Source organism: Pseudomonas sp. P9_35, assembly GCF_034008205.1.
Taxonomy (GTDB): domain Bacteria; phylum Pseudomonadota; class Gammaproteobacteria; order Pseudomonadales; family Pseudomonadaceae; genus Aquipseudomonas; species Aquipseudomonas kilonensis.
Window position 1 is genome coordinate 4346644 of sequence record NZ_CP125373.1, and the last position, 114497, is coordinate 4461140.

General features: G+C 59.7%; 109 protein-coding genes, 4 tRNA genes and 1 pseudogene (2 of these 114 only partly in view). 46 read left to right on the top strand and 68 right to left on the bottom strand.

From position 1 onward, the window contains the following. Nucleotides 1-1271: the 5' portion of a glutamine--tRNA ligase/YqeY domain fusion protein gene (locus QMK47_RS19050; protein ID WP_053180562.1), read on the bottom strand. The gene continues 427 nt to the left of window position 1, outside the view; the window shows 1271 of its 1698 coding nt (coding positions 1-1271); the start codon lies at nt 1269-1271; the stop codon falls past the left edge of the window. A 249-nt stretch (nt 1272-1520) separates the two neighbouring features. On the opposite strand from QMK47_RS19050, the gene QMK47_RS19055 reads away from it, so the two are divergent. Together QMK47_RS19055 and QMK47_RS19060 are read left to right on the top strand one after the other, a co-directional pair. After that, the gene (locus QMK47_RS19055; RefSeq protein WP_018608900.1) at nt 1521-2024 is read left to right on the top strand and encodes a peptidylprolyl isomerase; all 504 of its coding nucleotides are present in this window, start codon (nt 1521-1523) and stop codon (nt 2022-2024) included. After that, a complete protein-coding gene (locus QMK47_RS19060) occupies nt 2021-2770 on the top strand; it encodes a UDP-2,3-diacylglucosamine diphosphatase (RefSeq protein ID WP_320389096.1) in 750 nt (249 codons plus the stop codon). The genes QMK47_RS19055 and QMK47_RS19060 overlap by 4 nt, the downstream gene beginning before the upstream one ends. A gap of 179 nt (nt 2771-2949) precedes the next feature. Here QMK47_RS19060 and QMK47_RS19065 read toward each other — a convergent pair whose 3' ends face one another. The 7 genes from QMK47_RS19065 to QMK47_RS19095 all read right to left on the bottom strand — a co-directional run bounded on the left by QMK47_RS19065 (nt 2950) and on the right by QMK47_RS19095 (nt 14157). After that, the gene (locus QMK47_RS19065; protein WP_258688806.1) at nt 2950-4479 is read right to left on the bottom strand and encodes a DHA2 family efflux MFS transporter permease subunit; all 1530 of its coding nucleotides are present in this window, start codon (nt 4477-4479) and stop codon (nt 2950-2952) included. Nucleotides 4480-4642: 163 nt separating this feature from the next. After that, complete coding sequence (locus QMK47_RS19070; RefSeq protein ID WP_320389098.1) at nt 4643-5839, bottom strand: HlyD family efflux transporter periplasmic adaptor subunit; 1197 nt, start codon at nt 5837-5839, stop codon at nt 4643-4645. 15 nt (nt 5840-5854) lie between these two features. Then, nucleotides 5855-7324 carry an efflux transporter outer membrane subunit gene (locus QMK47_RS19075; protein WP_320389100.1) on the bottom strand — a complete coding sequence of 490 codons (1470 nt, stop codon included), beginning with the start codon at nt 7322-7324 and terminating at the stop codon, nt 5855-5857. Further along, on the bottom strand, nt 7321-7794 hold the full coding sequence (locus QMK47_RS19080) for a MarR family winged helix-turn-helix transcriptional regulator (protein WP_058546840.1): 474 nt from the start codon (nt 7792-7794) through the stop codon (nt 7321-7323). The genes QMK47_RS19075 and QMK47_RS19080 overlap by 4 nt, the downstream gene beginning before the upstream one ends. A 236-nt stretch (nt 7795-8030) precedes the next feature. After that, nucleotides 8031-11717 (bottom strand): translocation/assembly module TamB domain-containing protein, encoded by a 3687-nt coding sequence (locus QMK47_RS19085; protein WP_320389101.1) that lies wholly within the window; start codon nt 11715-11717, stop codon nt 8031-8033. Then, nucleotides 11714-13441: an autotransporter assembly complex family protein gene (locus QMK47_RS19090; RefSeq protein WP_320389103.1), complete on the bottom strand. Its 1728-nt coding sequence runs from the start codon at nt 13439-13441 to the stop codon at nt 11714-11716. The genes QMK47_RS19085 and QMK47_RS19090 overlap by 4 nt, the downstream gene beginning before the upstream one ends. A 65-nt stretch (nt 13442-13506) precedes the next feature. After that, nucleotides 13507-14157 carry a GNAT family N-acetyltransferase gene (locus tag QMK47_RS19095; RefSeq protein ID WP_320389104.1) on the bottom strand — a complete coding sequence of 217 codons (651 nt, stop codon included), beginning with the start codon at nt 14155-14157 and terminating at the stop codon, nt 13507-13509. A gap of 255 nt (nt 14158-14412) precedes the next feature. Here QMK47_RS19095 and xthA point away from each other — a divergent pair, with 255 nt between their 5' ends. After that, complete coding sequence (gene xthA / locus QMK47_RS19100) at nt 14413-15225, top strand: exodeoxyribonuclease III (RefSeq protein ID WP_003203684.1); 813 nt, start codon at nt 14413-14415, stop codon at nt 15223-15225. A gap of 201 nt (nt 15226-15426) precedes the next feature. After that, a complete protein-coding gene (locus QMK47_RS19105; RefSeq protein ID WP_320389105.1) occupies nt 15427-16761 on the top strand; it encodes a phosphate ABC transporter substrate-binding/OmpA family protein in 1335 nt (444 codons plus the stop codon). 336 nt (nt 16762-17097) lie between these two features. On the opposite strand, the gene QMK47_RS19110 is transcribed toward QMK47_RS19105, so the two are convergent. Together QMK47_RS19110 and QMK47_RS19115 are read right to left on the bottom strand one after the other, a co-directional pair. Then, nucleotides 17098-18336, bottom strand: coding sequence for a M20/M25/M40 family metallo-hydrolase (locus tag QMK47_RS19110; RefSeq protein ID WP_320389107.1), 1239 nt, complete (start codon nt 18334-18336; stop codon nt 17098-17100). Between the two features lie 85 nt (nt 18337-18421). Further along, nucleotides 18422-19507 (bottom strand): diguanylate cyclase, encoded by a 1086-nt coding sequence (locus tag QMK47_RS19115; protein ID WP_320389109.1) that lies wholly within the window; start codon nt 19505-19507, stop codon nt 18422-18424. 298 nt (nt 19508-19805) lie between these two features. Here QMK47_RS19115 and QMK47_RS19120 point away from each other — a divergent pair, with 298 nt between their 5' ends. The 6 genes from QMK47_RS19120 (at nt 19806) to QMK47_RS19145 (ending at nt 26949) form a co-directional block, all read left to right on the top strand. After that, the gene (locus QMK47_RS19120) at nt 19806-20735 is read left to right on the top strand and encodes an alpha/beta fold hydrolase (protein WP_214510636.1); all 930 of its coding nucleotides are present in this window, start codon (nt 19806-19808) and stop codon (nt 20733-20735) included. Between the two features lie 153 nt (nt 20736-20888). Next, nucleotides 20889-22388, top strand: coding sequence for a glycolate oxidase subunit GlcD (gene glcD, locus QMK47_RS19125; RefSeq protein WP_214510635.1), 1500 nt, complete (start codon nt 20889-20891; stop codon nt 22386-22388). After that, on the top strand, nt 22388-23446 hold the full coding sequence (gene glcE / locus QMK47_RS19130; protein WP_320389111.1) for a glycolate oxidase subunit GlcE: 1059 nt from the start codon (nt 22388-22390) through the stop codon (nt 23444-23446). The genes glcD and glcE overlap by 1 nt, the downstream gene beginning before the upstream one ends. A 1-nt stretch (nt 23447) precedes the next feature. Further along, nucleotides 23448-24668, top strand: a complete 1221-nt coding sequence (gene glcF, locus QMK47_RS19135) for a glycolate oxidase subunit GlcF (protein WP_253476404.1) — start codon at nt 23448-23450, stop codon at nt 24666-24668. Nucleotides 24669-24756: 88 nt separating this feature from the next. After that, entirely contained in the window at nt 24757-26133 is a 1377-nt protein-coding gene (locus QMK47_RS19140; RefSeq protein WP_320389113.1) for a VOC family protein, read from the top strand. 297 nt (nt 26134-26430) lie between these two features. Continuing rightward, nucleotides 26431-26949, top strand: coding sequence for an Hcp family type VI secretion system effector (locus QMK47_RS19145; protein ID WP_320389115.1), 519 nt, complete (start codon nt 26431-26433; stop codon nt 26947-26949). 515 nt (nt 26950-27464) lie between these two features. On the opposite strand, the gene QMK47_RS19150 is transcribed toward QMK47_RS19145, so the two are convergent. The 6 genes from QMK47_RS19150 to QMK47_RS19175 all read right to left on the bottom strand — a co-directional run bounded on the left by QMK47_RS19150 (nt 27465) and on the right by QMK47_RS19175 (nt 34810). Beyond that, the gene (locus tag QMK47_RS19150; protein WP_172436074.1) at nt 27465-27638 is read right to left on the bottom strand and encodes a hypothetical protein; all 174 of its coding nucleotides are present in this window, start codon (nt 27636-27638) and stop codon (nt 27465-27467) included. Nucleotides 27639-27668: 30 nt separating this feature from the next. Next, complete coding sequence (locus QMK47_RS19155; RefSeq protein WP_214510630.1) at nt 27669-27911, bottom strand: hypothetical protein; 243 nt, start codon at nt 27909-27911, stop codon at nt 27669-27671. A gap of 65 nt (nt 27912-27976) precedes the next feature. Continuing rightward, nucleotides 27977-29050 (bottom strand): lipocalin-like domain-containing protein, encoded by a 1074-nt coding sequence (locus tag QMK47_RS19160; protein ID WP_320389117.1) that lies wholly within the window; start codon nt 29048-29050, stop codon nt 27977-27979. Then, nucleotides 29040-31508 carry an ABC transporter permease gene (locus QMK47_RS19165; protein WP_320390540.1) on the bottom strand — a complete coding sequence of 823 codons (2469 nt, stop codon included), beginning with the start codon at nt 31506-31508 and terminating at the stop codon, nt 29040-29042. The genes QMK47_RS19160 and QMK47_RS19165 overlap by 11 nt, the downstream gene beginning before the upstream one ends. After that, on the bottom strand, nt 31508-32176 hold the full coding sequence (locus tag QMK47_RS19170; protein ID WP_320389118.1) for an ABC transporter ATP-binding protein: 669 nt from the start codon (nt 32174-32176) through the stop codon (nt 31508-31510). Before QMK47_RS19170 ends, QMK47_RS19165 begins: the two co-directional genes overlap by 1 nt. A gap of 936 nt (nt 32177-33112) precedes the next feature. Continuing rightward, complete coding sequence (locus tag QMK47_RS19175) at nt 33113-34810, bottom strand: sulfatase-like hydrolase/transferase (protein WP_320389119.1); 1698 nt, start codon at nt 34808-34810, stop codon at nt 33113-33115. A gap of 376 nt (nt 34811-35186) precedes the next feature. Between QMK47_RS19175 and QMK47_RS19180 the strand changes: the two genes are divergently transcribed. From QMK47_RS19180 to QMK47_RS19260, 17 genes are all read left to right on the top strand, one after another. After that, the gene (locus tag QMK47_RS19180) at nt 35187-36551 is read left to right on the top strand and encodes a UDP-glucose dehydrogenase family protein (protein ID WP_214510626.1); all 1365 of its coding nucleotides are present in this window, start codon (nt 35187-35189) and stop codon (nt 36549-36551) included. Further along, complete coding sequence (locus tag QMK47_RS19185; protein WP_258688824.1) at nt 36548-37627, top strand: NAD-dependent epimerase; 1080 nt, start codon at nt 36548-36550, stop codon at nt 37625-37627. Before QMK47_RS19180 ends, QMK47_RS19185 begins: the two co-directional genes overlap by 4 nt. Next, on the top strand, nt 37614-38360 hold the full coding sequence (locus QMK47_RS19190; RefSeq protein WP_253476427.1) for a sugar transferase: 747 nt from the start codon (nt 37614-37616) through the stop codon (nt 38358-38360). Before QMK47_RS19185 ends, QMK47_RS19190 begins: the two co-directional genes overlap by 14 nt. Next, entirely contained in the window at nt 38361-39005 is a 645-nt protein-coding gene (locus tag QMK47_RS19195; protein WP_214510623.1) for a CpsD/CapB family tyrosine-protein kinase, read from the top strand. 20 nt (nt 39006-39025) lie between these two features. Continuing rightward, nucleotides 39026-40051, top strand: coding sequence for a polysaccharide biosynthesis/export family protein (locus tag QMK47_RS19200; RefSeq protein WP_253476429.1), 1026 nt, complete (start codon nt 39026-39028; stop codon nt 40049-40051). Between the two features lie 15 nt (nt 40052-40066). After that, nucleotides 40067-41659, top strand: coding sequence for a GumC family protein (locus QMK47_RS19205; RefSeq protein WP_214510621.1), 1593 nt, complete (start codon nt 40067-40069; stop codon nt 41657-41659). Continuing rightward, the gene (locus QMK47_RS19210; protein ID WP_320389121.1) at nt 41656-42759 is read left to right on the top strand and encodes a glycosyltransferase family 4 protein; all 1104 of its coding nucleotides are present in this window, start codon (nt 41656-41658) and stop codon (nt 42757-42759) included. The genes QMK47_RS19205 and QMK47_RS19210 overlap by 4 nt, the downstream gene beginning before the upstream one ends. Next, a complete protein-coding gene (locus tag QMK47_RS19215; RefSeq protein WP_253476433.1) occupies nt 42756-44126 on the top strand; it encodes an O-antigen ligase family protein in 1371 nt (456 codons plus the stop codon). Before QMK47_RS19210 ends, QMK47_RS19215 begins: the two co-directional genes overlap by 4 nt. Continuing rightward, nucleotides 44123-45082, top strand: coding sequence for a glycosyltransferase (locus QMK47_RS19220; protein WP_320389123.1), 960 nt, complete (start codon nt 44123-44125; stop codon nt 45080-45082). Before QMK47_RS19215 ends, QMK47_RS19220 begins: the two co-directional genes overlap by 4 nt. Further along, a complete protein-coding gene (locus QMK47_RS19225; RefSeq protein ID WP_320389125.1) occupies nt 45075-46211 on the top strand; it encodes a glycosyltransferase family 2 protein in 1137 nt (378 codons plus the stop codon). The genes QMK47_RS19220 and QMK47_RS19225 overlap by 8 nt, the downstream gene beginning before the upstream one ends. Before the next feature lie 12 nt (nt 46212-46223). Beyond that, the gene (locus tag QMK47_RS19230) at nt 46224-47228 is read left to right on the top strand and encodes a polysaccharide deacetylase family protein (protein ID WP_214510616.1); all 1005 of its coding nucleotides are present in this window, start codon (nt 46224-46226) and stop codon (nt 47226-47228) included. Then, complete coding sequence (locus tag QMK47_RS19235; protein WP_258688828.1) at nt 47225-48529, top strand: oligosaccharide flippase family protein; 1305 nt, start codon at nt 47225-47227, stop codon at nt 48527-48529. Before QMK47_RS19230 ends, QMK47_RS19235 begins: the two co-directional genes overlap by 4 nt. 338 nt (nt 48530-48867) lie before the next feature. Further along, nucleotides 48868-50844 (top strand): hypothetical protein, encoded by a 1977-nt coding sequence (locus QMK47_RS19240; RefSeq protein ID WP_413817737.1) that lies wholly within the window; start codon nt 48868-48870, stop codon nt 50842-50844. After that, nucleotides 50841-51530: an N-acetyltransferase gene (locus tag QMK47_RS19245; protein ID WP_320389127.1), complete on the top strand. Its 690-nt coding sequence runs from the start codon at nt 50841-50843 to the stop codon at nt 51528-51530. The genes QMK47_RS19240 and QMK47_RS19245 overlap by 4 nt, the downstream gene beginning before the upstream one ends. Nucleotides 51531-51535: 5 nt before the next feature. Beyond that, nucleotides 51536-52711 carry a GNAT family N-acetyltransferase gene (locus QMK47_RS19250; protein ID WP_320389129.1) on the top strand — a complete coding sequence of 392 codons (1176 nt, stop codon included), beginning with the start codon at nt 51536-51538 and terminating at the stop codon, nt 52709-52711. Then, on the top strand, nt 52683-53477 hold the full coding sequence (locus QMK47_RS19255; protein WP_320389130.1) for a ChbG/HpnK family deacetylase: 795 nt from the start codon (nt 52683-52685) through the stop codon (nt 53475-53477). The genes QMK47_RS19250 and QMK47_RS19255 overlap by 29 nt, the downstream gene beginning before the upstream one ends. Before the next feature lie 125 nt (nt 53478-53602). Continuing rightward, nucleotides 53603-54529 (top strand): alpha/beta hydrolase, encoded by a 927-nt coding sequence (locus QMK47_RS19260; RefSeq protein WP_320389132.1) that lies wholly within the window; start codon nt 53603-53605, stop codon nt 54527-54529. Nucleotides 54530-54752: 223 nt separating this feature from the next. Here QMK47_RS19260 and QMK47_RS19265 read toward each other — a convergent pair whose 3' ends face one another. The 8 genes from QMK47_RS19265 to QMK47_RS19300 form a co-directional block, all read right to left on the bottom strand. Beyond that, nucleotides 54753-55589 carry an IS3 family transposase gene (locus QMK47_RS19265; RefSeq protein WP_253470111.1) on the bottom strand — a complete coding sequence of 279 codons (837 nt, stop codon included), beginning with the start codon at nt 55587-55589 and terminating at the stop codon, nt 54753-54755. After that, nucleotides 55586-55891 carry a transposase gene (locus QMK47_RS19270; RefSeq protein WP_038858942.1) on the bottom strand — a complete coding sequence of 102 codons (306 nt, stop codon included), beginning with the start codon at nt 55889-55891 and terminating at the stop codon, nt 55586-55588. The genes QMK47_RS19265 and QMK47_RS19270 overlap by 4 nt, the downstream gene beginning before the upstream one ends. A gap of 171 nt (nt 55892-56062) precedes the next feature. Further along, nucleotides 56063-57805, bottom strand: coding sequence for an ABC transporter substrate-binding protein (locus QMK47_RS19275; protein ID WP_253476450.1), 1743 nt, complete (start codon nt 57803-57805; stop codon nt 56063-56065). 48 nt (nt 57806-57853) lie between these two features. After that, nucleotides 57854-58126, bottom strand: coding sequence for a DUF2160 domain-containing protein (locus QMK47_RS19280; protein ID WP_041023708.1), 273 nt, complete (start codon nt 58124-58126; stop codon nt 57854-57856). 10 nt (nt 58127-58136) lie between these two features. Continuing rightward, on the bottom strand, nt 58137-58937 hold the full coding sequence (locus tag QMK47_RS19285; protein WP_214510609.1) for a carbohydrate ABC transporter permease: 801 nt from the start codon (nt 58935-58937) through the stop codon (nt 58137-58139). A 10-nt stretch (nt 58938-58947) separates the two neighbouring features. Then, nucleotides 58948-59814: a carbohydrate ABC transporter permease gene (locus QMK47_RS19290; RefSeq protein ID WP_214510608.1), complete on the bottom strand. Its 867-nt coding sequence runs from the start codon at nt 59812-59814 to the stop codon at nt 58948-58950. Beyond that, nucleotides 59811-60920 (bottom strand): ABC transporter ATP-binding protein, encoded by a 1110-nt coding sequence (locus QMK47_RS19295; protein WP_253476452.1) that lies wholly within the window; start codon nt 60918-60920, stop codon nt 59811-59813. Before QMK47_RS19295 ends, QMK47_RS19290 begins: the two co-directional genes overlap by 4 nt. After that, nucleotides 60920-62014 (bottom strand): ABC transporter ATP-binding protein, encoded by a 1095-nt coding sequence (locus QMK47_RS19300; RefSeq protein WP_003203764.1) that lies wholly within the window; start codon nt 62012-62014, stop codon nt 60920-60922. Before QMK47_RS19300 ends, QMK47_RS19295 begins: the two co-directional genes overlap by 1 nt. A gap of 420 nt (nt 62015-62434) precedes the next feature. Between QMK47_RS19300 and QMK47_RS19305 the strand changes: the two genes are divergently transcribed. Beyond that, nucleotides 62435-64279: a sigma-54-dependent Fis family transcriptional regulator gene (locus QMK47_RS19305; protein ID WP_253476454.1), complete on the top strand. Its 1845-nt coding sequence runs from the start codon at nt 62435-62437 to the stop codon at nt 64277-64279. 621 nt (nt 64280-64900) lie between these two features. On the opposite strand, the gene QMK47_RS19310 is transcribed toward QMK47_RS19305, so the two are convergent. Beyond that, nucleotides 64901-65410: an anti-virulence regulator CigR family protein gene (locus QMK47_RS19310; protein WP_214510605.1), complete on the bottom strand. Its 510-nt coding sequence runs from the start codon at nt 65408-65410 to the stop codon at nt 64901-64903. Between the two features lie 129 nt (nt 65411-65539). Between QMK47_RS19310 and QMK47_RS19315 the strand changes: the two genes are divergently transcribed. Further along, the gene (locus tag QMK47_RS19315) at nt 65540-66751 is read left to right on the top strand and encodes an MFS transporter (protein WP_320389134.1); all 1212 of its coding nucleotides are present in this window, start codon (nt 65540-65542) and stop codon (nt 66749-66751) included. Between the two features lie 232 nt (nt 66752-66983). Next, on the top strand, nt 66984-67190 hold the full coding sequence (locus QMK47_RS19320) for a hypothetical protein (protein WP_018610898.1): 207 nt from the start codon (nt 66984-66986) through the stop codon (nt 67188-67190). Between the two features lie 53 nt (nt 67191-67243). Here QMK47_RS19320 and QMK47_RS19325 read toward each other — a convergent pair whose 3' ends face one another. The 4 genes from QMK47_RS19325 to QMK47_RS19340 all read right to left on the bottom strand — a co-directional run bounded on the left by QMK47_RS19325 (nt 67244) and on the right by QMK47_RS19340 (nt 70207). Next, nucleotides 67244-67552 carry an AzlD family protein gene (locus QMK47_RS19325; RefSeq protein ID WP_214510603.1) on the bottom strand — a complete coding sequence of 103 codons (309 nt, stop codon included), beginning with the start codon at nt 67550-67552 and terminating at the stop codon, nt 67244-67246. After that, entirely contained in the window at nt 67549-68259 is a 711-nt protein-coding gene (locus QMK47_RS19330) for an AzlC family ABC transporter permease (RefSeq protein ID WP_003203772.1), read from the bottom strand. The genes QMK47_RS19325 and QMK47_RS19330 overlap by 4 nt, the downstream gene beginning before the upstream one ends. A 93-nt stretch (nt 68260-68352) precedes the next feature. Next, nucleotides 68353-69117 (bottom strand): sulfite exporter TauE/SafE family protein, encoded by a 765-nt coding sequence (locus QMK47_RS19335; protein ID WP_320389136.1) that lies wholly within the window; start codon nt 69115-69117, stop codon nt 68353-68355. 4 nt (nt 69118-69121) lie between these two features. Further along, entirely contained in the window at nt 69122-70207 is a 1086-nt protein-coding gene (locus tag QMK47_RS19340; protein WP_320389138.1) for a TauD/TfdA family dioxygenase, read from the bottom strand. 109 nt (nt 70208-70316) lie between these two features. Here QMK47_RS19340 and QMK47_RS19345 point away from each other — a divergent pair, with 109 nt between their 5' ends. Both QMK47_RS19345 and QMK47_RS19350 read left to right on the top strand, forming a co-directional pair. Further along, complete coding sequence (locus QMK47_RS19345) at nt 70317-71231, top strand: LysR family transcriptional regulator (protein WP_253476458.1); 915 nt, start codon at nt 70317-70319, stop codon at nt 71229-71231. A 237-nt stretch (nt 71232-71468) separates the two neighbouring features. Beyond that, entirely contained in the window at nt 71469-71897 is a 429-nt protein-coding gene (locus QMK47_RS19350) for a DUF2628 domain-containing protein (protein WP_003203778.1), read from the top strand. Between the two features lie 121 nt (nt 71898-72018). Here QMK47_RS19350 and QMK47_RS19355 read toward each other — a convergent pair whose 3' ends face one another. The 6 genes from QMK47_RS19355 to QMK47_RS19380 all read right to left on the bottom strand — a co-directional run bounded on the left by QMK47_RS19355 (nt 72019) and on the right by QMK47_RS19380 (nt 74834). After that, nucleotides 72019-72288: a YceK/YidQ family lipoprotein gene (locus QMK47_RS19355; protein ID WP_212799784.1), complete on the bottom strand. Its 270-nt coding sequence runs from the start codon at nt 72286-72288 to the stop codon at nt 72019-72021. Nucleotides 72289-72379: 91 nt separating this feature from the next. Continuing rightward, entirely contained in the window at nt 72380-73045 is a 666-nt protein-coding gene (locus QMK47_RS19360; RefSeq protein WP_320389139.1) for a PDZ domain-containing protein, read from the bottom strand. A 122-nt stretch (nt 73046-73167) separates the two neighbouring features. Then, complete coding sequence (locus QMK47_RS19365) at nt 73168-73524, bottom strand: hypothetical protein (protein ID WP_320389141.1); 357 nt, start codon at nt 73522-73524, stop codon at nt 73168-73170. Continuing rightward, nucleotides 73521-73829 (bottom strand): antibiotic biosynthesis monooxygenase family protein, encoded by a 309-nt coding sequence (locus tag QMK47_RS19370; RefSeq protein WP_253476462.1) that lies wholly within the window; start codon nt 73827-73829, stop codon nt 73521-73523. Before QMK47_RS19370 ends, QMK47_RS19365 begins: the two co-directional genes overlap by 4 nt. Nucleotides 73830-73873: 44 nt before the next feature. Continuing rightward, nucleotides 73874-74587, bottom strand: coding sequence for a helix-turn-helix transcriptional regulator (locus tag QMK47_RS19375; RefSeq protein ID WP_024619488.1), 714 nt, complete (start codon nt 74585-74587; stop codon nt 73874-73876). Then, on the bottom strand, nt 74580-74834 hold the full coding sequence (locus tag QMK47_RS19380; protein ID WP_253476466.1) for a helix-hairpin-helix domain-containing protein: 255 nt from the start codon (nt 74832-74834) through the stop codon (nt 74580-74582). Before QMK47_RS19380 ends, QMK47_RS19375 begins: the two co-directional genes overlap by 8 nt. Before the next feature lie 757 nt (nt 74835-75591). Between QMK47_RS19380 and QMK47_RS19385 the strand changes: the two genes are divergently transcribed. Continuing rightward, nucleotides 75592-75999 (top strand): DUF3224 domain-containing protein, encoded by a 408-nt coding sequence (locus tag QMK47_RS19385; RefSeq protein WP_214510597.1) that lies wholly within the window; start codon nt 75592-75594, stop codon nt 75997-75999. A gap of 145 nt (nt 76000-76144) precedes the next feature. Here the strand turns inward: QMK47_RS19385 and QMK47_RS19390 are convergent, their stop codons facing one another. From QMK47_RS19390 to QMK47_RS19405, 4 genes are all read right to left on the bottom strand, one after another. Further along, nucleotides 76145-76543 (bottom strand): hypothetical protein, encoded by a 399-nt coding sequence (locus QMK47_RS19390; RefSeq protein ID WP_320390542.1) that lies wholly within the window; start codon nt 76541-76543, stop codon nt 76145-76147. An 85-nt stretch (nt 76544-76628) separates the two neighbouring features. Next, on the bottom strand, nt 76629-76910 hold the full coding sequence (locus QMK47_RS19395; RefSeq protein ID WP_320389143.1) for a hypothetical protein: 282 nt from the start codon (nt 76908-76910) through the stop codon (nt 76629-76631). Between the two features lie 183 nt (nt 76911-77093). Then, on the bottom strand, nt 77094-77222 hold the full coding sequence (locus QMK47_RS19400) for a hypothetical protein (protein ID WP_258688840.1): 129 nt from the start codon (nt 77220-77222) through the stop codon (nt 77094-77096). Nucleotides 77223-77396: 174 nt separating this feature from the next. Next, nucleotides 77397-77846, bottom strand: coding sequence for a PACE efflux transporter (locus QMK47_RS19405; RefSeq protein ID WP_253476469.1), 450 nt, complete (start codon nt 77844-77846; stop codon nt 77397-77399). A 105-nt stretch (nt 77847-77951) separates the two neighbouring features. Between QMK47_RS19405 and QMK47_RS19410 the strand changes: the two genes are divergently transcribed. Beyond that, the gene (locus tag QMK47_RS19410) at nt 77952-78836 is read left to right on the top strand and encodes a LysR substrate-binding domain-containing protein (protein ID WP_320389145.1); all 885 of its coding nucleotides are present in this window, start codon (nt 77952-77954) and stop codon (nt 78834-78836) included. Nucleotides 78837-78949: 113 nt separating this feature from the next. On the opposite strand, the gene QMK47_RS19415 is transcribed toward QMK47_RS19410, so the two are convergent. Further along, nucleotides 78950-80104 (bottom strand): alpha/beta hydrolase, encoded by a 1155-nt coding sequence (locus QMK47_RS19415; RefSeq protein ID WP_258688841.1) that lies wholly within the window; start codon nt 80102-80104, stop codon nt 78950-78952. A gap of 283 nt (nt 80105-80387) precedes the next feature. Here QMK47_RS19415 and QMK47_RS19420 point away from each other — a divergent pair, with 283 nt between their 5' ends. The 4 genes from QMK47_RS19420 (at nt 80388) to QMK47_RS19435 (ending at nt 82348) form a co-directional block, all read left to right on the top strand. Beyond that, the gene (locus QMK47_RS19420) at nt 80388-81245 is read left to right on the top strand and encodes an AraC family transcriptional regulator (RefSeq protein WP_320389147.1); all 858 of its coding nucleotides are present in this window, start codon (nt 80388-80390) and stop codon (nt 81243-81245) included. A gap of 29 nt (nt 81246-81274) precedes the next feature. Continuing rightward, nucleotides 81275-81490 carry a DUF6434 domain-containing protein gene (locus QMK47_RS19425; protein ID WP_320389149.1) on the top strand — a complete coding sequence of 72 codons (216 nt, stop codon included), beginning with the start codon at nt 81275-81277 and terminating at the stop codon, nt 81488-81490. A gap of 138 nt (nt 81491-81628) precedes the next feature. Then, nucleotides 81629-81838: a hypothetical protein gene (locus tag QMK47_RS19430; RefSeq protein WP_214510591.1), complete on the top strand. Its 210-nt coding sequence runs from the start codon at nt 81629-81631 to the stop codon at nt 81836-81838. 45 nt (nt 81839-81883) lie between these two features. Then, nucleotides 81884-82348 carry a hypothetical protein gene (locus QMK47_RS19435; RefSeq protein WP_320389151.1) on the top strand — a complete coding sequence of 155 codons (465 nt, stop codon included), beginning with the start codon at nt 81884-81886 and terminating at the stop codon, nt 82346-82348. Nucleotides 82349-82547: 199 nt separating this feature from the next. Here the strand turns inward: QMK47_RS19435 and QMK47_RS19440 are convergent, their stop codons facing one another. The 6 genes from QMK47_RS19440 to QMK47_RS19465 form a co-directional block, all read right to left on the bottom strand. Then, on the bottom strand, nt 82548-82838 hold the full coding sequence (locus tag QMK47_RS19440; RefSeq protein ID WP_320389153.1) for a hypothetical protein: 291 nt from the start codon (nt 82836-82838) through the stop codon (nt 82548-82550). Between the two features lie 563 nt (nt 82839-83401). Beyond that, the gene (locus tag QMK47_RS19445) at nt 83402-83947 is read right to left on the bottom strand and encodes an NADPH-dependent FMN reductase (protein ID WP_214510586.1); all 546 of its coding nucleotides are present in this window, start codon (nt 83945-83947) and stop codon (nt 83402-83404) included. 193 nt (nt 83948-84140) lie between these two features. Continuing rightward, nucleotides 84141-84341: a hypothetical protein gene (locus tag QMK47_RS19450; protein WP_007895617.1), complete on the bottom strand. Its 201-nt coding sequence runs from the start codon at nt 84339-84341 to the stop codon at nt 84141-84143. A 114-nt stretch (nt 84342-84455) separates the two neighbouring features. Beyond that, a complete protein-coding gene (locus QMK47_RS19455; protein WP_253476493.1) occupies nt 84456-84674 on the bottom strand; it encodes a hypothetical protein in 219 nt (72 codons plus the stop codon). 61 nt (nt 84675-84735) lie between these two features. After that, nucleotides 84736-85281: a hypothetical protein gene (locus QMK47_RS19460; RefSeq protein ID WP_253476494.1), complete on the bottom strand. Its 546-nt coding sequence runs from the start codon at nt 85279-85281 to the stop codon at nt 84736-84738. 487 nt (nt 85282-85768) lie between these two features. Then, complete coding sequence (locus tag QMK47_RS19465) at nt 85769-86527, bottom strand: hypothetical protein (protein WP_258688850.1); 759 nt, start codon at nt 86525-86527, stop codon at nt 85769-85771. A gap of 327 nt (nt 86528-86854) precedes the next feature. Between QMK47_RS19465 and QMK47_RS19470 the strand changes: the two genes are divergently transcribed. The 3 genes from QMK47_RS19470 to QMK47_RS19480 all read left to right on the top strand — a co-directional run bounded on the left by QMK47_RS19470 (nt 86855) and on the right by QMK47_RS19480 (nt 88175). After that, nucleotides 86855-87280 carry a hypothetical protein gene (locus QMK47_RS19470; RefSeq protein ID WP_253476500.1) on the top strand — a complete coding sequence of 142 codons (426 nt, stop codon included), beginning with the start codon at nt 86855-86857 and terminating at the stop codon, nt 87278-87280. A gap of 290 nt (nt 87281-87570) precedes the next feature. Beyond that, the gene (locus QMK47_RS19475) at nt 87571-87864 is read left to right on the top strand and encodes a type II toxin-antitoxin system RelE/ParE family toxin (RefSeq protein ID WP_320390543.1); all 294 of its coding nucleotides are present in this window, start codon (nt 87571-87573) and stop codon (nt 87862-87864) included. A 2-nt stretch (nt 87865-87866) separates the two neighbouring features. After that, a complete protein-coding gene (locus tag QMK47_RS19480) occupies nt 87867-88175 on the top strand; it encodes an addiction module antidote protein (RefSeq protein WP_038858737.1) in 309 nt (102 codons plus the stop codon). A 125-nt stretch (nt 88176-88300) separates the two neighbouring features. Here the strand turns inward: QMK47_RS19480 and QMK47_RS19485 are convergent, their stop codons facing one another. Then, on the bottom strand, nt 88301-88573 hold the full coding sequence (locus QMK47_RS19485; protein ID WP_003203821.1) for a hypothetical protein: 273 nt from the start codon (nt 88571-88573) through the stop codon (nt 88301-88303). A gap of 1249 nt (nt 88574-89822) precedes the next feature. Between QMK47_RS19485 and QMK47_RS19490 the strand changes: the two genes are divergently transcribed. Continuing rightward, on the top strand, nt 89823-90692 hold the full coding sequence (locus QMK47_RS19490) for an AraC family transcriptional regulator (RefSeq protein ID WP_214510580.1): 870 nt from the start codon (nt 89823-89825) through the stop codon (nt 90690-90692). 213 nt (nt 90693-90905) lie between these two features. Here QMK47_RS19490 and QMK47_RS19495 read toward each other — a convergent pair whose 3' ends face one another. The 4 genes from QMK47_RS19495 to QMK47_RS19510 all read right to left on the bottom strand — a co-directional run bounded on the left by QMK47_RS19495 (nt 90906) and on the right by QMK47_RS19510 (nt 93226). Then, on the bottom strand, nt 90906-91178 hold the full coding sequence (locus QMK47_RS19495) for a hypothetical protein (RefSeq protein ID WP_003203821.1): 273 nt from the start codon (nt 91176-91178) through the stop codon (nt 90906-90908). Nucleotides 91179-91695: 517 nt separating this feature from the next. Further along, the gene (locus QMK47_RS19500) at nt 91696-92133 is read right to left on the bottom strand and encodes a hypothetical protein (protein ID WP_320389156.1); all 438 of its coding nucleotides are present in this window, start codon (nt 92131-92133) and stop codon (nt 91696-91698) included. A gap of 123 nt (nt 92134-92256) precedes the next feature. Further along, on the bottom strand, nt 92257-92544 hold the full coding sequence (locus QMK47_RS19505; protein WP_320389158.1) for an outer membrane protein assembly factor BamE: 288 nt from the start codon (nt 92542-92544) through the stop codon (nt 92257-92259). A gap of 124 nt (nt 92545-92668) precedes the next feature. Continuing rightward, the gene (locus QMK47_RS19510; protein WP_320389160.1) at nt 92669-93226 is read right to left on the bottom strand and encodes a hypothetical protein; all 558 of its coding nucleotides are present in this window, start codon (nt 93224-93226) and stop codon (nt 92669-92671) included. A 417-nt stretch (nt 93227-93643) separates the two neighbouring features. Here QMK47_RS19510 and QMK47_RS19515 point away from each other — a divergent pair, with 417 nt between their 5' ends. Then, nucleotides 93644-94255, top strand: a complete 612-nt coding sequence (locus QMK47_RS19515; protein WP_320389161.1) for a hypothetical protein — start codon at nt 93644-93646, stop codon at nt 94253-94255. A gap of 320 nt (nt 94256-94575) precedes the next feature. Here QMK47_RS19515 and QMK47_RS19520 read toward each other — a convergent pair whose 3' ends face one another. After that, on the bottom strand, nt 94576-95424 hold the full coding sequence (locus tag QMK47_RS19520) for a hypothetical protein (RefSeq protein WP_320389163.1): 849 nt from the start codon (nt 95422-95424) through the stop codon (nt 94576-94578). Between the two features lie 338 nt (nt 95425-95762). Here QMK47_RS19520 and QMK47_RS19525 point away from each other — a divergent pair. Together QMK47_RS19525 and QMK47_RS19530 are read left to right on the top strand one after the other, a co-directional pair. Continuing rightward, nucleotides 95763-96947, top strand: a pseudogene (locus tag QMK47_RS19525) (IS4 family transposase). A 207-nt stretch (nt 96948-97154) separates the two neighbouring features. After that, complete coding sequence (locus QMK47_RS19530; protein ID WP_320389165.1) at nt 97155-98078, top strand: hypothetical protein; 924 nt, start codon at nt 97155-97157, stop codon at nt 98076-98078. A 523-nt stretch (nt 98079-98601) separates the two neighbouring features. Here the strand turns inward: QMK47_RS19530 and QMK47_RS19535 are convergent. Next, on the bottom strand, nt 98602-99246 hold the full coding sequence (locus QMK47_RS19535) for a hypothetical protein (RefSeq protein WP_320389167.1): 645 nt from the start codon (nt 99244-99246) through the stop codon (nt 98602-98604). An 85-nt stretch (nt 99247-99331) separates the two neighbouring features. Further along, nucleotides 99332-99408: transfer RNA gene (locus QMK47_RS19540), tRNA-Val, on the bottom strand. 183 nt (nt 99409-99591) lie between these two features. Here QMK47_RS19540 and QMK47_RS19545 point away from each other — a divergent pair. Beyond that, a complete protein-coding gene (locus tag QMK47_RS19545) occupies nt 99592-100875 on the top strand; it encodes an FAD-binding oxidoreductase (protein WP_320389169.1) in 1284 nt (427 codons plus the stop codon). 190 nt (nt 100876-101065) lie between these two features. Here QMK47_RS19545 and QMK47_RS19550 read toward each other — a convergent pair. From QMK47_RS19550 to QMK47_RS19615, 14 genes are all read right to left on the bottom strand, one after another. After that, nucleotides 101066-101142: transfer RNA gene (locus tag QMK47_RS19550), tRNA-Asp, on the bottom strand. An 89-nt stretch (nt 101143-101231) separates the two neighbouring features. Next, nucleotides 101232-101308: transfer RNA gene (locus tag QMK47_RS19555), tRNA-Asp, on the bottom strand. A gap of 58 nt (nt 101309-101366) precedes the next feature. Continuing rightward, nucleotides 101367-101442 (bottom strand) — tRNA-Val (locus QMK47_RS19560). A gap of 102 nt (nt 101443-101544) precedes the next feature. Further along, a complete protein-coding gene (locus QMK47_RS19565; protein WP_214510515.1) occupies nt 101545-102318 on the bottom strand; it encodes an SDR family oxidoreductase in 774 nt (257 codons plus the stop codon). Beyond that, the gene (locus tag QMK47_RS19570) at nt 102315-103526 is read right to left on the bottom strand and encodes an O-succinylhomoserine sulfhydrylase (RefSeq protein WP_214510514.1); all 1212 of its coding nucleotides are present in this window, start codon (nt 103524-103526) and stop codon (nt 102315-102317) included. Before QMK47_RS19570 ends, QMK47_RS19565 begins: the two co-directional genes overlap by 4 nt. A gap of 58 nt (nt 103527-103584) precedes the next feature. Further along, a complete protein-coding gene (gene purF, locus QMK47_RS19575; RefSeq protein WP_003203840.1) occupies nt 103585-105090 on the bottom strand; it encodes an amidophosphoribosyltransferase in 1506 nt (501 codons plus the stop codon). Nucleotides 105091-105130: 40 nt separating this feature from the next. Beyond that, a complete protein-coding gene (locus QMK47_RS19580; RefSeq protein ID WP_003179770.1) occupies nt 105131-105691 on the bottom strand; it encodes a CvpA family protein in 561 nt (186 codons plus the stop codon). A gap of 89 nt (nt 105692-105780) precedes the next feature. After that, nucleotides 105781-106452, bottom strand: a complete 672-nt coding sequence (locus QMK47_RS19585) for an SPOR domain-containing protein (RefSeq protein WP_320389171.1) — start codon at nt 106450-106452, stop codon at nt 105781-105783. Beyond that, nucleotides 106436-107743 (bottom strand): bifunctional tetrahydrofolate synthase/dihydrofolate synthase, encoded by a 1308-nt coding sequence (gene folC, locus QMK47_RS19590; protein ID WP_320389173.1) that lies wholly within the window; start codon nt 107741-107743, stop codon nt 106436-106438. The genes QMK47_RS19585 and folC overlap by 17 nt, the downstream gene beginning before the upstream one ends. After that, on the bottom strand, nt 107740-108660 hold the full coding sequence (gene accD / locus QMK47_RS19595; RefSeq protein WP_018610823.1) for an acetyl-CoA carboxylase, carboxyltransferase subunit beta: 921 nt from the start codon (nt 108658-108660) through the stop codon (nt 107740-107742). Before accD ends, folC begins: the two co-directional genes overlap by 4 nt. Nucleotides 108661-108912: 252 nt before the next feature. Beyond that, nucleotides 108913-109545 carry a phosphoribosylanthranilate isomerase gene (locus tag QMK47_RS19600; RefSeq protein ID WP_320389175.1) on the bottom strand — a complete coding sequence of 211 codons (633 nt, stop codon included), beginning with the start codon at nt 109543-109545 and terminating at the stop codon, nt 108913-108915. A 63-nt stretch (nt 109546-109608) separates the two neighbouring features. Next, entirely contained in the window at nt 109609-110433 is an 825-nt protein-coding gene (truA, locus tag QMK47_RS19605; protein WP_320390544.1) for a tRNA pseudouridine(38-40) synthase TruA, read from the bottom strand. Nucleotides 110434-110818: 385 nt separating this feature from the next. Next, nucleotides 110819-113413, bottom strand: a complete 2595-nt coding sequence (locus QMK47_RS19610) for a FimV/HubP family polar landmark protein (RefSeq protein ID WP_320389176.1) — start codon at nt 113411-113413, stop codon at nt 110819-110821. Nucleotides 113414-113623: 210 nt separating this feature from the next. Next, nucleotides 113624-114497, bottom strand: partial view of an aspartate-semialdehyde dehydrogenase gene (locus tag QMK47_RS19615; protein ID WP_320389178.1) — the 3' portion only. It continues 137 nt past the right edge of the window; 874 of the gene's 1011 nt are visible here — the last part of the coding sequence; the start codon falls outside the window, past its right edge — the gene reads right to left on this strand; the stop codon is at nt 113624-113626.

The window sequence follows — 114497 nt, forward strand, 5'->3', positions numbered from 1 at the left end:
CGCAGGCGCACTTCGCCGGTAGGCTCCAGGCGCTTGTAGCCTTTCGGCGGCTCTTCCATGAAGTCTTCACGGTCGATGTAGATTTCCCGGGCGAACGGCAGGACGCGCACGCCCATGTCTTCTTTCGGGTGGCGCGGCAACTCGAGGTTCTCGACCTGGCCTTCCGGGTAGTTGGTGATCACGACTTTCAGCGGACGCAGCACGCACATGGCGCGCGGGGCGCTGTGGTCGAGGTCGTCACGGATGCTGAATTCCAGCATGCCGAAGTCCACCACGCCGTCGGAACGGTTGGTGCCGACCATTTCGCAGAAATTGCGGATCGACTTGGGCGTGTAGCCACGACGACGGAAGCCCGACAGCGTCGACATGCGCGGGTCATCCCAGCCGTTGACGTGCTTCTCGTCCACCAGTTGCTTGAGCTTGCGCTTGCTGGTGATGGTGTAGTTCAGGTTCAGGCGGCTGAATTCGTACTGGCGCGGGTTGGCCGGCACCGGCAGGTGCTCGAGGAACCATTCGTACAACGGACGATGGCTTTCGAATTCCAGGGTGCAGATCGAATGAGTGATGCCTTCGATGGCGTCCGACTGGCCGTGGGTGAAGTCATAGTTGGGGTAGATGCACCATTTGTCGCCGGTCTGGTGGTGATGGGCGTGACGGATGCGGTACATGATCGGGTCGCGCAGGTTCATGTTCGGCGAAGCCATGTCGATCTTGGCGCGCAGCACCCGAGCGCCGTCCGGGAACTCACCGGCGCGCATGCGGGCAAACAGGTCCAGGTTCTCTTCCACGCTGCGGTCACGGAACGGGCTGTTCTTGCCCGGCTCGGTCAGGCTGCCACGGTATTCCTTGGCCTGCTCGGGGGTCAGGTCGCACACGTAGGCGTTGCCGGCCTTGATCAGTTCCACTGCCCAGTCGTGCAACTGGTCGAAATATTGCGAGGCGTAGCGCACCTCACCGGACCATTGGAAACCCAGCCACTTGACGTCGCTTTCGATCGCGTCGATGTATTCCTGGTCTTCCTTGGCCGGGTTGGTGTCGTCGAAACGCAGGTGCGTGACGCCGCCGAACTCCTGGGCCAGGCCGAAATTCACGCAGATCGACTTGGCATGGCCGATGTGCAGGTAGCCGTTGGGCTCTGGTGGGAAGCGAGTGACGATCTGTGTGTGCTTACCCGAGTCCAGGTCCGCCTGGATGATCGGGCGCAGGAAGTTGACCGGCACGGCCGGGCCGGTCTTGGAATTCGAGGTAGGGTCGACAGTGGGCTTGCTCATAGGATCCTTGAACAGACAAGTGCGCGGCCGGGTACGGCCTGATAAATCAAAGCCCGTATCATAGCCGATGCTGTCAAGCACCTGACAGGCCAGGCCGGCAAACGATTGAATTTAATCGACGACCAGATGAAAAACAGCCTCGAAATTCGTGCCCGGCGCGCTAAACTGCCCAGCCTGGCCGATTACAGCCAGACCGGTTGCGGGCAGTGAAGCCCCGAAACCCACGAATTCCTTGAAAGAGTACCGATCATGAGCAAAGTCAAACTGACCACCAACCACGGTGACATCGTCCTGCAACTGAACGCCGAGAAAGCGCCGCTGACCGTGGCCAACTTCATCGAATACGTCAACGCCGGCCACTACGAAAACACCGTGTTCCACCGCGTCATCGGCAACTTCATGATCCAGGGCGGCGGTTTCGAGCCAGGCATGAAGGAAAAGAAAGACAAGCGCCCAAGCATCCAGAACGAAGCCGACAACGGCCTGCCGAACAAAAAGTACAGCGTTGCCATGGCCCGTACCATGGAGCCGCATTCGGCCTCCGCACAGTTCTTCATCAACGTGGCGGACAACAGCTTCCTGAACCACAGCGGCAAGACCACCCAGGGCTGGGGCTATGCGGTGTTCGGTGAAGTGATCGAAGGCACCGACGTGGTCGACAAGATCAAAGGCGTTTCCACCACGTCCAAGGCCGGCCACCAGGACGTCCCGGCAGAAGACGTGATCATCGAGAAAGCCGAGATCGTTGAGTGATATTGCTGATTTCAGACTTGCATCTGGAAGAGGAGCGCCCGGACATCACCCGGGCGTTTCTGGATTTACTCGCCACACGCGCCCGCTCGGCGCAAGCGTTGTACATTCTGGGCGACTTTTTCGAAGCCTGGATCGGCGACGATGCCATGACGCCGTTCCAGCGTTCCATCTGCCAGGCCCTGCGCGAATTGAGCGACAGCGGCACGGCCATCTTCCTGATGCACGGCAATCGCGACTTCATGCTGGGGCAGGCCTTTTGCAAAGCGGCCGGCTGCACCCTGCTCAAGGACCCGAGTGTCGTGCAGTTCAATGGCGAGCCGGTGCTGCTGATGCACGGCGACAGCCTCTGCACCCGCGACGAAGGCTACATGAAGCTGCGGCGCTGGCTGCGCAACCCGGTCACGCTGTTCGTCCTGCGGCACCTGCCGCTGGGCAGCCGGCAGAAACTGGCGCGCAAACTGCGCAACGAAAGCCGCACGCAGACACGCATGAAAGCCAATGACATCGTCGACGTCACACCCGAAGAGATCCCGCGGATCATGCAGCAATACGGCGTGAAGACCTTGATCCACGGCCACACCCATCGACCCGCCATCCACAAGCTGCAACTGGGCGAACACGCCGCCCGGCGCATCGTGCTGGGGGATTGGGACAAGCAAGGCTGGGCGTTGCAGGTGGATGAACAAGGGTTTGCGTTGGCGCCATTTGGGTTCGGTAATGCGCAGTTGGCGTTGCCAAGCACTTAAAGACCCCACAGCCCCTGTGGGAGCGGGCTTCTGTGGGAGCCAAGCTTTTGTGGGAGCCGAGCTTGCTCGCGATGGCGGCGTAACAGACAACAGAGATATTGACTGGAAGGGCCTCATCGCGAGCAAGCTCGGCTCCCACAGAAGCCCGCTTCCACAGTGGACTGCATTCCACTTCTGGATCAATGCCCCGCCGATGCAGGCCCAGCCTTCGCCGCAAACGGCGGCTTCGCCAGCCACACCAGCATGATCAACCCCATGAACGCCCACCCCAGCAGCGTGAAGTAATCCACGGTGGAGAGCATGTATGCCTGGCTGTTGAGGACCTGTTCAAGCCGGGCATAGGCCGGGGCACTCGCGCCACCGAGTTGGTTGAGTGCTTCGCGGGTGGCCGGCTCGAAAGTGCTGATGCTTTCGCTCAGGTAGGCGTGATGCTGGTCGGCCCGACGGATCCAGATCCAGGTGGTCAGGGACGCGGCAAAGCTGCCGCCCAGGGTCCGCAGGAACGTCGCCAGCCCCGCGCCGTCGGCAATCTGGTGCGGCGGCAGGTCCGACATCAGAATGCTCAGGGTCGGCATGAAGAACAGCGCCACGCCGATGCCCATGAACAACTGCACCATCGCAATGTGCTGGAAATCCACCTCATTGGTAAACCCGGCACGCATGAAGCAGCTCAGCCCCATGGCCAGGAACGCCAGCCCGGCCAACACACGCAGGTCGAACCGGTGGGCGTACTTGCCGACGAAGGGTGACATCAGCACCGGCAGGATGCCGATGGGCGCCACCGCCAGCCCGGCCCAGGTCGCGGTGTAGCCCATCTGTGTCTGCAACCACTGCGGCAGGATCAGGTTGATGCCGAAGAACCCGGCATAGCCCCCCACCAGCACGATGGTGCCGATGCGGAAGTTGCGATAGGCAAACAGCCGGAGATTGACCACCGGGTGACGGTCGGTCATTTCCCAGATCACGAACACCGCCAGGGCAATGATCGAAATCAGCGCACCCATAATGATGAAATTCGATTCGAACCAGTCCAGGTCGTTGCCTTTGTCGAGGATCACCTGGAGCGCACCGACGCCAATGATCAGCGTGATCAGCCCCACGTAATCCATCGGTTGATGGCTGGTGACCACCGGCCGCGCCTTGAGCTGCTGTTTCACCACGAGCGCCGCGAAGACGCCGATGGGCACGTTGATGAAGAAGATCCACGGCCAGCTGTAGCTGTCGGTGATCCAGCCGCCGAGGATCGGCCCGGCAATCGGCGCCACCACCGTGACCATCGCCAGCAACGCCAGGGCCATGCCGCGCCTGGCCGGCGGGTACACGGCTATCAGCAGGGTCTGGGTCATCGGATACAACGGCCCGGCCACCAGCCCTTGAAGTACACGAAAGCCAATCAGCTCCGGCATCGAGGTGGAAATACCACACAAGAACGACGCGAGCACGAACAGCATCGTCGCCCACAAAAACAGCTTCACCTCGCCAAACCGCCGGCTCAGCCAGCCGGTAAGCGGCAAGGCGATGGCGTTGCTCACCGCGAACGAGGTAATCACCCAGGTGCCCTGCTCCGAGCTGACACCCAGGTTGCCGGAAATGGTCGGCAAGGCGACGTTGGCAATGGTGGTGTCGAGCACCTGCATGAACGTCGCCAGCGACAGCCCGATGGTGCTGAGCAACAGGCTGGGCGGCGTGAAAGACGCGTTATTGCTCATTGCGAAATCCTATGAAGCGAAGGTGGCGAAATCCCTTAGGGCAAGACACAAACCCTGTGGGAGCGAGCTTGCTCGCGATAGCGGTATGCCAGTCCCCAGGATGCAAGCTGGCCCGCCGCAATCGCGAGCAAGCTCGCTCCCACAGGTTCAACGCTGTAGCTGACTAGCGCTGCACCGTCTTGCTGGCCACTGCGCTGTTGTCGTGGATCAGGCGGGCGATCATCGCGTCGGCATCGGTCAACTGCTGGTCGTAGACCTGGGTGCTGAACGAGGCTTTCTGCGGTGGCTGCTGGGCCAGTACCGGACCGCTCTGGTCGTGCAGGTCGACGTTGACCAGGGTCGACAGGCCGACCCGCAGCGGATGCTTGGCCAGTTCCTGGGCATTGATGTGAATGCGCACCGGCACCCGCTGGACGATCTTGATCCAGTTACCGGTGGCGTTCTGCGCCGGCAGCAAGGCAAACGCGCTGCCGGTCCCGGCGCCAAGGCTGTCGATGGTGCCGCTGTACTTCACATCGCTGCCGTACAGGTCGGCTTCGATGTCCACCGGCTGGCCGATGCGCATGTCGCGCAGTTGGGTTTCCTTGAAGTTGGCGTCGATCCACAGCTGATCCAGCGGGATCACCGCCATCAACGCCGTGCCCGGCTGCACCCGTTGGCCGAGTTGCACGGTGCGCTTGGCGACATAACCGGTGACCGGTGCGATCAAGGTACTGCGGGCGTTGGCCAGGAAGGCCTGGCGCAGTTGCGCGGCGGCGGACTGCACGTCGGGATGGGACGACACCACGGTATCGTCCACCAAGGCGCTGGTGGTCTTGAGCTGCTGCCGGGCATTGGCCAAGGCGTTCTGCGCCGAGGTCAGGTCATCCCGGGCGTGAGACAGTTCCTCCTTGGAAATCGCCCCGCCGGCCGCCAGGTTCTTGCGTCGGCTGTAGTTTTCCTGGGCCTTCTGCACTTCGGCCTCTTGCGCATTGACCTGCGCCCGCATGCCATCGACGTTGCTGTACAAACCACGCACCTGGCGCACGGTCCGGGCCAGGTTGGCCTGGGCACTTTGCAGCCCGACTTCGGCGTCGTTCGGGTCGAACTGCACCAGCACCTGGCCTTCACGCACCAGGTCGCCGTCGTCAGCCCCGATGCTCACCACGGTGCCGGTGACCAGCGGCGTGATTTCCACCACGTTGCCGTTCACATAGGCATCGTCGGTGCTTTCACCCCAGCGACCATACAGTTCGTACCAGGCCCAGACGCCCAGGCCCGAAAGAATGACCAGCAGCGTCAGTGTCAGCAGCATGACCTTGCGCTTGCGTGGGTTGCTGTCTTGCGCATGTTCGGATTGAGTCGTTTCGGCAGTCGCCATGACAAGTACCTCGAATCAGTTATTTGGCGTGGTAGCGGCCGGGGTGGCCGCCGCCAGGGTCTGGGCCTCGAAACCGCCGCCCAGGGCCTGCATCAGTTGGATCGACAAATCGATCTGGTCGGCATTCAGGTTCGCCAGTTGGCGCTGGGCCTGGAGCAATTGCTGCTCGATGCTCAACACGTCCAGGTAATTACCGATGCCCGAGCCGTAGCGCTGGACCACCGTGTCGTAGGAGCTCTGTGCGATATCGGTGGCATGTTGCTGGGCGCCGATCTGGCGAGCGATGTCACGCAATTGGTTGATGGTGTCGCTGACATCCCCAAGGGCCGTGACCAGGCTCTTGTTGTATTGCGCCACCGCCAGGTCGTAATCGGCGTCCCGGGCATCCAGGTCCGCCCGCAAGCGGCCGCCATCGAAGATCGGCAGCGACACCGTCGGCCCCACATTGAAGAAGCGGCTGGCCGAACCGAACATCGCATCGCCCAGCAACGACCGGGTTCCGGCGGCTGCGCTCAAGTTGAGATTGGGGTAGAAGTTGGTCTTGCCGGCCTCGATGTTCTTGCTCGCCGCCTCGACCCGCCAGCGTGCCGCGACCAGGTCCGGGCGCCGCCCCAGCAACTCGGCCGGCAGGTTCGACGGCAAGGCGACCGCGCTGGCTTGCAGCACGTTGGGCCGGGGAATTTCATTGCCGCGGTCCGGACCTTTGCCCAACAACACCGCCAGGGCAATCTTGGCGCTTTGCAGGCGTTTCTCTGCGTCGATCAGGGTTGCGTCGGCGCTGGCTTCCAGGCTTTCGGTCTGCTGGAACTGGTATTCGCTGTCGATCCCGGCAGTGAGGCGGCGCTTGCCCAGGTCGAGCATCTGCCGGGTGCGCTTGAGGTCCTCGGAGGCCAGGTCATGAATAATGTGGGCCTGGCCCAGGTCGCTGTAGGCCCGGGCCACGTCGGCGGCCAGGGTCAGTTGCGCGGCCTGGCGATCGATCTCGGCGGCGCGGGCCTGGCCGAGGGCGGCTTCCCAGGCGGCACGCTGGCCGCCCCAGAGGTCGAAGTTGTAATTGAAGTCCACACCTAACGTGCGCAGCGTGCTGTACGCCCCGCCCTGCCCTTGCGGGTCCTGGTCACGGGACAGCCGCGAACGGCTGGCGCCGCCGCTGGCATCCAGGGTCGGCAGGCGCGCCGCGTTGGCGGCATAGGCGGCGGCACTGGCCTGATGCACCCGGGCGCTGGCGATCTGCATGTCCGGGCTATCGCGCAGGGCTTCACGGATCAAGCCGTCGAGTTGCGGGTCGCCGAGGCTCTTCCACCAATCGCTTTTCGGCCACGCGGCCTGCGACAGCGTGACGCCGTTCAGGGATTGCCCGGCCTTGAGGCTCTGGGCCTCCAGGTTGACGCCTTCGGTCTTCAGGCCGCTGTAGCTGGCACAGCCCGCCAGGCTCATGGCCAAGACCACCAGGCTTAATCGGGTACGCAAGGTTTTACGCTTCATTTTTCCCCCATTCGCGACACGGTGATGGGGTCACCGGCGGCGAGCAGAATTTTCTTGAGGATCTGTTCGAGGGTTTGCAGCTCCTCGGGGCTGATGGCGCTGGCCAACTGGTTCATGGCCTCGGCACCGATAAACGGCAGGCGATCGGCCAGGGCCTGGCCGGCTTCGGTCAACACCAGGCGCACTTGCCGGCGGTCCTGGGCGGAGCGTTCACGGGCCAGGAAACCTTTCTGCTCCAGGCGATCGAGCATCCGCGTCATCGAGCCGCTGTCCAGGGACAGGTAACGACACAGCTCGGCCGGCGTCTCGATGCCGTACTGGGCCATGATGATCAACACCTTGAACTGCGCGGCGGTGATGCCGACGGGTTCCATATGAGTGTCGATGATCCGGTCCTTGAGCAGCGCGGTACGGCCGAGCAGCATGCCGAGATGGCAATTGTGAAAGTTGTCTGGGGTGAAATGCTTCATCTGACCACCGTTTGCTGCCTAGGCAGTGAATGTATGTCGAGATATTACTGCTTAGGCAGCAAATGTCAATCGAATAGTTAGCTTGCTATGCACTAGCAACCGAAACGCAGATAAACCTGTGGGAAACCAATGTGGGAGCGAGCTTGCTCGCGATAGCGGTATGTCAATCAACGAAGGTGTTGAATGTCATACCGCTATCGCGAGCAAGCTCGCTCCCACAGGGGGTTGGGGGAAGGTTAGAAATCGCGTTTGTAGAAGATGTCCAGCGAGCTGGCGACGCCGCTCGCGGCTTCGAGGTAGACCTTCTTGCTGAGCTTGTAGCGCAGGGCGATGGTGTTGGCCGGTTCGAACACGCCAACGCCGTAGCGCAGGCTGAGTTTTTCCGACAGGTTGCCGCTGGCGACCACGCTGGTGGCATTGCCGCTGCCCTGGGTGTCGAGCTGGAAATCCTCGATCCCCAGGTTATTGGCCAGGCTGGTGGTCACCCCCGAGCTGCCCATCAACCCCAGGCCCAACGCCGCCTGGGCGAGCATGTTGTTGTCCTCGCCGGTAGTGCTCAGCGGCCGGCCCAGCACCAGGTAGGACAATGCCTGCTCCTGGCTCATGGCCGGTTCCGAGAAGATTTGCGTGGTCGGTTGCTCGGCGCTGCCGCTCAAGCGGATGCCGGCGATCACGTCGTCGGTCTGGCGGATCGCTTCGATGTCCAGGTAGGGCTGGTCGATGGGCCCGGCGAACAGCAGCCGCGCCCGTCGCACCGTCAGCCGTTGCCCGTAGGCCCGATAACGACCGTCGTTGAGCCAGAGCTCGCCGCGGGTGTCCATGTTGTCACCGATGTGGACCTGGCCCTGCACGTTGGCGGTCAGGCCGAAACCCGAGAACGCGAGTTTGTCCTGGCCGACGATCACGTCAATGTCCATCGCCATGGCCAGCGGCGCCTTGCCCTCTTCGGTCTGGTGGCCGACGATCACCGTGTCATCCGACACCTTGACGGTGGACGGCGGCAGTTCGCGGATGGTGATCTCGCCTTTGGGCACCAGGACCTTGCCGGCAATGGAAAGCCGCTCACCCTGCATGGTGATGTTGAGGTCCGGCGCCACGTCGAGCACCGCATAAGGCTCGACGGTGACCGGCAGTTGCGAACCCTTGAGCGCCAGGTTCATGGTCAGGGCGTCGCCCCAGCCGATGTTGCCGTTCAAGCTGCCCTGCCCGCTCTTGCCGCTTTTCCAATTGCCATTGAGCTGCACCGCTTCGCCGGTAATCGTTGCTCGCATCTGCAAGGCTTCGAGGCTGACCGGCAGTTCCGGGCCAGACACTTCGCCGTCGCTGAGCACCAGGTTGCCGTTGACCTGGGGCGCGAGTAAACCACCGGACAAAGTCCCGCTGCCGTTCAAGTGACCGGTGAGGGTTTCCACCATCGGCACGAATGGCCGAGCCACGGACAAGTCCAGGCCAGTCAGGCGGAACGAGCCGCTGATGGGTTTGCTGGCCGGTATGGGGTTGATTTGTGCCTGGAGCATCAGTTCGCCGAGCCTGGCGCCGACAAAATTCAGGTCGGTGTCGATGCGCTTGGGGGTCAGGCGGCTGTTAAGCGTCAGGGTCTGGTACGGGAAGTCCAGCCATTGCGCCTTATCGCCGTCTTTGTCCCGAATCCGTAAAGTACCGCCGCTGGCGTCCACCAGGATCCGACCATTCGGACCGCTGGCCGACAGGTCCAGTTGCAGGTCCGCGTTGAGCCGGCCCTGCCAGGCAAAATCCTTGGGCATCCACTGGGCCAGGCTTTCGATGGGGAATTGCTTGAGGTGATAGCGCAGCTTTGGCTCCGGCATCAGCCGCTGGTCTTCACCGCACAGGCTGGCATCAAAGGAACGCCAGCAATGCGCGCCGACGTTGAGCGTGCCGTCGGCCAGGCGCTCCAGTTTCGCTGGGGCTTGCAGGCGCCAGGCTTGACCGCCGGCCTGCACGTCGCCGCTGGCCAGGCGCCCGCGCCAATTGCCCTGGTCGAGCGCGCCATCGAGGGCCAGGGTCGTGTCGAGCTGCGGCCCTTGCAGGTCCAGGTTGAGCTTCTGCTGTTTGATATCACCCTGGCCGCTGACCGTCAGCACGCCCAGTGACGTTTCGCCGACGCGGATGCCGCTGGCCTTGAGGTCGAGCTTGCCGCGCTGGGCGCTGTCGAGGACCGCGTCCAGGTTCAGGCTTTGCAGGCGGTTGTCCTGGAAGGCCAGTTGCGTACCTTGCAGGCCGAGCTTGCCTTGGGGGGTCTTGAGCGTGCCGGCCACGTCGACACGGCCGACGACTTGGCCGCGCAATTGCGGCCAGAGCTGAGCGAGGCGTGCGAGCTTGATGTCGATCTGGCCGGTCAGTTTCTCTTGCAGGCTGGCACTGCCGTTGATGCGGTTATCCCCCAGGCGAATGTCCAGCGCGCTGAGCTTCCACTGCTCGCCAGCGCCGCTGGCCTTGGCCTGGAGCACCGCTGGCTGGCCACGCAGTTTGCCCTTGAGGTCCAGGTCCGCGTCGAGGTCGAGGCGCTCGTTCTTCATCATCCCTTTGCTGCGCAATGGCCCAGCCAGGGTCCCGGGCAGTTCGCCAAGCCAATACGCCGGGTTGATGGCCGACAGTTGCAGCGCCGTGTCCCAGGCGATGCCATCGGCAAATTGCAGGCTCAGGTGCCCTTCGGCCTTGCCCTGCCCCGCCGCGAGCTTGAGCTGCGGCAAGTGGATTTGCGTCAGGTCGCCGCTGAACGGGCTGCCCAGGCTGAAGGCTCCGGCGGGCCCGTCCAGCGAGGCCTGGAAGTTGCCCAGGTATTGGCCATCGGTGTAAGAGACTTCGCCGTCAAAGCTGCGCAGCATCACCTGTGGCTCATCGATCAGCGGATAGAGGCGATGCCAGGGGAAATCCAGCCAGGCGACTTTCGCCTCGGCGCGCAGGCCTTCGCGCCAGTCCAATTGGCCGCTGAGCTTCAGGCTTTGCTGATCGCCGGCATCCAGATCCAGGCCGGCGATCTGCGCGCCATTGGCGTCCACCGTGCCTTGCAGCAACAACGCCACCGGCCCTTTTTCGGCGGGCAGCGTCGCCTTGCCGAGCAGTTGATAGCCGTTTTTCAGATCGCCTTCGCCGGTCAATTCCAACTGATTGAGCAACAACGTGTCGGGCAGATCGGCGCTGGCCTTGAAGCCGTCGGCGCTGATGCGCACCTTGGCGGGCAGGTTGTCCGCGAGCGGTTGCAGTTCACCGCTCAACTGGCCTTGCAGGTAACCGCTGCTGTCGGCCTTGAGGTTGAGGGTCTTGAGCAGGTTGCCGTCGACTTTCAGGTCCAGGGCCCAGGGCGTGGCGCCCGGTGCCGGCAAGGTCAACCGGCCCTCGGCGCTCAACGGCCAGTCGCCACCCGGCTTCAGCAGGCCGGAGAGTTTCAGGCTCAGCTCATCGCGCTGCAATTGCACCGAATCGATCCGCATGCCCTCGGCGGTCCAACGGGCAACCAATTGCAGACCCTTGAGCTGCTCGCTGCCGTTGAGCGACAGGCTGCCGACCTGCACATCGCCCAGTTCGATGGCGAGCGGCAAGTCCAGGTCCGGCAAGCTGATCGGGCCGTTGCTCGGTTCATCGGCAGAGGCTGGCAATTGCAAGGCGACCTGGTCGGCCTTGAGCTGTTCGATGCACAGGGTCATGCGCGCCAGGCACAGCGGCGACCAGGCGAATATCAACCGATCCACCTCCACCCGACTGGCGTCCTGCTGCCACAGCAGGTGATCGGCGCTCCACTGTCCACCCAGCCGGCCCTGGAAATTCTCCACGGTCAGCCCCGGCACCAGGCCGAGGGCCCAGCGGCTGCCGAATGCCGTGCCCAGCACAACACTCAAGGCCAGCACGACCGCCACCAGCACCCCGACGAGCGCCAGCAGCGTTATCTTCAAACCACGCGTCACAGCTCAGGCCCCATGGAAAAGTGCAAGCGGATGCCACCGTCGTCGTCCATCGCATGGGCCAGGTCGAGGCGGATCGGGCCCACCGGCGAAACCCAGCGCACGCCGACGCCCACGCCGGTCTTGAGGCTCGGCAGTTCGAGGCTGTTAAACGAGTTGCCCTGGTCGATGAACGTCGCCACCCGCCATTTTTCCGCGATTGAATATTGGTACTCGAGGCTGCCGGCGACCATGTAGCGACCACCGATACGGTCGCCCTCGGCGTTTTCCGGCGACAGGCTCTGGTAGTCGTAACCCCGCACGCTCTGGTCGCCACCGGCAAAAAAGCGCAGGGACGGCGGGATGGATTTGTAGCCATTGGTGGCGCTGCCGCCGATCTGCGCCCGCGCCAGCAAGCGATGCTTGTCGAACACCGTGGTCAGGCCCTTGACCATGGCGGTGCCATATAAAAGGTTGTTGTCCGAGCCGAGCCCTTCCTTGGCGACCTTGGTGTCGAACTGCAAGCGGTAGCCGTTGTGCGGATCGATGCGGTTGTCGCTGCGCAGGTAGGAATAACTGAGGCCCGGCATCAGCAATGTGCTCAGGCCCGCATCGTCGCCGAGGCGATATTCCTCGCGCTGCCATTTGAGCGACACCACCCGCTGCCAGCCGCTGGGCAACTTGCTGTGCCATTCCGGGCCCACGGTGAGCAGTTTGCTGAGGCTGTCGGTGCCGGCCAGTTCTTCATATTGATAACCGCCGGCGTAACGTATCTTGTCAGTCAATGGCGGATCCAACGGCACGTCGTACCACAAGCCGACGTTCTGCCGGGGCGCCGACACTTCCGCTTCCCAGCCATAACTGTGGCCCTGGGGGTTGACCCAGTGGCGCGTCCAGTTGGCTTTGACCCGTGGGCCGACATCGGTGGAAAAACCCAGGCCCAGGCCCATGGTCCGCGGTTTGCGCGTGTCGAGCCTGACCGCCACCGGGATCACGTTGTCGGTGGCCGCCGTCGGTGCGGCATCCACCCGGACGCCTTCGAAATAACCGCTCGATTGCAGGGCCTGGTTGAGCTCTGCAATGAGCTCGGAGTCGTACGCCGTGCCGGCCTTGAACGGCACCATGCGCTGCAGCAGGTCTTCGTCGAACGGCGTGTCGCCCTCGAAACTCACCGGGCCCAAGGCATAGCGCGGGCCGCTGTCGTAAATCAGTTCGATGTCGGCGATGCCCGCCTGGGGGTCAACCGACAGCTTCTGCCGGGTGAAGCGCACGCTGAAAAAACCATAGCGCGAGGCCTGGTTCTGGATGATTCGCTTGGCGTCTTCGTAGCGACCATGGTTGAGCAGCGCGCCGGGCTTGAGGGCGGCGTTGCTGGGTACGCGAAAGGCTTTGAGCGATGCCGCCGGGCCATCAATGCGCACGGTGACGTTGCGCAAATGCACAGGCTCGCCGGGGTCGATGGTCAGCACCAGGCGTGGGTCCTTGCCGCCCTTGACCTCACTGTCGATCTGCGGCTGGTAGTAGCCCAGCGCCTGGGCGGCCTTGCGCGCCTGCTCCTCGGCGCCACGACTGAAGCGCAGCAAGGCCTCCTCGTCACGATCACCCACACCGCCGATGTAACCTTCTACGTTGGCCTTGAGTTCATCGTTGGACGGCTTGACCCGTACTTCCAATTCACTGTTTGCCAGCGCCACGCAGCTGAGGGACAGCAAGAGCGCGCCACTGGTCATTCTTCCTGAGAGGTTCATGGCGCGGATGCTATCACGAGCGTAGGTGCTTGATAGAGCCGGACATTTCGCAAAAGTTCGCCTGACTATGCCGTTGCGCTTTGCAGAACCTGCGGGTTGGCGTGGAAGAACACGTGCTCGCGGATCGGTCCTACCGCCACTTCGCCGATTTCCTCATAACCCTGGCGTTTATAAAACTCAAGGTAACGCGGGTTGCCGGTGTCCAGCACCACGCCCTGGGAATGCTCGTCCACCGCGCACCAGTTATGCACCGCCTCAAGCAACTGTTCGCCGAAATGCTTGCCCTGGAACTGTGGGTGCACCCCCAGCAGCGGCAATACATGGACCGCATCCGACGGCAGGCAGGCCAGCACTGCCGCGTGGTATTCCAGGTAGCGCCGGGTGCAACGAAAACCAGTGCTCAAGACCATGCGCAGGCGCCAGGCCCAGCTTTCGGTGATGCCCAGGCGCCGCTGCGGCGGAGCGATCAGGGCGATGCCGATCAGGCGGTCGTTGACCAGCAAGCCGATGGCCGGCAGGTCCTGGAAAAAGTGCTGCTTGACCAGCTCACGCACCGTGGCCCGCACCCGCTGTTCATAACCGGGACGCTCGGATTCGAACAGGTAGCTGAAGGTCGGCTCGTGGCGATAGGCCTGATACAGCAACGAACGGGCTTCACGGGAATAACCGCTGTCGAGCATATGGATGTCGGCGATGGCGGTGGCGGTTTCAGGCATGACGTTGGATCTCCTGGGGGCGAGGCTTGGTAATGAGCCCTGTAGGAGCTGCCGAGTGCAACGAGGCTGCGATCTTTCCACGGACGCTTGAATCCCAAGCGAAAGATCAAAAGATCGCAGGCTTCGCCAGCTCCTACAAAGCTGAACGGGGAAATCCCCTCGCCACAGGACATTAGCAGTGCATTTGTCCTACTGCCACGCTGGCCGTGTTCCGACATGTCAGCTAGCATCGCAGTTTTGCCAGGACAGCCGACCATGAAGATCGTCTCCTTCAACATCAACGGGCTGCGCGCCCGTCCCCATCAGTTGGCGGCGCTGATCGAGAAGCACCAGCCGGACGTGATCGGACTGCAGGAAACCAAGGTCCACGACGAACAATTTCCCCTGGCCGAGGTGCAGGCCCTGGGCTACCACGTGCATTACCACGGGCAAAAGGGCCATTACGGCGTCGCCCTGCTCTCCCGCCAGGCGCCACTGAGCCTGTACAAGGGCTTCGAGGGCGACGACGAGGACGCCCAGCGGCGCTTCATCTGGGGCACCTTCGCCGATGCCAACGGCGTGCCGGTGACCATCATGAACGGTTATTTCCCACAAGGTGAAAGCCGCGACCACCCGACCAAATTCCCGGCCAAGGAACGTTTCTACAGCGATTTGCAGCAACTGCTGGAAAGCCGCTTCAGCAACGACCAGCCGGTGGTGGTGATGGGTGACGTGAACATTTCCCCGGAAGACTGCGACATCGGCATCGGCCCGGACAACATGAAGCGCTGGCTGAAAACCGGCAAATGCAGCTTCCTGCCGGAAGAACGCGAATGGATGGCGCGCCTGAAGAACTGGGGCCTGGTGGACAGCTTCCGCCACCTGAACCCGGACGTCACCGATCGCTTCAGCTGGTTCGACTACCGCAGCCGCGGTTTCGAGGACGAGCCCAAGCGCGGCCTGCGCATCGACCTGATCCTCACCTCCCACGGCCTGCTGCCACGGGTCAAGGACGCCGGCGTGGACTACGAACTGCGGGGCATGGAAAAACCGTCGGACCATGCGCCGATCTGGTTGCAGTTGAGCTGACCGCATCACACCAAACCCCTGTGGGAGCGAGCTTGCTCGCGATAGCGGTCTAACCGTCACATTGATCCTGAATGTGCCGCCGTCATCGCGAGCAAGCTCGCTCCCACATTGGACTTCGGTGCCCCGTCGCAACCCTGTCACCTTTCAGTAACCTGACTGACTTAATCTTCCGGCACTTCCTCGGGTTCAGCAGGTGTCGGCATGCGGCTGCGCGTTGTCTTTTTCATCGGCCTCTGGCTGCCGTTCATGGCATCGGCCGGCAGTTTGCCCATTCCCGAACAGGGCCCGGCCCTGCGCCTCCAAGGTTCCAACACCATCGGTGCGGCGCTCGGGCCGGCGGTGGTCAGGGGCTTGATGGAAGATCAGGGACTGCTCAGGGTCAGCAGCGAAATCACCGGTCGCGATAACGAGCAGCGCATCGTCGGCCAGACCGTCGACGGCCGGCGGGTGGTAGTGGACATCGCGGCCCACGGCTCCAGCACCGGCTTCGCCGCCCTCAAGCAGGGCAACGCCGACCTGGCCGCTTCTTCACGACCGATCAAGGACGGTGAGCTGAAGGAACTGTCGTCCCTGGGCGACCTGAAAAGTCCCTCCGCCGAGCAGGTCATCGCCATTGATGGCCTGGCGATTATTCTTCATCCGCAGAACCCGTTGCGTCAGCTCGATACCGTGCAACTGGCGCGGATATTCAGTGGCGAGGTGAAAACCTGGGAGACCGTGAGCGGCGTCGGTGGGCCGATTCATCTTTATGCCCGGGATGAACAGTCCGGCACCTACGATACCTTCAAGGAACTGGTCCTCGGCCGACAGGGCAAACGGCTGGATCCTTCAACACGGCGCTTCGAATCCAGCGAACAGTTGTCCGACGCTGTCAGCCAGGACCCGCAAGGCATCGGCTTCATCGGTTTGCCCTATGTGCGCCAGGCCAAGGCACTGGCGATTGTCGACGGTGACTCCCAACCCATGTTGCCGTTGAACAACCTGATCGCCACCGAGGACTACCCCTTGTCCCGGCGCCTGTTCTTTTATTTGCCGCCCCAGGCAACCAGCCCGTGGGCCGAGGCGCTGGTGGCGTTCACCCAAAGCGACAAAGGCCAGGCCATCGTCGCCGCCAACGGGTTTATCGCCCAGACCGTCCAGGCCATGGCCGTCACGCCGAATGCCTTGATGCCCGAGGGTTACCAGGCCCTGAGCCGCCACGCCCAACGCTTGACCGTGAATTTTCGCTTCGAAGAAGGCAGCGCCAGCCTGGACAACAAGGCCCACCAGGATCTGGGCCGCGTGCTCGACTATATAAAGCAGCATGGCAAAACCGATCGACGCGTGACACTGGTGGGGTTTGGCGACGCGAAGGACGACCCGGCGCGGGCCGACCTTCTGTCCAAGCTGCGGGCCATGGCGGTGCGCCGGGAACTGGTCAAATACGGCGTGGCACTGCGAGAGGTACGGGGGTTCGGCGCATTGATGCCGGTGGCGGCCAACAGTGAGGATGAAGGGCGAGTCAAGAATCGGCGGGTGGAGGTTTGGGTTTACTAGACACGGCGCCATCAAAAGACGAACCCGCTTTTGTGGCGAGGGAGCTTGCTCCCGCTGGGTGGCGCAGCCGCCCCAACATGAGCTGACGCGGTCCTCCAGGCAAATCGCGCCAGCCGGTTTTACGACTGCTGCGCAGCCGAGCGGGAGCAAGCTCCCTCGCCACAAAAACCTTGTGTTTATTGTATTACCATCGGCGTAGGAGCGAACCACCGAGTCTTGCAGCACATTTCCCCTGTGGGAGCGAGCTTGCTCGCGAAGGCGGTGTGTCAGTCAATACTTGACCGACAGACAGATCGCTTCGCGAGCAAGCTCGCTCCCACAGGACGACATAGCGCTTTACCGCCCAGCCAACTCTATGATCATCCGCGACAACAGGTAAATCCGCGGCACCACACTCTCGACTTCGGCGTATTCCTCAGGGGTGTGAATGTTGCCACCGACAATGCCAAAACCATCCAGCGTCGGCGTGCCAACCCCGGCCGACAGGCTGGCATCCGCCGCTCCACCGCTGCCTTCTTCCGTCAGTTTGCGCCCCAGTTCGCCATAGATGCCTTGGGCCATGGCCATCAACCGGTCCGACTCCGCCGTCTGCGGCATTGGTGGCAGGCCGCGCTTGAGGCTGGTGGTGACTTCGGTGTCGGCGATCAACTTGTCCTGCGACACCCGGGCCAGGTCTTTTTCGATGCGGTCGAACTCTTCCGGCACCGCCGCCCGCACATCCGCCTTGGCGCTCGCCTGGTCGGGGATCACGTTGGTCCGGTCGCCGGCCTTGATCACCGTGAAGTTGATGGTGGTTTTCTTTTCCGCATCGCCAAGCTTGCCCAGTTGCAAGATCTGGTGCGCGGCTTCCATCGCCGCATTGCGCCCCAGTTCCGGCGCGACACCGGCGTGGGACGCCTTGCCCTTGACCTCCACCAGCGCCGTGGCACTGCCCTTGCGCCACACCACCAAGCCATCGGCCGGGCGACCCGGTTCGAGGTTGAGGGTCACGTCATGGGCCTTGGCGGTTTTCTTGATCAGGTCGGTGGCGGCGTCCGAGCCGGTTTCTTCGCTGGCGTCGAGCAGGAAAGTAATCTGCGCGTAGTTCTTGAAGTCCAGGTTCTTGAGCACCTTCAGCGCATAGATCCCGGCAACGATGCCGCCCTTGTCATCCATCACTCCCGGCCCATAGGCCCGGCCATCCTTGATGTGGAAGGGACGCTCGGCGGCCGAGCCTTCCTTGAATACCGTGTCCATGTGGGCCATCAGCAGGATTTTTGCCTTGCCGGTGCCCTTGAGGGTCGCCAGGATGTGCTGGGTGCCGTCCGAGTTAGGCACCTTTTCGATGGTGGCGCCCAACTTCGTCAATTCATCGATCGCAATATCACCGACCTGGGTCAACCCCGGCACATAGCCTGAGCCAGAGTCGATGTTCACCAACCGCTCGAGCAGTTTCAGGGCCTCGCCCTTGTACTGTTCGGCGTCGCTCAGGACTTGTTGATGGGGCTGTGCGAAAGCACCGGGGGCGAAGGCGCCGAGGGCCAGGCTCAGGCCAAGACTGACGGCCAGACGGGAGCGAAGAGCGGTCATTATCATGATTTCATCCTTGTTCCGTATCGAAAGAGTGCCATAGGCACCCTACCCGACAATGGGTCAAGGCTCTAGACCGCAGGTAACCACCTCAGGGAGAAATGGCCGATTTCTCCAACACCTGCCGATACCGGTAACAAGTGACTCGGTTGCGCCCGCCGGTCTTGGCCGCGTAAAGCGCCTGGTCGGCATCATTGAGCCAATGGGTCGCATCGCCATAAGCCGGGTTGAAGGCCGCCAGGCCAATACTCAGGCTCACCTTCAGCGCCGGGTTCTGTTCATAGCTGAGCATGGTAAAGCGCTCGCGCAACCCGTCCATGGCCTGCACGGCGTTGTGGAGCGTCAGGTCCGGCAGAATCACACAGAACTCGTCCCCGCCATAACGCCCGACCACATCGGCGGCGCGCAGGTTTTGCTTGAGCATCTTGCCAAGCTGGCGCAACACGATGTCGCCGGCGACATGGCCATAGGTGTCATTGATGGCCTTGAAGTGATCGATGTCGATCAGCGCAATCGCGCCGCGCCCTGCCCCGTCATTAGGGTGACGCTGGCAGCGCTGGAACTCCTCGTCGAGGCGATCTTTCCAGGCGCCATGGTTAAGCAGGCCGGTCAGGCTGTCGGTGCGACTCAGGGCCAGCAACTCGCGCTTTTGCCGGCCCAGGGTGTAGGCCTGGCGATAGCAGAACCAACCCAGCGCCATCGGATACAGGCACAGCAGCGGCAGACAAGCGTAGATCTGCGCCGGGGTGGTCATGGGCACGCTGGTCAGCGGAAAGATCAGCACACCCACGATGATGCCCGTCACTTGGGCCAGCACCCCGATAAGCAGGAAACGCAGGCCGCCGATGGCAACGTTGTTCATCGCCATCATCGCCAGCGTGACGGCCGTGGGCAGCGGGTTGAACTGCATCGCCACGACCCAGAAGCCACCGAGCGCCGCATCGATCAGTAAATTGAGGTGTTCGACGTAGTACGGCCTCGAGCAACGCCGGCCCCACCAGTAGGCCAAATGTGGCCAGAGCAGGCCGTTGAACAGCATGAAACCCCAGACCCACGGCGCCGGTTCGAGGGGAAAGACGGCAACACTCACCAACAGCAACCCCAGTGTCAGGCCCAGGATGCGCGATATATAAAGCCTCCTGGCCAGCGTCCGTCCCTTCTTTCCCGTTTTTTGCATAAGAACCTCTGCACCGCGGGTTTTCCAAGTCATTGGGACGGGGGGGGTAGCTTGGAGTCTATCAGGGTGGCATCAAATAGCCACCACTGAATCAAGGGGTATTTATTCTCCTTCAAATGTCGGGCCCTGCCGCGGATCTTGGCTATACATGAGTCATCCGGCGGCTGTCATAGCAAGTAGCAAAGCAAATGCGCCATGTCATCGCGATGTGCTCGGGTTTCAGCTTCACTTAACGGTATCTGAGCTGTCGGCTCAGACTGGCCGATCACATTCTGTCCTGACCCATGGAGGGCAAAACATGCTGGTGTTGTGGGTAGTCCTTGCCGTGTTTATCGCCTGGAGCTGGTTGACGTATCCAGGCATCGGCCATGTGCTGTACGACATGGGCATGGCGCTGGAGGCACGTCTCTACCGGTTGCACAAGATCACCGTCCCCATCAGCGAGATGACCGTATCGACCTGGCAAGGCGGGCCCTATGAAGCGTCCGGCAGTATCCTGATGCTGCATGGCTACAGCGCTGACAAGAATCTCTGGCTACGCTTTGCCCGGCATTTTGTCGGCGACTACCGGGTGGTGGTGCCCGACCTGGCCGGCCATGGCGAAACCGGCTTCAAGGCTGGCGGCGGCTATGACATCCCGACCCAGGCCCGGCGGGTCATCGAGTTGCTCGACGCCTGTGGCCTGGACAAGGTCCATGTGATCGGCAATTCCATGGGCGGTTACCTCGCCGCATGGCTGGCGGCCACGTCGCCCGAGCGCGTGCTCACCCTGGCGCTGATCGATCCGGCCGGCGTCACCGCACCCCAGGCCAGCGACATGGAACGCCACCTGGCCGCCGGGCATAACCCGTTCCTCGTCGACTCCCGGGACGATTTCGCGCCGTTCTACGCAATGACCATGGCCTCCCCGCCCTGGGTGCCCAGCGTGGTGCTGGCGGCAATGGCCGAACGTTACGAACAGCGCCGCGATGAACTGGCGGAGATCTTCGTCGACTTTCGCGCCAGCCCGCCGATGGAACCGCGCCTGGCCGACATCCGCGCCCCGTCGCTGCTACTCTGGGGGCGCAAGGACCGGCTGATCGACGTCAGCAGCGTGCCGGTGTGGAGCAAGGGCATCGCCGATTTGCGGGTGGAAATCTGGGACGGTATCGGCCACATGCCGATGGTCGAACGACCGGGGAAAACCGCGGCGCTGTACCGGGAATTCCTCAAGGGGTTGGGGCAGTGACGGCGATGCAAAAATAACAAAATGAACCCTATGTGGGAGCGAGCTTGCTCGCGATAGCGGTGACACATCCAACATCAATGCAAGCTGACCCACCGCCATCGCGAGCAAGCTCGCTCCCACAGGAATTCGAGCCGAATCAGAGGTATCGACTTCATGAACATCCTCTACGACGAACACCTCGACGGCCCCTTGCCCAAGGTGGACAAACAGGTCCTGCTTCAAGCCTTGCAGGCACAGGTTCCAGACCTGGACATCCTGCACCGCGAGGAAGACCTCAAGCCCTATGAATGCGATGGCCTGTCGGCCTACCGCACCACGCCCCTGCTGGTGGTATTGCCCAGGCGCGTCGAGCAGGTGCAAGCGCTGCTCAAGCTCTGCCATGGGCTGAATGTGCCCGTGGTCGCCAGGGGTGCCGGGACCGGTCTGTCCGGCGGCGCCCTGCCCCTGGAAAGTGGCGTGTTGCTGGTGATGGCGCGGTTCAACCAGATCCTGCACATCGACCCCGACGCCCGCACCGCGCGGCTTCAACCCGGTGTGCGCAACCTGGCGATCTCCCAGGCAGCGGCACCGTTCGGGCTGTATTACGCACCGGATCCCTCGTCGCAGATCGCCTGTTCCATCGGCGGCAATGTCGCGGAAAACGCCGGCGGCGTGCACTGCCTCAAGTACGGCCTGACGGTGCACAACCTGTTGAAACTGGAAATCCTCACCATCGAAGGCGAACGCCTGACCCTGGGCAGCGAAGCCCTGGACTCGCCGGGCCTGGACCTACTGGCGCTGTTCACCGGTTCCGAAGGTTTGCTGGGGGTGATCACCGAAGTGACGGTCAAACTGCTGCCCCGGCCCCAGGTCGCCAAGGTGCTGCTGGCCAGTTTCGATTCGGTGGACAAGGCCGGGCGAGCGGTGGCCGACATCATCGCCGCAGGGATCATCCCCGGCGGCCTGGAAATGATGGACAACCTGGCGATCCGCGCCGCCGAGGACTTCATCCACGCCGGCTATCCGGTGGAGGCCGAAGCGATCCTGCTGTGTGAACTGGACGGGGTCGAGGCCGATGTCCATGACGATTGCGAGCGGGTCCGCCAGGTGTTGGAGCAGGCCGGTGCCACCGAGGTGCGCCAGGCGCGGGACGAGGCCGAACGGCTGCGATTCTGGGCCGGGCGCAAAAACGCCTTCCCGGCGGTGGGTCGCCTGGCGCCGGATTATTACTGCATGGACGGCACTATCCCGCGACGCGCCTTGCCCGAGGTACTGCAGCGCATCGCCAGCCTCGGTGCCGAACATGGCCTGCGCGTCGCCAACGTCTTTCACGCCGGTGACGGCAACATGCACCCGCTGATCCTGTTCGATGCCAACCAGCCCGGCGAACTGGAGCGCGCCGAAACCTTGGGCGGGAAAATTCTCGAACTGTGCGTCCAGGTGGGCGGCAGCATCACTGGCGAACACGGTGTGGGCCGGGAAAAAATCAATCAGATGTGCACGCAATTCAACAGCGACGAACTGAACCTGTTCCACGCGGTAAAAGCAGCGTTCGATCCCCAAGGCCTGCTCAACCCCGGCAAGAACATCCCGACCCTGCACCGCTGCGCCGAATTCGGTGCCATGCACATCCATGGCGGGCAACTGCCGTTTCCCGAACTGGAGCGTTTCTGATGAGCCGCGAAGCCGACCAGGACGCCAGCGACCTGCTGCTCGAACAAGTCAATCGCGCCCGGGCCAACGCCACGCCGCTGCGTATCCAGGGTTCGAACAGCAAGGCCTTCCTGGGGCGCGACGTGGCCGGCGAAGTGCTGGACACCCGCGTCCATCGTGGCATCGTCCACTACGACCCCACCGAACTGGTCATCACGGCCCGGGCCGGCACCCCGCTGCGGGAACTGCTGGCCGCCCTCGACGCCGCGGGGCAACGGCTGCCCTGCGAACCGCCAGCATTTGGCGATGACGCCACGGTCGGCGGCATGGTCGCCGCCGGGCTGTCGGGGCCGCGTCGCCCATGGGCCGGTTCGGTGCGCGACTTCGTCCTGGGCACGCGCCTGATCAGCGGCCACGGCACGCTGTTGCGTTTCGGCGGCGAGGTGATGAAAAACGTCGCCGGCTACGACCTCTCGCGCCTGTTGGCCGGCAGTTTCGGTTGCCTGGGGGTGATCACCGAAGTCTCCTTGAAGGTCCTGCCCAAACCCCGTCACAACCTGAGTATCCGCCTGGAACTGGACAGCACCGAGGCCCTGGGAAAACTCGCCGAATGGGGCCGTCAGCCGCTGCCCATCAGCGCCGCCAGCCATGACGGCGACTGCTTGCACCTGCGCCTGGAGGGTGGCGAAGGCTCGGTCAGCGCCGCTCATCAGCGTTTCGGTGGCGAGGTGCTCGACGATCAATACTGGACGGCACTCAATGAGCATCAGTTGGCCTTCTTCGATGAAGGCTTGCCGCTGTGGCGCCTGTCGTTGCCCAACCATACCGGGCCGCTCGCCCTGCCCGGCGCGCAGTTGATCGACTGGGCCGGCGCCCAACGCTGGTTGAAAACCGAGGCCGACACGGTGCAAGCCCTGGCCCATGAAGTCGGCGGCCATGCCACCTGCTATCGTCAGGGGGCCAGCGACACACCGTTCCAGCCGCTGGCCCCGGCGCTGCTGCGCTATCACCGGCAACTCAAGGCCCAGCTCGATCCCCTGGGGCTGTTCAATCCTGGTCGGATGTATCCGGAGTTCTAGCGTGCAGACTCGGTTTAGTGAGGAAAGCAAAAATCTGCCCCGTGCCGAAGAAGCCGAACGGATCCTGCGCAGTTGCGTGCATTGCGGTTTCTGCAACGCCACCTGCCCCACTTACCAATTGCTCGGCGATGAACTGGACGGCCCGCGCGGACGCATCTACCTGATCAAGCAGGTGCTCGAAGGCCAGCCGGCGACGGCCAGCACCCAACTGCACCTGGATCGCTGCCTGTCGTGTCGCAACTGCGAGACCACCTGCCCGTCCGGCGTGGATTACCACAACCTGCTGGACATCGGCCGGGCGGTGGTCGATCACGCCGTACCGCGCCCCGCCGGCCAACGTGCGCTGCGCCTGGGGCTGCGCAGCCTGGCCGCCAGCCCCGAGCGGTTCAAGGCCCTGCTGCGCCTCGGGACGGTCTTTCGTCCGTTGCTGCCGACGAACCTGACCGCGAAGTTGCCCCGCCCTTCCCCGCCTCACGGCGAACGCCCACCTCTGCGGCATCGGCGTACGGTATTGATGCTCGAAGGTTGCGTGCAACCGGGCCTGTCGCCCAACACCAATGCCTCGGCAGCGCGGGTGCTGGATCGACTCGGCATCAGCGTGATCCCCTGTGCGCAGGCCGGCTGCTGCGGCGCGCTGGATTATCACCTCGACGCCCAGGCCACCGGCTTGGACCGCGCCCGACAAAACATCGACGCCTGGTGGCCGCACCTGGAAAACGGTGCTGAAGCCATCGTCCAGACGGCCAGCGGCTGCGGCGCGTTCATCAAGGACTACGGGCACCTGCTGGAACATGACCCCGGCTATGCCGCCAAGGCCAGACAAGTAAGCGAACGGGCATTGGACCTGGTGCAAGTGCTCGGCAAGGAACCGCTGGAACAGATCTGCGCGGCCAGGAACCAGCGCATTGCCGTGCATTGCCCCTGCACCTTGCAGCACGCGCAGAAACTCGGCGGCAGCATCGAGGCGCTGCTGACGCGGCTGGGTTTCAACCTCACCGAGGTGCCCGACGGCCATTTGTGTTGCGGCTCGGCCGGCACCTATTCGCTGACCCAGCCCGCCCTGGCGCGGCAATTGCGCGACAACCGCCTCAATGCGCTGGAAAGCGGCCAGCCGGAGCTGATCGTCACCGCCAACGTCGGCTGCCAGAACCACCTCGACGGCGCCGGTCGCACGCCCGTGCGGCACTGGATCGAGCTGGTGGATCAGTCCCTGGCAGAATGAAGTCCTGAAGATTCTTCGTTTGCCGGGGCCGGCGAAGGCTGCGATCTTTCGTCCAACTTTCCCACAGCCCTCGCCAGGAATTCTTACGATGAGCTTCGTCAGCCCCGACCTGATCCGCCAACGCTTCTCCAGAGCGATGTCCGACATGTACCGCGACGAGGTGCCGCTGTATGGCGCGCTGATGAGGCTGGTGGAACACACCAACGCCCAAGTGCTGGCCGAAGACCCGGTCCTGGCCGCACACCTGCGCAGCACCGGCGAACTCGAGCGCCTGGACCTGGAGCGCCACGGCGCGATCCGCGTCGGCACCGCCGCCGAACTGGCGACCCTGGGGCGTCTGTTCGCGGTCATGGGCATGCAGCCGGTGGGCTACTACGATCTCACGCCTGCCGGGGTGCCGGTGCATTCCACCGCCTTCCGCGCCGTGCACGAAAGCGCGCTGCAGGTCAGTCCGTTCCGGGTGTTTACCTCGCTGCTGCGCCTGGAACTGATCGAGAACGTCGAGCTTCGGGCCTTTGCCGAGTCGGTGTTGGACAAACGACAGATCTTCACCCCCAGGGCCCTTGAGCTCATTGAACTGGCCGAACACCAGGGTGGCCTGAGCGAGTCCCAGGCTGAGGACTTCGTCCTACAGGCTCTGGAAACCTTTCGCTGGCACCACAGCGCCACCGTCACCGCCGAACAGTACCGGCAACTGAGCGCCCAACATCGCTTGATTGCCGACGTGGTGGCGTTCAAGGGCCCGCACATCAATCACCTGACCCCCCGTACCCTGGACATCGACATCGTCCAGGCCCGTATGCCCGTGCACGGCATTACCCCCAAGGCCGTGATCGAAGGCCCACCCCGTCGCCAATGCCCGATCCTGCTGCGCCAGACCAGTTTCAAGGCACTCGACGAACCCGTCGCCTTCACCGACCAGCCACAGTCCCAAGGCAGCCACAGCGCCCGCTTCGGCGAAATCGAGCAACGCGGCGCGGCCCTCACACCCAAGGGCCGCGCGCTCTACGATCGATTGCTGAACGCCGCGCGCGATGCGCTGGGGGAGTTTCCCAACGAAGCCAACGCCGAACGCTACAACCGGCTGATGGCCGAACACTTTGTCGAATTCCCTGACAACCACAACGAACTGCGCCGACAGGCATTGGCGTATTTCCGCTATTTCGTCACGCCCGAGGGCCTCGCCGCCAAGGGCACACTTGAACAAGCGGCCTCCCTGGAGCACTTGCTCGAGCAGCAATACCTGCGCGCCGAACCCTTGGTGTACGAGGACTTCCTGCCCGTCAGCGCCGCCGGTATTTTCCAGTCGAACCTCGGCGATGCCGCCCAGAGTCATTTTGCCGGCCAGTCCAATCGCCAGGCCTTCGAAGAGGCGTTGGGACGAGCGACCATTGATGAGCTGGGTTTGTACGCCCAGACACAACAGCGCTCCATCGATGAGTGCAGGGCTGCATTGGGCGTGTAGGAATAAGCCGAAGGACAAAACGGCAAAAAACTGCCTGAGAGGCGTGCGCGCGGCGCGCCTTTCTTGGCCACCCGGCTCGGGTATCGCGGTGTCTGATCGGGTCGCGAGTAGCTGCAATGAGCCGGGCAAGCCTTTGAGCGCTTTCTCGCTTGCCTGCAGGGAGGCGCTTGCCGATATCAGATCAACTTATTGATATATATAAGTTTTTAAAAAATGGCATAGCTCTTGATATCCGTGAGGCCACCTCGGGCGACTCCCGTCCCAGGCCCTATCGTTATCCAGGAAGGAGAGCATCCATTGGCTACCCCCGCGTACATGTCCGTAAAAGGCACTAAACAAGGCCTGATCACTGCCGGTGCGTTTACCGCCGATTCAGTGGGCAACACCTACCAAGAGGGTCATGAGGATCAGGTCATGGTGCAGGCTTTCGAGCACCAAGTGACCATCCCTCGCGACCCTCAGTCCGGTCAGCCAACCGGTCAGCGCATACACAAACCCCTGATCATCACCAAGGTATTCGACAAAGCTTCGCCACTGCTTCAGGTCGCCCTAACGAGCGGCGAACGCCTTGAGGAAGTCAAGATCCAGTGGTACCGCACTTCGGCCGCAGGCACCCAGGAGCACTACTACACCACGACTTTGGAGGATGCGATTATCGTCGATATCAAGGACTACATGCTCAACTGCCAGGACCCAGAAAACTCACACTTCACCCATCTGGAGGACGTGCACTTCACGTATCGCAAGATCACCTGGACCCACGAAGTCAGCGGTACCTCGGGCTCCGATGACTGGCGTTCGCCGGCTGCTGGTTGAATCGGAGGCAGCCACTCACGCATCGGCCAACTCTGTGGGTCGATGTGCAGTTGAAAATAATCGATAGTTATTGATTCAGGGTGGTGTTCGCCCAGTGCGATGGCCTCGGCAATCCATGCACTGGTAAAGAGCCTGACACTGGGCGAACGCGAATAATAATAATGGAACTTTCAGAATATGTCCGCGAGCCCGTTTAAATAATTGTTTAATATTGAAGCCTTTCATATTTCTGTAGGAGCTGGCGAAGCCTGCGATCTTTTGATCTTTCGCTTGGGACTCAAGTGCCTGGGGCAAGATCGCAGCCTCGTTGCACTCGACAGCTCCTACGCAGCGTACACATATTTTCTTCGCATCCAGCGGGATGCAAGCTCCCTCGCCACAGTGTTTGGATGGCAACTCCTGCGCTAGCGGCGTAAACACTTATACAAAACATGGACAAATACAAAAAAGTTATCCATGCAGGAAAATTGAACAGTCATTAAAAACTTTTTTAATGCCGGTCGACGTGACAAACCTCAACCACGCCGACCGGTTTTCTGCGCATCGGTATCCCCTGCCTCAGGGTCGCCGCGCTGTTGTTTGCGCTTGGCCGGGTCATTGGGCCGCAAGGCATCGTTATCGCGTTCCACTTCACCAGGCAATGCCGGGGCGTCGGGGTTTTGCCGGGTTTGATCAGGGCGGTGCTGCATGGCGAACTCCTTGAGTCTTTAGGCCTGGGATCAGGCGTCGGGGTCGGCGACTTCTTCAGCGACGTTGGCATCCGGAGAGCGCTGGTGCAGTTGCTCGGCCTTGGTCTTCAAGACCTGCCACTGCGCCAGGTCGATGGCGCCCTGACCGAACAGGTCATTGGCCACCCGCATCAGTTCGGTGAAGTGAGCATCGGGGGACTGCTGCCAGTAGGCCTGGTCGTCGAACAATCGCTGCCAATCGGCCAGCGACGCAAGTTTGAGGTCATCGCTCATGACGGGCTCCTGCGAGACATTCATAAACTATGAGGGCCGGTGTTCGCGGGGAGTTCCGACGATTCTCAGTAGCCGGTCATTTCCAGGTAACCGGTGCCGCCCTGGCTGCCACGCAGTCGAACCGGTCCTTCCCAATAGGGAATGCGCAGGTTCATCCAGGCATTGGGATTGAGCGCGTGGAGGGTGATGTCGAGTTGTTTGCTGGGGATCTTGATCGCCCAGCCGACTGGCATAGAACGTCCGGCGACCTTGGCGGTGTCCTGGGGCACGAGGCTGATTTCCCCGGCGTGCAGGGTTTGCGCTTGGCCCTGGGCGTCGATCCAAGTGCCCGTGAGGTACGGCGCGCCGTCCTTGTGGCGCATGCGGTAGAGCATCAGGTGCTCGCCGTTGTCCAGGTGCAGGGAAAACCAGTCCCAGCCGGTCTGGTTTGCGGTCAGGGGCTGGCTGCTCCATTCGCGGTCGAGCCAGGCCGGGCCGCTGACCGCGTAACGCCGGCCATCGATTTCCAACTCACCGCTGGCCTGGAAGAACGGCTGGCTGTAGTAGTACGACGCCTGCCCCTGTTCGGATTTCTGGCTGAAACCTCGATCGCCCTGCAACACCAGCGGCCGGCTCGACGTCAGCCGCAATGCATAGCTGAAGCGTGGGTCGCGCGCCTTCAATTGCATGTCCGCCAACGGCTCGTCCCCTGAAGCCTGGGTACCGAATTGCCAGTCGTCGATCCAGGCATTGAAGGGCACCGCCTGCACTCCCGCCTGCCCCACCCCGCCTCGTGCATAACGCTCGGCGGCATGGTGCACGGTGGCGGAGGTGACCGCCGCGTGGCCGAGCCAGATCGTCTGGTTGCGCCAGCCGCCGGCCTGGGGCGCGGCATTCAAGGCACTGCGAAACAACGTCCATTGCACGCCGAACTCATGCCCCTGGGCGTCCTTGAGATTGGCGGTGACGTACCACCACTCGATGCGAAAACCTTCATGCAGGCCATGGTCGGCGGGGAAACTGAACACCCGCCCAGGCACAACCGGCGTGAACGCGACAGCCTGGTCGCCGAGGCCGGCAAAGCCCTTTTGCGCTGGCGCGGAGTCGTCACAACCACCGAGCAACGCCAGCAGCAACAACACGCCGACCCTAATCTTCATGGGCAAAAGTCCTCAGCAAATCCGCCGGCTGCGTGCGGTACAGCGCATACAGCGGCCAGGCCGATGCCAGTAGCGTGGCGAGCATCGCCAGGGCCAGCAACTGCACCAGTTGCAACGGGAACACCCGCAACGGCAGGCGCCAACCGAAGGCCTGCACGTTGATCACCGTGTCCAGGCACCAGGCCAGGGCGATGCCCAGCGGCAACGCCAGGACCAAGGTCAACAGCGCCAGCAGCCAGGTCTGGCCGAGGTTGAGCAGCATCAACTGCCGACGCGTCACCCCCAGCGCCCACAGCGGCGCCAACTGGCCGAGGCGACTCTGGCTCTGGGTCAGCAGGCTGATGAACAACGCCACCCCGGCCACCGCCAGGGTCAGGCTGTTGAGGGCGGCGGTGGCGGCGAAGGTGCGTTCGAACACCTGGGTCGACCAGCCCTTGAGCCGGGCCTGGTCGACGATGCGGCTGTCATCCAGGCTGAACCGGCCTTGCAACGCTGTCAGTAGCGCCGGGATCGCGGACGGTTCGATGCGCAGGTTGAAACGGTTCGGCGTCAGGTTCGGCCAGTGCGCCAGCAAGTGATCGACGTTGACCAGCACATGGCCCTTGGGATTGCCGTAGTCGGCGTAGATGCCGACGATGCGCAGTGCCCATGGCCCCTGAGGTGTCGGCAGGGTCAACTGATCACCGATACTCACCTTGAGACGCCGTGCCAGTTGTTCGCTGAGCATGAGGGTGTCGGCGGCCGCCAGTTGCTCCCACGGCTTGTCGCCGGCCGATTCCAGCAGCGGCCAATGCTGTCGATAGTGGGGGTGATCGATGATGCCGTGGATATCCGTCGGCCAGCCCTGCAACGGGACCGAGACTTGCCAGAGGGGAACGACGGCAGTGATCGCCGGTTGTTGCTTGAGCCAGGCGTGCAGTTCGTCTGCCTGGGCCGGGGTTTGCGGGTTGATGTACAACTCGGCGGTCAGCCGTTGTTCGAGCCAATTGCTGAAAGTCTGGCGGAAACCGGCGGTCATGCTGCCAGCGCCGATGTTTGCCGCCAGCGCCAGCAACAAGGCCATCAACGCCAGGCTCAGCGTCGGCAATTGCTGGCGGCAATCGGCAAGAAACCACTGCCCGAGCACCGAGCGGCTGCGGCTCAACAACCGCTTCAGCGCACTGTTGAGCAACACCGGCAAGGCCAGCGCCGCGCCCAGCAACAAGGCGGTCATCAGGACAAAACCGCTGGCCAGGCTATCGCCCCAGATCCACGCCGATGCGACAATCAATGCCGCCACCGTCGCCACCCAACCCTGGCGTCGCAGCCATCGGGCATGGGCCTGATGCCAGGCCTGGGGGTTGGCCAGCGCCAGCAAGGGCAGGCGCGCCGCCCGCAACAGGCTGTCAGCGCCGGCCAGCAGTGCACCGAGCAGGCTCAGGCCGACACCGCTGAACCACCACCACGGGCTGAGGTTCAAGTGCCCGGCCACTTCGGCGCCATACAAACCTCGCAGGCTCGCCGCTACATCGGGCAACAACAGGCTCGCCAGCCAATAGCCGCTGAGCACCCCGGCGATCCCGCCCAGCAGGGCCAACGCGCCCAGTTCGATGGTCAGGCTGGTGACCAGCACCCGCGCACTGACGCCACAGGCGCGCAGGGTCCGCAACAGACTGCGGCGTTGTTCCAGGGCCAGGCCGATGGCCGCGTGAACGATGAACAGCCCCACCACAAAGGATAAAAACCCCAAGGCATCGAGGTTCAGGTGAAAACTTTCGGTCAGGCGCGACAGGTTGTTTTCTTCATCGGCGTGCTTGAGTTGCAGGCGACCGTTGAACGCTTCCGGTAATGCGGCACTGAACGTGGCGGGCAACAACAGTCGCGACAGTTGCTCCGGCAACCCGAGTACCTGCTGGGCAAAACCGATGTCCATCAACAGCACGCCCGGCGCCATGTCCTCCTGGGCATGCAACGGTGGCAGGGATTGCCCATCGACGCTCCGGGGTCGGTCACCCTCGGTCAGTCCCAGGGCTTGCAAGGTTTGCGGGGCGATCCAGGTGCGGCCGGGGTCGGTAAAGAACGCCACCACCTCAGTCATCTCCCGCGCCTGCCCCGCCAGCGCGGCACCGGGCGGCAGCGACACCGGGTCGATGCCCATCAGTTGCAGGCGCTGATCTTCGCGGTCCTTGAGCAGCACCCGAGCCTGCAACACTGGCGACACCGGCCAGCCCTGGCGCCGCAGCTCGACAAACCATTGCTGGGGAAAGGTGCCGCCACCGGGCGCACTGAGGCTGGCCTGGGGTTCGCCGCCGATCAATTGGCTGGCCCGGGCGTAGCTGTCCCGGGCCTGACTGTTCAGCGCTTGCACGCCAGTGAGCAGGCTGGTGGCCAGCCACAGGCCAGTCAGCACGCTGAAGAATTGCACCGGGTGTTGGCGCCAGTGGCTGAGCAGGGCCTTGAGGGTCTGGCGAAAAATCATCACCCCTGGGCCACCTGCGCCAACTGCCCGCCGTGCAACACCACGCGCTGGGCCAGGCGAGCCGCCACCCGTGGACTGTGGGTCACCATCAGCAGGCTGGTGGGGCTGCCCTCCAGCAGTTCCAGCAGCAGTTGCAGGACTTCGTCGCTGGTGGCTTCGTCGAGGCTGCCGGTGGGTTCATCGGCCAGCAACAAGGGCGGTCGCGAAGCCAACGCCCGCCCCAGCGCCACCCGCTGTTGCTGGCCGCCGGACAGTTGCTCGGGATAACGCCGCAGCAGCGCTGAAAGCCCGAGCCGCTGCACCAGATGGGCTTGCCACGCTGCGTCATAACGGCCGCACAGGCGTGCCTGGAACGCCAGGTTGTCCTCCACCGACAAGCTGCTGATGAGGTTGAACTGCTGGAACACCAGGCCGATTTCCGTGCGTCGCCAATTCGCCAACTGGCTTTCACTCATGCCATCGAGCCGATACTCGCCACTGCGAATGCTGCCGCGATCGACTTTGTCCAGCCCGGCGACCAGGTGCAGCAGAGTGCTCTTGCCGCTGCCTGACTCTCCCATCAGCGCCAGGCTGCTACCGGGCATCAGGGTCAGGTCGACACCCTGCAGCACCGGCAATGGGCCCTGAGGCGTGGGGTAGCTTTTGAAAACATCGCGGACTTCAAGCATGAAAAGGCTCGATGGATGAACGTGGGGGTCAGGATAGCGGAGTTGAGGGACGGTCCCCACCCACGGGTTTTCTCATCGCTCGTCGGGTTGGGGGGGTATATCCATTTCTGCGGTAACGGCCGCTTAGGGTTCCGCCCTTACGGCGGGTCACTTTTGGAAGAGCGCCAAAGTAACCAAAAGCGCTTTGCCCCACCACTCGGTGCCTCGCCTAGGCTCGGCATGCCCTCACTCCGGCATTGCTCCGTGGGCCCGCCGCGAAGGGCCATCCATGGCCCAGCGCGGCTATCCCGGCATCCATGCCGGGATGCCCACTCCACAATGCCTGCGTTCGGCCATCGCGGTTAACGGGGCGCCCCAGATCAACGTCCACGCCGAGGCGGCCTTATAGCCGACCTGGTTCTTGGTGGGACCGCGTTTCTCCTGTGGGAGCGGGCTTGCTCGCGAAGGCGGTGGTTCAGTCACAGGGATGTTGGGCTTGCCGACCTCATCGCGAGCAAGCTCGCTCCCACAGGGAATTCTGGGTGTCCATGAGTCTTGTGTTCACCGCAGGCCCGTTGTGGGAGCGAGCCTGCTCGCGATAGCGGTGGTTCAGCCACATAGATGCTGGACATGCTCCGGTTCTTGCTTTGCTTTGGCTTTTGATCTTGGGCGCCCCGTTAACCACGCTGGCCGAACGCAGGCATTGATCCGTGGGCACCTCGGCATGGATGCCGAGGTAGCCGCGCTGGGCCATGGATGGCCCTTCGCGGCGGCCCACGGAGCAATGCCGGAGTGAGGGCACACCGAGCCTAGGCGAGGTGCCGAGTGGTGGGGCAAGCCTTTTTTGCTTACTTTTTTTGGCGTCTGAAAAAAAGTGAGTCGCCGTAAGGGCGAAACCCTAAGTGGCCGTTACCGCAGCAATGGATATGTACTCAATCAACAAGAGCTCAGCGCCAGTCAATGCCCCGCCGCCATCTCAACCTGGCCGGACTGCGGTGTCACGATGTCGCCCAAGTCGATGTGTTTCCAAGCCGGTTTCGCCCCCAACCGCGCATTAAAGCGATAGTTGAAAGTGAAGTCGTCATCGGTCGGTTGGCTCAGGGATTTCCCATAGGCCGATTCAACCCCGGCCGGGTCGTAGCCCATCAACTGCAGCAGCGTCGGGAAGATGTTGTAGTGGCTCGAACGGTCCTTGTTCCGGGCCCAGGCATCGCGCCAATCAAGGGTGTGCAATTGGCTGCCCTGGATCACCACCAACGGCACCAACCCCTCCTCCGCCACCGGGTCACCGCCGCAATGGGTGTTGAGCCCGGGGTTGCCGCGCTCGTGCAGGTCCTGGCCGTGGTCGGAGGTGTAGATCAGCACGGCATGGCTCAAATCGCCCTGCTGGAAGATTCGCTTGAAGAACTCGCCGACGTTCCACAGCAAGGTGTTCTGGTAAGCGTTGCGGTACAGCAACCAGTCATCTTTCTGGCCGTTGAAGCCATCGCGACTGCCGGTGTCGGCCACTTCCTGGAACTGCCCTCGCGGCAAGGCCGGACGGTATGCCATGAAGTCGTCGGGGTATTTGTCGTGTACCGGGAAATGCGCCCCCACCTTGTTGATCACCACCAGTTCGGCCTGGTTGTCACCCAGCAGTTCGATCAACTTCGCCGCAGCGGCCATGTCGCGGTCGCGCACGCTGGCCTGGTCAAATTGGACGAATTCGTCGATGTCCTGTTTTTCCAGGCCGGTCATCAGGTTCTGCAGGTTACCGCCGGTGCGCTGGGCGTCGATGTAGACGGTACGCAAACCGGCCTTCTTGGCGTACTGCCAGATCGACGGTCGGGTACTGTTGATGCGCATATAGTCGGCGCGCGTGCCGCCGTAGCGCAGGGTGACGTTGGTGTCGGCGCTGCAATTGGCGACGGAGGCCGCGTAGCCGAAATTGAAAATATCCACGCCCTCGGGCGGCGTCTTCAGGCCGGTGTGCACGCCGAACGGCGCGTTGATATCCAGGTAATTACCGCCAACGCTTTCATCGATGATCAGCACGATATCCTGCTCGATCAAAGACGATCGTCGCGCCAGGGTGACCGGCTCCCGAGGGCCGATGGTGTTGTGCAAGGACTCGTAGGCAAACAGATTCAAATAGGCCAACGGCGTGTACATCACCGGCAGGCCGCGCGCGCCCTCGCCGGCCCGCACGAACAACACGCCGCTGAGCAACAACACACCCAGCACCGGCGCCGCTATTGGCAGATAACCGGGCAACCGCACCGCCCGCCGAGGCTTGAGCGCGATGCCGAATAACAGCAACAAACCACCTATCACCACGCTGATAATCACGTCGCGGTACTGATAGGCCGCCTCCTGGATAAATCCCCCCGAGTACACCAGCGAAACAAACTGGCTATAGGTCAGGTAACTGTCCGTGACCCGGGCGTACACCTCGAAAAACACCGCTGAAACAAACATCGCCAAGGCAAACACATGCCGCACCAATGTCTGGCGTATGTAGGCAGTCATCCACAGCGCCAGCACCAACAGCACGAACATGGCGCCGAACAGCAAGGTTGCCAAGCCCAAGCCCAACGCGTCGAGACGGTCGAGGTAATAGTCGTACCCCTTGAGCAGGTACAGAACCAGCAGCAGTTCCTTGAGGTAACGGACCATGTTTTCCTCGACCAGATCGCCGTGTCAAAAGCACTTCGTTCCTGCACGTTAGCAGCCGATTTTCAAAGCGCAAGAAATGCTTGATCTCACCAAGCGTCAAAAAATAGTTACCCCAAAAATGACACGAAAACCCGTCACAAAATGTAAAAATCTATGGATTACTACCGTTTATCGCTTTGTCAAATTCCCGTGAAGCCCAATAAAACAGCCACTTTACTAAGACAGTCAAGGACTTGATATCAAAATGCCCGACTTCACTTGAATTGCCAACACTGACAACTGTCATTTTGCTGACACGCTTTTCTGAAGCCTGCGCTATACCCCTCTAAACAGTTTCATCCGAGTTACATCATTCGGTTTGCGAGGCGCGCCAAGAATGGACGTGAGCGTATTTGGTACGGGGTATGTCGGGCTGATCCAGGCCGCCGCCATGGCCGACGTCGGGCACCGCGTTTTGTGCATCGACATCGACCCGAAAAAAATCCAGCAACTGCAACAAGCCGTACCAACCATCAGCGAACCGGGGCTGTCCAGCTTGCTCGAAGACAACATCAAGGCCGGACGCTTGTCGTTCAGCTCCCAGGCCAGCGACGCGGTCAACCATGGCGAACTGATTTTCATCGCCGTCGGCACCCCCGCCGATGAAGACGGCTCGGCAGACCTGAGCCATGTGCTGGCCGTCACCCAGCAAATCGCCGACTTCATGGACAGCGACCGCACCCTGGTCATCAAGTCCACGGTGCCGGTGGGCACGGCCGACAAGGTGGCCGAATGCGCCCGCCAGGCGTTGGCCCGGCGCGGCCTGAAACAGTTGAACGTGCGGGTGGTGTCCAACCCCGAGTTCCTCAAGGAAGGCAGTGCGCTGGCCGATTGCATGCGCCCCGACCGGATTATCGTCGGCACCGCCGACCCGCTGGCCCGCGACCAGATGACGGAGCTCTACGCGCCCTTTTGCCGCAACCACGAAAAACTGATGTTCATGGACAACCGCAGCGCCGAACTGACCAAGTACGCCGCCAACGCCATGCTCGCCACCCGCATCAGCTTCATGAATGAACTGGCCAACCTCACCGAACGGCTGGGCGCCGACATCGAAGCGGTGCGCAAAGGCATCGGCTCGGACCCGCGTATCGGTTACCACTTCATCTACCCCGGCTGCGGTTTCGGCGGTTCGTGCTTTCCCAAGGACCTGCGAGCCTTGCTGCACACCGCCGAACAAAGCGGCATGCCACTGCGCTTGTTGCGCAGCGTCACCGACGTCAACGACAGCCAGCGGCACATCCTCTTCGAGAAACTGGCGAAACAATTCCAGGACGGCCTGGCCGGCAAATCGATTGCCATCTGGGGCCTGGCATTCAAGCCCAACACCGACGACATGCGCGAAGCCCCCAGCCGCTACCTGATGGAAGCGCTGTGGCGCGAAGGCGCCCGGGTCCACGCCTATGACCCGGAAGCCATGTCCGAATGCCGGCGCCTCTACGGCTATCGCAAGGACCTGAACCTCTGCGCCACCCGCGACGACACCCTGGAAGACGCCGACGCCCTGGTGATCTGCACCGAGTGGAAGAATTTTCGCGTGGTGGACTTCGACCTGCTGGCCAGCAAGTTGCGCGCCCGGGTGATCATCGATGGCCGCAACCTGTACAACCCCGAACACCTGGCCGCCGCCGGACTGTTGTATCGCGGTATCGGGCTGCGGCACACCGTGCCGGGCACCCCGCTACCCGGGCCGCAAGCATGAACATCCTGGTCACCGGCGCGGCCGGTTTCATTGGCGCCCACGTCGTGCTGCGACTGCTGCGCGACGGCCATCGGGTGTGCGGGCTGGACAATTTCAACGACTACTACGACCCGCAGCTCAAGCACGACCGCGTGACCTGGGTAAACGAGCAAGCCGGCGCGTTTCCCCTGGCGCGGATCGACCTGGTCGACGCGCCGGCCATCGATGAACTGTTCCAGGCCCGGCGCCCGGACGTAGTGATTCACCTTGCCGCCCAGGCCGGCGTGCGCTACTCCCTGGAAAACCCGCGGGCCTATGTCGACAGCAACATCACCGGGTTCCTGAACATCCTGGAAAGCTGCCGCCGGTATCCGGTCAAGCACCTGATCTACGCCTCCTCAAGCTCGGTATACGGCGCCAACCCGCGCACGCCTTATTCGGTGCAGGACAACGTCGACCATCCGCTGTCGCTGTACGCGGCCAGCAAAAAAGCCAACGAACTGATGGCCCACAGCTACAGCCATCTGTTCGGCATTCCCAGCACCGGCCTGCGTTTCTTCACGGTGTACGGTCCTTGGGGCCGCCCGGACATGTCGCCGATCCAGTTTGCCCGCGCCATCGTCGAAGACCGTGTGCTGCAGCTGTTCAATCACGGCGAGCACCAACGCGATTTCACCTACATCGACGACATCGTCGAAAGCATCGCCCGCCTGATCGACCATGCGCCCCAGGTCACGCCCCTGTTGGATCACGAACAACCGGACCCGGCCACCAGCCGTGCGCCCTGGCGGATCTACAACATCGGCGGGCAACACCCGGTGGCGCTGCGCACCTATGTCGCACTGCTGGAAAAGCACCTGGGACAAACCGCCCGCATCGAACTGCTGCCCCTGCAAGCGGGGGATGTGCTCAACACCTGCGCCGATGCCAGCGACCTGGCACGGGCCACCGGTTTCAAGCCGTGTATCGAACTGGACGAAGGCCTGGGCCGCTTCATCCAGTGGTTCCTCGATTACTACCCACGGCCTGCCCACGCACCGCTCGCGACTGAACGCTTGCGGCCCAACCTCAGCGGAGGAATCCATGACCCGACATGAGCAAGTCATCGAGATCAACGCCCCTGGACGCGACAAGCGCGTCGATCCGGAGCACCGCAGGCGCCTGGACGCGGCCATCCACCGCCAGGGCCGTGGTTGGTTGACCGGTCGCGACAGCGGCCGGCCCTGGACGGTCTCGCGCACCAATCGCGTAGTGGCCTGCCTCGGCGCGCTGGCGATCCTGGTGCTGTTATGCCCGCTGCTGCTGGGCCTGGCGCTGCTAGTCAAGTTCTCCAGCCCCGGTCCCGTGCTGTTCGTGCAGAAGCGCACCGGGTATCGCGGCCGAGTCTTCGGCATGTACAAGTTCCGCACCATGGTTGCCGACGCCGAGGCTCTCAAGGAGTCGCTGCGCCACCTCAACAAGCACGGTGCCGATGCCATCGACTTCAAGATCGACAACGATCCGCGCATCACCCCCATCGGCCGGTTCCTGCGACGCAGCAGCCTCGACGAACTGCCGAACCTGATCAATGTAGTGACCGGCGACATGCGCCTGGTGGGCCCGCGGCCGACCTCGTTCAACGCCTACCGCTACAAGGACAACCATCTTGTGCGCCTGAGCATCTACCCCGGCATGACCGGCCTTTGGCAGATCTCCGGACGCAGCAATATCGACTTCGACCAGCGCGTGGAATTGGACCTCAGCTATATCGCTGAACAAAGCCTGTGGCTGGATTTGAAGATCCTGATGATTACCCCCTTCAAAGTTTTCAGCGGCCACGGAGCGAGTTAAATGGACGGTTCAACCAATACCCTCACCATAGCAAGCCCGAGCGAGACCAACCTGACCTCGACCGTGCTCGACCCTTCCCTGCGGATTCTTCTTCTGACGGCCGCCAACGCCGGCACCGGAACCAGCACCAGCGCGATGGCGTTGGCCGCTCAACTGGCGCAGATGAGCAGCGGTCGCGTACTGCTGGTGGATGCCAGCCAGTCACCGCGCAACCTCAGCCAGCAACTGTCGTTGCACAAGGAGCGCGGTTTTACCGACCTGCTGTTCAACAGCCTCGCCCCGCCCTTGTTGCAAGACTGCGTGGTGCAGGCATCGAGCCTGCCCTTCGACGTCTTGCCCCATGGCCGCCTCGGTCGCAATGCCGAACGCTTGAGCCCCGAGCGACTGCGCCCACTGTTCAGGCAACTGGCGGCGCAATACCGCTTTGTGGTGATCGACGCCGACGCGGTGTATTCGGCCAGCGACACGCTGGTGCTCAGCACCCAGGTCGACGGTGTGGTGCTGGTGGTGCGTGGTGAAGAGACTCGCTGGGAAGTGGCCCAGGCCACCCGCCAGCGCCTGTCCCAGGCCGGCGCGAAAGTGGTGGGCAGCGTGTTCAATCGCCGCAAGTACTACATGCCCAAGTGGCTCTACAACAACCTGTAAGCCTGCAAAAGGATGACGAGATGAACGCCAGAATGCTTGTCCTGCTGTTGCTGCCGCTTGCCGGTTGCTCCAGCAATACCGATACCCACTCGATGCCGGTGCAGATCCTCACGGCCGCGCCGGCCAACGCCCAGGCCACCGACATGCCCAAGGTCGAACAGACCCTGCGGCCCCAGGACGTGCTGGATGTGATTTTTCACATCGACACCACCTCTTCCCAGGCTTATCGAGTGCAGCCGGGCGACCAGGTTGCCCTGAACTTCACCGCCGCCAGCCAGCTCAACGGCACGCAACAGGTGATGCCCGACGGCAGTATCGAATTGCCGGGCGCCAACACCTCGGTGAAAGTCGCCGGCCTGACCACCGATGAGGCGCGCCTGGCGGTGCAGCGTGCCTATAACCAGAAGATGCTGTTCCAGCCCAACCGCAACCAATTGACCGTAATGGTGACCAGTCCGCTGTCCGGCGAGACGAACCTGCGCAACACCCTGACCCACCCGGCCACGGGCATGAGCCGGGAAATCATAGTGGGCCGGGATGGTTACGCCAGCTTCCCGGAAATAGGCTCGGTGCCGTTGCAGGGCATGACTGTTACCCAACTGGAGGTCTTTCTCAACGAGCGTTATGCCCAACTGCCCGGCCACATGACCGTGGACGTGCTGCTCAAGTCCACCGCCGGCAACGAGATCTATGTCCTCGGTGAAGTGGCCCAACCCGGTTCCTACCCGATCCGCCGGCCGATCTCCGTTCTCGAGGCGCTGACCCTGGCCCGGGGCACGAACGTCAAGGCAAGGCTCGACTCGGTGGTCATCATGCGCCGCAACGGCAATATGGTCGAAGCTCGCCACTACGACGTGGAGAAGGCCTTGAGCGGCGACGCGTCGCAGATCGCCTACCTGCAGCCGGAAGACATGCTTTTCGTGCCCAAGACCAAGCTAGCCAGCGCCGGCGAACTGGCCAGGCAACTGGCCGACGTGGTGCTGTTCCAGGGGGTTGGGGTCAGCTTCGGCTACCGCCTCGACAACAAAAGCAGCAACAGCAACTGACCCAGGTGACCGATCATGAACCCCAAGGAAAACTATCTGCATGAGTTCTTCAGGATCTTCTTCGCCAACAAGCAGTGGGTGAAGCGTATCTTCCTGATTTTCGCCGTGATCGCCCTGGTGCTGCCGTTGATGCTCAAGCAGAGCTTCGATATCACCGCCCAGGTGATCGTCCAGTCGAAAAAACTCTCCCAGGGCGACGCCACCACGTCGCTGAACCAGGAAAATGCCACCTTCATCCCGCCGTCCCTGGCGGACATGGAAACCGAGAGCAATATCCTGCGCTCGCCGGCGTTGATTCGCGAAACCATCAAGACCCTGCGCGACCAGGGTGAATACACGCCCAGCCCGGGCATCTTCAACAAATGGGTGAGCGATCCCTTCAAGCGTTACATCACCCTGCCCCTGCGCGAGTACGTCATCAACCCGTTGCGCGACGGCCTGGGGCTGGAGGTCGATCCGGTGCGCGACACCGTGCTCGATACGCTGACCGACGAGGCCATCGAAAACCTGAAGATCGAGACCCTGCCCGGCTCCAACGTCATCTCCATCGTCTACAGTTTCGGCGACCCGGCCCAGGGCACCCGGTTCGTGGCGCAACTGCTGCAGAACTACCTCACCGGTCGCCAGGACCTGCAATCGATCGAACTGCCACAGGCGTTCTATGAGCAGAAAAAGCTTCAGTACCAGACGCGCCTCGATGGCTTGGAGGGCAACCGCCTGACACTGCTTGAAGGCATCGGTTCGTCCGATCCCAAGGAAGAGATCACCTTCCGCCTGAACGCCATCAACACCGAAGAGCAGGCCTTGAACTTGTTTCAGGACCGTTTCCTACAAAGCCAACGCTGGCTCGATTACCTCAAGACCAGCCTGGCGACGGCGAACAGCTCGCGGTTCAACGACTACACCTTCCCGTTCACGTTCACCACCACCGTGGACAACATTGCCTTCGAAGATCGGGAAATCAGGCAGATGGGCGAGCAATTGACCAGCCAGGTCAGCCGCTACATGAACGACCTGGCGATCTTCCAGCCCAGCAGTGAACCCATGCTGCTGGCCCGGGAGCAGATCGTGCGCACCCGCCAGCAATTCCTCAAAGTGGTGAACAACCGCATCCAGGAACGCACCACCGACCTGGCGGTGGTCAGCTCGGTGATCAACCAGAAGGTCGAACGTATCGCCGCCTTCAAGGAGCGCATCCACCAGTTGCAGGAAACCCAGAGCAAGCTGCGGCAGATGGACACCGAGATCAACGCGCTGCATGCGGCCTTCTCGACTTATGCCCAGCGCTTCGCCGAGGCCAGCACCGCGCGTTCGCTGGACAACGATCTGTCCAACGCCCGGGTCCTGAGCCCGCCGTTCGAACCCACCGCTGCGGCGTTTCCCAAGCCGGTGCTGATCATTGCGTTCGGCTTGTTCAGCGGCCTGCTGTTGGCGATCGCCCTGGTCTATGTACGTGAGTTCTTCGACCATCGCTTCAAGCACCCAGCGCAAATCAGCCACCAATTGGATCTACCGGTGCTGCTGGTGATCAACGAGCAATCGCCCGAGCAGATCAACCCGCACCGCAACTGGAGTGTGCCCAGCCTTGTCCATTGGGTGAAAAATTGAACGCGCCGTTCGGCCCGTCCCGCCAAGACAGCCCCCTGTCGATCATTCATCTGCTCGACAGCGGCGGCTTCTATGGGGCCGAGCGGATGCTGCTCGATCATTGCCTGGCAACGCCCGGACAGCACCAGGTGCTGTTCCTGGCGGCACCGCCGACCTTGATCACGCGCTTTCGCCAAGCCGGGGTCGATTGCCGTCACTGCGCCAGTTGGGCCGAGCTGTTGCAACACCTGCGCGAGCGCCGGGACGAACGACCGCTGCTCAACACCCACAACTTCAAGGGGCTGCTGTTCGGCTGGTCCGCCGCCACGTTGCTGCGCCTGCCGCTGGTGATTACCCAGCATGGCTTCACGCCGCGCAGCCCCAAGCAGCGTTTCTATACCTGGCTGAGCCTGCAACTGTGTCGCACCGCCTCGGTCAAGCGCGTGGTCTGCGTGGCCGAAAGCATCGCCACGCTGCACCGCCGGGCCAGCGTGCGGGCGGAAAAACTCGATGTCATCCCCAATGGCCTGCCAGCGCCCAGCACGCCGTTGGCCCATCGTGACGACAAGCAGCGCTGGCGGGTCGGCTACGTTGGACGTTTGAGCAGCGAGAAAGGCCCGGACCTGTTCCTCGACGCCATGATCCCACTGTGCCAGAAGCATTCATCGCTGCACGCGGTGATGCTCGGCGACGGCCCGGAACGCCAGGCGCTGCTCAAGCGCATCACCGACGCCGGACTGCCCACGCGCATCGAATTGCCGGGTTATCAGACCGACATGAACGCCTGGTGGAGTCGCCTCGATGCCTTGGTGATCAGCTCACGTACCGAAGGCACTCCGATGATTCTGCTCGAAGCCATGCAGGCCGGCGTGCCGGTGGTGGCGTTCGGCGTCGGCGGCATTCCCGACGTGTTGCAGGACCGCCACAACGGCCTGCTCGCGACACCGGCCAACAGCGCGGAACTGGCGGCGCAGATCGAAACGCTGTTCAGCGAACCGCCCTTGGCGCGGATCCTCGCCGACAACGCACGCCGCACCCAACAGGACCGCTACGACCTGCGCACGCTGGCCGAACGCTGGTCACAACTCTATATCCGCACGGCACGGGAGGCTCGGCCATGATCGTCCCGCTCTCGATCGTCAGTCTGCTGGGGCTGGTCTGCCTGGCATTGCTGGCCAGCCCTTATCCGTTCCTGGCACCGGGCGCGGTGCTCGGCCTGGTCGGCGTCACCCTGCTGTATCGCAAGCCCGCCTGGGGCCTGCTGGGCATTGCCGCGCTGGTGCCGTTCGAAGGCCTGTTCAAGGACAGTGCGTTTTCCGCCAGCAAGTTCTTTGGCCTGGCGCTGATCCTGATCCTGATGTTGCAGTTGGCCCTGCACCAGATTCCCGCGACGCGCTTGCGCAGCAATATCTGGAAGCCCCTGATCGGCTTCATGATGCTGTATGGCTTGAGTCTGTTGATTTCAGAAAACATGGACCTGTCCCTGACGCAACTGCGTGAACTCTCAGTAGGGCTGATTCTGTTCGTGATCACGTTGCTGATCGGTCGCGAGCTGAACCTGGAGATACTCGCCCGCCTGATGACAGTGAGCGTCGCCACTACCTGCGTACTCGCGATGTTTTCGGCCAAATACCAGGATCAAGGCCGCGCCTCGGGTTTGCTGGAAGACCCGAACGCCTTTGCGCTGTTGATTGCGTTTACCGTACCGCTGGCCTTGTTATTGACAATACGCAGCAAAAACCTGTTGCACCGGTTGTTCTGGGGTGGCGCTCTCATCCTGTTGCTAGGCGGCATGACCAAGACCGAATCGCGTTCCGGGCTGGTCGTGCTGTTGCTCAGTCTGATGATCGGGTTGTATCACTATCGGGCACAGCTGCCACGCATACGTCCTCGGCACCTGGGGTTCGCGATGCTCGGCGTGGCACTCATGGTTCCGGCGACAGTCGCCTTGATGCCTGCTGGCTACGTGGCACGCATCCAGTCATTGAGCATCCTCAGCTCCGGCGCCAACGCCAGCAAGGACGGATCCCTGGGGCGCCGCGCCTCGTACATTATCGTGGGCAGCCAGATGATCCGCGAGAACCCGATACTCGGTTCAGGCCCAGGGACATTTCCGGAGCACTACGCCCCCACCGGCTACGCCAAGGCGTTCTCGGCCAATCGCAAACGGGGGGATCTGTACCGCCAGGCCCATAACACTTACTTGGAAATCTTCAGCGAAATCGGCGTGCCAGGCGGCTTGATGTTTGTCGGTACGATTGGGCTGGGCCTCTATAACCTGATGCGCGCGCGCCAACTCTGGCTCCAGCGCCGGGACTGGGCCCAGGCCGACCTGTTGACGCACCTGGGCATGAGTTTCCTGTCGCTGGCGTTGTTCCTGATGTTCCTCAGCGCGCCGAACCACAAGTTGCTGTGGATCATGCTCGCCTTGACCAGCATATTGCGCTACGACGCCGAACAGGCCGAGCCGCAGGAGGCCCGTTCATGAGTTGCGTGAGCGTCGTCATCCCGATGTACAACGAAGCCCGGCACATCGGCCGTACGCTGCAGGCGGCGCAGGAAGCCGCCCGCCAGGCAGGCCTGGCGTGTGAGTTGATCGTGGTGGACAACGGCTCCGACGACCACGGCCCGCGCATCGCCAACGAGCTGGGCGCGCGAGTGCTGATCGTACCTGGCGTGCACATCGGCGCCCTGCGCAACCGTGGCGCGGCGGTCGCCAGCGGTGAATGGCTGGTGTTCATCGACGCCGACATCGAAATGCCCGCCGACGGGTTCAAGCGGCTGATCGAAATGGAAGGCTGTCAGGGCGATGTGCTGGGCCTCGACCTGGACACGCCCGGACCGGCGCCATGGTTCGCCCGCGCCTGGCAGCGCCGCAGCCAACGTCCGGGTTCGCGCCCCTTGCACCGGGTGCAGTGGCTGCCCAGCGCCAACCTGCTGATGCGCCGAAGCTGGTTCGAACAGGTCGGCGGCTTCGACGAAACCCTGCGCACTGGCGAAGACAAGGATTTTTCCCTGCGCTTGCGTCAAGCCGGCGCGCAATTGTTGCTGGTCAATGAAAGCGTGGCCCTGCATTGGGGCTACGAAGCCAGCTGGCGCGAGTGGATGAGCAAGGAGCTGTGGCGCCAGGGCAGCCACTGGCAGTTGTTGCGCAGCCATGGGCCGAGCCTGCGCCTGTTGCGCTTCCCCGCGCTGTCGATTGGCGCCTGGGGCCTGGACGTCCTGGCCCTGATCGCCCTGCTCCAGGGTCAGGCACGCCTGGGCCTGACCCTGCTGTTGCTCAGCACGTTGCCGGCTCTGGTTCTGAGCCTGCGCCAGAGCCGGCGTGATCCGCGCCTGACCTTGCAATTGTGGGCCTTGCACGGGGTGCGCCTGCACCTGACCGGCGCCGCACTGCTACTCAATATTTTTCAATGGAACGTCAGGAGACCTGCCCGTGGCTGAATTCATTTACTGGTCGTGCCTGTTGCTGCCGGTGTACGCCTACCTCGGCTATCCCTTGATGTTGAGCCTGCTGGCGCCGCTGTTTCCGGTGCGGCGCTACGGCAAGGCGTTTCCAATGGACGTGAGCATCGTCATTGCCGCCCACAACGAGGCGCGGCACATAGAGGAAAAGTTGCGCACCTTGCTGGCCCAGGATTATCGGGCCCATTCATTGCGAATCATCCTCGCCAGCGACGGCTCCACCGACGACACGGTGGCCTGCGCCCGCAAGGTGATCGACCCGCGCATCACCGTGCTCGACCTGCCACGCCAGGGCAAGGCCGCTGCCCTCAATACCGGTGTCGCCCACAGCAGCGGCGAGATCCTGGTGTTCACCGACGCCGATAACCAATGGGCCAATGACACCCTCAGCCATCTGCTGGCGCCCTTGGGCGATCCGGAAGTCGGCGCCTGTGCCGGGCACATGGAAATCCCGGTGCCGGGCAAGGGCCTGAGCCTGGGCGACAGCCTGTATCGCCATTACGAAGGCTGGTTGCGTCGGGTGGAGAGTCGCACCGGTTGCATGGTCTCGGCCGACGGCGCGCTGTTGGCCCTGCGCCGGGGGTTGTTCCACCCGATACCGGCCCAGGTCAACGATGACTTTTTCCTCAGCACCTGCGCACCAGCTGCCGGCAAGTCCATCGTCTATGCCCCCATGGCCCGGGTGACCGACCAGGGCGTGGACGAAGCCGACAAGCAGTTTCGCCGTCGCCAGCGGGTCACCGTCGGCGGGTTGCAGAGCCTGGCTCAGCGCCGTGAGCTGCTCAACCCGCTGCGCCATGGGCTCTACGCCATCGGGCTGATCAGCCACAAGTTGATCCGCCGCCTGGCGCCGGTGTTGCTGCTGCCGCTCTTGCTGAGCAATGCCTGGCTGTGGAACGACCACACGTTCTATCGCCTGAGCCTGGTGGCGCAATTGCTCGGTTACGCCATGGCGCTGATCGGCTTGATGGACGCGCGCCACCGCCTGCCCCGGCCCTTTCGCCTGGCCGCATTCGTGCTGGTGACGCTGGCGGGCATGAGCATCGGGCTCTGGCAGTTCCTGCGGGGCCAGCGCTATAGCCAGTGGAACCCAGAGCAGAATCGCTAAGGAGTACGGCCGATGTCGATCAAACAAGTCTTCAAGCGCACCGGCGGCTGGCTGTACCTGAACACGTCCCTGGGTCGCCATCCCTTGCGTGGCGCCGGCGTCATACTGATGCTCCATCGTGTGCTGAACAACGACCGCGCCGCCGAACTGCCCCACCGTAACGAACTGTGCGTGGGGCCCGAAGCGTTTGAACATTTGCTGATCTGGCTGCTACGGCATTTCGAGTGCGTGCCGCTGATGACCTTGTTGCTGGCCGATCCTGAAAACGTTCCGAACCGCCCGCGGGTGGCCCTGACCTTCGACGACGGTTGGCGCGACAACGCCATGAATGCCTTTCCGTTGCTGCGCCAATACCAGGTGCCGGCGAGTATTTTCCTCTCCACCGATTTCATCGGCAGTCGCCAGCACTTCTGGTGGGAAAGCATCGGCGAAACCCTCTGGGGCAGCCATGGCCAGGTGGCACGGCGCTCATTGATCGAGCACTTGCAGCACGTCGGTCGACCGTTGCCGGTGCTGCTCGATGACATCGACGACGAGCGCCGCAGCCTGGCGCTGCTGCATTACCTGCAAAGCCTCAAGAGTCTCGATACCCACACGTTGAGCGACCTTACCGACGCCTGCCCACAGGGTTCCCAGCCCCAGGCCCTGGACTGGCCCCAGGTGCGCATGCTCGAAGATTCCGGGCTGATCCGCTTCGGTCCCCATGGTGCCAGCCACGCGATCCTGACCGGGCTGGATGACCAGCGCCTGCACGAAGAACTGACGCGCAGCTGGATCGCCCTGGAAAACGGCTGCGCCCACCCCTTGCCGGTGTATTGCTACCCCAACGGTGACAATGACGCCCGCGTGCGCGAGCAGGTGGCAGCCCACGGTTTTACGTTCGCACTGGGCACCGAGGCCGGACTGTATCGTCATGACGGCGACCCTCTGAACCTGCCACGTTTCGGCGTCAGCCAGAGCAACGCCTGTCACCCTGAATTGTTGGCCTGGCGCATTCGCCGAGGAGCCCGCTCATGAATCGCGCACATTATCTCAAGCTCTTGGCGTTGAGCATGGGCACTAGCCTGGCGATGATAGGCCTGCGCCTGTTGCGCAACGTGTTGCTGGCACGGATCCTGGGGCCCAGCGAACGCGGGTTGTTGGCGCTGCTCAGCACCCTGCCGGACCTGATCAGCGCTACCACCAGTGGCGGCCTGAATTCCGCCGTGGGTTATCAGGCGGCGCAGCATCGCTCGATGAGCCTGTTGCTCAGCCACGTGCTGGTCTTCGGTTGTCTGCTTGCAGGGTTGCTGACGCTGCTGGTGGTGGCGCTGGTGCGTGAGTTCGGTGCCGAACTGGACGTCACCACGCAACTGGGACTGCTGGCCTGGCTGCTGTTGCTGGCCGTGCCGCTGGCGGTACTCAAGAGCGGCCTGCTGACGCTGCACAACGCCTCCGGCGGCGTCGGCGCGTTCAACGCGTTGCGGCTGATGGAATCCCTGGTCCCGCTGTTGCTGTTCGTGGCGCTGTTCTGGATGTGGAAAGACACGGCGCTGGAAGCGGCTCTGATCAGTTGGCTGGCGGGCCTGAGCCTGGTAGTACTGGCGGGCTGGATGTGGCTGCGCCGAGATCATGCGTTCACTCTGCGCTGGGATCGCACCGTCCAGAACGAACTGTTGCGTTACGGTGTCCGCAGTCATCCGGACCTGTTGTTCCAGCAACTGATGCTGCGCTCGGATTACCTGTTCATCGGCGCACTGCTGGGCAGCACGGCGCTGGGGCACTACGCCATGGCCAGCGCGGCGGCCGAACTGCTGCATATCGTGCCGGAAGCGGTCACCACGCCGCTGATGAAACGCCTGCTGCAGCAAGACACAGACATGAAGCGCCTGACCCCGTTGGCCTTGCGCCTGACCGCCACGGCCATGCTGGGCGCCTGCCTGAGCATGGTACTGGTCGGCGAATGGCTGATCGTCACCCTGTTCGGCGTCGCCTATCAACCGGCGTACCCAGCCCTGCTGGCGCTGCTGCCAGGGGTGTTCGGGTTGTGCTTTGCGAGCATCCTGCGCCTGGACCTGCTGGGCAAGGACCGCCCCGGCACTGTTTCGCTGCTGATGGGCGTAGGAGCGCTATTGAACCTGGGGCTGAACCTGCTCCTGATCCCACACTACGGCATCGTCGGTGCCGCAGCGGCTTCCTCTATTGCCTATCTGGGCGTGACCCTGGGGCTGCTGGTGATGTATTGCCGTCTCAGCGGCGTGGCGCTGTGGCAAACGCTGATTATCCTGCCCAGCGATTTACTGCCGATGCGCCAGATGCTGTTGGGGAAATCGGCATGAGTGTGATTGCCTGCCAAACCGCCATCGCGAGCAAGCTCGCTCCCACAGGGGGCGGTGATGCCCTTGTGAAAGCACTGAGCCAGCTTGCAGTGAGGGTGGATGAGCCGCCCTCTTCGCGAGCAAGCCCGCTCCCACAAGAGCCTTGTGCCGAACACACCCTCCACAACCACCACCGATCCCCTGTGGTAGCGAGCTTGCTCGCGAAAGCGCTGGGTCAGCTTGCATCGATGTTGAATGGGCCGACGCCTTCGCGAGCAGGCTCGCTCCCACAGGGCCACGGTGCCGAGCGCAATATCTGCGACCACCACAAATCAACTGTGGGAGCGAGCTTGCTCGCGATGGGGCCAGTGCAGCGTTGGTGGAAAGTGACTGCTGGCCTGTGCCTTTGGAGCCTGGCCTTTTTGGCCCAGGGCGCGGCGATGGAGTGGACCGGTATCCGTGACGGCAGCCTGTACCTGCAAACCGACCGCCCGGACTCTGTCACCGTGCGCTGGGTGCCCGCCTGGCAAGCCGAGGCCAATGCCGAACACCTGTATCTGCTCGACGGCCACGGCCGATTGGCGGGCGAGCGCCTGGTCAAGGCGGATCAGACCCGTGGCGAACAGCAATGGCCGCTGCTGCCGGGTGCCACCAGTTATCGGCTGGAAATTCCCGGCTACAGTTTCCGGCGCTATAGCGTCGAACACGACGCGCGCACCCGTGCCCTGTTTGCCCCGGCCAAGGTGCATTTCAGCGCTGAGACCCACGATGGCGATGAGCTGTATTTCAAAGTCGCAGCCGGCGAACAGGCCGTGCTGGCAGGCAAGTTCCATGGCGGCGTACGTGCGCTGCAAGGCCGGCGCGTCGACGACGGAAAGCAGGTGCAACTGAATCTCAAGCCATACCGGGCCTATTGGCAATTCGATCAGGTGGCCCTCCCGGTGGCGGACGTGGACCAAATCTGGCGCCTGCATCTGCAAGGCAACGGCAAGGCCGCGTTCTGGTTGGACGGCACCGCCAACCTGTTCGCCCAAGATCCGGCGCACCTGCAACCGCTGCGCCAGGATCCGGGGCAGACCCACCTGAAGTTGTACACCGAGGCGCTCGGCAAGACCCCCAAGCTGGGCATATACCTGCCCTATGAGTTACTGCCGCCCTCCAGCTACGCTGTGCTCGATGCGCTCAAACCCCAGGCGGCAACCCTCTACAGCTTTGTCGATGTCATGGCGGCCAAGGTCAATCATGAAGATGCCTTCCGGCGCTTGTACCGGGACCGCTTCGGCATCAGCCAAGACCTCACCCTGCTGGCCGGCAGCCAGCGCCGGGCGGATCTGCAGGCAGACCGGACCAGTCTCAGCGGTTTGCAAGCCTGGCTCATGTCGACCCGGGCTTCGGGCGACAACGGCATCCATTACCTCAGTTTTGCCGATGAGCCAAACCTGAACTACCCAGACTTCGCCAGTTTCCAGCAACTGTTCCAGAGCATGGCTGCCCAGGTCCGCGCCGATCCTGCCAACGCACGCGCCGGTGTCCGCATCGCCATACCGGCCAGCTCGCGGTTCACCAACGGCCCCTTAGCCGACAACGCGGCTGACAGGCGCGGGATCGACTGGGCACGGCGCCTGCTCGCGACGTCCGACGACCAGATCGACGCCCTGGCCTGGCATGAATGGATGGTCCGCGACCTGCTGGCGACCCGGGTCTACCGCGACAGTGTCCGTCAGGCCGCCAACCTGGTGGGGCTGGACAGCCAGGGCCGGCCCCGCAAGGCTTTGCTGTTGGACCAGACCAACATGTCCAGCGGCTCGAGCCTGAGCCCTTACGACCAGGAAACCCACTACGCCGCCTTGTGGTGGACGTCGGTGGCGATCAACGCCTCCGCGGATGGTTGGCTCGACATGCTCAACTGGTTCATGCTCGCCGACGAACCTGAATACCCCAAAGGCATGGTGCGAGTGCTGGACAATCAGCGCTTCGAACTCAAGCCCGTGGGCTTGGCCCAGCAGTTCATTCAGCAGCACTGGCTTGATCAGGTACTGCGCCTGGACAACGATGCTTTTGAAGTCGATGTCCTGGCCATGGCCACCGGCAAGCAACGCAATCTGCTGGGTGTGAACAAAAGCACGCGAGCCCATCAGGTCAGCCTCGACGGCGCGGTCTGCCCTCAACCAGGCATGACCCTGATGTATTTCGGCCCGGACAACCGCAGCCACAGCGTTGCGTTTGATTGCAAGGCCGGCCAGGTCGGGTTTCTCCTGCCAGGGGAAACCGTGTTCTCCCTCAGTTGGACAGCACCCCTTCCCCCCCAACCTGCCACCCGTCAGGAGGCACCATGAACGCTCTGCAAAAATTGCGTGATCGCATTCAGAAAAAAGGTCTGCGCGCCGTTCTAAAGCAGCTGTGCAGGCGCTACCTATTTTCCCACACCCGACTGGTGTGGCTGGAGCACGATGTACGGACCCCACTCCCCCCACATAACCTCAGGCCCTACCCACCGATGCGCTTGGAGCACATCACGATCAGCAATGCCGATGCTTTTACCCGGCACTTCGGCGACCGCGTCGAAACCATGCGCGAGCTGGCGGCCGAAGACTACACAGGCTTGATGTACCTGGATGATCAGGGCGACACCGTGGGGTTCGCCTGGGCCAGTACACGGGACTATTTCGACCGCCATTTCTATCACTGCAACTTTCCGATCAAGCCTGGCGAGTACTTTCAGTTCGGTGGCGAGGCGATCCGTGAATACTGGGGTTCCAGTATATCGGCGGACATGCAGTTGGAGGTGTGGAAAGTCATGGCGGACCACGGTTGCAGCACAATGGTCGATGTCTGCGATTTGCAAAACATCCAAGCGATCAAGATGCATATCCGCATGGGCTTCCAGGAGCGCGGGCAGATCACCCACCTATACCGCTTGCTCGGTCGCTGGCGGCTTCTGCGCAATACGTCATACACCGGCACGGTACTGGACGCCTTTCGTAAACCGGCCCAACCGGCCACCTCGACTTCAGCGGCCTGATCTCCATGGCGATCCGGTTCCAATGGTGTCGCTCCCTGGGCGCGGCGGACTTTCCTGTATCAGCTTATGAACAGCTGCGAACCCAGGTGGCCGACGCAACGCCGTTCAACACCCTGGCCTGGCTGCAAGCGGCGGAATTCGCCCTGTTGCCCGAAGAGCAATTGCATGTGCTGCTGGGCTGGCAGGACCAGGCCTTGTGCCTTTGCCTGCCTCTGATATCAGGACTTGAACGTATCGGCGGGCTGCGGTTCCGGGTGTTGCATCATTTGGGTTTTCCAATGGCCGACCGCATCGCCCTGCTGGCACGCCTGGACGCCGAAGGCATGGGTCAGGCGCTGATGCAGATCCGTCAACACTTGCCTCACGCGTTACTGCAATTGAATGAAGTGATCGAGCCGGTCGGTGAGCAAAGCGTCCTCAGCGCCTGGATGGCGCTGAGTTCCACCGGAGAGCGACGACTCAGTTGCCGGGTTCCGGTGCATCTGATCAGCGACAGCGACCATCAGGAGATCTCTGGCGACCCACGCTACAAGTTGCGCCGGGCACGCAAGCGGATCGCTGCCTGTGGTGCCGAGATCCGCCGGGTGAAACCGGACGCTATCAGCATGGGGCAATTGTTGCGAGCCCTGGCCGATGTCGAGGATGTCAGCTGGAAAGGCGAGGAAGGCGTCGGCATTTTCGCCGACCCCAGGCGCCGACAATGGATGAACCTCGCCTTCACCGCCCTCGCCGCCCAAGGCCTGGTGCGGGTGGTGATGCTGGAGCTGAACGGCGAATGCATCAGCTATCGCCTCGGCCTGCTGGACCAGGGGCGGCTGTATGACTACAACCTGGCATTCCTGCCGCAGCATGCCGACCTGGGCAGCGGCCGGGTGCTGCTCGAGGAGTGGATTCGCTGGGGGCTGGACGAAAACTGGCGCTGGATCGACGCATCACGGGTCAGCCTGGAGAACTCCAACCATCAGTTACACGAACGCATGACCGGCCAACTGGAACACTGGCGCTGGAGTTTCTATTCATGGCAGCCCGGTGGCTTGCTCCTGGGATTTGCCCTGCGACTATGGAAAAGCTTGAAGCCATGGTTTGGCAAACGCCGAAGCAAACCGACCGCGACGACGGCATCGTCCCCCCCTAAAAACCAGGAGAAGACAGATGCCGCGTCAAGTGATCGTCAACGCTGACGACTTCGGGCTCAGCTTCAGTGAAAACGCGCTGATCCTGCGGGCCTTCGAGACCGGCGTGATCAGTTCGGCCACGGCCATGGCCAACATGCCGGGTTTCGAGCAGGCGTGTGAAATGGCCCGGCAACCGCTGCTCAACGGCCACGTAGGCCTGCATTTCAACCTCAGCTACGGCCCGCCGCTGGGCCAGACGATCACCTCACGAGCGGTTTTTTGCGACACCAATGGCCAGTTCGACCTGAACCTGTCGCGTTATTGCCTGCGCCTGCGCTCAAAGGATCTGGCGGCAGTGGAAGATGAACTGCAGGCGCAATGGCAACACTGCCTGGACCACGGCCTGCGTCCCAGCCATCTCGATTCCCATCAACATGTGCACAACATCTGGCCCATCGGCGAGCTGGTGGCCCGCTTCGCCGCCAGGCAAGGTGTGCCCATGCGCCTGGCGCGCAACCTGGGGGCGAACTTGACCCTGCCCAAGCGCATCTTCAAGACCCTGTTCAACCGGCGCATGCACAGCCTGTGCGGCGCGACAGCGGACTACGTCTGCACCCCGGCCGACCTGGACTACGCCGCGCCACCGGCCTATGGCTCGCTTGAGGTCATCGTGCACCCGATGCAACTGGACGGGGATTTTGGCGATGCCAGCCTGAGGCCAGGCGAGTCGTTGACCCAAGTACTGCACAAGCGCCTGGCGGGTGTGCCCAAGGTCGCGTACGGTCGGAGCGCGCAGGTATTGACGCTGGTTGAGTATGGGGATGTGCACTGACAGGGACGCGGTATATACCTGTGGCCAGGGCGTTTGCTACCTCGCCACGACCGTCCGAAATCCCTGCGCCGCTTCCGGAGAATCTGCTACAAGGCATCTTCTGTTTCGAGTAGCGAATTGCGTCGATGCCTTTACGTTTATTCTCTCGCCTTCGGCGGCGCTGGCTGGCCTTCCTTGTCATGAGCGCAATGGTGGTCGGGCTGCCGGTGGGCTGTGCAGTGCTGCAGCACAAGGAACGCGAGCTGGTCTTTCGCATCGAGCCGGGGACGGCGAGCTGGTTCAGTGGGCTTCCCAGCGGTGTGCAGGAATTCGATCTCAAGCCCAAGAGTTTCAAGACCGGGGAAAATATCCACGGCTGGTGGTGGCCGGCCGAACGCAAGAATGCGCCGGCCATCCTGTACTTGCACGGTGTGCGTTGGAATTTGACCGGCCAGTTGTTTCGTATCCAGCAACTGAGGGCGCTGGGTTATTCGGTGCTGGCTATCGATTATCGTGGCTTTGGCAAAAGCCATGGGGATCTGCCGTCGGAAGCCAGCGTCTATGAGGATGCACGCATCGCTTGGGAACGCCTCAAGGTACTGCAACCGGACCCGGACCTGCGGCTGATCTACGGTCATTCTCTGGGCGGTGCCGTCGCGGTGGACCTCGCTGCGCAGTTGGGCCAGGAGGCCGCGAAGAATGGCGCTGCCCAGGTCCGAGGCCTGGTCATCGAATCCACGTTCACCTCCTTGGGCGATGTCGCCACCGCGATGGCGAATACGTCCCTGCCGGTGCGCTGGTTGTTGTCGCAGAAATTCGATTCCATCGACAAAATCGGCGAGATCAACATGCCGCTGCTGGTGGTCCATGGCTCTGCCGATCGCTACGTACCACCACGCTTCAGCGAGCAACTGTTCAACGCCGCCCGGGAGCCCAAGCGCCTGCTGCTGGTGCCGGGGGCGACGCATAACAACAGCATGAGCCTGGCGGGTAAAAACTACCGGCAAGCGCTGGACACGTTGATGAAAAACAAACCATCGCCCATCCAGGTAAGCTCGGCCAAGACCGGCTAACGCACAAGCCCCCGGCTGATACCCAACACCTTCATTGACGGTCACACCGCTATCGCGAGCAAGCTTTGCTCCCACAGATCTCCCCCACACAGTTCTTTGGTTGTTTACAAGATCAGTGTCCCCACAGGGGATTTGTGGCGTATGCGAGGTCCGTGAACGACGCGGAAAAACTGTGGGAGCGAGCTTGAACTGGTCAAGTAAATCCGGACACCAGTTACGGTGTTTATGCTGCTTTTTGCTCCATGGCTATTGGCGATAGGTAGTCGTTGTAGCTGTGGAGCCTGGTGCGGTTGTAGTACATGAAGAAGCGCACCATATCGGTTTGTGCTTCCTCGCTCGTGCTGTAACCGTTGCGAGGGACCCATTCTGACTTCAGGGTGCCGAAAAAACGTTCTGTTGGAGCATTGTCCCAGCACTGCCCGCGATGACTCATGCTTTGCAAAATGCCATTGCGCATCAACTCTTCTTGAAACTTGCGGCTGGTGTACTGACAGCCCTGATCCGAATGAAACATCAATCCAGGTGGGCATGTTCGAAGCTCTATCGCCATGCGTAACGCCTTGCTGACCAGGTTGGCGTCATTGACCAGCGAAAATGCCCAACCAATGACCCGGCGAGCAAACAAGTCGATAACGATGGCCAGATGAACCCAGCGTTTACCCACCATCAAGCTTGTAACGTCGCCACACCAGACCTGATTGACCACGGTCGGCTTGAAATTACGCTTGAGCAGATTGGGTGCGACAAATGCTTCAACTCCTTTGGACCTGAATGGGTGAGGCTGGCGTTGTTTACTGACAATGTTGGCTTCCCTCATCAGTGTTCTAACAAGGCTTCTGCCGACCGCTATGTTTTGGGCCTTCAGATGCTTGCTGATCGTTCTGGACCCCATGGCTTCCCGGCTTTCGCTGTGCAGTTCAACCACCTTCCCCTTGAGTTCTTCGCGCTCGATCTTAGGCCGCGAGAGCCGCTGTAGCCATTCGTAAAAGCTGCTGCGCTTCACATCGAAAACGCGACACAGGATGGCGGTCGGGAATGACTCTCTTAGCTCCGCGATCATCGAAAACGATCGGGATCCGACATCAAGAGAGCGGTAGCCTTTTTTAAGATTTCGGCTTCCATTTCCATGCGTTTGATCTTGGCTTTCAGATCCTGAATCTGCCGTTGATCCTCAGTAATGGCCTTGGTGCCTTGAACTGGCTGACCTTTTTGTTCCTTGCGAACCTGGTCCACCCACCGTCGTAACGCGGTAGCACTGATGTCCAGCGACGCGCAGACTTCCTGTACTGAACAGTTGTCATCAATCACCATGCTGGCCGCACGATGTTTGAACTCGCGGGAAAAGACTCTTCTTTCTTTCATGGAACCTCCAAATTGGCGAAATCATATCGCCCTTAAGAGGTGTCCGGAATTATTAGGCCAGTTCAAGCTTGCTCGCGAAAGTGTCAGCCCAGTCAACATCGCGATAGCGGTACAAGCGCACGCAAAAAAAAACGGCACCTTTCGGTGCCGTTCGTTTTCACGCTTGGGGCTTTACTTGCGTGCTGCCTCCCACGATTTCAACAGCTCGGTGTAGCTCACTGTTTCACCTTTAGGCTTCTCGTTCGCCAGTTTCGGCTTCGGTGCACCCGGTTGATCGAACCAGTATTGCGCGTCGCGCTCGGGGTTCATTTTCGGGGCGCAGGTGGCTTGGGCCTTGGAGCGTTCCAGGCGCGTCATGATCGCATCCTGGTCCTTGGCCAAGCCATCGAGGGCCTGCTGCGGGGTCTTCTCGCCACTGGCGGCTTCGGCGATGTGGCTCCACCACAGTTGCGCCAGGCGCGGGTAGTCCGGCACGTTGGTCCCGGTCGGGGTCCATTGCACACGGGCGGGGCTGCGGTAGAACTCCACCAGGCCACCGAGTTTCGGCGCCAGGTCGGTCATCGCCTGGGAGTTGATGTCCGACTCACGAATCGGCGTCAGGCCAACGATGGTCTTCTTCAGCGACACGGTCTTGGACGTCACGAACTGCGCATAGAGCCAGGCCGCGAGTTTCTGTTTCTCAGGCGTAGACTTCATGAATGTCCAGGAACCCACGTCCTGATACCCCAGCTTCATGCCCTGCTCCCAATACGGACCACGTGGCGAAGGCGCCATGCGCCATTTCGGCGTGCCATCGGCGTTCACCACCGGCAGGCCCGGCTTGGTCATGTCGGCGGTAAACGCGGTGTACCAGAAAATCTGCTGGGCGATGTTGCCTTGAGACGGTACCGGGCCGGACTCGGAGAAGGTCATGCCCGCCGCTTCCGGCGGCGCGTACTTCTTCAGCCAGTCCACGTACTTGGTGGTGGCGAATACAGCCGCGGGGCCGTTGGTATCGCCGCCACGGGTGACACTGGAGCCGACCGGATGGCAGTCTTCGACGCGAATACCCCACTCGTCCACCGGCAGACCATTGGGCAGGCCCTTGTCGCCGCCACCAGCCATGGAGAACCAGGCATCGGTGAAGCGCCAGCCCAGGGACGGGTCTTTCTTGCCGTAGTCCATGTGACCGTAGATACGCTTGCCGTCGATTTCCTTGACGTCTTCGGAGAAGAACTTGGCGATGTCTTCATAGGCCGACCAGTTCACCGGTACACCCAGCTCGTAGCCGTATTTCTCCTTGAACTTGGCCTTCAGCTCCGGGCGTTCGAACCAGTCGGCACGGAACCAGTACAAGTTGGCGAATTGCTGGTCGGGCAGCTGATAGATCTTGCCATCCGGCGCAGTAGTGAAGGAGATGCCGATGAAGTCCTTGATGTCCAGGGTTGGCGAAGTGTAAGCCTTGCCTTCGTTGGCCATCAGGTCGGTGATCGATTCGGTCTTGCCGTAGCGAAAGTGCGTACCAATCAGGTCCGAATCGTTGACCCAGCCGTCATAGATGTTCTTGTCCGACTGCATCACCGTCTGCATCTTCTCCACCACGTCGCCTTCTTGCAGCAGGTCGTGGTTCAACTTGATCCCGGTGATTTCGGTGAAGGCCTTGGCCAGTACCTTGGACTCGTATTCGTGAGTGGTGAGGGTTTCCGACACCACGTTAATACTCATGCCGCGAAACGGCTCGGCGGCCTTGATGAACCACTTCAGCTCTTCGAGCTGCTGCTCGGCTGTCAGGGTCGACGGCTTGAATTCACTGCCGATCCATTTTTTAGCGGCGTCTTCATAGGCGTCGGCCCAGGCCGCAGCACTCAGCCCGCTGAGTGCCAGCATGGCTGCCAATGAAACGCTATGTCGCAGCTTATTGTTTTTATTGAACATAGAGACCTCCTGTTTGGGTTTAAGAGCCTGATCGGCGAACCTTCGCGACTAGCCCCACCGCATCACTGCCAACAGCCACACCCAAGACAACGCGAACGCTATCCAGATGCTCCAGTCGGTGGCGCCGATTACCAGCAGGTGCAGGTAGGCGCTACCGAGAAGACCGATAAACAACCGATCGCCACGGGTCGTGGTAATCGGCAGGAAACCACGCCGAGGGATGCTCGGCGAACGCAACTCCCAGGTGGTCATGCCTGCCAGGAACAAGGCGATAACCCCGAAAAATACCGCCGTGGGGGCGGTCCAGTTCATCCATTCCATCATCGACTCCTCAGACCCGGCCCAGGGCGAAGCCCTTGGCCACGTGGTTGCGAACGAACCAGATCACCAGCATGCCCGGCAGGATGGTCAACACCCCCGCCGCCGCCAGCACGCCCCAGTCGATACCGGACGCCGACACCGTACGGGTCATGACCGCCGCGATCGGCTTGGCATTCACCGAGGTCAACGTCCGGGCCAGCAACAGCTCGACCCAGGAAAACATGAAGCAGAAGAATGCCGTGACACCGATGCCGGAGCCGATCAACGGAATGAAGATCTTGGTGAAGAACTTGGGGAAACTGTAGCCGTCAATGTAGGCGGTCTCGTCAATTTCTTTCGGTACCCCGGACATGAACCCTTCGAGAATCCACACCGCCAACGGCACGTTGAACAGGCAGTGGGCCAGGGCCACGGCGATGTGGGTGTCGAACAACCCGATGGACGAATACAGCTGGAAGAACGGCAGCAGGAACACCGCCGGTGGCGCCATGCGGTTGGTCAGCAGCCAGAAGAACAGGTGCTTGTCGCCGAGGAACCGGTAGCGGGAAAACGCATAGGCCGCCGGCAATGCGACCGCCAGGGAAATCACCGTGTTCAGGCTCACGTAATACAGCGAGTTGAGGTAACCGGTGTACCAGCTCGGGTCGGTGAAGATCACCTTGTAGTTGTGGAAGGTGAAATCCTGCGGCCACAAAGTCAGGCTGCCAAGGATCTCGGTGTTGCTCTTGAACGACATGTTCAGCAGCCAGTAGATGGGCACCAGCAGGAACAGGATGTAGATCAAAAGCGGTATCAGCTTTTTCTTGCTCATTGTGCGGGCCTCAACGGTTGGCGTCGGCGTGCGTCATGGCGGTATAGAACAGCCAGGACACCAACAGAATGATCAGGAAGTACACCAGGGAAAACGCCGCCGCCGGGCCCAGGTCGAATTGGCCGATGGCCATCTGCGTCAGGGTCTGGCTGAGGAACGTGGTGGCGTTGCCCGGCCCGCCGCCAGTGAGTACGAACGGCTCGGTGTAGATCATGAAACTGTCCATGAAACGCAGCATCACGGCGATCAGCAGCACGCTCTTCATCTTCGGCAACTGGATGTGCCGGAACACCGCCCAGCTGGAGGCCCGGTCGATCCGCGCGGCCTGGTAGTACACGTCGGGAATCGCCCGCAGCCCCGAGTAGCACAACAGCGCCACCAACGACGTCCAGTGCCAGACGTCCATCACCAGCACGGTGACCCAGGCGTCCATGGTGTTGGCTGCATAGTTGTAGTTGATGCCCAGGCCATTGAGGGTGGAGCCCAGCAAGCCGATGTCGGCGCGGCCGAAAATCTGCCAGATGGTGCCCACCACGTTCCACGGGATCAGCAGCGGGATCGCGAGGATGATCAACACCAGGGACGACCATTTGCCCTTGGTCGGCATGGTCAGGGCGATGGCGATGCCCAGGGGAATTTCAATCAGCAACACGCACGCCGAGTAGATGAACTGGCGCAGCAGCGAATCGTGCAGCCGTGGATCGAGCAGCACCTGCCTGTACCAGTCGGCGCCGACGAAGTAGCGGCTGGACTGGTCGAAGATGTCCTGCACCGAATAGTTGACCACGGTCATCATCGGGATCACGGCACTGAAAGCCACCAGCAGGAACACCGGCAATACCAGCCACCAGGCCTTGTTGTTCTGCACCTTGTTCATGGCTGCACCTCACTCAACGGTTCCAGCAAATACTCATCGGCATAGACCATCAGCCATTGGGCCGGAAAACTGATGTACGCCGTGCCTTCGGGCACGGGCTTGTCTTCGGCCAGGCGCACTTTCAGCGGTGCGCCATCGAGGTTGAGGGTCAGGATCTTGTAGGTGCCCAGGTCTTCGACGTGGACCACGTCAGCGCGCATCGCATCGTCGTAAGGGCCATCCCAGACATGCACGAACTCCGGGCGGATACCGACCTTCAGGCTTTTGCCTTCGGCTTCGGCGACCCGACGTTGCAAGGTTTCCGACAGCGGCAAGTGCGTCGAGGCGAAGCCGACGCCACCGGGCTGTGCCGTGACCTCGATCAGGTTCATCCCCGGGCTGCCGATGAAGTAGCCGACAAAGGTGTGGCTGGGACGCTCGAACAAGTCCCGAGGCGTGCCGAACTGCACGATCTGGCCGCCGTACATCACGGCGATCTTGTCGGCGAAAGTCGAGGCCTCCAACTGGTCGTGGGTGACGTAGACCATCGTGATGTTGAACTGCTCGTGGATCTGCTTGAGCTTGCGCCGCAGTTTCCATTTCAGGTGCGGGTCGATCACCGTCAGCGGCTCGTCGAACAGGATCGCCGACACATCGTCACGCACCAGCCCGCGGCCCATGGAGACTTTCTGTTTTTCGTCGGCGGTGAGGTTGCGGGCCTTTTTGTCCAGCAGGTTCTGCAGGTCCAGGACCTCGGCGATTTCCTGCACCTTGGTGTAGATTCTCGCCTCGGCCATGCCCTGGTTACGCAGCGGGAACGCCAGGTTGTCGAACACGGTCATGGTGTCGTAGACCACCGGGAACTGGAACACCTGGGCGATGTTGCGCCGTTCCGGGGTCAGCTCGTTGACGATCTTGCTGTCGAACATCACCTGCCCTTCGGAAGGGCTGAGCAATCCGGAAATGATGTTGAGCAACGTGGACTTGCCGCAGCCCGAAGGCCCGAGCAGCGCATAGGCGCCGCCCTGCTCCCAGATGTGGTTCATCTCGCGGATAGCGTAGTCCTCGGGGCCCGCCGGGGTGCTGGTGTAGCTGTGGGCGAGGTTCTGCAAACGAATTTCGGCCATCAGGCAACCCTCGCGATACGCTGCCCTGGGGCTTGGACCAGCTTGCCCTGGGCGTCGAAGACAAACAGTTTATGGGTCGGAATGTAGATGCGGATCGGCGCATCCACGTCGTACTCATGCACCCCTGGCAGGTGCAACACCAGCAGGAAATGCTCGTTGCGCACGTGCAGGAAGGTCTCCGAGCCACTGATCTCGGCCACCTCGACGGTCACCGCCAGTTCGAGGTCGTCGTCGTTGCTCGGCACCAGGGAAATATGGCTGGGGCGCACGCCGAAACGGAACTCACCCTCGCCCACCGGGCGCAGGTCGACGTTCAGCGGAAAGTGCACGAAATTGGCGAAGCTCACCTCGTTGCCGGCGATGCGTCCCGGCATGAGGTTGATCGGGGGTTCGGAGAACAATTCGGCGGCCAGCACGGTTTGCGGCTGGTGATACACAGAGGACGATTTGCCGCTCTGGATCACCCGGCCCTCATGCAGGATCGTGGTGGTGCCGCCCAGGGCCAACGCCTCGTTGGGCTCGGTGGTGGCGTAGACGGCGATGGTGTGGCGGGCCTGGAACAATTCGCGCATTTCCTGGCGAAGCTCTTCACGCAGCTTGTAGTCCAGGTTCACCAGCGGCTCGTCGAACAGGATCAGTTCGGCGTCCTTGACCAAGGCCCGGGCCATGGCCGTGCGCTGCTGCTGGCCGCCGGACAACTCCAGCGGATGACGCTGCAGGAATTTCTCGATGCGCAGCATCCTGGCGGTTTCCAGCACCTTGCTCTGGATCACCTCGTTGGACACACCGGCCTGGCGCAACGGCGAGGCGATGTTTTCGAAAACGGTCATGGTCGGGTAGTTGATGAACTGCTGATAGACCATCGACACGTTGCGCAGCCGTACCGGGCGCTTGGTGACGTCGACGCCGTTCATCAGGATGCGGCCGCTGTCGGGCTTGTCCAGACCGGCCATCAGGCGCATGAGGCTGGTCTTGCCGGACAGCGTGCGGCCCAACAGGACGTTGAAGGATCCGGGTTCGAAACTCAGATTGGCATCGTCGATCCAGGTCTGGCCTTCGACGGTGCGACAGATGTGCTCAAGCTTTAATGACATGGCTCGGCCTTTTTATTATTGGAGTCAAGCGACCCGAGTTAGAAAGCGAAAGCCGTGCCAGAAATCACAACCCCTTGATTAGCCTGAAATTTCCACTTATCTGCAGGAAAAATACGTTCATTGATGAACACAAGTGAACAGCCATGAATGAACAACTGAACAACGCCCGGGTTGACAATGAACAATTTTGAACAACACTGAAAGAACGTTTTCGGCTAGCCTGGCCATGCCCTCTGTGGGAGCGAGCTTGCTCGCGATAGCGGTGTGTCAGCCAAATCAATGCTGCTGATCCACCGCTATCGCGAGCAAGCTCGCTCCCACAAGGGTTTGTGTATGAAGTGGTATTCAGGCCTGCCCCAGCACAAGGAGTCTGTGCGAGACTTGCCACAACAATAAAAACAGCTCCTGCGAGAGTGCCCCATGGCCGCACCTGCTCCAGCCTTGTCCCACGAGGCCATCATCCAGGCCTCCTGGTCCCGTTGCCGCGCCTTCGGCCTGAACCATCAAAGCGTGCCGGCCTTCGACCAGTTGCCCGCCCAAGGCATCGCCCAGTTGCTGGAGAGCCAGCATTCGCTGGTGCAGACCACCCACCAGGAAGTCTTGCCGTACTACGAAAACATCCTGAGCAACTCCAACTGCCTGATCATGCTGGCCGACAACCAGGGCCAAGTGCTGACCTCCTGGGGCACCCAGCGCTTCATCGAACCGAAACTGGCCCATGGCTTCAGCGCCGGGGCGAGCTGGATGGAGCGCTGCACCGGCACCAACGCCATCGGCACCGCGCTGGCCTGCGAACAGGCTGTGCACATCGAACACGATGAACATTTCCTCAAGGCCAACCGCTTCATGACCGGCTCCGCCGCGCCGATTTTCGATGCCGAGCGCAAGGTCATCGCCGTGCTGGACGTCTCCAGCGACAGCTACCTGCCGCCCTCCCACACCCTGGGCATGGTCAAGATGATGAGCCAGACCGTGGAGAACCGGCTGATCCTCAACCTGTTTCGCGGTGAACACTTCCAACTGACCTTCAACACCGGCCTGAACAACCTCGACAGCCAATGGGCCGGACTGCTGGTCTTCGATGAGAGCGGCCAGGTCCTGTCCGCCAACCGCCGCGCCGACAACCTGCTGGGCTTGAGCCTGTCGCGGGTCAGCATTGAAAGCCTGTTCAAGGTCTCACTGCTGGAACTGCTGAACCAGCCCGACGGCCTGCCGTTCGCCCTGCAAGCGTCCGGCAGCAATCGTTTCCAGTGCTTGCTCAGGCGCCCGAGCCAGGTGTCGATCAAGGCTCGCGTGTTCACCGAAACAGCACCTGCGCCGGCCCCCGCCAGTAACGCTATCAGCCTCAACACCCTGCACTTCGGTGACAGCCGTGTGGAGAAGGCTGTGCGCCAGGCCGAGCGTTTGCTGGAGAAGGACATTCCGCTGCTGATCCACGGCGAGACCGGCGTCGGCAAGGAAGTCTTCGTCAAAGCCCTGCACCAGGCCAGTTCGCGCTGCAAGCAGCCGTTCATTGCCGTCAACTGCGCAGCGATCCCCGCCGAGTTGGTGGAATCGGAATTGTTCGGTTATGAAAAAGGCGCCTTCACCGGCGCCAACCAGAAAGGCAGCATCGGCCTGATCCGCAAGGCCGACCGGGGTACGTTGTTCCTCGACGAGATCGGCGACATGCCCCTGCCAACCCAGGCCCGGCTGCTGCGGGTCTTGCAGGAACGTTGCGTACAGCCGGTGGGCAGCGCCGAGCTGTTCCCGGTGGACATCCGCATCATCTCCGCCACCAACCGCTCGCTGCGTGAACAGGTGCAACTGGGGCGGTTTCGCGAAGACTTGTACTACCGCATCGGCGGCCTGACCCTGGAGCTGCCACCGCTGCGCGACCGCAGCGACAAACAGGCCCTGTTCAAACGCCTCTGGGAACACCACCGCGAACCGACCCAATGGGCCGGCCTGAGCCGCGAGGTACTGGACCTGTTCGAACGCCATCCATGGCCGGGCAACCTGCGGCAGGTCAGCAGCGTGCTGCAAGTGGCCCTGGCGATGGCCGAAGAACAACCGATCCGCCCGGAACACCTGCCCGACGACTTCTTTGTCGACCTTGAAATGGAACCGGTGGAAACGCCTGAGCCGCTGACGGTGGACCTCAACGATGCCGAGGACCTGAACCGTCAGTTGCAGGCAGTGGGCGGGAATATTTCACACCTGGCGCGACGGCTGGGGGTCAGCCGCAATACGTTGTACAAACGGCTGCGGCAACTTGAAAGCTGATACGAAACTTGTGGGGGTGGGCTTGCTCTTGTTGATTGAGTACATATCCGTTGCTGCGGTCACGGCGGCTGACGGTTTCGCCCTTACGGCGAGTCACTTTCGAAAAGCGCGAAAGTAACCAAAGCGCTTCTGCCCCACCACTCGGTGCCTCGCTTAGGCTCGGCATGCCTGAACGAAGGCATTGCTCCGTGGGCCCGCCGCGAAGGGCCATCCATGGCCCAGCGCGGCTACCTCGGCATCCATGCCGAGGTGCCCACTACGCAATACCTGCGTTCAGCCATCGTGGTTAACGGGGCGCCGAGATCAACGTCCACCGCGAGGCGGCCTAGTAGCCGACCTGGTTCTCCCGGTCGTACACCCGTCAAATCTGTTTGAGCAGGACCTGTGGGAGCAAAGCTTGCTCGCGAGGCGGCCTGACAGCCGACCTGGCTCTCCCAGTCATACTCCCACAGGGGATTTGTGCTGAATGTGATGTTCGAGAACAACTCGGAAAAAACTGTGGGAGCGAGCCTGCTCGCGAAGGCGTCGGCACAGCCAACATCATCGCTAGCTGACCCACCGCTTTCGCGAGCAAGCCCGCTCCCACAGGTGTGTTGCTTAACTGATTGGCATTACTCCGACTTAGTCGAACGCGCCATTGAGCACTTCATAAATGATGCCAGTGGCGATCGCTACCAGGATCAGGTCCGTGCCGACCTGCTGCCACTCATAACCGTCATAGTGCGGCAACCGCCCCAGGAGTCGCCCATCGAGCTTCTTGGCGATTCCGGGTGGCAACGGCTTGCCCCGTGCAAGATTTTTCTGGATGCCTGGCGGCAGCGCCGGGCCGGGGCTCCAGTAATCGCGATAACCGCCAATCACACCGAGGATGCCGCCGCGGTCAAGGCTCGGGCCGTTATGCCAATCGCCGCCACCACCGCCACCGCCTTGGTTGCCTTTGCCTCCCTTATTGCCGGGATTTCCTTGACCGCCCTTGTTGCCCTGCCCGCCTTTGCCTCCTTGTCCGTGGCCAGGACCTTGATCGAATTGAGCATTTCCCTTGCCGTTGCCCGGGTCCGCGACAACAATGCCAGGGCCAGCCGCCAGGGCGAAACAGGTCACTGCAGCAATCAACGAGCGGGATTTGAACATGGCAGGTTCTCTCAAAAAAGGGATGTCCCCTGTAAAGATATAGAGACTAACGGTGATATTAGTTCCATATCACGCTGCGCGCCGCTTGCCTGGACCGGATACACCTGAACACAGCAATCAAGGAGTTTCATGCGCAAGGATTACCTGGCTTTTTTCGTCTCGATGTTCCTTTCCCGGTTGGCCGACCAGATTTTGCTGTTCATCGTCCCGCTGATTGTTTTCCAGACCACCAACAGCGTCGCCTGGGCAGGCCTGGCCTTTTTCGTCGAGTCCTTGCCACGCTACCTCTCGTTCCCGATCTGCGGCGCGCTGTGCGACAAGTTCTCGCCGATTCGCATCCTGCACATCAGCCAGGTCTATCGCGCCGTCGCCTGCGCGGTGGCGGTCGTGCTCCATGGCGTCTTCGGCGGGATCTATTGGATCGTCGCGCTCTCGGCCCTGTGCGGCGTGCTGACCACCCAGGGCATCATGGCCCGCGAAGTGGTGATGCCGTACATCTTCAAGCACTACACCTACAACAAGACCCTGTCCTACTCGCAAATCGCCGACCAGACCGGCTTGGTGCTGGGCCCACTGATCGCTGCGCTGCTGCTTGATGTGTGGGCGTGGCACTGGGTGGTGCTGGCGATTGCCGGGCTGTTCCTGCTGGCAGACCTGGCGATGCTGTATTGGCAACGCGTCAGTTCGGTCACCCTGGAAACCTTCGCGCAGCATCACGACCTCTGGCTGAACCCGCTGCGCATTGCCTTCGGCCACATTCGCAACCTGGCGGAACTGAAAAAGATCATCAGCCTGGCAGTGGGCGTCAACCTGATCATCGGCGTCACCCTGGCCACCTCGGCGGCCATGGTCATCGGCCATTACGGCGCCGGCAAGGATGACTACGCAGGTTTACAGGCAGCCGGTGCCGTCACCACCATCCTCATCCTGTTCTTCCTCGCCCGGGTGAGTTTGCCCTTGAAACTGCTGGGTGCCCTCTCCTACACGCTGATCGCCGTCGGCGCCTTCATCACCGCACTCAGCCCGAACACAGGGGGCTACGTCGTCGGTTTCTTGCTGATTGTCGGTTTCGACAAAATGTTCAACGTCTACTTCCGCACCCTCCGCCAGCAAGTGATTCCGCCCCAGGACTTCGGCAAGACCGTCGGCGTCATCACGCTGCTCAACAACCTGTCGCAACCGCTCGCGGGCCTGCTGGTCGCGGTGCTGGCCGCGCCGATTGGAACGCAGCAGGTGATTGTGCTGCTGGCGGTTGCCACCAGCCTGATCGGAGCCGGGGTGGTTGTGGTGCACAGGTATTCGACACACCGGTCGAGCATCTACAGCGCCGAGAGCGACTGACCCTGCCGAGGAGCGGTTTGTATTATCAGTGACTTATTATTGAGGCATGGTTGCAACGTTGCCGGCGTCAATGCGCGTCTGCCCCGCCATTCGTCACCTGTCGAGTGTCGGGGCCAACAGGCGGCCACGTCTGGCTCAGGGTTTGCACTGGCCTGTCTCAGCAGCCAAGAACGACGTAATTCTGACGCGGCGGCAAATTAATCAATGCTTGGTCAGCAAACGGAGATGTACCGTGTCAACTCTCAACGAAATCGCAGCGAATCACGCGAGAATGGCAAAGTTAAAGGAAGAAGAGTCGATGCGGCTGAGTGCGCTTCAGGGTCAGGTGGTGGGGAGTTTTGAAATTCCACCCATCGAGGCCCCCCAGGAGATGTCGCTGCACTTTATGGCAGGGGTACAGGATCACTCGTTTGGGGAAGCGGCGGCGCTGAGTTTTTGACCTGGGTGTTGATGGGGTTTCGTCGCTCGCTTGTTCGCGGGCGACTCGACCTTTCAGAACTGCCTGGCTAAAGCAGCTGCAAGTATGCCGGCCGCAATTGCCGGCAGCGGTTTTTTCAGTGCCAGCATGACGATTGCCGTGGTCAGCAAAGCCAGGCGTGCGCCGTTGTCACCTTTAACCGCCAGCGGAGCCAACACCGCCACCAACACCGAACCGGACATGGCCGTGATGAACTGCTGCACCCGATAGTTGATCGGCACGAACGACATCACGAAAACACCGCCCCACCGAGTCGCCAATGTCACCGCGGCCATTATCAATATGACCACCAGGGTGCCGTAACCCGCCGTTTCAATGCTCATTGTTTTTTCTCCATCCACAGCGCGCCCAGAATGCCCCCCGCCAAAGCGCCGACCACGACATGACTGTTCGCCGGCAAGTACCAGTAAGCCAACAGCGATGAGCAGGCCGCCACGGTCCAGATGATGAACATGCGCAGGTTTTTCTTCCCGCCCACGACCATCGCCAGCAAGAAACAACCCATCACCATATCGAGCCCGAAACTGACCGGGTTCTCAATGGCGCTGCCGAAATGAAGCCCCAGCCAACTGCCCAGGATCCACGCGACCCAGAGTGCAATGCCGCCGCCGAATAAAAGCCCGAGCCCCGGCTTGCCCCGACTGAACGCCTGCATCGCCATGGCCCAGTTCGCGTCCGAAACAACCAGCATGACACCGTAGCGTTTGGCAACGGGCAGCTCCCGCAGCCACGGGTAAAGCGTCGCGCCCATCAACAAGTGCCGGGCGTTGATAGCGAAGACTGTGATCATCAGCGGGACGACCGGCACTTGCTGGCCCCACAGGTCCAGCGCGGCAAATTGAGAAGCGCCGGCAAAGACCAGCGTGCTCATGAGCACGGCTGATGTATCACTCAAGCCCGTTTGCGCAGCGGCCAGGCCGAAAGCAACGCCGAACACGACGACGAAAAGAGAGATGGGGATCAGCTGTTTGAAACCGTCGTAGATGTGATTCAACGTCAGCGCGTGCAGGTGGGGTTCAACATTCGACAAAACAGGGCCTCTTCTGAATATCTGCGATACAAAAAACGAGAGTATGGGGCTGAATCTGCTTGTCGAACACTGTTTGGCGGGGCAATGGGCAACTCAACCCACCGAGATCAGGTCATAGGACAGCTTGCTGATCAGAATCACCAGCAGCACCAGGAACAGCGCGCGGACAAAGGGCACTCCCTTGCGCACCGCCAGCCAGGTGCCGGTCAGCGCGCCGAGGATATTGAATAGCGCCATCGGCAGCGCTATCAAGTAGAGCACGTTGCCGCTTGGGATAAAGAACAGCAGCGCCGCGACATTGGTGGCGATATTCACCAGCTTGGCCGACGCCGAGGCGTGCAGGAAGTCGAAGGCGAAGCAGCGAATGAACAGGAAGATCAGGAAGCTGCCGGTACCCGGTCCGAACAAACCGTCGTAGAAACCGATGGCGCCACCGATCAGTACCGCCAGCAGCTTCTCCTTGGTGCCGATGCGCATGGGCTTGTGCAGGCTGCCGAAGTCCTTTTTCCAGAAGGTGTAGATCGCCATCAGCATGATTAGCACCAATACCGCCGGGCGCATCAGTGCCTGCGGCACGATCGATACCGTCGCTGCGCCAGCGAAGGCCATGACAAAGGCCGCGCCGGCGGCAGGAACCACCAGGCTCCAGTCGATCACCACCTTGCGCACGAACGAGCGCGCAGCAAAGGCCGTGCCGCAGGCCGCCGCGACCTTGTTGGTGCCGAGCAGCGCTGCGGGCTGGGCGCTGGGCAGCACATTGAACAGTGCCGGGATCTGGATCAGGCCGCCACCGCCGACGGCCGCATCGATCAGGCCGGCGGCGAAGGCGAAGATACATAGCAGGACGATATCGAACATTGAATCAGGCTCTGGCGATAAAGGGGTGGGTGGTCGAGAGCGGGAGCAGACGCTCGCGGTCGTTGACGCCGAAGACCCGCAGCATCCAGCGGTCCAGGCCGTCGTAGCGCGGCGTGAAACCATCGCGCGCGTGCAGGGTCTGCTGGTTCTTGAAGATCAGCATGTCGCCGGGCTGCAGCAGTACCGAGCGGACCACGTCGGGGTGATTGGCGGCGGCGGCGAACAGTTGCAGGGCCAGTCGCGAGTGCTCGCAGTGAGCACTGACGCTGGCCATGTTGTAGCGACAGTGCAGGCCGCCGCTGCTGGGCCGGTAGAGCAGCGGGACATGTTCCTGGACCTTGCCCTGGCGGGCGAACGAGTCCGGCCGGCGTACCGAAAAGCTCGGGCGCAGCAGCTCCTGCTCGACGAAGTCCGGCAGCATGTTGAGCACGTCGGCAATCGCGACGATCCGCGTCGGCACCGTCAGTTCACAGCGCAAGCCGGTCAGGCTCAGGTACTCGGGACAGGCGGACAACTGCTGCACGGCCTCGCAGCTGAGCGGCAGGTGTGGGTTATCGACATGCATGCCCAGATCCAGGCGCGAGCCGTAAGAACTCTTCTCGGTTTCCCGCTGTTGCTTGGGCGAGACATGGCGAAATACGCTGTCCTCACTCTCGCCCTGGTAGCCCACGGGGCAGGTGCCGAGCACGGCGAGTACCGCGAGGATCGCCCCGGCGACCACCGGCAGTTCGGCAAGATCCGGGTTGCCACCGTAGGGCGTCGCCGGCAACTGCTCGTCGACCGGCAGGCCACGGATCACCAGCGCCACCTCGTCGCAGTGCTGGAAGTCACGCAGCAAGCGGGATTTTTCCGGAGCCAGCAGTTGTTCCAGGCAGCGTCCGAGGGCCGGCATCTGCCGCAGGCCGCAGGCGCTGTCGCCGATTGCGAAATGCCTGAGTTCGTTGTGGAATTTTCTTTTCTCTTCGTAGGAAAGCTGTAATTCGACCAAGGGCTGTTCTGTCGAGAGGGGGGCTTTTGGCTCCAGCCATTCGTGGGTCGCTTCGCCCGCAAGGCCGGTTGCTTTTCTGAGTGTTTCATCCAGCGTCGACATATCCATCGCTCCTGTTTATCTACGTCCTTGTGCCGAGAGCAGGAAGGCTAACGGAAGGGGCTTTTTTGTGTTGCAATGTCATATTGTGAAAAGCGCAATGAGGTAGCCGGTGGCACTGGATATGTTGGCTGATCTTGAAGCCTTTGCGACGGTGGCCCGCAAGCGCAGCTTTGTCGTCGCAGCCCGCAGCCTGGGGCGCTCCCCCAGCTCGCTGACCCGCGCCATTCAAGGGCTGGAAGAACGCAGCGGGGTCAAGCTGTTCAATCGCTCGGCCAATGCCGTGACGCTGACCGAGGCCGGCGAGCGGCTAATGCCCCACGCCTACAGAATGCTGGATCTGCAACGTGAGGCGGACGAGGACCTGGCCGGGCTTAGCGGCCTGGCCACCGGCTGGATCCGCTTTTCCGCACCGGAATCCTTGGCCCACACGGTGGTCCCCGGGTTGATCACCCAGTACAGCCAGCGTTATCCCGATGTCAGCGTGGATGTGATCTTCACCGATGCGGCGGTCGATCCGGTCAAGGGCAAGCTGGACTTTTCGATTCGTGGCGCCTTTCCACAATCCAGCGACCTGATCGGCTACCCGCTGTGGAGCTATTCGCGCTACCTCTACGCCAGCCCTGGCTACCTGGAGCGATGCGGGCTGCCGGCGTCCATCGAGGCGCTGGAACAGCACGCATTGATCCTGCACACGGCGCCGCGGATTCTCAAGGAATGGAATTTTCGTGGGCCGGGCCAGGCCGGCAGCTTTCGCGTGCACCCCAAGTTTCGCTTCAGTTCCGGCGCGGCGGTGTTCCAGGCTGCGCTGGCCGGTGCCGGGATTGCCCGCCTGGCCGACTGGCTGGCGGAGCCGGAAGTGGCGGCGGGACGCCTGGCGCGGGTGTTCCCCGAGTACAAGCTGACCTCCAGCACGGGTGAAGACCCGCGCATGCATGCGGTCTATCCAGCCGGCAACCTGCCGTTGCGGGTCAAGAACCTGCTGGACATGATCCGTGTCTACGGTGACAGCGTCAGCCGCTCCTGAAGGTCGGCCGGTGCCCCCGTTGAAAAAATAGAGTGAAGCACGTCACAGACCAGGCGACCGCTCAAACGGCCAATGCGGAATGTTCCACACCAAGGGCCATAAAACGGCAAAATAAGCACCTCAGGCGATTCACTCGCGCCCTTCGTCAAAGATCAAAGCAATCAATGCGCTGGAAACAGAGCACAGGATTTCTTGGAAGAAAGAAAAATTACTAATGGAAAGCAGGAGCCTTGCAAAATGAGCACAACTGAACAAGTACAAAGCACGGGTAAATACAGCGCCAAGTGGCAGGAACGCTTTGACTTCTTTGAAACCTATGGCGCACCAAACGACCCGCGCTACAAGGAAGCCGTCAAGACGCTGCCTGGCGTCAAGAAGAAAATCCTCATCAACGCCAACGTGATTGCGTTTTTCTTTGGCCCTATCTACCTGTTCGTCCTCGGTCTCTGGAAGAAAAACCTCGCCCTGCTGGGTATTTTCCTGGCGATCAATATCGCATTGAGCGTGATTTTCGCAATCCTCGGCATGGAATTTCCCCGGCCGTTGAGTACAGGCCTGAGCATCGCCCTGTCGATGATGTACGCACTCATGGCCAACTACGCCTACTACCTCAAGGAAGTGAAAGGCGAGCAAGGCTGGAACCCGTTCAAAGGCATGCGTCTCTGATTGCAGGCTTGGGTCATCAAGAGCCCGCACCTCATCATGAGTGTGCGGGCTTGTTGTTTCTGAGTCGTGGGAATCTGGATAACCCAGCCTACGGACCTGCGAAGTCTTCGGGCGGGCCCGATTAGTTCCGAGTCGGTTCTTCAGCAAACACGGTATACGGCAGCAATAGCGTATCGGCGACCAAGCTGAACGGCAGGTCAATCAACGCCAATGGCACCAAGGCACGAAACACTCCGGCGTTTTCATCCGTTGCGGCCTTGATCACTTCAATATCGGTGGAGGACCCGCAATACGGATGGGGACCACAACGTGGACGATCATCGAAGGTTTCAGAGAGCGTCGAACAACCTGCCAGCAGCACAACGGCCAATATGCCTAGGAACAATTTCATGCGATCACTCACGAATACGGGCCGGAAGAAGGGCGATCCGCACTCTACTCCAAGCCCTGTGAAACGGGCGACATAAGTTGCATGTCTTGCATCAGTGCGCCGTACTCCCGTCAGAAACAACGACCCGAACGTCAGTCACGGCCCGGTAGCGCCAGACCTTTATCAAGGCACTGTCACTTGGCGTCATGCGACCGATGATGGCTGTGACCTCGGAAGGACTGTTCACCGCCGCACCGGCGATCTCCAAAATGATATCCCCTGCCAAGAGCCCCATTTTCGCGGTATCGGCACCTGCTTCCGGGCCAAACACCAGCACCCCTTTCTCGGAAGGCAAACCGAAGCTTTTTACAACAGCAGGTGTGACCACGCCGAGATGCGCCCCTAGATGTCCAGCCGCAACGGGCACGGGAGCGGTAATGCTTTGGGCAGGTATCGGGGCAGGCGCGGCCGTCGCAGTGGGAGCAGGACTGGCGGTAATGCTTGGCTGGATTGCGCTGCTGCGGGAGCAGTCTCGCTGAGCGACCACTTGATGAATCACTTGCCTGATTTTTTCTGTTCGAGGCGTGGGGTACTGATCATAGCTGTCCCGAGTAATCAACAACGTATTGCAGTCCATCGCCTCATAGGTCGCAGGAGACTCGGTAGCACGATGATATTCGGCATACTTCGCCTTTTCCTCTGCTCCCATGGGCAGAAAGATACAGCCCACAAGCAACGGGGAGACGGCTGCCATTAGCGAAACAAGTCTGAGCGACATAGCCATCCCTGATGGTGGAGTTTTTGAGTTGGGATTGAAAGCTACTGTTTTGCCATGAGTCTGTCCAATCCACCCTCTACTCCTCTCCACAGCCAGGCATCTGGGAAACTGGGCACAGACCACTAGAAACTGAGTAAATGCCCGCGGCCCTCCCCAATCCAGATTCTATCGAGTGCCCTGCCTAAAGCATCCAAGGCATCGAGACTTACGTAGTGCACCGTGTCGACGTCTATCAACTTGTACGTGTAGACATCTGGCATACGCACACCATCAGTTCTCAATTCATTCTTGCCATTGGCAGCGGACCAGATGCCATGTTCGGTTTGAATCGGCTGAGTCTGCTGGGCATCCCGGAAAAAGGTGATGGTGAAGCGACCGTCGGGCTTGAAGTCATTTTTCCAGGAGAGGAACTGGTATTTGCCGTTTTCTGCCCGTAGGCCTTTCCATGAACCCCGCTCTGGCAGTCCGTCGAGGGTCACCTCATCTCTGGAACGAGGTGACTCATGAACGTCAGGTTTTCAATGGCGTACATATACCCAGAGAATCTCGGATCTCCATCGTTGAACGCCTTTGCCGCTTCTTGTGCGTTCTCAAGACTGTCCCACATGGCTAAATCCACGAAGACTCGATCGTCGCCCATAGGGCAGTAGGCACGGTACTCGATCAAACCAGGAAAGGTCTTTAACGTTTCACGAAGCCCTGCGCGGAGCCCAGGCATTTGCGCAACGCATTCCTGTTTGACCTTGAAAATGGCAAGTTCGAGTACATGAGACGAGTGCTGCATAGGAATGACCTTCCGCGTGTTAAGTAGTCCTCATTATCAGTGGCTCATACTGACAGCGTAGTGTCAGTAGCGATGATCGCTTTCCACTGACTTGCCTGGTGCTTCATATACGCTTGGAGGTCCAGGGCAGGATTGTCGGGTGGCGGTTGTTGGGCAACAGCGATGGAGGTGATGCGATCAACCCGAAAATCGCGATAAGCCACCCTGGTGCAACACCAGCTTCCAACTGTCCACTTTCCTCCCCAGTAGAAAAGGCCAAGGGGGCAAATGAGGCGTTGCGAAACCGCACCGTCCAAACGGGTATACGTTATTTTCAGTGTCTGAGTGTTTTCGATGGCATTTCGAAGCGTTGCCAGATGACCACGCGTGGAGGAAGGTGTTGTTCCAAGTGCCCTGATTTTTGCCGTGCTGGGGTCAACCTTGTGATGGACCAGAGACGCTGAGATTTTGCTCAACAACATCCTTGCAGCAGCACTCAGATCGTTATCGGCGGAGGCTGAAAGCATTTCCATCCCGAGCATCAACGCATCCAGTTCGAGCCTGTTCAACGTTAAAGGCGGCATCTCGAAGTCGGCATCCAAGGCATATCCCACACCGGCGGTCCCATAGATTGGGATTCCACTGAAGGAAAGGTCATCGATGTATCGATAGATCGAGCGAACGGAAACGCCAATTCGGCTCGCCAGTCGTTCAGCAGAGATAGGCTGATGGACACGAATCAGATTCACCAATTGAAATAAGCGATCCGCTTTACGCACCTGGTGCGCTCAACTGAGAGCTCTTTGCAAACTCAATGGCCGCGTTAATGGCGATCCGAGCCTGGGGGCTATTCTTCCAACAAGTCGAACCCACTGCAGCCGATGCCTGAGCCAGGATGTCACAAACATTCGCTTTGCCGAGCACCGCGAGCGAATCAATGCCCATCTGTTCAAGGCGAGCGATAACGGCCGGCCCTACGCCTTTTAGGGCCAACAAGGCATTCTGTTCCATCAGTGGAAATGGCATCCGTAAACTCCTGTTATCGGCCAATGAAGCGACAGGAGTTTGCCCCACGGGAGAGTGCATCTCAATAGATGGACGCCATCACCCTGAGCGTGGCCATCAGGAAGGCAGGTTCGGCAGACGTCTACGAAGAAACATCAGCCGAAGCTCAACTGCCTTAACGACCTGAATGTTGTTTTTTTACACCATTTTTAGTCTTTCGCTCAAAATAGGCATGAGAAAACCACAGTGCCAGGGCAAAGCCGGCGAAGCCAAAAATGAAGAGCAATACCTCTATTGCAGTGCCTTCATGAGAAAACATTGTGTTCACCTCATCCTTAAGTGGGTTGACCGAAAATCGCCACGCTTGAAATTTCTCGTAACAATCCAAACATTTTCAGGGTAGTCGCCAACAACCTGCGTGGCAACCCTTAGCCCGGCATAAACCCCCGGTCTAGACGAGTCGCCGACCAATGACACCCTGCACGCCGGAGCGTTGAGCGAGCTACGCGACGAAGCGGCAAGGCTGCGTTGGCTGGCCTCTACCGGCCCCCTTGCGCTTATGTCCTTGATGAAGCCCACGAAACAGATCGGGAGGAGTTCTTCCAGCACCGACGCCCGATTACGACTGACGATCAGCAATAACCAGGTGCAATGTCACGTCGCTCATGAAGGCCGGACAGCTGTTACCACAGAATTGGCTCTCTGCCAGATGTTCTCAACGTGAGGGGTCCTTACATTAGAATGACCGCTCAACTCATATGGAACAGGACTGATCCGAATGGAAGCGCGAGCCACTTTTTCCACCAAGAATTTCAAACCCACTGACCTGACTCCCACGCCCAACATTACAACAGGCTTACCAGTGTCGATCAGCTTCATGGAAAAGTCCTATACAGGCGCTATCGATGGTATTTCTTCAACATCCTTTACTGCGGCGTTCGACCAAGCTTCAAGAAGGGGCAGCTACATTGCGCTGGAGAGCTTCACGGGCACAGTGAATGGCGTAGAGGGTTCCTTTAACTTCATTCATTCCGCCTCCACTACCGGAACTGATCGTGCAGACGAGTTTTTCTGCATAGTTGGGGGTAGTGGTACGGATGGCTTGGAAGGAATATCCGGGTCAGGAGGGATCACGATTGACACCGACGGAACGCACCATATCTGGTTGGATTACCACCTCGAATAACTTAACCAGCCGTAAAGGGCACCGCCCCTGATGCACATCAGGGAGGTACCTCGCTGAGTGCTTACTGCGGGAAATGGGCAGCGGCCATGAGTTTGATCCAGTCTTTCTCGCGCGCCCGACGACGCAGCCGGCGAGTGAGTTACGTTCAAGCTGGACTGGTAATTACAGCGTCTGGAGTCAAGCCGCGCCAAGCGATGGGGGACAGCAGGAATACAAAGATAAGGAACGCCGCCTGGGACAGGTAAAACGGCTCCAGCCACCGCTGCTTCAAAGCGACATATAAAGTGTTGTGAGCTACGTCGACCACGATGATCGCAGCCGTAAGCACGATTCCGGCTCTTGGTTTGAGGAACAGAAGCAGAGCTGCGAGCGGGTCAAAAAATGTAAGCGCTCCCCAAAAGATACGGCTCGCCAAATAAGCGCCAGGTCCGTATCCGTAGTCCCAGAGCAAACCATGTAAAGCATCTGCACGGATGTGATTAGCCGTGGCGACAAGAAGGCAACATGCAAACAACACTCTGACGAAGAATGACAACCTTTGCATAGTTTTATCTACAGTCGCCATCTAAGCCCTGCATCATAGCAGGATCGGAGTTGGTTAATGACCATCAGCACTGCTAGTGCTGACGTTACCGCCGAGGGCAGCCTATCTTGAACGTCCGAATAGATAGGGCTTCATTACGCGCATCTTTTTCGTTCTGAGCCTTCATGGTGAAGCCACCGTCTTGGTAGCTGCGAGCCATAGCCTGGTTATTCTTGTCGATTTCGTCGTAGATGCGAGCGCACTCGCTGGCTGTTGCTTCAGGAGTCGTTGGCAGGGGCGCGCTCTCGATATCGAGAACGTACTGAGATTTCTGATAGGCACAGCCGGTCAGGGCCAAGAGAGCAAGTATTGCGAGGTTTTTTTTCATGAGATTTCCATATCGTAAATTGAGGACTCACATCTGGTAGCGGATCAATGGAGCACCCTGCGGCTTTCCTCGTACAGGGAAACAGGGCACAAACCAAGATGATGAGTTTACCCATAATCATGGTCTGTTCACGTTTGCCCTACCCACACCAATTTTCAACTGCAAACGCGTTGAGCTATAGACCTATTCAACGACCGAACGGCTGTTGCGCCAGAACAGATACGCCAACCCCACCGGCGCTACGAAAATCGCGAACGACCAGCACATGGCCATGGTGAAAGCCTTCATCATCAGCATGAACAGTGCATTCACGAAAAAAACATGTTGCCCATGATGTAGCCGACAACGCTTTCGTAGACGAACCGAGAATACGGATAAATGTTCAATGAAATGCGGCGCGTTGCGTATGCCCCGCGTCGTGCCAAATTGTAACGGCTTTCGGCCAGGAATGACTCACCGCCTCCCCTACAAATTCCTGCAACTGACTCAGCGGGCGCTGGACGCAGAACCCTGACCGGACTGCGCCGAAAGCGGAACATCAAACACCCGATCAAACAGCCATTGAAAAACCAACGAATAAAAAAAGAAGAACACAAACAGCCCCAGGTTGGTCATCAGTGCCAGCCATAGAGTGATACCTAGCCAGGCAGCAATCACCGGGGTAAGAATCAACGTCAAGCCGCCTTCAAACCCCAGGGAATGGAGCAGTCGTCGCAGCCAGTTGCGATGGCGGCTGCGCTGGCGACGTTCCCACCACTCGAACAGGCCATTGAAAAGCATGTTCCAAGCCAGCGCGACGGCGGAAATCACCAGCGACAGCAGGGTTGAATAACCCATGCCCTGACCGTAGGTCAGCGCCAGCGCCGGTGCCACGAACAGCACACCGCCGGCTTCGTAGAGGATGGCCTGAAGGATTTTACGGGGCGTGCCTTGCATCGCTGGGCTCCTGGGTTGGGCTTGGGAGACCACAGCCTGGCAAGTTGAGCATCCGCGCACAATTGAGCTAAATTGAGCCACGCTCAACCTGAGTAACCCACCCGCATGTTCGCCAAACTGCCCCTCACCGCCTTGCGCGGCTTCGAGTCCGCTGCACGGCTGGGCAGCTTCAAGGCAGCGGCCCAGGAACTGAACGTCAGCCCGGCGGCGATCTCCCATCAGGTCAAAAGCCTTGAAGCCTTCCTTGGCGTGCGACTGTTCGAACGTTCCAGCCAAAACGTGCGCCTGAGCGCCGACGGCGAGCGCCTTCAGCCTTTCATGCACCGCGCCCTGCTTGATATCCAACATGGCCTGCAGGTGCTGTCGCCGCCCTGTGCTGCACAGTCGCTGGTGGTGAGCACGACGCCGGCATTCGCCAGCCTGTGGCTGATACCGCGGCTCGGGGATTTTCATCGGTTGTACCCGGATATCGACGTCAGGCTGCATACCAGCAACGACGTGGTCGACCTGCAGCGTGACGCCAGTATCGATCTGGCGATCCGCGCCCTCTTCACGCCTGACCCACAGTTGTTCGAACAGCCTTTGCTGGACGAGTACTTTGGCGTCTATTGCCGCCCCGGCTGGCAACCGCCCGCCGCGGGCTCGCCCGTCGAACTGATCGACGTGCCGTGGCTGAGCAGTGCAAAGGTGACGGTCGACTGGCCTGCGTGGTGCGCCAAGGCCGAGACCCTGGGCTGGCTGGAGAACGCGCGTTTCCGGCGTTATGACGAGGAACAGCACGCCCTGCAGGCGGCGATCGCCGGGCACGGGCTGGTGCTCGCCAGCAATGTGCTGGTTGCTGAGGCTGTTGCGCGTGGAGAGCTGATTGAATATCGCCCTGAGGTTCGCTTGGCGGGTGCGCAGTATACGGTGGTGTGTGTGCCGGGACGGGAGCGGCAGGCGACGGTGCGGGGGTTTAGTGAGTGGTTGTTGGGGCGGAGTATTGGTTGAATCAGTTCTGCCTACGTCCCGACGAATCGGGACGCTTGCAGCCTAGGGTGCGTTGTTAGCTAGTAGTTTAGACTCTGCGAGTTTCTGCCCACGCTCCCCAGTCCCCAAAACCACTAGGGCTGTAGAAAAAAATACTTGTAAGGTGGCACAACGATAAAACCTTTCCTTTTGCTAGCTCTCAAATTACTTCCGATCATATCATGCATATCCACTAGCACACGCGCCGAACTACCATAGTTTGAATGCCCAAGAAGATCATCAACACCTCCCGCACGAGTTATATCAACAGAGTCAATTCCGGGAAAGAAAAACCCTTCAGGGCCACTAAAGCCAAGCATTCCTCGATCAGCAAGATAGGTGCTAGAGGAAGCTTTTAGCGCCTTATCCTCCGACGACATATAGATTGTCGCACGGCCAAACTTACTAAACGCGGCCTTATATTTTAGAATAAACGTCTCCCTGGGAAAATCAGGTGCAGCCAGTATGATATTGCCCAGCTTCTTATCAAATAGTTTTGGATGAGTAGAATAGAGTTTAGCCAGTGCAGGAATGACTACTTTTGACCCCATGCTATGAGCCAGGACATGAACCCTCTTTCCCTGCGTAGAAGCCACCAGCTTTAACATGAATTTTTCGAAGTCATCAACGGAGTCCAACGCTCTACCAAAATCGCGATTGTACTTTAACGGATCCCCAATAGAAGGCCAGCTGAACACCACCGGTTGCAAATCAGGATTAATATCATAAGAAACTTGAGCTGCACGCTTCACAGCGTCTTCAAACTTCACATTAAAGCCATGTACGAAAAGCAATACATCACCGCTTTTAAAACCTTTCGCCGACTTGAACTGCTTGAAGAAGTCAGCCTCAGTCAATGTTAGCGACTGGTCATTAAGCAAGGTGATAATTGGATCATCCTGCTCATCCACGACCCCAAGCTCCATTAACATCTTAAATGCAGGGCTATGTGAATCTTTAAAGCTTCCTACATCCCGTTTAAAAGGAATCAGAACGGTCTCCTGACCATAAGACAGGGGGTCACCGGAAACATTCAACTCAGGTAATAGACTGCCATCCGGCGCTTTTCTTCTATTTGTTGCATAGCTGACCTTCACTGGCGCAAAAGCTTCAGTCCTGTATTCCGGCGTGGGATAAGGTAACTGCCCAGAACTGGAAGTTGGAGCCGGATACGAAACTGAAGATGCACACCCGGCAAAAAATACGCTGAATGATAGAAGCCAGATACCACCCAACAACGAAAACTTCATTATTTTTCCATCCTTTGATTTTGTTTAACGCGAGCACCAAAACAGAAAGCAATCCACATTTTTTCAGTAAAAGACCGCCTACCTCAAACCTCACAAAAACGAATAGCGTCAATTTGCCACCAGTCAAGGAATTTGGCGACCAATATTTTCCAAGACCTGGGTCACGGTGCGGATGCGGTAATCGGCGGTTTCAGAAAGGAGTCTAAAGCAGAAACCGCAAGAACGATCAAATCCTGTCCCCATCCATTTGCTAACGTTGCTTCAGCATTCATGGAGATTCGTCATGCTGAGTATCGAAAGGGCCCTGTGGTATATCGAGCTGGAGCTGGGATCCCAACTCGATCTGGGACGTGTCGCGCGCCATTGCAACATGTCTCCCTTTGCCTTGGCCCGTTTGTTTGCGCTGTCGACGGGCTGGTCGGTGATGCGTTACATCCGCGCACGGCGTTTGAGCCAAGCGGCATCGACCTTGCGTCAAGGTGCGCCGGATATCCTGCAAGTAGCACTGGATGCTGGCTACGGCTCCCATGAGGCCTTTACACGTGCCTTCTGCGATCTGTTTGGGTTCACTCCAAAGCAGGTGCGTGGGCACGAGGATGAACATCTCTCACTAGTGGAGCCTTTACGCATGAAAGAAAGGAAGCTCGTAACACTCTCTGAACCTTGCTTTGAAACGAGAGCAGAGTTTTTCATCGCAGGTCTGGGGGATCGTTTTACCTTCGATAAGAACGAAGGCATCGTCGGCTTGTGGCAAGCGTTCTCCCCCTACCTGGGACAGGTACCCAATCAGGTAAACAACGGGAGCTACGGCCTGTGCTGTAATCCTGAACCGGATGGTAGTTTTGAGTACATCGCCGGCACCGAGGTGTCCAGCGTCGACGGTCTTGCTCCGGCTTTTCGGTATTTCAGGGTGCCGCAGCAAAACTATGCCGTGTTTCGGCACCAAGGCCATATCTCGACGATCCATCAGACGTTCTTCACCATTTTCACTCACTGGTTGCCTGAATCCGAATACGAGCTTGCCGACGCGCCTGAGTTCGAACAGTACAGTCCTGATTTCGAACCCTCCCGAGGGAAGGGTTACGTGAACGTGTGGATACCGCTTGCAAGACGCCAAGCATTCCATGCCATGAACTCATAAATCAGACCACTAAGCACGGAGCCCGCCCCATGAGTTTTAATTGGCACAGTGATCAACTCACAAGAGATACGACCGTTTGCAAGCATTACCGAAACACACAGAATGTCCGCAGATTCATGGTGGAGCACTGCGGTGCGAAGTTTAAATTTGATAGAGGCTTTATGGACTGGATACGTGATGGTGTCCCTAAGACGCTTGGAGAGGTCGTTGACGAGTGGCTGCAGCGCAATCGCAACGGTCATTGAACGAGCGGGCATGACTAAACCGGAGACAGGTCACGATTGGAGCTCACCTGCAATCAGCCCGTCGCGTAAGTGAACGTCCGTGTACTACGCAAGGTGTGCTTGCGGTACGCTTACCGAGGATCGCGAGGTGGAGCTACGATGCTGGACATATTAGTGGACTTCGTTCTCGAACCTGTGGCGCGGGCAATTTTTTATCCAATCGGTTGGCCGATAGTCAAGCTCATCAGCTTGGGGCGCTACCCGAGTAAAGGTATGTGGTTCAAGGAGACGCCCGAGTCGAACTGGACGATGGGATTAGGAATTGCTGCTGTGGTGATTGCGATAATGGTGGCACTGCACCAGTTCTAAAACCCGTATCCGTACAATGCTGGGTTTGAATGGAGACGAGGCTACTTGAAAACCGTTTTGTTAATAGGGCTGTACATGCTATTGGGGTTGGGGCTCTATGCATTGGGCGCGGGGAATCTCAGCTATGGCCAAGTCCTAAAACCGTTTCCGCCGTTCTCATGGTTTGCCATCAGTGACAGGGTCGCCCGCTATCTATTGGTGTGCTTTGCCTATGCGTCGCTTTTCCATTTAATTTGGGCAGCGCTAGACCGAGATAACCTCGACCAGTGGATCACCCGTTATACCTTACGCGACGTGCTTTATTTGCTGGGAACGACAGTCATTTATTTCCTGGTGGCCGTGTTTATTCTCGCGCTTAGCTGCCTTGAAATATCGAAGCGTCCTTTTTCTGACAGTGCCATCTTTAATTCGGTGCTAATAACGTGCTTCGTGGTCGGAGGATGGGCATGGAATACCGCCTATTTCGTAAAGTACCTGCGTGGTTTTGCCAGAAGTATCGGCCAGCGTTAGGTAGGCGTTTTGAAACCGTGAAACCGGGAACAGACCTATTCGACCCGGAGTGGTGGCATATATCGTGGATGAAAAGGCGATCGAGCCGAATCCCGCCTAGCACTACCGTGCCGCATCATCGCCGCGGTTCAGCAGGCGTTTAGCCAAGAACAGCAGCAAAAGCAGCATGAAACGCAATCAGCAAAAGCTACGCGTAACGTCACACAAGGGCCAGCAATGCGCGAACATTCAGACCAATAATAAGAAATGCCGTCAGCAGCCCAGGAAAGCGCATCAGGCCAAACAGAATGAAAAGGAATGGGTTCACCATGCCGACCATGAAACAAAGCAATGCGGCAATGGATGGTTGGTTTGGATCAAACAGAATCCAAATCCATATCGCGATCCATATCGCCCAGAAGACGTACATCGTCACGCCGTCCACGCGATAGAAAGCCTTTTTGAACGTGTGCCCCACAGTGTCAGTTTCGTTAAGCATCAGCGTCACCACGCTAGTCCACTCCTATGATAGTAGCCGTAGCTCCGAAAACCTCTACTCCCCCTCCCTCTTCAAAGTCAGCCGCTATAGCGCCAAGGACGAAGTTATGCCGCTCGCCGCACGCATCGTTGAAACCTACTGGCACTGACGTGGGGGATCGAGAAGATACTGGGGAAAAAACTACTGCGAAATCAGCGAAAGACCACGATTTTCTAGGCCTCTTGTAATCGGCCCGCTTCATCGATGGGAATGTCCCCTTTTGTTCACGCGTCAATGAAGAATCCTGTGACTCTCCCCAATCCTGACTCTGTCGAGCGCCCTGTTTAAGTGAAACCTGGGACAGACCACGATTTTAAAACTCGTACTGAACGCAATCTTTCACATCCCTTTCACAGCCGAGCGCCTATGGTCATCTCAGCTCCTAGTGAAATCCTTTTAGCCCGGCCTCCCCAGTCGGGCTTTTCTTTGCGCGCCAAAGATTCGCCGACGCCTGGAAACCGGCGACAATCCATGATTTTGAGTTTATCTGCAATCAGCTACCCAAACGCTTGCTATCGACTTAACTAGCGGAGTTCCTATGAAGATAGCCCGCTCTTTTTGCCATCGATTTGCTGCTTGAATGCTTCAAGTGCGGAAACAATCAGTGGGCGGATCGTTGGATCATTTGCGATGGTCTCCGCACTCAATTCCGTGGAAAGCAAATTTACGGATATTGATGCTTCCTCCACGATACAAGCCGACATTGTTTCCAGAACCAGCCGCAGTGCCGCCTGCGCGTGCGAAGCCCGAGGTGAAGCGTTGAAAAGCGCAACGGGTTTGCCTGGGAACTCCTCAGAGCTGACGAGCCAGTCCAGCATATTCTTGAATGAGCCGGGAATTCCGCGAGCATACTCAGGGCAAGAGATCAGAACGCCGTCCGCGTGGGCGATACTGGAGCGTAAGCTCATGATGGATTCAGGAGGAGTTTGCGTGAAGTCCGGGTTGAAATGAGGTAACTGGCCAACCTCGTGATAATGCGTTATCGACAGCCCTTTGGGACAGAGAACCTCAGCTGCACGCAATAGCAATGAGTTGGAGGAGGCCTCGCGAAGACTCCCTGAAACTGCAAGCAAACGCACCATGTCAACACGCTCCCTGATTTTGTAGGGCGGGGAGTGTCGCATGAGGGCCACTTACTGCACCATCATTGGCCCTACCAGCAGAGTCACCAGGTTTCGCAGGGATGACCAGATGGCTTTCCAGACGCTTATGGGAAAAAGAGCCAGATTTATTTTTATGGTCAGCCGTTTGGGCCTGCCCCTTTTCCTTCACGCTTCAATGAAGAACCCTACGACTCTCCCCAATCCTGATCCTGTCGAGCGCCCTGTTTAAAGCATCCAAGGCATCGAGCAAGGCTTTCGCCTCAGCCTCCCGACCATCGCCCCAGAGGCGTTCGGCCATTTTGTTCAGTGCCTGGATGGAGCGCTCAATGTCAGCAGCAGTCGCGGCTTTGCTTTCCTGATGTTTCTTTGGCATTGATTAAACCTCCCTCGGGGCGTAGCTCATCGGCTTCAGGAAAAACTGGGGACAAGCCACAGTTTTGAGCTCACTTACAATCAGCCTGCCCCCTCGATCCTCTCCGCCCTCGCCTCATCCACTCGCATCATAGAAGTGGTTCAGCACCATCAGCTCAAACACCGCCACCAGCGCGCAGAACGCGATGAAACCGGGGCTGAAGACCCGCTTGGGCTTGGATGGGCCGTCGCCCAACCAGGTCGCGTCGGAGTAAAAGGAAAACACTACGAGAAATACCAATAACGCATAGGTCCACGCCTTGCTCCAGACTCCCTGTGTTTTCCATTGAGTCATCCGCGCTCTTCCGCAACCCGCTTTATTCGCCGACTCATGACGCAGGTTAGCCAGGATCGCATTACTTGGCTTTTGCGCTCTTGATGTCACTGATGATTTTCTGGGAAATAGCCTGGACCTGCTCTTTGGTCATAGCCGACATGACACCTTCCCAAGCCGACGAGGACGTGTCATAGGTGCGAGTTCCAATCAGGCGACCCGATTTCAAGTCCGAGTAGTCTGCACTGGAATTGACCCACGCATTTCCCACCATGACCCCGGCTCCGTAGCGTGCGCCTGGAGTCAGGTAACGGAAATTGGTTACGTTGATCTTGATACCGACACCGTCCTTGCCCTCGAGGCTTGATGCCTGAGCCTCTTTAAGGCTGTAGCCGGCGCGAGTTGCTTCGACTTGCAGGGCGTCATTCCACTCTTGCTTCAAGCGAGACCAGTCCTCGTTTTGTTGAACCTTGCTATTGCCTTGAAAGTTTACGATCAGGTTCTGCTTCGCTGACTCCTGAATGACGAGCGTTTCAGTCCCGCCGCTTTTTACAGAGGCAGCGCATCCGCTCAACATCAAAACAGCTACAGCGCAGGACAGCGCAATCGAAAGCTTGGATGTGTTCATTGAATTTCCATATCCACAAAACCGGTTGAGAGAAGAGTTAAATATCCCGCAGAGCCAGATGGGCCCACACGCTGGACGCGCAGAATTTAGCACCATTACTTCGCTGCTACGAGCCAAGGATGGGCCAGCAAAGATTGGGACAGACCAGGTGCGTGCATTAATCTGGCGGCCTCAGAATCGTGGTTTGTCACTTCTTATCGGCACGAAAGCAGCCCTTACACAGATGCCTATGGGCAGCTAATAGCTTTTCGAGACTGCTTCTTGGTCCACAGCAGACGACCATTGATTCTTCCCTCAGACCATGACTCGGTAACCAGAGCACAATTGCCACTTAGGTTCTCAACAAACGACCTTGGATAGCCTTCAGGCGCTTCTCCACCCAGACGCATCCAATTTGGATCTGGCGAGGTCACTGATTGATAAGGCATGCAGGCTACTAGTGTGACCAGCGAGAGAGCCAAAACTACCTTTTTCATTTAAGTCCCAATTAATTGACGAGTGTCTGGGCAAAACGCGGAGTGTAGATTGACTGGATGTTTTCCCAGCGCGAGCTACGACGAGGACTTGCTGCAAGTGCCGCTATAGCACCCACCTCAATCGGTGGAAACCAGAAAGCTGGGGACGGACCGCGATTTGAGTTCACGTGTAATCGGACCGCCTCATAATCGTGGTCTGCCTGCGTTTTCCTTGCACTCGCTGCCCACAAGACCATTGTCGCGATTGACGATGAGGAGATAGAGACAGACTCCGATTTGAACTCATGAGCACTTTCCAGCCCACTGTAACGCCACCCTAGCGATGCTCGCTCCCTGCGGGCTCGGCTCGTGAAGAAGGCACGGAAACGACGGCAAGGGTTTAAATTGGACCAGGCTATATCCAAGCGTGCCTGCACCATCTCATTCTTCGCCTGAACGATCTGCCCTGCCAAACTTAGCGCCCTCCTTTTGAACTCCCTGTGAAGCGCCTGCTCCTCGGTCTCGTTTCCCAGTGGCTTAACCTCCATCTCGGAAAATGTGAAAAGCGTTTTGTCGCTGAGCACACAAAACGTGCCGCGACATTTTTGTATTTCACCCTGAAAGACAAAATCGACCGAAATGAACGCACGTTCGTCCATGTCTATGTAGTACAGCGGCTCACCCAGGAGGTTTCGAACTTTTCCGTCCTGGTGAATCCGGCCAAAGGGCGCCCCATCGCTGCCCCGGCCTTTGAAGACCAGGTAGCGGCCGTTCGTGTAGTTGTACGGCATTAACGGTCCTCATTCCGAATAGACATCGGAACACATGATTTGGCCATTCGCTGTTCCCATCCGTGACCCTTTCACGCAACGCTATCAGGTCAGGATTAGCGATGCTCAATTTATCCTGGCGACTGCTCGCCGAACTGCTGGCGCGCCCGGCAATTGCCACCCGGGTCATCGAGCGTGCCCAGCGCCCGCCCTGTGAGGGGACTACGCGGGCGCTGGGGACTGACCACGATCCTTTTCAACCACACGAATCATCGGCACTTTTCCAGCTTGAGATGGGGGGGATGGCATGGTCAAATAACTGATAGCCTTTTGACATGGATATTTCAGTTGAAGCAGTACCGCGGACCCATCCTCTTTTTTTCAGCAATGATCTCACTCTTTGTGCTGCTTCAACTCTGGCATGCACGGTCTGCTTCGGAAGACAAAAAGGAAGAGCGAGAACGCCAGCTTAAAGGGATCGCGCTCATCATGAATGCACAGTCCCCGAAGATGATCGATGACGCTCGCCTTGATTCGGTAACCTATAAGGACGAGATCATGCGTATTTCCTACACGCTTACAAAAGTCTCGAAAGATGAAATCGATTCCGACGCATTTACGAAGGACAAAAAGGCCCTTGCGGCCTCTGTATCCTGCGATGAAAAAGGTCTAGGACAGTTCGTGAAGTCGGGGCTCTTGATCAAATACACAATCAATGACTCAAGCAGTGCTCCGATCACTGACTTTCAGATAGACAAGTCCGATTGTCTTTGAAGGTCAGCCCTGAATAAGCCCGCCTCTCTCGCGGGCTTTTTTATGCGTGCCGTATCCGCCCTCTCGACGTTTCCGCGCAGTCCGTAACAAGCCCTCGAATACATCCCACTGATTCCTTTTTGCTGCTACGCAAAGACTGCAAAGACTGGGGACAGACCACGGTTTTGAGTTCACTCATCATCAGATCGTGGTCTGTCCTCGTTTCCCCCCAGCACCCCGGCTTGAGAATACAGGGGGACGACCAGAATCAGCATCTTGACTTCCCGTATCCAACTGGATACGGTCCACTCATAAATTATCTCATCCAGCAAACGCAGACGTTCACTGCTTGGCATTCATCGGTCCGTGATCTGCGAGCAAAAATCGCTATCGCCCGCCGCATTGATCGCGCCGCAGCAGGTAACCTGGGCGATGTGAAACCTGTCGGTGATGGTATTTCAGAGTTGCGTGTGGATGTAGGCTCTGGCTACCGGGTCTATTTCACCATGCGCGGTGGAGTGGTCATCGTGCTACTGGCGGGTGGTGACAAGTCTTCACAGAGTGCTGATATCCGGCGAGCGAAGAAATTGGCAAAGGAGATTTGAACATGAGCCAACACCTGACGACATTTGACATGGCGGCACTACTCGATAGCGACGAAGCCATCAGTGAATACCTTTCCCAAGTGCTGGCTGATGGTGATAGCGAGGAGTTTCTCCGAGCGATCGGCTATGTCGCCAAGGCCCGAGGCATGGCGCAAATCGCTAAGGACTCTGGCATGGGGCGAGAAAGCTTGTACAAGGCGTTCGCACCCGGATCAAAGCCGAGATTTGATACCGTACTCAAGGTCATTCATGCGCTAGGCATTGATCTTCATGCGCAGCCTGGGCATGCAGCTAATCATTCACCTGCCTGACGAACGTAGACACCGGGGGACAAACCACGATCTTGGGTTAATTTGTAATCGGACCGTCTCATAACCGTAGTCCGTCCCCCGTTATCCTTTTATGAAACGGGCGGCTTATAAGTCGCCCGTCTTCATTATTCCGCCGCCTGCGCCCGCAATCGTCGCCCGATCACATCCATGACATCACAACCATCACGTAACGATGTGGTCAGCAATTTACAAAAATCAGTCAGCACCACCGTGTCCGAGCTGATGTCCGAGCGAAACGCGATATTTTCCAAGACTTGGGTCACCGTGCGGATGCGGTAATCGGCGGTTTCGAAAAGGACGTCCAGAGGCGCTTCGGTGTCGATGAGCAGGGTTGCGGGGATGCAGTCTATGCCAGTGATGGGCATGTATCGGGTCATGAGTAGTACCTTCATTCAATTGATAAGGAGCAGGAGCTTCTGCGCTTCATTCAATCGAGTCGCTAAACCCAAATCGCCATTTGTGCGACACAAAGACAATAAGTTGCATACCCAAATGCTGCAATGCGCTCGTTTCCGAGGTTTGTGTAGGAATTTGCGTCAATGCCTCTCGCGGCGCCCGTTTGAGCCCTCATAGCAGCGCTGCCGCGAGCTCTACAGATAATTATTTTCCGGTGTGATGCTTCGTGCTTAGCACTTGAAAAGTACATTGCACCGGGCACACCACCCTTCAGCTGCGCTCCGGTTCATTGGAAAACGGAGAAGAGGATGACTTGTATCGGCAACCGTCAAAACCAGTGAGAATCCTATGAATCTACGCCGAATCTCGTCGGCTGGAACGCTCATGCCCGCCCCATCGACTATTTGAATAACGCCGCCCGACACCATGCTGTCAATCTGTTGCCACTCACACTGCCAGCCTGTTACCCACGTGAAGTCTCGAATTTGATAGTCGCCGGTGGCGCTTTGGCATTGAGCGAGCTTCTTGTTGGAGAGGTCGAAGACAAAAAATAGGGGGCTTGGATAGCCGAGCAGCTGAGTGTCGTCGAGGCTCAGACCTTCTTTTAGGTTGATGGATGCTACAAGTGCTTTTGCTCGTCGCTTGCGCCGTATCAAGTGCCATATGGCGAGGCAAAAAATAGAAACAGAAGCCAGGAAGAGCTGACGTCCTTCGACTGAAAGCTTATCGGGCCAAAACGCTATCATGCCCCACAAGAGTCCCATCGTCACAAGCCCCGATAACCAGGCGGCGGGGATCACTATACTGTTAGCGAGGCTAGCTCCGAGCGTCCTCAAACAGCTTGTCATAACTGTATCCAATATCATTTATAGAAGAACTCGTAGGTTATCACTCACAGAGCGCTGACTTATGGGAAAAGGGGAGGGATTTATTTTCTAGTCGGCTGTTGATCCAAGCGAATCCATTCGACGAAAGCTCTCAGCGCAGCGAAAATAAATCTGCCCCCTTTTTTCGCCCCCTTTTTCCCCTTCGACTTGACCAGCACACGAGTAGTGAACACCGGCAGAGGACGGCCAGAAGTGGTCACCTGAAATGCCCCCGACCTTCACATCGCCTTGGAAGAGATCGCATGTGCCAACCCAAAACGTGCCTTGAGCAAACGCGGCTAGGCGCGTTCATGCCGCTATAGTCGACTCTATTGCCGACCGTACTTCCAGGAGTCTTTTCCCAGTGTCTGACATGTCGACCAACTTCGCTTACACAAAACGCTTCAACGCCGTCCTCGCCTACATTGATGAGAATCTCGAAGGTGATCTGTCGGTGAATACGTTGAGCCATGTGGCGAACTTTTCGGCATTTCACTTCCATCGACAATTCACCGCGTTCGTAGGCGTGCCTGTTTCACGTTATGTGCAACTGATGCGATTACGACGCGCGGCGCATCGCCTGGCCGCCGTCGCTGATCACTCGGTACTGGAGGCCGCACTCGGTGCCGGCTTCGAAAGTCCGGAAGCATTTAGCAGGGCGTTCAGGCGGGCGTTCGGTATGACGCCGAGTGCGTTCAGGAAGGAGCCGAACTGGCAGGTCTGGAATGCGGTGTTCGCAATCCCTCATTTTTCCAGGACTATCATCATGCAGATACGAATCGTGCAATTCCCTGAAGTCAGGGTCGCAGCATTTGAACACTGCGGGCCCGCCGGGCTCGTCAATGAGAGCGTGCGCAAATTCATCGAGTGGCGTAAGCAGAGCGGACAGTCGCCGGTGGCGTCGAGTCGCAGCTTTGGCATTCCCTATGGCAACCCCGATACGACACCTGCGCAAGCATTTCGCTTCGCAATCTGCGGCGAGATTCACGAGGCCGTGGCGCCGAATGAGTTCGGCGTGCGCGAAATCGTCATTCCCGGCGGTCGCTGTGTCGTGGTACGACATGTGGGGTCACCGGATCACATCGGCGAAACGATCTATCCGATTTACCGCGATTGGCTTCCCGCCAGTGGAGAGGAACTTCGTGACCAGCCGCTGTTCTTCCATTATCTGAGCATCTATCCCGAGACACCGCAGGATCAATGGCAAACTGATGTGTATGTTCCGCTGCAATAGCGGAGCAAGCAGTTTTTGACCCTGAACTGACGTCGATGAATCAGGGTTGTGGATTCAACCGGTCGACGCAACACAGCTAACAAAGGCTGGGGACACAAAGCCTGGGGACAGACCACGGTTTAGAGTTCACTTGTAATCGGACCTCCTCATAACCGTAGTCCGTCCCCCGTTCTCCTTTTGTGAAACGGGCGGCTTATAAGTCGCCCGTCTTCATTATTCCGCCGCCTGCGCCCGCAATCGTCGCCCGATCACATCCATGACATCACAACCATCACGTAACGATGTGGTCAGCAATTTACAAAAATCAGTCAGCACCACCGTGTCTGAGCTGATGTCCGAGCGAAACGCGATATTTTCCAAGACTTGGGTCACCGTGCGGATGCGGTAATCGGCGGTTTCGAAAAGGACGTCCAGAGGCGCTTCGGTGTCGATGAGCAGGGTTGCGGGGATGCAGTCGATGCCGGTGATGGGCATGTATCGGGTCATGAGTAGTACCTTCATTCAATTGATAAGGACTACCACTCAAACGTCGCCAAACGAAAGGGTGGCAGCTGTGCTCGGGTTGGCGAACCGGGAATGAAAGCGAACCGGCAGACTCGAAAGTCTCCCGCACACAGCTGCCATAAAGCAGTCTGCAACTGCAAAAAAGCCCCGCAGTGTAGCAGGAGCTTCTGCGCTTCATTCAATCGAGTCGCCAAACCCGAATCGCCATCTGGGCGACAGAGAGACAATAAGTTACCCCACTCTGATACTGCAATGCGCTGGCTTCCGAGGTTTGTGTAGGAATTTGCGTCAATGCCTCTCGCGGTGCTCGTTTGAGCCCTCATAAGCCACAGCGAAGGGACGTGGGGGAAAGGAATAGGGCAGTTTTTTTCCCAAACCAGCCAAAAAAGACTTTCAGCGCGGCGAAATAAATCTGTCCCCTTTTTCCCTACAACTGCTATCAAAATTCGCATGTCGCTCCCTCAGTGAAAGCCCGAACTTCAGCAAGTACAGATCAGCGTCACATAGTTGTCGGCCGGATATCCAGCCAGCTTTCAGAGCTGCTCCCGGATATCCGATACTTTTGAGTCTCGCCCGCCTTGAAGTCGCTGGAGGACTCCTTCTGTGGCTGGGCAATTTTTAGAGCGCATAATCCTCTGCCCATAGGATCACCGGAGAGTCCGTAAACGTGTCGACCAGGGTCAAGGAAGAAAGTCGCCCTCTCGCCAATTCCAAGACGCCCAGCAACAACGCCATCAATCAACACAGCAGTGTAACAACCACCCCCTGCCATATATCCGTCATCTCGAGTGACCACCATCACTGCAGAGTTTTTCGATCCTTCCTGGAAGGCAAGCAAGCGGTTATCTGGGGTCGGCGTCGCCGCCTTAGGAGGCTCGGTGTAGCTGACACAGCTCGCCAACATCCCTGCCATTGCGAAAACTACCAAGCGCTTCATGGCTACCCCTCTTAGTTGGCGGAAATCTACTACGACAGCACCACTCAAGCATCCTTGCTTGCATTGGATGTCAGAAATGAAAAAGCCAGCGGGTGGGCTGGGCCGGCATTCAATCTCTGGAAACTACTTGAAGCTGGACGGAATCACAGGCACCTCTACGACCTTCCCGTCCACCATCCTGAAGGAAATCACGCGGCTTGCTCCGCTCATCCCGTTCGCATGGCTCCATATCCACATCTGACCGTCAGCTCGGGAAACCACAGAGTACGGAGGTCCCATGATTTGAGTGACCTCGTCCTCGGTCATCCCGACCTTAACTTTCCTGGCATCATCGTACGAAAAGTTCGTCCCTGCGCAGCCTGAAAGCACAAGCGCCAATACAGCAGTGACGGCGAAGTTGATAATCCTCATGGCTCGTCCTCATCCTGAAAGAGCTGACTTTGGCACCGGTCTCCGCCTGTACGAATTGCCAGTAACCCCCTTCGCCAGACAGTCGGCTCACCCGTACGTGAGCACCGCGCGCTCACGGCCGCCCTCACCAGTACTGGTAGCGACTCCCGCGCTTCGTCACCTCCAGCGGGTAGCTCCCCTTTGTGCTCTCCCATACGCCACCTCCGTTGACAGTGACGTAGACAGTCTCAGTCCCCACCGTGGAAACCTTGACCTCGTTGTCGGCTGCACGCACCGTGGCATCCGCCGTCGCTGACATGGCCATGACAAAGGTCTTCCCGTGCGCGCCCCCGGCCACGGAGCAAGAGATGAGCGAGATCACGGCACCGGCCGCTAGGTAGGGCCTCACCGTCGTTCCGAAGGTGGCGGGGTGAAGATGCCGCGCGTGGCCGGTCTTGTAGGAAATGTCGCAGCCTGGCTGAGCTGATTCCTCGTGGCCGGATATGGTGAGAAAGGCCGCGTGTTCTCCGTGCGTGCCAATGATCAGCAAGTCGACTGGCTGGGCCTTGGCGAGGACTGCGAGGAGGGTCGCTGGGTTGGCGTTGGCCGCTACGGCGGTGAAGGTGTCTGCGGCGAAACGCCGTCGCATCACCGGGACGCAGTTCAAATTGTCGTCGCTCGCAAAGTAAACCACGTTCGGCATGATCAATCCCTTCTCATGATCCTTCATCCAAACATAGCTGATTACTTCGATGGTCACAAATGACGGGAAAAGGAGACGGATTTATTTTCTAGCCGGCAGCTATTTGATACAAGTGAATCCATCCGTTGGAAGCTCGCAGCGCAGCGGAGCAAAAAATAAATCTGTCCTCTTTTCTTCCGCAATCTTGGCGAAAAACTTTGGTTCTATGTAAAAAAACCAGTGCTTTTTTTCTGTATGGTGTGTCAGATCCCGCCTTGAAAAGTGATTCCTATCTGGCGGCGCCAAACGGAAAAAGTTCCATGCTCCGGCCTCACTACGCTCTGATAGAATGACCTTTTCGCATGATGGGATAGCACTGTGAAGGGAATTTGGGGACGGATTACTAAGTGGTCAGTCGGCACATTAGGTGCTGCTGGCGTGGCACTGATCGCATACGTTGTTGAGCATGGGGATTTACCTACTTGGATATCATCTGCTCTGAGTGGGCTTTCAAGCTTCTTACGGGCTGAAGTACCTTGGGCGTTCTGGGAAATTCTCATAGCATTTCTAACTCCCTGTGCGATTTTAGGTGCGCTTATAGTTATGCTGTTACGGAAAAACTCTGTTGATGTAGATGACTACAATACTCAGAATGATATGTTGATAGCTACTGACGCCGCTAAGAATCAACTGGAGAAACAGCACAAAAAATTAACGTCTGATCATGCCAAGCTTCTGACCTCAGTTGAAGCGCTAACGCTTTCAAATTCTGACTTGGTCGCACAGAATGAAGAGTTGAAAAAGGAAGCTGCCGGAATAGCTATCTCAACTGAGTCAAAAAATATCAATATCGACAGAACTTCTCTGTCTGTGCTCAATGCCATTGCTACTTTAACTGAGCGTGATGTAAAGGTGGAGTTGGACAATATCGAATCTCTGGTAAGAATCGGGAAGATACAAAGTCATGCTTCTTTGGATGTACTCACTAGAAGCTGGATTGGTTTCCGCGTCTGGCAATGTCCGGGGAATATGCTATCGCCTTACTGCTGAAGGGCGAGCTTACTACTTGAGGCGTAAAGACTAAGGAGAAAAGGGGACAGATTTTTTTCTAGCCGGCTGCCAGTTGACCCAAGCGAATCCATTTGATGGGAACTCTCAGAGCAGCGGGGCAAAAATAAATCCGCCCCCTTTTCTGCAAGTTATCTGGAGGTGCTTGCATAGTCTATCCTCTACACAGGCTTGGCGAACCACCACAACTCAAACAAGCCAACGAAGCGGGCGCTTAATGCGAAGAACGACGGCCATTATCGACCTGATCACTCTACTCCATAGCGGCGCCCTTCAGTTCCAGCTTCCGAAAAGCGAATCACTTAAAGTAGCGAATTAGCAAGCTCTTCGGAAACAATTTCATAAAGGCGACTTCTGTTCTGATCATTTACATCCCCAACAGATGTAAGGACATGATCATAAAAGGAGTGATTACCCATTAAATCCAGGTTAACGGACTGTGGATGCTCAGACATTGTTTTCTCAATAGCTCTGCGTATCGACCGCCGAATCGGGCTAGCGTAATTCCTTTCCTTGGAATAGGTTAATCTCTTTATTCGAGCCACATCGGCAGATAGATCTTGCAACATTTCAAGCATAACTTGATCTGGACTGCCTACTCTTTGCTCCAGCGAAGAAACAGAAAATGTCCCGAAGCTTTTCAGGAACGACGTTTCGCCTCCAGCAATCCCTGCTTTGTGGGTTGCGATGACTTTTTCCGCGAGGGCAGCTTTAAAAGCCGTTACCTTGCTAAACCGAAGATCGCGAGGATAGCTAATATGTTCAATCACGCCCGTATCGAACGAATAGTCTGTTTTATCATCCTTAATAATCACGGTCGGCTTATCAAATGCAAGTCGCATACCCAGTTCAAACATCACGTTAGGGTTCTTGCAACTGACATCACAAACTACAATATCAGACGAATAGATATTCTGTACGATCCTTTTTTGAATCACCCCCACGTCATCTTGCTCGCTAACCAACTTTACCGAAATATCATAATCATTAATTGCAACTATAGACTCCAATATAATACTCTTTACTTCTATCCAATGCTCGGCCGAACAACCATCAATAGTTGAGATAGGCATTACAAGCCCACAAGTTATTGTTTCACGAGTATTTTTTTCTCGCGCTGCGTCTGGTGTCGACACCGTACCTTTCGCCATGAGCATCTCCTTGGTAACATAAAAGCACATCAGAACTCGCATAATGGCATGTAGCCTTTATTTTCTCTATCAAAGATTTTCAGCACTTCAAGCATATACCACGCGCGCCCCCCGATCCGTTTATGCCCCGATCAGGCCACAACCATGCTCAGAGCCCCCATCTGGTCACGTCACAGAACGAACACACTAATAAATATGCTGGCTAGTTAAGGGGACGGACTCTGAGGGATCCCCGAATTTTCTTACGCAAAATCAAGAAGTTGGAATATTGAAGAGACCTGCATGAGTCGGCAGCTTGTGTTGCTCCACACAAAACAAGATCCCGCCCCATTTAGGCCATCCGATTCTTACACAGCGCGCTCGCCCAAGCACTTCCCGGTGTTCATTCTCGTCGCCTGAAAACGTTGATGTGTTGTGTTAGCACATTACTGCGAGGACGTCGGCTCACTCTGACGGGGCTTGGTCGATTCTTGCCAAGCAAAGCCTATCCCAAACACACCATCAAACGAGTGGATCGGTTACTGGGTAATCGGCATCTGCAAACCGAGCGCCCGCTGTTCTACTGGGTCATGCTGCGAGCCTTGTTGGGCTCACTGAAGCATCCGTTGATCCTGGTTGATTGGTCATCCATTGATGTGGCTGGAGAGTTCTTTTTGTTGCGCGCTGCCATCCCGTTGGCAGGACGCTCGTTCCCGATCTATGAAAGCGTTCATGAGCGCGAGGGTTGTCCCAAATATCAAAAACGATTGCTGCAAACGTTGGCCGAAATGCTCCCAAAAGACTGCGTTCCGATCCTTGTGGCTAATGCAGGTTTTCGCCGGCCATGGATCAAAGCCGTCGAGGCGCAAGGCTGGTATTAAGTGGGGCGCGTGCATAACCGGGATCTCTACCGAAATGAATCAGACACTTGGCTGCCCGTTAAAAACCTCTACGCTCTGGCATCGTCGTCACCGAAGTCATTGGGGCGGATCGAGATGACCCAAAGCGCCCCGTACATCATTCATCTGTACTGCGTTAGGCATTCGGCAAAGGGGCGAAAACACCTGCGTGTCACCAGTTCAATTGCCAAAAACAAACTCAGTAGGCAATCGGCCAATCGTGAACGAGAGCCCTGGTTGTTGGCCAGCAATCTGCCGAAAGATCAATGGAATCCATCGAGAATCGTGGCCATTTACAAAAAGCGTATGCAGATAGAAGAAGGCTTCAGAGATGTCAAAAGCGAGCACTTTGGCGTAGGCGTCACTCGCCACCGAAGCCAATGTCCACGCCGAATCGAGGTACTTTTGCTGATCTCGGCTTTGGCTAATAACATTGTTTGTTTAACTGGGTTGCAGGCCCGTGAGGCGGGTCATGAGCGTCGCGTTCAAAGCAATAGCCTTAAACGCCGACGAGTGCTATCGCTGTGGCGGCTGGGCTTGGAATACTGGCGCAGCGGACGCGGCTCAAATTCTCGAAACACCCTGGAGAGGGTTGAGCACGCGTTGCGAGCAGAGGTCCATCAAGAGGCGCAGGCATTGGAGTAGATTTGGGGAGCCCTCAGGGACAGACCACAATTTTGAGTTCCCTTGTAATCGACCCGCCTCATAGTCTTGGTCTATCCTCGTTTTCCCCTGCCAAGCACGCGGTAGATCGAGAGTGGCATCGCATGTCAAAAATGAGCACTGCTTGCATTGTGCCATTAGTACGCTATAAGTATGGAAACCCTGTCCTCTCGCCGAAAGGAAGCAATTATGCGAGCCGGCCTACTGCTTTCAGCGATACTCTTGAGCGGCTGTACCACCACTGAAAAATTTTTTGAAGCCTTCAAGCAACAAAACCTTGCCAATCAAGGCTATTCATCCAGATTAATAACCCCCGAATCCACGGCCCCTACCAGCATTGAAGAGCTGCTTAAGAAGGGAGAGGATTCAAGTAGATCGGAGAATGAGCAAAGGAAAATCAGAAACTTTGAGCAATCTAAACTCCTTGCCAAATCAGAAGTAAATTGCAACTACTTTGTTGAGAGTATCCACAACCAGCGCGCCGCAAGAAATATAAGCTTCGGCACAATGACAACTATCGCCTCAACTGCTGCTGCCATCGTGGCAGGCAGAGCAGGTCAGAACCTTGCAGGTACAGCCGCCGTCCTCAGCTCCACCAACAACTCGATTAATCAAGAGATGTACCAGGGCATCTTAATGCCCGCTATCACCAAAGAAATTCTTCAAACAAGAAAGGATCTATACGCAAAGATTGCTACGCGCCAGCAAGATGATATTAGTGCCTACCCATACCCTTTAGCAATAGTGGACGCAATTGCCTACCACAACCTCTGCTCCATTCCATTCGCTCTTGTAGGTTTAGTAAACAAGGCAGAAGCAGCCCCAACTAGCGCCATCGATAACAGCGCTGCAATCCTCTCAATTGACAATGAAATAAATAGAATAAAAAACTTACTCAACGACTCAAGTTTGGGTTTTTCATCCGAAGAAAAGTCTACTCTTAGCAAACAAATACTTGCACTAAACGAGCGCCGCAACTTATTCGTAACCGCCCATGCCTTGCCCCAGGTCAAAGGCCAACCTGGCAATCAGCCCCCTCCTGTAGCTCCGCCCGTTGCGCCAGCAACTGATACTCCTGTCCCACTTTCTATTCCTGGTCTCGAAGCTCAGTAAGTGAAACTGGGGGCGGACCAGTTAATTTATAATCAGCCCTTCTCATCACAGTGATCTGTCCCCGATCAGACACTTAATCCATCCGAATCGCCGGGAGGGAAGGGGGATGGATTTATTTTTCTAGCCTGCAGCTAGTTGATCCAGGCAAATCCATTCGATGGAAGCTCGCAGCGCAACGAAGCAAAAAATAAACTGCCCCCTTTTTCGCTGCTGAAACAGTACGTAAAAAACGGGACAAACCCCGATTTGAGTCACTTGTAATCGGCCCATCTAATAATCGTGGCCAGTCGCCGTTTTTCTTCTGAAAGGAGAGCCACGGTACCGCCCCCCTGCTCGCTCAAGCAATGAGGGGCCTTGGCTGACTTGCAGGCTGGTTCCGCAATCTGTTGACCTCAGGACGTGTTCGCGCGCACAACCTGAAACCGCCCTCTCTCTATCCACCGCAACGCAAAAGCCCCGATCCAAGTCGGGGCTTTCTCGTTTCTGCTAGACGCAAAACCCCCTCGACGGCGGGCTGTGCTTATTAGTTTTTGCAAAGCACCTGCGGAGCCGCAGCATGCGTCAGCTTTTGTGGGACCACAATGGAAGTGCCAGGCACCGCGCTCAACTCGAGAACCGCCAACATGCAAATTAGCGCTGGCTCGCCATCTTCGCTTGGTCTGCTATCCACCCCTACCACCGCTTCGTAGTCTTTCCCTGGTTCCAGCTTGTAAACGAACGCCTGGCCACCACAGGTCCGGTAAGAGCTGCCGTTGCCCGCAATGGTCGCGCCCTGAGTCGCAATCTGGAATGGCAAATCCGTCCTGACGCGATACTCGGTTACGACCTCTTTGTAAGCCCCTTCTCCCATCCGAATTGCAGGGATGTACTGGATAAGACTGGGCCAAACTCTTTTCGGTATGCCAATGCTCGCCGACTTCAGGGGATACTGCGGATAGTTGATGCTCGCCGTACCGTCCTGCCCGAAACGTCCGGCTTCAGCCATTTTATGCCGGGTAGCAGGAGCACAACTGCCGACGACGCTATCTCCGTACACATCGGAGTTCGTGATAACGCGAACACGCGCCACTCCCTCTGATTGAGCAGGCTCTTCGTATGGAACTGATGGTATTCCAGAGCAACCAGCAAGTGCTAAAGCAAGAAAAGTTACGGAAGTGACAACCCGCATGACCATGTCCTTATGTGTACGCCAACAAAAAAGGGCCCACCTTTCGGTGGGCCCTTCTAGACCGCCCAGCAGAGCGGATTTTGTTTGGTAGGCGCGATTGGACTCGAACCAACGACCCCCACCATGTCAAGGTGGTGCTCTAACCAACTGAGCTACGTGCCTGCTGTGAGGCGGCATTCTACGGAATTCCGGAGGGGTGTCAACACCTTTTTTTCACCTAACCCTATGAATATGCAAAATATTTAATTTCGCCGATGCGACGAAGATTTGGCGGTGGCTGGCGGCCGATTTTTATCTCGGGTAGGATCGCTGCATTCGTAAAAAATATAAAACAGAGGTTGCAGAATGGCGAACAGATCCTATCCAGCGTCCTATTACGCCGCATCGGCCAACCCGGTTCCTCCGCGCCCTGCCCTGCAGGATGACGTCGAGACGGATGTTTGCGTGATCGGCGCTGGTTACACCGGCCTGTCCTCTGCGCTGTTTTTGCTGGAGAACGGTTTCAAAGTCACCGTGCTTGAGGCCGCCAAGGTCGGCTTTGGGGCTTCGGGTCGTAACGGCGGACAGATCGTTAACAGTTATAGCCGCGATATTGATGTGATCGAACGCAGCGTCGGCCCTCAGCAGGCGCAGTTGCTGGGCAACATGGCGTTTGAGGGTGGACGAATCATTCGTGAGCGGGTGGCGAAGTATCAGATTGAGTGTGATTTGAAGGACGGTGGTGTATTCGCTGCCCTCACCGCTAAACAGATGGGCCACCTGGAGTCGCAGAAGCGTTTATGGGAGCGTTTCGGGCATACCCAGCTGGAGTTGCTGGATCAGCGGCGCATTCACGAGGTGGTGGCTTGCGATGAGTATGTGGGCGGCATGCTCGATATGAGCGGCGGGCATATTCATCCGCTCAACCTGGCGCTGGGCGAAGCGGCGGCTGTGGAGTCGCTGGGTGGGGTGATTTATGAACAGTCGCCAGCAGTGCGCATCGAGCGTGGCGCGAGCCCGGTTGTGCATACGCCACAGGGCAAGGTCAGGGCCAAGTTCATTATCGTGGCGGGCAATGCTTACCTGGGCAATCTGGTGCCGGAGTTGGCGGCCAAGTCGATGCCTTGCGGTACGCAGGTAATCGCCACCGAGCCGCTGAGCGATGAACTGGCTCATAGCCTGCTGCCTCAGGATTATTGCGTCGAAGACTGCAACTACCTGCTCGATTATTACCGACTGACGGGCGACAAGCGCCTGATCTTCGGTGGCGGCGTGGTGTATGGCGCGAGGGATCCGGCGAACATCGAGGCGATCATTCGGCCGAAGATGCTCAAGGCCTTCCCGCAGCTCAAGGATGTGAAGATTGATTACGCCTGGACCGGAAATTTCCTGCTGACGTTGTCGCGTCTTCCGCAAGTCGGGCGGCTGGGGGATAACATTTATTATTCCCAGGGCTGCAGCGGCCATGGCGTGACGTATACGCACCTGGCGGGCAAGGTCCTGGCTGAGGCGCTGCGTGGTCAGGCTGAGCGTTTTGATGCGTTTGCGGACCTGCCCCACTATCCTTTCCCTGGCGGTCAGTTGTTGCGTACGCCGTTTGCGGCGCTGGGGGCCTGGTATTACGGGTTGCGGGATAAATTGGGGTTCTGAAGCCGCCAACACCAAGGGCTGCTTCGCAGCCCAGCGGGAGCAAGCCCCCTGGCCACGGGCTTGTTCCAATCTTTCAAATCCCGAAAACAAAAAACCCCGGTCTTTCGACCAGGGTCTTTGCTATCGACTAGAAGTAGCTTTGCAGCTTTCTTCTTAGCTTCAAGGCGTTCAGTGGGCCTCGAAGCAGATATGGCGCAGCGGACGGGACTCGAACCCGCGACCCCCGGCGTGACAGGCCGGTATTCTAACCGACTGAACTACCGCTGCGTATCGCTATGGACTTGCGTCCAGTTAACTCATCTGATCCAAACCCTTGGGCTTGAATCTCGAACCAGGCGAACCTGCTTCGGAAAATATGGCGCAGCGGACGGGACTCGAACCCGCGACCCCCGGCGTGACAGGCCGGTATTCTAACCGACTGAACTACCGCTGCGCGTCGGTGGAGGCTTTTGACAGCTTCCGTCTTGCTTTCGCAAAACTCTCGTAAAACATGGTGGGTGATGACGGGATCGAACCGCCGACATTCTGCTTGTAAGGCAGACGCTCTCCCAGCTGAGCTAATCACCCTTTGCTTCGTTGAGGCCGCGAAATTTACGCAGGTACCGAAGCTAAGTCAATAGCAGGGTTGAAGTTTTTTCAAAACAGTTCAAACGGCACCCGCAACTGCACTTACGTATAAATCATTTTCTTGGTCATGCCGCCGTCTACGACGAACTCCTGCCCCGTGACAAAACCGGCATTGCGCGACAACAGCCACGCCACCATCGCCGCCACGTCCTCTACCGTGCCTACCCTGCCCGCTGGATGCTGGGCGTGATCGGCGTCGGTCAGCGGCTCTGCGCGACGCTGAGAGGGATCACGCGCGTCGATCCAGCCAGGGCTGACGGCGTTGACCCGGATCTCCGGCCCGAGACTGATTGCCAGGGCATGAGTCAGGGCCAGCAAGCCGCCCTTGCTCGCCGCATAGGCTTCGGTGTCGGGTTCCGATTGCGCGGCGCGGGTCGAGGCCAGGTTGACGATGGCGCCGTTGTGAGCGCGCAGATACGGCGCGCAGTGCTTGGCCAGCAACATCGGCCCACCCAGGTTCACCGCCAGGACCCGATTCCAATAAGCCAGGTCCAGGCTTTCCAGGGTGATGTTGTGCGGATCGGCAATGGCCGCGTTGCACACCAGCGCGTCGAGCCGCCCGAACTGCCCGAGCACCTCGGCGATACCAGTGGCGACCTGCGCCTCGTCCGCCACGTCCATGGCGATGAACCAGGCATTGTCGCCCAGGGTCTTCGCCACCTTGGAACCGCGCTCGCGGTCCAGGTCGGTCAGCACCACCTGCCAGCCTTCACAGATCAACCAGGCAGCGATGCCCAGGCCGATACCCCGTGCGGCGCCCGTAACCAGTGCAACCCGGCCATGAGTGCCGCTCGGCGGCGTAGCCAGCTCGATCACAAGGCCGCCAACCCGCGGGCCAGGTCGGCTTGCAGATCGGCCACGTCTTCCAGGCCGACCGCAACGCGGATCAGGCTGTCACGAATACCCGCCGATTCACGTTCCTGGGGCGACAGGCGACCGTGGGACGTGGTGCTCGGGTGGGTGATGGTGGTCTTGCTGTCACCCAGGTTGGCGGTGATGGAAATCAACCGGGTCGCGTCGATGAAGCGCCAGGCGCCCTCCTTGCCCCCCTTGACCTCGAAGCTCACCACAGCGCCGAAACCGCGTTGCTGACGCAAGGCCAGGTCATGTTGCGGATGGCTCTTGAGGCCGGCGTAATGCACTTTCTCGATGCCGTCCTGCTGCTCCAGCCACTCGGCCAGGGCCTGGGCGTTGGCGCAATGGGCTTTCATGCGCAGGCCGAGGGTTTCCAGGCCCTTGAGGAAGATCCAGGCGTTGAACGGGCTGAGGGTCGGGCCTGCAGTGCGCAAAAAGCCCACTACTTCCTTCATCTGCTCGCTACGACCGGCCACCACGCCACCCATGCAACGGCCCTGGCCGTCGATGAACTTGGTCGCCGAATGCACCACCACGTCCGCACCCAACTTCAGCGGTTGTTGCAGCGCCGGGGTACAGAAGCAGTTATCGACCACCAGCATGGCGCCCTTGGCGTGGGCGATTTCCGCCAGCGCGGCGATGTCCACCAGCTCGGCCAGGGGGTTGGAAGGCGACTCGACGAACAACAGCTTGGTATTGGCCTTGATTGCCGCATCCCAAGCGGACAGGTCCGCCAGGGGCACGTAATCGACTTCCACGCCAAAGCGCTTGAAGTACTTTTCGAACAGGCTGATGGTCGAGCCGAAGACGCTGCGCGACACCAGCACGTGGTCGCCAGCGCTGCACAGGCTCATCACCACGGCCATGATCGCAGCCATGCCGGTGGCAGTGGCCACGGCTTGCTCGGCACCTTCCAGGGCGGCAATGCGCTCCTCGAAGGCCCGCACGGTCGGGTTGGTGTAGCGCGAGTAAACGTTGCCCGGCACTTCGCCAGCAAACCGTGCGGCTGCATCGGCAGCGGTGCGGAACACGTAGCTGGAGGTGAAAAACATCGGATCGCCATGTTCGGCTTCCGGTGTACGGTGCTGACCCGCGCGAACCGCCAGGGTATCGAACGCTACGCCTTCAAGGTCGCTGTCCAGCCGACCGGCATCCCAATCCTGACTCATGCTGTCACTCCTAAAATCGGTTTAAACGCAAACCGGCCCCTCAGGGCCGGTTGGTTAATCAGTTGTTGTACAGATCGATGATCGCACTGACCGCCTGAGTCTTGGCCTTGGACGCATCGTTACGTGCGTTCTCGATCTTGTTCAGGTAGGCCTCGTCGATGTCGCCGGTGACGTACTTGCCGTCGAATACCGCGCAATCGAAGTGCTCGATCTTGATCTTGCCGCCACCGACCGCTTCGATCAGGTCCGGCAGGTCCTGGTAGATCAACCAGTCGGCGCCGATCAGGTCGGCCACGTCCTGGGTGGTACGGTTATGAGCGATCAGCTCATGGGCACTCGGCATGTCGATGCCGTAGACGTTAGGGTAGCGCACGGCCGGGGCCGCAGAGCAGAAATACACGTTCTTGGCGCCGGCTTCACGGGCCATCTGGATGATCTGCTTGCACGTGGTGCCACGCACGATGGAGTCGTCCACCAGCATCACGTTCTTGCCACGGAATTCCAGTTCGATGGCGTTGAGCTTCTGGCGTACGGATTTTTTCCGTGCTGCCTGGCCCGGCATGATGAAGGTCCGGCCAATGTAGCGGTTCTTCACGAAGCCTTCGCGGAACTTGACGCCCAGGTGGTTCGCCAGCTCCAGGGCCGCGGTGCGGCTGGTGTCCGGGATCGGAATGACCACGTCGATGTCATGGTCCGGACGCTCGCGCAGGATCTTGTCGGCCAGTTTTTCACCCATGCGCAGGCGGGCCTTGTAGACCGAGACGCCGTCGATGATCGAGTCCGGACGCGCCAGGTAGACGTGTTCGAAGATGCACGGGGTCAAGGACGGGTTGGTCGCGCACTGACGGGTGTGCAGCTTGCCGTCTTCAGTGATGTAGACCGCTTCGCCCGGGGCCAGGTCGCGAATCAGGGTGAAGCCCAGCACGTCCAGGGACACGCTTTCGGAGGCGATCATGTATTCGACGCCTTCGTCGGTGTGGCGCTGGCCGAACACGATCGGGCGGATACCGTGGGGATCGCGGAAGCCGACGATGCCGTAGCCGGTGATCATCGCCACCACCGCATAGCCGCCGACGCAACGGTTGTGCACGTCGGTCACGGCGGCGAACACGTCTTCTTCGGTAGGCTGCAGCTTGCCGCGCTGGGCCAGCTCATGAGCGAAGACGTTGAGCATCACTTCCGAGTCGGAATTGGTGTTGACGTGGCGCAAGTCAGATTCGTAGATCTCCTTGGCCAGTTGCTCGACGTTGGTCAGGTTGCCGTTGTGCGCCAAGGTGATGCCGTAAGGCGAGTTGACGTAGAACGGCTGGGCTTCAGCCGACGTCGAGCTGCCCGCGGTCGGGTAGCGCACGTGGCCGATACCCATGTGACCGACCAGGCGCTGCATATGGCGCTGGTGGAACACATCACGCACCAGGCCGTTGTCCTTGCGCAGGAATAACCGGCCGTCATGGCTGGTCACGATACCGGCAGCGTCCTGGCCGCGGTGCTGGAGCACGGTTAGCGCGTCATACAGCGCCTGATTGACGTTCGACTTACCGACGATACCGACGATGCCACACATGCGACGCAACCCCTACTTAATGGATCTGAACTGAACACACTTACTGCGGCGTTTTGGCCATCGGCAAGAGGTGTTCCTTGAACGGTATTTCAGCGGGTACGCTGATACCGCTGGCAAGCCACTGACTGCTCCAACCCAGGATCAGGTTTTTGGACCAGTCTGCGACCAATAAAAATTGAGGCACGAGCCGGGACTCCTGCCACCACGTATCCTGCTGTACCGGCCCCAGGCTCAAGAGCCCGACGGCCACGACCACCAGCAACGCGCCACGCGCCGCGCCAAAGGCCATGCCCAGGAACCGGTCCGTCCCGGAAAGCCCGGTGACGCGAATCAGTTCGCCGATCAGATAATTGATCATTGCGCCAACCAGCAAGGTGGCGATAAACAAGATGGCACAGCCCGCGATCACGCGAGCCGACGGAGTTTCGATGTATCCGGCGAGGTACTGGGACAGCGAACCACCAAACATCCAGGCCACGACTCCCGCGATGATCCAGGTCAGCAGCGAGAGGGCTTCCTTGACGAAGCCGCGGCTCAGACTGATCAATGCGGAGATGGCGACGATCGCAACGATCGCCCAGTCAACCCAGGTAAATGGCACGGTGCAGCCTACAGACGGATAAGGCGGCGCATTTTAGCAGAGCGCAGGGCTGTCGGTAAGCTGCACGATTCAAATCAGCTAAATCGCTGTCAACCGCGCTCTGGCTGGAAGCGCACCACAAAACCCTTGAGGTTCTGCTGGCGGCTGAGCAGATCACGCAGGCGGTCGGCTTCGGCACGCTCGATCAGCGGCCCGACAAACACCCGATTCTTGCCATCGGCGGAACGGATGTAGGCGTTGTAGCCCTGGCTGCGCAGGGTTTTCTGCAAGTTCTCGGCACTTTCGCGACTGGTCAGGCTGGCCAGTTGCACCGACCAGCTGACCGACAGGCCATTGGCATCCACACGACTCTGCGTGGTGTCCGGCTTGGTGGGCGCCGCAGTGATCGGCTGGCTCGGGGCCGGCTTGATAGCCGGTGTTGCTGGAACAGGCACCGGCGCGACAGTCGGTTTGCTTGGCGCGGCGGGGGCAGGCGTGGCAGGGGCAGGTGCAATCGGCGTAGAAGGCACCGCAGGCTGCTCAGCCAATTCCTCGTCGCTTGGCACAGGCTCCTGAGGCAACGCCTGGGGCTCGGGCACCGCCACTGGCTCGACTTGCACAGGCGGCACCGAAGGCGCCTGGGGCGCGGCCGGCGCGTCGACCGTGACCTGGCGTTGCTCGTCCTGACGGGAAAACAGCATTGGCAGGAAAATCACCGCCAGGGCCACCAACACCAGGGCCCCGACCATGCGCTGCTTGTACGCCTTATCCAGCAATGCCATCTGCAGCCTCCTCCGTGGAGCGCCGGGCCAACCATTGAAGGGCCTCGGCAACACAAAAAAATGATCCGAACAGCAGGATTTCATCATCGGCCGTCGCCAGGGCGCACTGCCCTTCCAGCGCGGCGGCCACGCTAGCGTAGGCTTGCACTGAAGCGCCATGGCGCTGCAAGGCTTCCTGCAGCTCAGCCGCTGTACGCGAGCGCGGCGAATCCAGTGGCGTCACCGCCCAATGCTCGACACTAGCACCCAACGCCTCGACAACGCCATCCAGATCCTTGTCGGACAGCAGCCCGAACACCGCCAGGCGCCGCCCCACCACGGGCCGCCGTGCCAGGCGCTCGGCCAGGTACTGCGCCGCGTGGGGGTTATGGCCGACATCCAGCAACAGGTTCAGGCGCTTGCCTTGCCAATCGAACTGACGACGATCGAGGCGCCCGACCACACGGGTCGCCTGCAGCGCCCGGACGATTTGCCCGGCATCCCATGGCAAGCCCAGCAACAGGTAGGCCTGCAGCGCCAGCGCGGCGTTTTCCATCGGCAGGTCCAGCAAGGGCAGATCGTGCAACTCCACCGGATTGCCCTGCAGGTCGCTGCCGCGCCATTGCCAATGCTGCTCGGTCATCGCCAGGTCGAAATCCCGCCCGCGTAGAAAGAACGGGCAGCTCAATTCGCGAACCTTGTCCAGCAACGGCTGGGGGGGATTGAGATCGCCGCAAAGCGCAGGCGCGCCCTGGCGAAAGATGCCGGCCTTCTCGAAGGCCACGGATTCGCGGGTATCGCCCAGGTAATCGGCATGGTCCACGCCAATGCTGGTGACCAGGGCAATGTCTGCGTCCACCAGGTTGACCGTATCCAGCCGTCCGCCCAGGCCCACTTCCAGCACGACCGCATCGAGACCGGCACGGGCAAATAACCAGAACGCCGCCAGGGTGCCCATCTCGAAATAAGTGAGGGTTGTATCGCCTCGCCCGGCTTCCACCGCGGCAAAGGCTTCACACAGCTGGGCGTCAGTGGCTTCGACGCCGTTCACTTGCACCCGCTCGTTGTAGCGCAGCAGGTGCGGCGAGCTGTAGATACCGACGCTCAGCCCCTGAGCCCGCAGCAGCGAAGCCACGAAGGCGCAGGTCGAACCCTTGCCGTTGGTGCCGGTGACGGTGATGACCCGGGGCGCCGGCTTGGCCAGTCCCATGCGGGACGCTACCGTTTGCGAGCGCTCCAACCCCATGTCGATGGCCGATGGATGCAACTGCTCGAGGTAGGCAAGCCAGTCGCCCAGGGTGCGTTGGGTCATAGCCCGGCAGGCACTGGCGGAACCACGATCGGCTCGATCGGTGCGGCGACGAATTTCGGCGTCGGCAGACCCATCAGTTGCGCCAGCAGGTTGCCCAGGCGTGGACGCAGCTCCTGACGATGGATGATCATGTCGATGGCGCCGTGCTCCAGCAGGAACTCACTGCGCTGGAAGCCTTCCGGCAGTTTTTCACGCACGGTCTGTTCGATCACGCGCGGGCCGGCAAACCCGATCAAGGCTTTCGGCTCGCCGACGATCACGTCGCCCAGCATCGCCAGACTGGCGGAAACACCGCCGTAGACCGGGTCGGTCAGCACCGAGATGAACGGAATGCCTTCTTCGCGCAGACGCGCCAGCACCGCGGAGGTCTTGGCCATTTGCATCAGGGAGATCAGCGCTTCCTGCATCCGCGCACCGCCGGAAGCGGCGAAGCAGATCATCGGGCAACGGTTTTCCAGAGCGTAGTTGGCGGCACGAACGAAGCGCTCACCGACGATGGCGCCCATGGAACCGCCCATGAAGGAGAATTCAAAGGCCGAGACCACCACCGGCATGCCCAGCAGGGTGCCAGTCATGGATATCAGCGCGTCTTTTTCGCCGGTCTGCTTCTGGGCAGCGGTCAGGCGGTCTTTGTATTTCTTGCCGTCGCGGAATTTCAGGCGATCCACTGGCTCCAGGTCGGCACCCAGCTCAACACGGCCTTCGGCATCGAGGAAAATGTCGATACGGGCACGCGCGCCGATGCGCATGTGGTGGTTGCACTTGGGGCAAACGTCCAGGGTCTTTTCCAGCTCAGGACGGTACAGCACCGCTTCGCAGGATGGACATTTGTGCCACAGACCTTCAGGCACCGAGCTTTTCTTCACCTCGGAACGCATGATCGAAGGGATCAGTTTGTCTACCAACCAGTTGCTCATGCTTTCTTTCTCCAGTACCGGCGGCCCGAACGCTTTGGTTCGCGGCCCCGCGTATGCCCTTGAGCTAAATTCATTGTGCGGCGAGTCGAGGGGCCGCCACGGTCAGTGCAAGACATGACCTGCGTGCAACCCAACCTTCCTCAGCCATCCCGGCAACCGCACGGCGGCTGCCACTTCGCTATCGGCCCACCCGGAGGCGGCGCCTGCCTGTTTTGTACAGTGCTGGTATGGACGGCGGCAGTCTGCCAGCCGTCACATTGACGACTGGTTACTGCGCACAGCGGCCATGAATGCACGAATCTTTGCAGGGTCCTTGATGCCCTTGCTCTGCTCCACGCCTCCGCTCACGTCCACCGCGTAAGGGCGAACCTGGCGAATGGCCTGGGCCACGTTGTCCACGGTCAGGCCACCGGCCAGGATAATCGGTTTGTCCAAGCCTTGGGGCACCAGCGACCAATCGAACGCTTCGCCGGTCCCTCCGGGAACGCCTTCCACATAGGTGTCCAGCAAAATGCCGCTGGCACTGGCGAACGCTGCGCAACTGGCGGCAATGTCATCCCCGGCCTTGACCCGCAACGCCTTGATGTACGGACGATGCCAGCCTTCGCAATCGGCTTGGGCCTCGTCGCCATGGAACTGCAACAAGCCCAGCGGCACCGCATCGAGTATTTCGCCCAACTCGCAACGACTGGCATTGACGAACAGGCCCACGGACGTCACGAATGGCGGCAAGGCCTCGATGATCGCCCTCGCCTGCTGCACCGTCACCGCGCGCGGGCTCTTGGCGTAGAACACCAGCCCGATGGCATCGGCCCCGGCCTCGACAGCCGCCAACGCGTCCTCGACGCGGGTGATCCCGCAAATCTTGCTGCGAACGACCGGCATGATGGGTAAAACCTCAGGCAAATCCGTGAAAGTCCCGGATGGTAGCAAATGCTGCGGAGGGCGTCAGCCGTCGAGTTCCGAGAAGCCCGTGAGGAAATGTGGCCCGATGTAACGCTCCGGCAGCTCGAACTCATCGCGATATTCGACCTTTACCAGGTACAAGCCAAACGGGTGCGCCGTGACGCCACCGGAGCGACGGACACGACTGTCGAGCACTTCTTTGATCCACTCCACCGGCCGTTCGCCAGCACCAATGGTCATCAACACGCCGGCAATGTTGCGCACCATGTGATGCAGGAACGCGCTGGCGCGGATGTCGAGCACGATTATCTTGCCATGACGGGTCACGCGCAGATGGTGCAATTCCTTGATCGGTGACTTGGCCTGGCACTGGCCGGCGCGAAAGGCGCTGAAGTCGTGCACGCCGACCAGGTATTGCGCGGCCTCGGCCATGCGCTCGACGTCCAGCGGGCGGTGATTCCAGGTGATTTCTTCGTTCAGGTGCGCCGGGCGGATCTGATCGTTGTAGATCACGTAGCGATACCGCCGGGCGATGGCCTTGAAGCGGGCATGGAAGTGCGCCGGCATCACCTTCGCCCAACTGACGCTGACGTCGTGGGGCAAGTTGATGTTGGCGCCCATCACCCAAGCCTTCATCGAACGCTCGACCTGGGTGTCGAAATGCACCACTTGGCCGCAGGCATGCACGCCAGCATCGGTACGGCCGGCGCAATGCAGCGACACGGGCGAGTCGGCGACTTTGGACAGGGCGTTTTCAAGGGTTTCCTGCACCGTCAATACACCGGAAGCCTGGCGCTGCCAGCCACGATAGCGCGAGCCTTTGTATTCAACGCCCAAGGCGATCCGGAAAAAGCCGTCGGCCGCCATTTCGGCGGCCGGGTTGTCTATGTTTGCCAAGGAATTACAGCCTGCTGAGGTACGCAAAGGCGGGCATTATAAGGCCGATGGCTTGGGATGCCAGTCCGACGGGTGATCCTGTGTTGAATGGTCTGGCGCCATCGTCGGATCGCCGCCCGGAGCAAGCTCGCTCCCACAGGAGCCCAGATGATTTTTCAGACCAAGACAAGTCCTTGTGGCGAGGGAGCTTGCTCCCGCTGGGCTGCGAAGCAGACCCTCTCCATGGCGCGTCGAGCACTTTTGCGAGCGCTGCGCACTCGAGCGGGAGCAAGCTCCCTCGCCACAAGAGCAGCGTGAATTGCCCACAAACAAAAACGGCAGCCTCACCGGCTGCCGTTTTTGTTCAATCGCTGACTCAAGCCAGGCGCGACAACATCTCCTGCGCTTCGCTCTTCTGGGTGGCGTCGCCTTCGCTGAGGACTTCGCCGAGGATGTCGCGGGCGCCGTCGTTGTCGCCCATGTCGATGTAGGCCTGGGCCAGATCGAGCTTGGTCGCCACTTCGTCGGTACCGCTAAGGAAGTCGAAGTCGGGTTCGTCTTCAGCACCGACCAGAGCATCTTCGGCGGTAAACGTTGGCTGGCCCAGCGTGTCGGACAGGCGATCCAACTCGGCGTTTACATCGTCCAGCTCGGACTCGAAGGCATCCTTGGGCGCATCGTGCGCGTCCATTTCGTCAGACAGGGACAGATCGAAATCCGCCGGCAGTTCGAGATCGTCGGCTGGGATGTCGGCCAAGGCTGGCGTTTCAGTCGCAGGCAAGTCCAGGCCCTTGAGGTCGTCGTCCAGATCGAGCAGGAAGTCTTCATCGTCGAGCGCCGGGATCGGGGTCGGCGCATCGGCACCCAGGTCCAGGTCGAATTCCGACAGGTCGTCCAGGCTTTCGTTGGCTTGAGTCTGTTGCTTGAGCACCGACTCGAAACTCAGGTCGTCGTCTTCCGGGAACGCGTCCAGCTCAGCGACAGGCTCTGGTGTCGGTGCGACCGGGGTCGTTTCCAGGTCATCCAGGCTCAAGTCAAAGGCGCTGTCCAGCTCCTCGTCGGTCGGCGTCTTGTCTTCCAACAGGTCCTTGACGTACTGCGCGTCCAGCTCCGCTGCCACTGTCGCGGCGGCCAGGCCTGCCGCGGTGGCGACCACCATGGCCGGGAAACGGCTTTTCAGCTGTTCGACCTGGGCGAAATTCTCGCCATTGGCCACCAACTGGCGTTCCTGGGCGACGAAAGCGTCGCGGTCGCCCTGCTGACCGTAGACTTCCATTAGCTTCAGGCGCAGGTCGCTGCGCTGGGGCTCGGCCTTGATGCCCTGTTCAAGCAGGTCGGCGGCCTGGTTCAAGCGACCGCGGTCGATATGGGACTGGGCCTGGGGCAGCACGTCGTCGGAGCGCTCGGCAGCCGGAGCCACCAATGGCGCCGCGATAGGCGGTGTGACCACCACAGGCGCGACCACCGGGGCCGGCTTGGGGACTGGTGCAGGGGCAGGCGCGGGTTTTGGCTCGAGTTTTACGCTCGGTGGCGGAACGTCAATGCCCTCGAAGCTGCTCGGGGGCAGATCGAGCTCCGGGGAGAAGTCAGCCTCCTCCTCGAGGGCTCGGGCCATGCGCAAGTGCTTTTCCGCTTCCTGTTGAGCCTTGCGGCGACGGGCGAGCAGCAACAGCAGCAACAGCAGGAGCAGCGCGCCGCCGCCAATCAATCCCAGCAGGATCGGGTTGGTCAGCAGGTCGTTGTATTTTTGCTCGTTGGACGCGGCAGGCGTCGGCTCGACCGGAGCGGCAGGCGGCGTCGCTTCCGGGACCGCCTCTGGCGCAGGCGCAGCCGTCGGGGCCTGTGCCGCTGGCGCAGGGGTCAACTCTGCGGACATTGCAGGAGGTGCCTCGCCAGCAGGAGGAACGGCGGCACCTTCGGCCTGCATCTTGGCCAGTTGGTTGTTCTTCAGCTCGATCAGGCGCTGCAGTTTGTCCAGTTGGCTCTGCAGATCCGCCATGCGGCTTTTCAGTTCTTCGTTATCCCGGCGAGCCGAGTCGAGGCTTTCCTGGGTGACTGCAAGCTTGTTGGTGAGCGCCTGGGCATCGCCGGCAGCGCCCTTGCCCTTGCCGCCCGCCTTCGCCGAGTCGGCCGACACCAGGCTCAAGTTGTCGCGACCGGCAGCCTGTGCCGGCGCGCCTTCGCCACGGCCACGCTTGGTGGCATCCAACTGCTGCTTGCCAGCACCCGCCACGCCACGACGACCCGAGCGCCAGGCGGCGTTCTGCGCAGCCACTTCAGCGATGGCCTGGGGTTGCGGCAACGCAGTGCTTTGCACGGGGTCCGGCAGGCGCAAGACCTGACCGGTCTTGAGCAGGTTGATGTTGCCGTTGATGAATGCGTTCGGGTTCAACGCCTGGATCGCCAGCATGGTTTGCTGGACCGACCCACCGTTGCGCGCCTTGGCGGCGATTTCCCACAGGGTATCGCGCGGCGTGGTGGTGTATTGCGAAGGCTTGGTGGCCCCGGTGACCGGCGTGGACACGACCTGGGGCGGTTTCGCCCGGGCGGCGTCGGCGGCCTGTGGCGAGAATTTGGAAGGATCGAGCAATACGCTGTAGTCGCGCAGCAGACGGCCGTTGGGCCACATCACCTGCACCAGGAACTTGACCATGGGTTCGGACAGCGGCCGGCTGGACGTTACCCGCAGGACGCTCTTGCCATTGGCGTTGATCACCGGGGTGAAGCTCAGGTCATTGAGAAAGGCCTGGCGGTCGACGCCGGCCTTGGCGAAGTCATCGGGCGAGGCCAGGCTCGGCACGACTTCGGCGGCGGTCAGCTGCTGGACGTCGAGCAACTCGATCTCGGCGACCAGGGGCTGGTTCGGCGTCGACTTCAGGGTCAATTCCCCGAGCCCGAGCGCTTGCGCCATACCGGAGGACAGCGCCGAGGCGGCCGCTATTGCTAACACCAGTTTGCGAACTTGAACCATAGCCTCTTCCTTTGTTTGAACATTCCTCGGCCAGCGAGAAGGTATTGATGCCGCTGCCGTAAGGCATTGCGCGCAGCCCCGAAGCGACGGTGCGCGCGATCATTTCACTCATGCCCCGGGAAAGTCCCCCAGAGGGATGTTCGCCTTCAGCATTCCGACCAAGCATAGCGCCCGGCTAGAATCATTCGACAAATTGACGCCAAGTATCTTTTACAGCAAGTCTTTTATCAACAACTCAGCCACCTGCACGGCATTGAGCGCCGCGCCCTTGCGCACGTTATCTGACGTCAGCCACATATTTAGTTCCGCCGGATCGTCGATCCCACCGCGCACACGACCAACGTAGACCACATCCTGCCCCACCGCATCGCCCACCGCCGTCGGGTAATCGCCCGCCTCCACCAGCTCGATACCGGGTGCCGCTTCCAACGCCGTGTTGACCTTGGCCAGGTCGATGGGGCTCGCAGACTGCACAGTCACGCTAAAGCTATCGCCAAAAAACACCGGGGCTTGAATGCAAGTTACGGAAATCTTTAACAAAGGTTGATTCAGCACCTGGCGCAACTCGCGGACCAGGCGCTTTTCCAGCTGCGTATGGCCCTGCTCGTCCGGGGTGCCGACCTGGGCCAGCAGGTTGAACGCCATCTGCCGATCAAAGAATTTCGGCTCCAGCGGACGGGCGTTGAGCAGCTCGGCGGTCTGGCGCGCCAATTCGCTCACGGCCACGCGGCCCTGGGCCGACACGGCGAGGCTGGCGGTCAGGCTGATGCGTTGCAAGTCCAGGCATTCGCGCAGCGGCGCCAGCACGACCGCCAAGGCCGTGGCCGAAGCGCTGGGGCTGCTGACCTGCAACGGCTTGCTCAAACCGGCGAGCACCTGGGCATTGGCTTCCGGCACAATCTGCGGCGCCTGTTCGGGCGGCAAGGCGCCGGACAGGTCGATCAGCGCACAGCCAGCCGCCGTGGCCCGCGGGGCGAAACTCAGGGTCACCGCCGGGCCGGCGGCGAAGAACACCAGTTGGACTTTGCTGAAATCGAATTCGTCGACTTCGCGCACCCGCACGTTTTTGCCGCGGAACATCACC

What these genes read in the sequence shown, in the direction of transcription:
- QMK47_RS19070 (WP_320389098.1), bottom strand. Translation starts at nt 5,839, where the DNA reads ATGGCGACTGCCGAAACGACTCAATCCGAACATGCGCAAGACAGCAAC.
- QMK47_RS19455 (WP_253476493.1), bottom strand. Translation starts at nt 84,674, where the DNA reads ATGACTCAATGGAAAACACAGGGAGTCTGGAGCAAGGCGTGGACCTAT.
- QMK47_RS19500 (WP_320389156.1), bottom strand. Translation starts at nt 92,133, where the DNA reads ATGAAGCGCTTGGTAGTTTTCGCAATGGCAGGGATGTTGGCGAGCTGT.
- QMK47_RS19355 (WP_212799784.1), bottom strand. Translation starts at nt 72,288, where the DNA reads ATGAAATTGTTCCTAGGCATATTGGCCGTTGTGCTGCTGGCAGGTTGT.
- QMK47_RS19270 (WP_038858942.1), bottom strand. Translation starts at nt 55,891, where the DNA reads ATGAAAGAAAGAAGAGTCTTTTCCCGCGAGTTCAAACATCGTGCGGCC.
- QMK47_RS19305 (WP_253476454.1), top strand. Translation starts at nt 62,435, where the DNA reads ATGGCCGCACCTGCTCCAGCCTTGTCCCACGAGGCCATCATCCAGGCC.
- QMK47_RS19610 (WP_320389176.1), bottom strand. Translation starts at nt 113,413, where the DNA reads ATGGTTCAAGTTCGCAAACTGGTGTTAGCAATAGCGGCCGCCTCGGCG.
- QMK47_RS19280 (WP_041023708.1), bottom strand. Translation starts at nt 58,126, where the DNA reads ATGGAATGGATGAACTGGACCGCCCCCACGGCGGTATTTTTCGGGGTT.
- glcD (WP_214510635.1), top strand. Translation starts at nt 20,889, where the DNA reads ATGAACATCCTCTACGACGAACACCTCGACGGCCCCTTGCCCAAGGTG.
- folC (WP_320389173.1), bottom strand. Translation starts at nt 107,743, where the DNA reads ATGACCCAACGCACCCTGGGCGACTGGCTTGCCTACCTCGAGCAGTTG.
- QMK47_RS19465 (WP_258688850.1), bottom strand. Translation starts at nt 86,527, where the DNA reads ATGCCGTACAACTACACGAACGGCCGCTACCTGGTCTTCAAAGGCCGG.
- QMK47_RS19200 (WP_253476429.1), top strand. Translation starts at nt 39,026, where the DNA reads ATGAACGCCAGAATGCTTGTCCTGCTGTTGCTGCCGCTTGCCGGTTGC.
- QMK47_RS19380 (WP_253476466.1), bottom strand. Translation starts at nt 74,834, where the DNA reads ATGCCATTTCCACTGATGGAACAGAATGCCTTGTTGGCCCTAAAAGGC.
- QMK47_RS19300 (WP_003203764.1), bottom strand. Translation starts at nt 62,014, where the DNA reads ATGTCATTAAAGCTTGAGCACATCTGTCGCACCGTCGAAGGCCAGACC.
- QMK47_RS19155 (WP_214510630.1), bottom strand. Translation starts at nt 27,911, where the DNA reads ATGAGCGATGACCTCAAACTTGCGTCGCTGGCCGATTGGCAGCGATTG.
- QMK47_RS19090 (WP_320389103.1), bottom strand. Translation starts at nt 13,441, where the DNA reads ATGAACCTCTCAGGAAGAATGACCAGTGGCGCGCTCTTGCTGTCCCTC.
- QMK47_RS19180 (WP_214510626.1), top strand. Translation starts at nt 35,187, where the DNA reads ATGGACGTGAGCGTATTTGGTACGGGGTATGTCGGGCTGATCCAGGCC.
- QMK47_RS19285 (WP_214510609.1), bottom strand. Translation starts at nt 58,937, where the DNA reads ATGAGCAAGAAAAAGCTGATACCGCTTTTGATCTACATCCTGTTCCTG.
- glcE (WP_320389111.1), top strand. Translation starts at nt 22,388, where the DNA reads ATGAGCCGCGAAGCCGACCAGGACGCCAGCGACCTGCTGCTCGAACAA.
- QMK47_RS19495 (WP_003203821.1), bottom strand. Translation starts at nt 91,178, where the DNA reads ATGACCCGATACATGCCCATCACCGGCATCGACTGCATCCCCGCAACC.
- QMK47_RS19195 (WP_214510623.1), top strand. Translation starts at nt 38,361, where the DNA reads ATGGACGGTTCAACCAATACCCTCACCATAGCAAGCCCGAGCGAGACC.
- QMK47_RS19235 (WP_258688828.1), top strand. Translation starts at nt 47,225, where the DNA reads ATGAATCGCGCACATTATCTCAAGCTCTTGGCGTTGAGCATGGGCACT.
- QMK47_RS19545 (WP_320389169.1), top strand. Translation starts at nt 99,592, where the DNA reads ATGGCGAACAGATCCTATCCAGCGTCCTATTACGCCGCATCGGCCAAC.
- QMK47_RS19075 (WP_320389100.1), bottom strand. Translation starts at nt 7,324, where the DNA reads ATGAAGCGTAAAACCTTGCGTACCCGATTAAGCCTGGTGGTCTTGGCC.
- QMK47_RS19325 (WP_214510603.1), bottom strand. Translation starts at nt 67,552, where the DNA reads ATGAGCATTGAAACGGCGGGTTACGGCACCCTGGTGGTCATATTGATA.
- purF (WP_003203840.1), bottom strand. Translation starts at nt 105,090, where the DNA reads ATGTGTGGCATCGTCGGTATCGTCGGTAAGTCGAACGTCAATCAGGCG.
- QMK47_RS19220 (WP_320389123.1), top strand. Translation starts at nt 44,123, where the DNA reads ATGAGTTGCGTGAGCGTCGTCATCCCGATGTACAACGAAGCCCGGCAC.
- QMK47_RS19360 (WP_320389139.1), bottom strand. Translation starts at nt 73,045, where the DNA reads ATGTCGCTCAGACTTGTTTCGCTAATGGCAGCCGTCTCCCCGTTGCTT.
- QMK47_RS19115 (WP_320389109.1), bottom strand. Translation starts at nt 19,507, where the DNA reads ATGCAAAAAACGGGAAAGAAGGGACGGACGCTGGCCAGGAGGCTTTAT.
- QMK47_RS19315 (WP_320389134.1), top strand. Translation starts at nt 65,540, where the DNA reads ATGCGCAAGGATTACCTGGCTTTTTTCGTCTCGATGTTCCTTTCCCGG.
- QMK47_RS19335 (WP_320389136.1), bottom strand. Translation starts at nt 69,117, where the DNA reads ATGTTCGATATCGTCCTGCTATGTATCTTCGCCTTCGCCGCCGGCCTG.
- QMK47_RS19480 (WP_038858737.1), top strand. Translation starts at nt 87,867, where the DNA reads ATGAGCCAACACCTGACGACATTTGACATGGCGGCACTACTCGATAGC.
- QMK47_RS19175 (WP_320389119.1), bottom strand. Translation starts at nt 34,810, where the DNA reads ATGGTCCGTTACCTCAAGGAACTGCTGCTGGTTCTGTACCTGCTCAAG.
- QMK47_RS19260 (WP_320389132.1), top strand. Translation starts at nt 53,603, where the DNA reads ATGCCTTTACGTTTATTCTCTCGCCTTCGGCGGCGCTGGCTGGCCTTC.
- QMK47_RS19395 (WP_320389143.1), bottom strand. Translation starts at nt 76,910, where the DNA reads ATGAAAAAAAACCTCGCAATACTTGCTCTCTTGGCCCTGACCGGCTGT.
- QMK47_RS19410 (WP_320389145.1), top strand. Translation starts at nt 77,952, where the DNA reads ATGTTCGCCAAACTGCCCCTCACCGCCTTGCGCGGCTTCGAGTCCGCT.
- QMK47_RS19110 (WP_320389107.1), bottom strand. Translation starts at nt 18,336, where the DNA reads ATGATAATGACCGCTCTTCGCTCCCGTCTGGCCGTCAGTCTTGGCCTG.
- QMK47_RS19230 (WP_214510616.1), top strand. Translation starts at nt 46,224, where the DNA reads ATGTCGATCAAACAAGTCTTCAAGCGCACCGGCGGCTGGCTGTACCTG.
- QMK47_RS19290 (WP_214510608.1), bottom strand. Translation starts at nt 59,814, where the DNA reads ATGAACAAGGTGCAGAACAACAAGGCCTGGTGGCTGGTATTGCCGGTG.
- QMK47_RS19420 (WP_320389147.1), top strand. Translation starts at nt 80,388, where the DNA reads ATGCTGAGTATCGAAAGGGCCCTGTGGTATATCGAGCTGGAGCTGGGA.
- QMK47_RS19370 (WP_253476462.1), bottom strand. Translation starts at nt 73,829, where the DNA reads ATGCAGCACTCGTCTCATGTACTCGAACTTGCCATTTTCAAGGTCAAA.
- QMK47_RS19065 (WP_258688806.1), bottom strand. Translation starts at nt 4,479, where the DNA reads ATGAGCAATAACGCGTCTTTCACGCCGCCCAGCCTGTTGCTCAGCACC.
- QMK47_RS19510 (WP_320389160.1), bottom strand. Translation starts at nt 93,226, where the DNA reads ATGCCGAACGTGGTTTACTTTGCGAGCGACGACAATTTGAACTGCGTC.
- QMK47_RS19425 (WP_320389149.1), top strand. Translation starts at nt 81,275, where the DNA reads ATGAGTTTTAATTGGCACAGTGATCAACTCACAAGAGATACGACCGTT.
- truA (WP_320390544.1), bottom strand. Translation starts at nt 110,433, where the DNA reads ATGGCGGCCGACGGCTTTTTCCGGATCGCCTTGGGCGTTGAATACAAA.
- QMK47_RS19385 (WP_214510597.1), top strand. Translation starts at nt 75,592, where the DNA reads ATGGAAGCGCGAGCCACTTTTTCCACCAAGAATTTCAAACCCACTGAC.
- QMK47_RS19600 (WP_320389175.1), bottom strand. Translation starts at nt 109,545, where the DNA reads ATGCCGGTCGTTCGCAGCAAGATTTGCGGGATCACCCGCGTCGAGGAC.
- QMK47_RS19430 (WP_214510591.1), top strand. Translation starts at nt 81,629, where the DNA reads ATGCTGGACATATTAGTGGACTTCGTTCTCGAACCTGTGGCGCGGGCA.
- QMK47_RS19185 (WP_258688824.1), top strand. Translation starts at nt 36,548, where the DNA reads ATGAACATCCTGGTCACCGGCGCGGCCGGTTTCATTGGCGCCCACGTC.
- QMK47_RS19390 (WP_320390542.1), bottom strand. Translation starts at nt 76,543, where the DNA reads ATGCAAAGGTTGTCATTCTTCGTCAGAGTGTTGTTTGCATGTTGCCTT.
- QMK47_RS19530 (WP_320389165.1), top strand. Translation starts at nt 97,155, where the DNA reads ATGCGAGCCGGCCTACTGCTTTCAGCGATACTCTTGAGCGGCTGTACC.
- QMK47_RS19450 (WP_007895617.1), bottom strand. Translation starts at nt 84,341, where the DNA reads ATGCCAAAGAAACATCAGGAAAGCAAAGCCGCGACTGCTGCTGACATT.
- QMK47_RS19080 (WP_058546840.1), bottom strand. Translation starts at nt 7,794, where the DNA reads ATGAAGCATTTCACCCCAGACAACTTTCACAATTGCCATCTCGGCATG.
- QMK47_RS19250 (WP_320389129.1), top strand. Translation starts at nt 51,536, where the DNA reads ATGGCGATCCGGTTCCAATGGTGTCGCTCCCTGGGCGCGGCGGACTTT.
- QMK47_RS19095 (WP_320389104.1), bottom strand. Translation starts at nt 14,157, where the DNA reads ATGCCTGAAACCGCCACCGCCATCGCCGACATCCATATGCTCGACAGC.
- QMK47_RS19205 (WP_214510621.1), top strand. Translation starts at nt 40,067, where the DNA reads ATGAACCCCAAGGAAAACTATCTGCATGAGTTCTTCAGGATCTTCTTC.
- QMK47_RS19485 (WP_003203821.1), bottom strand. Translation starts at nt 88,573, where the DNA reads ATGACCCGATACATGCCCATCACTGGCATAGACTGCATCCCCGCAACC.
- QMK47_RS19295 (WP_253476452.1), bottom strand. Translation starts at nt 60,920, where the DNA reads ATGGCCGAAATTCGTTTGCAGAACCTCGCCCACAGCTACACCAGCACC.
- QMK47_RS19055 (WP_018608900.1), top strand. Translation starts at nt 1,521, where the DNA reads ATGAGCAAAGTCAAACTGACCACCAACCACGGTGACATCGTCCTGCAA.
- QMK47_RS19245 (WP_320389127.1), top strand. Translation starts at nt 50,841, where the DNA reads ATGAACGCTCTGCAAAAATTGCGTGATCGCATTCAGAAAAAAGGTCTG.
- QMK47_RS19350 (WP_003203778.1), top strand. Translation starts at nt 71,469, where the DNA reads ATGAGCACAACTGAACAAGTACAAAGCACGGGTAAATACAGCGCCAAG.
- QMK47_RS19570 (WP_214510514.1), bottom strand. Translation starts at nt 103,526, where the DNA reads ATGAGTCAGGATTGGGATGCCGGTCGGCTGGACAGCGACCTTGAAGGC.
- QMK47_RS19415 (WP_258688841.1), bottom strand. Translation starts at nt 80,104, where the DNA reads ATGAAGTTTTCGTTGTTGGGTGGTATCTGGCTTCTATCATTCAGCGTA.
- QMK47_RS19405 (WP_253476469.1), bottom strand. Translation starts at nt 77,846, where the DNA reads ATGCAAGGCACGCCCCGTAAAATCCTTCAGGCCATCCTCTACGAAGCC.
- QMK47_RS19585 (WP_320389171.1), bottom strand. Translation starts at nt 106,452, where the DNA reads ATGGCATTGCTGGATAAGGCGTACAAGCAGCGCATGGTCGGGGCCCTG.
- QMK47_RS19170 (WP_320389118.1), bottom strand. Translation starts at nt 32,176, where the DNA reads ATGCTTGAAGTCCGCGATGTTTTCAAAAGCTACCCCACGCCTCAGGGC.
- QMK47_RS19275 (WP_253476450.1), bottom strand. Translation starts at nt 57,805, where the DNA reads ATGTTCAATAAAAACAATAAGCTGCGACATAGCGTTTCATTGGCAGCC.
- QMK47_RS19255 (WP_320389130.1), top strand. Translation starts at nt 52,683, where the DNA reads ATGCCGCGTCAAGTGATCGTCAACGCTGACGACTTCGGGCTCAGCTTC.
- QMK47_RS19140 (WP_320389113.1), top strand. Translation starts at nt 24,757, where the DNA reads ATGAGCTTCGTCAGCCCCGACCTGATCCGCCAACGCTTCTCCAGAGCG.
- QMK47_RS19340 (WP_320389138.1), bottom strand. Translation starts at nt 70,207, where the DNA reads ATGTCGACGCTGGATGAAACACTCAGAAAAGCAACCGGCCTTGCGGGC.
- QMK47_RS19240 (WP_413817737.1), top strand. Translation starts at nt 48,868, where the DNA reads ATGGGGCCAGTGCAGCGTTGGTGGAAAGTGACTGCTGGCCTGTGCCTT.
- QMK47_RS19265 (WP_253470111.1), bottom strand. Translation starts at nt 55,589, where the DNA reads ATGATCGCGGAGCTAAGAGAGTCATTCCCGACCGCCATCCTGTGTCGC.
- accD (WP_018610823.1), bottom strand. Translation starts at nt 108,660, where the DNA reads ATGAGCAACTGGTTGGTAGACAAACTGATCCCTTCGATCATGCGTTCC.
- QMK47_RS19505 (WP_320389158.1), bottom strand. Translation starts at nt 92,544, where the DNA reads ATGAGGATTATCAACTTCGCCGTCACTGCTGTATTGGCGCTTGTGCTT.
- xthA (WP_003203684.1), top strand. Translation starts at nt 14,413, where the DNA reads ATGAAGATCGTCTCCTTCAACATCAACGGGCTGCGCGCCCGTCCCCAT.
- QMK47_RS19215 (WP_253476433.1), top strand. Translation starts at nt 42,756, where the DNA reads ATGATCGTCCCGCTCTCGATCGTCAGTCTGCTGGGGCTGGTCTGCCTG.
- QMK47_RS19150 (WP_172436074.1), bottom strand. Translation starts at nt 27,638, where the DNA reads ATGCAGCACCGCCCTGATCAAACCCGGCAAAACCCCGACGCCCCGGCA.
- QMK47_RS19520 (WP_320389163.1), bottom strand. Translation starts at nt 95,424, where the DNA reads ATGGCGAAAGGTACGGTGTCGACACCAGACGCAGCGCGAGAAAAAAAT.
- QMK47_RS19190 (WP_253476427.1), top strand. Translation starts at nt 37,614, where the DNA reads ATGACCCGACATGAGCAAGTCATCGAGATCAACGCCCCTGGACGCGAC.
- QMK47_RS19310 (WP_214510605.1), bottom strand. Translation starts at nt 65,410, where the DNA reads ATGTTCAAATCCCGCTCGTTGATTGCTGCAGTGACCTGTTTCGCCCTG.
- QMK47_RS19105 (WP_320389105.1), top strand. Translation starts at nt 15,427, where the DNA reads ATGCGGCTGCGCGTTGTCTTTTTCATCGGCCTCTGGCTGCCGTTCATG.
- QMK47_RS19535 (WP_320389167.1), bottom strand. Translation starts at nt 99,246, where the DNA reads ATGCGGGTTGTCACTTCCGTAACTTTTCTTGCTTTAGCACTTGCTGGT.
- QMK47_RS19445 (WP_214510586.1), bottom strand. Translation starts at nt 83,947, where the DNA reads ATGGTGCGTTTGCTTGCAGTTTCAGGGAGTCTTCGCGAGGCCTCCTCC.
- QMK47_RS19460 (WP_253476494.1), bottom strand. Translation starts at nt 85,281, where the DNA reads ATGAACACATCCAAGCTTTCGATTGCGCTGTCCTGCGCTGTAGCTGTT.
- QMK47_RS19165 (WP_320390540.1), bottom strand. Translation starts at nt 31,508, where the DNA reads ATGATTTTTCGCCAGACCCTCAAGGCCCTGCTCAGCCACTGGCGCCAA.
- QMK47_RS19120 (WP_214510636.1), top strand. Translation starts at nt 19,806, where the DNA reads ATGCTGGTGTTGTGGGTAGTCCTTGCCGTGTTTATCGCCTGGAGCTGG.
- QMK47_RS19160 (WP_320389117.1), bottom strand. Translation starts at nt 29,050, where the DNA reads ATGAAGATTAGGGTCGGCGTGTTGTTGCTGCTGGCGTTGCTCGGTGGT.